The organism is Methylorubrum extorquens, assembly GCF_024169925.1.
GTDB lineage: Bacteria > Pseudomonadota > Alphaproteobacteria > Rhizobiales > Beijerinckiaceae > Methylobacterium > Methylobacterium extorquens_A.
The window spans coordinates 3,155,810-3,270,125 of the sequence record NZ_JALJXF010000001.1 but is presented as its reverse complement, the minus strand read 5'-3'; the positions used below and the strand labels follow the sequence as shown (position 1 = coordinate 3,270,125).

Here is a 114,316-nt window from a genome sequence, read left to right as displayed (position 1 = left end):
TGCGGAGGGCTTCGCCTATCAGGGCGAGCCCTTCCCGACCCTCGACAACCACCCGCGCGGCGAGCCTTCGGCGCATCTGCCGCCTTCGGCCTTCGTCACCTTCCTCCAGAACCACGATCAGGTCGGCAACCGTGCGCTCGGCGAGCGCCTGAGCCACCTCGCCGACCCTAAGAAGCTGGCGCTCGCCCGCGCCGGACTGCTACTCGCGCCGCAGATCCCGATGCTGTGGATGGGCGAGGAATGGTCGGCCTCCACGCCGTTCCTGTTCTTCGTGGATTTCGCCCCCGATGAGGAACTGAACAAGGCGGTGCGCGAAGGGCGGCGCCGGGAGTTCAAGAGCTTCGCGGCCTTTGCCGACGACACGTCGGTGATCCCCGATCCGACAGAGGCTCGGACTTTCGAGGATTCGAAGATCGACTGGGACGAGGCCGAGACCGAGCCGCATCGCGCGGTCTGGGCCGACACCCGAAACATCCTCCAGATCCGTCGGCAGAGCGTGGTGCCCCTCACCAAGAGCCGCTACCTCGGGGCCGATGCCAAGATACCGGCGCCGGGTGTCGTGGATTGCACGTGGCGCTACGCCGACGGCTGGCTGCGCTTCATCGCCAATGTCGGCGACGCGGAATTCTCGGCGGACGCCGACGGCGGCCAGGTGATCTGGTCGAGCGGGGCCGTGCGACAGGCGTTGCAACTGCCGTCCTGGACAGGCGTCTTCCTGATTGGTGGCAGCAAGTGAACCTCTCTGACGTGAGTGCCGCGAACGTGAGTGATCTCGAACGCCTCGCCGACCTCGTCGGCATCGCCGACGGCTTCACCGATGCTTTCGGGAAGCGGGTCGAGACGCCGCTCGATGTGCGCCGCGGCATGCTCGAAGCCCTCGGATTTTCAGCAGCGGACGACGAAGCGATCCGCGGCAGCCTCGCCGCCGTCGAGGCGGTACGCTCCAATGTGATCCCGCCGCTTCTGGCGGCCGAGGCACGGCGTGGCGTGCGCGTGCCGGTACGGATGGGCGTGACCTCCGGCGCCGTCGCGTGGCGGCTGGTGGACGAGCACGACCGGTCCCGCGAGGGCCGTGCCACGTTGACGGCATCGGAGGACGGCGCAGGGTTCGACCTGCCGCCGCTGACGCCGGGTTATCACAGGCTCACCGCCACGGTCGGCGACCGCCGGGCCCAGGCCTGGATCGTCTCGGCGCCGCAGCGGTGCTGGCGCCCGCGCGCCTATGCCGAGGACGGCGCCCGCGATTGGGGGCTCGCCGCCCAGCTCTACGGCCTGCGCTCGCCGAGCAATCTCGGCATCGGCACCTACGCGGATGCCGGCCGTGCCGCCCGCGATGCGGCCTTGCGCGGTGCCTCGTTCCTCGGGCTCAGCCCGGCCCACGCCCTGTTTCCCACGGACCGGGCAAAGATCTCACCCTATTCGCCTTCCTCGCGCCTCTTCCTCGAAACCCTCTACATCGAGCCGGGTGCGCTGCCGGGCTTTGCCGGAAGCCGCGCCGCCGAGATCCTGGAAAGCCATCGCGCCCGCATCGAGACGCTACGCGACACCTCGCTCGTCGATCATGCCGGCGTGTGGGAGGTGCTTTCGCCTATCCTCGAAGCCTACTGGGAGACGTCCGACGCGCGAGCCGGCAAGGATGCCGGTTTCGCGGCGTTTCGCGAGGAAGGCGGCGAGAACCTCACGTCGCACGCCACCTTCGACGCGCTCTCCGAACATTTCCGGGCCAAGGGCGCGCACTGGCTCGGCGATTGGCCGGAGGAATATCGCCGCGCCGGCACCGACGCCGTGCGGGCCTTCTCCGAGACGCACGCGGAGCGGATCCTCTACCACGTCTTCCTGCAGTACCTTGCCGACAGCCAGCTTGAGGCCTCCTCCGAGCTGGCACTGGCGGCGGGCATGCGGCTCGGCCTCTATCGCGATCTCGCAGTCGGCGCCGACCGAGGTGGCTCAGAAATCTGGTCGCATCCGGAGCGCTTCGCCAACGGCGTCTCCATCGGTGCCCCGCCTGACCTGCTCGCGCCCAAGGGCCAGGACTGGGGCCTGCCGGCCTTCGACCCGCTCGAAATGGAGCGCGACGGCCTGAAGGCCTTCCGGGCCCTGGTGAAGGCGAACATGCGCCATGCCGGCGCGATCCGCATCGACCACGCCTTCCAGCTTGCACGGCTGTTCCTGATTCCGCTCGGGCGGTCGGCGCGCGAGGGTGCCTATGTCGCGATGCCTTTCGAGCCGATGCTGGCCGTGCTGCGGCTGGAAAGCCACCGCTCCAAGTGTCTCGTCATCGCCGAGGATCTCGGCACCGCGCCGGAGGGCTTCTCCGATGCGCTGATGCAGTCGGGTATCCTCAGCTACCGCATCCTCGCTTTCGAGCGGGAGCCCGGCGGCGCCTTCAAGGCGCCTGAGGCCTATCCGAAGGATGCGCTGACCGCGATCACCACCCACGACCTCCCGACTTTCGTCGGCTGGTGGCGCGGCGTCGATACCGATACCCGGCAATCGTTGGGCCTCTACGATGCCGAACGGGCCGAGACGGAGCGCACCGAGCGCGTCGCCGAGCGCTGGCGCCTGTCGGAGGCGCTGGCGGCCCAGCAGCTCCTGCCGAGTTCCGAGCCGCCGGAACACGCACCGCTCGAAGCGGCGGCTCGCTATCTCGCCCGCGCGCCGTCCATCCTGACCGCCGTGCAGTACGAAGACGTCGTCGGAGAGCTGTCGCAGGCCAACGTGCCCGGCTCGACCGAGGGTTATCCGAACTGGCGGCGCAAGCTCGACCGAAACCTCGAAGCCATCGCCGCGCCCGGCGGGCCGCTCGCCAAGCTCGCCGCCGCCCTCTCGGCGGAGGAGCGCGGTCCGCGCTCGGGCGCCGCGCGCCTCGCTTCGGCCCCACCGCGGGCGACCTACCGCCTGCAGTTCCACGAGGGCTTCACCTTCGCGGATGCAGAGAAGACCGTCCCGTACCTCGCGAGGCTCGGCATCAGCCACGTCTACGCCTCGCCGCTGCAGCGGGCACGACCGGGCTCGACCCACGGCTACGACATCGTCGATCACTCCCAGATCAATCCGGAGATCGGCGGCGAGGAGGGCTTCCGCAGCTTCACCGATGCGCTCCACGCCCATGGCCTGAAGCTGCTCCTCGACATCGTGCCGAACCACATGGGTGTCGGCGGCGCCGACAATCCGTGGTGGCTCTCGGTGCTCGAATGGGGCGGTCTCTCGCCCGCGGCCAACGCCTTCGACATCGATTGGGAGCGGCTCGGCGCCAACGGTAAGCTCGTCATCCCCTTCCTCGGCGAGCGGTACGGCGAGGCTTTGGAGAAGGGCACGCTGGAGCTGAAATTCGACGAGGCGGCCGGCGCCTTCAGCATCTGGCACTACGAGCACCAGTTTCCGATCTGCCCGCTGCAATACCCGACGATCCTCAACCGGGCGCTCGCCGCGCTCGGCGAGATCGGCGACGATATGTCGGCGGAAGTCCTCTCCATCACCGAGCGCCTGCGGGCCATGGGTGAGGAGACCAATCTCGAGCGCCGCCGTGCCATGCCGGAGGCCGCCGAGGAGCTGAAGCGCCAGCTGGCGGGCACGGTGCGTGCCTCCCCGCAGATCGCAGCCTCGATCTACCGGGCGCTGCACCTTCTCAACGGCAACCGGGACTATCCCGACAGCTTCGGGCCGCTGCACCGGCTGCTCGAACAGCAATCCTACCGGCTCGCGCATTGGCGGATCGCGTCCAGCGACATCAACTACCGTCGCTTCTTCGACGTGAACTCGCTGGCCGGCCTGCGCGTCGAGCTGTCGGACGTGTTCGTCCGCTCGCACGACCTTCTGTTCCGTCTCATCGGCGAGGGCCGGATCGACGGCCTGCGCATCGACCATATCGACGGGCTTGCCGACCCGTTGGGCTATGCCCGTGCGCTCCAGGCCGCCGTCGGTCCAGGCTTCTATATCGTTGTCGAGAAGATCCTCGAGCCCGGCGAGAAGTTGCGCGATTGGCCGGTTGCCGGCACCACCGGCTACGATGTCCTGAATCAGCTCGACGGCATCTTGGTCGATCGGGCGCTGAAGCCGCGCATCGAGAAGTTCTATCGGTGGGCCACCGATATGGATGAGCCTTACGGCTTCCAGTTCCGCGCCGCAAAGGCGGAGATTCTTGAGATCAGCTTCGCCTCGGAACTCGAGGTGATGACCGGCGATCTCAAGCAGATCGCCGATTCGGACCGGCGCACCCGCGACTTCTCCACCAATGCGATCCGTCGGGCGCTGATCGAGATCGTGGCGCGCTTTCCCGTCTATCGCTCCTACCTGCCCGGTGATCTCGAAGAGACGGAGATCGAGGCCGAGGATGTCCGTCTGATCGAGGGCGCGGTGCGCAAGGCCAAGCGCTGGAGCGCCTTGCCGGATCGTTCGGTACACGACTTCGCCGCCGATGCCTTGCTCGGCCGGATCGATCTCGGCAGTGCCGGTCACCCGGATCAGCAGGTGGTTCTGCGCTTCCGCCGCCGCTTCCAGCAGCTCACCGGTCCGGTGATGGCGAAAAGCCTGGAAGACACGTTGTTCTATCGCTTCGTCGAACTGCTCGGCCTCAACGAGGTCGGCGGCGATCCCGGCGAGTACGGCCTCGACGCGGAGCATTTCCACGCGCTTCAGGCGGCGCGGGCTCGCGACTGGCCGAACGCGATGATCACCACGGCCACCCACGACACCAAGCGCGGCGAGGATGCCCGCACGCGCCAGCTCGCCCTGTCCGAACTGCCGGAGGAATGGGCCCGCGCCTGGGATACGTGGCGGCGCGCGTCCGAGCCGCTCATCAAGCAGGTCGAAGGCGAGCCGGCACCGGACCCGAACGACCAGTGGATGTTCCTGCAAGCGATTCTCGGCGCATGGCCGCTCGAGCTTCTGGACGGTGACGACCCGGACGCGATCGAGGATTTCCGCAAACGCCTCGACGCCTATGCCGAGAAGGCCCTGCGCGAGGGCAAGCGCCGGTCGAGCTGGGTCAATGTCGATGAGGGCTACGAAAGCGCCGTCCACGCGCTTTTTGCGGCCCTGGTCGTGCCCGGCTCGGATTGCCTCAATCGGCTGCGGCCGCTCGTGCGTCGTCTCGCCTTCCTCGGCATGATCGCGGGCCTCGGCCGCACGGTCCTCAAATGCACCCTTCCCGGCATTCCGGACACGTATCAGGGTACCGAGTTCTGGGACTTCTCCTTCGTCGATCCCGACAACCGTCGGCCTGTCAATTACGAGGAGCGGGCTCGGGCGCTTGAGGCCGGTGGCACGCCGGACGCGTTGATCGGTTCCTGGCCGGACGGACGCGTGAAGCAGGCGACGCTGGCTCGGTTGCTCGCCGACCGGGCTGCGCGCCCGGCCTTCTACGCCGATGCGGATTATCGTGCGCTGCCGGCTGAAGGCGCGCGTGCGGATCACGTCATCGCGTTTACCCGCTCGGCCGTCACTTCGGGTGAGGACGATCTGCTGGTCGCGGTGCCAAGGCTCGTCGCACGGATGACGTCCGAATCGGGTTGGTCCAGCGAAGCCTTCGCCGGAACCGTCCTGCCCGTGCCGGCCGGCAGCCGGTGGGTGGACGTGGTCGGCGGCGGCGAGATCACGGCGGAGGGCGACGGGCTCGACCTCGGTCGGCACTTCGCGAAACTGCCCTATCTGGTGTTGCGGCGCGCCGCCTGAGGCCGCCGCACGAAACATCGGCTCCCTGCCCACGCAGGCGGTGAGCAAGCTTGGTCGGTCGGCGTTTCGTCAATGCCTGACCACGGCCTCGATTCATCAGAACGCGCTTGGCGAAAAGCGACAAGACGGAGGCGATCCATGAACGCACCGAACACCGCGATGACGCCCGCGACCCGGACCGGCGCGGAGACGGTGGCCCTTCCGGCCGCCTTCGCGCCCCGCGCGGAGGGCCCGCGCATCTACAACCTGTTCCCGCTCCTCGTTGGGACGGTCTCGGCATGGACGGCGGAACTGCCGCGCATCGCCGAGCTCGGCTTCAATTGGGTCTATCTCAACCCGTTCCACCAGACCGGCGGCTCGCGCAGCCTCTATGCGGTGGCCGATCTCGACGCGCTCGACGAGCGGTTTCGCGATCGCGACGGCACGGCGGACGACGAGCAGATCACGCGGTTCTGCCGAGCAGCCGAGTCGCACGGCGTGTCGGTGATGAGCGACCTCGTCATCAATCACACCGCCGACAACGCGCGCCTGTTCCACGACAGGCCCGACCTGTTCGTGCGCGACGCCGAGGGCAAGCCGGTGAGCCCGGCAGCGATCGATCCCGACGATCCGTCAAAGCGCACGGTCTGGGGCGACCTGATCGAGCTCGACTACCATTCCGAGCACGCTCGGGGTGAACTGATCCGTATCTTCGACGGCTACATTGCTCGGCTACAACGGCTCGGCGTGCGCGGCTTCCGTTGCGACGCGGCTTACAAGGTGCCGCCGGATGTGTGGCGGGCGCTGATCCAGGCCGCTAAGCAGCGCGAGGCCGACACGCTGTTCGCCGCCGAGACGTTGGGCTGCACCTTCGAGGAGGCGCAGGCGACGGCGGGGGCCGGCTTCGACTATCTGTTCAATTCCTTTGCGTGGTGGAACCTGAAGGCGCCTTGGGCCCTGGAGCAGTATGAGCGACTGAGGGTGGTCGCGCCCTCCATCGCCTTCCCCGAGAACCACGACATGAGCCGGCTCGCCGCCGACATCCCCGGTGGGGCGGAGGCGGTCGCTCAACGGCTGAAGACACGCTACGCCCTCTCCGCCTTTTTCTCGGCCGGCGTGCTGATGCCGATCGGCTACGAGTGGGGCTATCGCCGTGCGCTCCACGTGGTCGAGACCACGCCCGGTTCGCGTGAGCACGATACGGGAATCGACATCTCCGCATACGTGACGGCGATCAACGGGCTAAAGGCTTCCATTCCGGCTGCCAATGTCGAGGGTGCGCAGATGCGGCTCTCGGCGCCCGATGCGCCGTTCACCGCCCTGTTCCGCACCGATACCGGCCACGCGGCTTCGGCGCATTCGGCGACGCTGCTGCTGTTCAATCCGGGTGACGCTCCGGCGCCGGTCGATGCCGGCCGCCTCATCGAGCGCACCGGCGGCCAGCTTGGCCCGTTCGACGACCGCACGCCCGACGCCGAGCCGATCGCCTTCCATCCGGGCGCGAGCATCGACCTTCAGCCGGGCGAACTGCGCATCCTCGTGGCCGAGCGCGCCAAGGTCGCTGCACCGCCGCCTTCGACCGTGCCGCAGGGCACGGGCCGCGTCGTCATCGAGGCGGTGACGCCGGAGATCGATGGCGGGCGCTCGGCGGTGAAGCGCGTCGTCGGCGAGCAGGTCCGCGTCGAGGCGGACATCTTTTCCGACGGTCACGAGATCATCAACGCAGCGATCCTCTCCCGCGTCGTCGGCGAGGAGACGTGGCGTCGCGACCCGATGGTGTTCGTCGACAACGACCGCTGGGCCGGTCACTTCCCGCTCGAACGCAATGCCCGCTACGAGTTCACGGTCGAGGCGTGGCGTGACGGCTTCTCGTCCTGGGTGCGTGATACCCTGAAGAAGCGCGACGCGGGCGTGGACGTGCGGCTGGAGACGATCGAGGGCGTCGAGCTGATCCAGATCGCCGAGGATCTGGCGACCGGCGCCGACAAGCAGCGGCTCGACGGGCTGATCCGCTCGCTCGCCGCTGAGCCGGAAGGCTCGCCTGTGCTCCTGGAAAAGATCCTGGCGCCGGAGACGATGTCGCTGGTCCGGCGAAACGCCGAGCGGGTGAACCTCTCGCGCTATCCCGTGAACATCCCCGTCATCGCCGACCGGCTCGCGGCTCGATTCTCGGCTTGGTACGAGATCTTCCCGCGCTCGCAATCGGGCGATCCGAACCGCCACGGCACCTTCGCGGACGTGATCCGGCGCCTGCCCGAGATCCGCGAACTCGGCTTCGACGTGCTCTATTTCACGCCGATCCACCCGATCGGAAAGACCAACCGCAAGGGCAAGAACAATACCCTCAAGGCGAAGGAGGGTGACGTCGGCTCGGTCTACGCGGTGGGCTCGGAGGAGGGCGGCCATGAGGCCGTGCATCCGGAACTCGGCACGCTGGAAGATTTCCGCCAGCTCGTCGCCGCTAGCCATGCCCACGGCATGGAGGTCGCGATCGACTTCGCGATCCAGTGCTCGCCCGACCATCCCTGGATCAAGCAGCATCCCGAGTGGTTCGAATGGCGGCCCGACGGCACGCTGAAATTCGCCGAGAATCCACCGAAGAAGTACGAGGACATCTCCAACGTCCACTTCTATGGCGGGGCGCTGCCCTCGCTCTGGATCGAGCTGCGCGACATCGTCCTCGGCTGGTGCGCCCACGGGGCCCGCATCTTCCGAGTCGATAATCCGCACACCAAGCCGATTCCGTTCTGGGAGTGGATGCTGGGTGAGGTGAATGCCCAGTACCCCGACGCGATCTTCCTCGCCGAGGCCTTCACCCGGCCGAAGATGATGAAGAAGCTGGCTAAGGCCGGATACCAGCAGAGCTACACCTACTTCACGTGGCGCAACACGAAGCAGGAGCTGACCGAGTACGCGCTCGAGCTGGCCGGCGAGATGGGCGAATATTACCGCCCGAACTTTTTTGCGAATACGCCGGACATCAATCCCTACTACCTTCAAACAAGCGGGCGGCCGGGCTTTATCGTGCGCGCGACGCTCGCCGCGACGCTCTCCTCCATCTACGGCATCTATAACGGCTTCGAGCTGTGTGAGGCTGCGCCCTATCCGGGCAAGGAAGAATATCTCGATTCCGAAAAATACGAGCTGAAGGCGTGGGACTACCATCGCCCTGGCAACATCCGCGATCACATCATCAAGCTCAACCAAGCGCGCAGGGATAACCCGGCGCTATGGGATTTCCGGAACATCCACTTCACGGGTGCCTGGAACGACAACATCATCGCCTACGCGAAGGTGACGCCGGAACGCGACAACTGCGTGTTCGTGATGGTCAATCTCGACCCGAAGAACCGCCAGGAATGCACCTACGAGGTGCCGCTGCATCTGCTCGGCCTGCCCGACGATGGGGCGGTCGAGGTCGAGGATCTGCTGCTGGGCTACACGTTTGAGCTCTACGGCAAGAACCACCGCATCGCACTCGATCCCGCCGACCGCTCGGCGATCGTCTGGCGGATTCGGCCCCGGCGGACCTGACGACCGGCCCTGTGCCGAACTGGCCTCCACTTTCGGTGCGGGGCGCTCTAGATCGGGCGGAATACGGCGTCACCGTCGTGTTCTCGCCAAGAAGCGGGCCGAGGAGGCTCGCAGCCCGGTGCCACAAGGCCCGGTTCCGCTCTCGAAAGTGACGTGAGGCAGCGACGGGATGATCGATCGCAGCGATCCGCAGTGGTACCGTGACGCCATCATCTACCAGATCCACGTCAAGTCGTTCTTCGACTCGTCGAACGACGGGATCGGCGATTTCGAGGGGCTCACGCAGAAGCTCGATTATGTCCGTGACCTCGGGGTCACGGCGATCTGGCTGATGCCGTTCTATCCCTCGCCGCTGCGCGACGACGGCTACGACATCGCCGACTACCGGGACGTCAATCCATCCTACGGGACGATGGAGGATTTCCGCCGGTTCGTGGACGCCGCCCACGAGCGGGGGCTGCGCGTCATTACGGAGCTGGTCATCAACCACACCAGCGATCAGCACCCATGGTTCCAGCGCGCCCGCGAGGCGCCGGCCGGGAGCCCTGAGCGCGACTTCTACGTGTGGTCGGACACCGACGAGAAGTATTCCGATACGCGCATCATCTTCCTCGACACGGAAGTGTCGAACTGGACCTGGGACCCGGTCGCCAAGCAGTATTTTTGGCACCGCTTCTACAGCCACCAGCCCGACCTGAACTTCGACAACCCGGCCGTGCTGGAGGCCGTGATCGAGGTCATGCGCTACTGGCTCGACATGGGCGTCGACGGGCTGCGGCTCGACGCGATCCCCTACCTGATCGAGCGCGACGGCACGAATTGCGAGAACCTCTCCGAGACCCACGTCGTCATCAAGGCGATCCGTGCGGCCCTCGACGCCGAGTATCCCGACCGGATGCTGCTGGCCGAGGCCAACCAGTGGCCGGAGGAGACGGCGCAGTATTTCGGTGAGGGCGACGAATGCCACATGGCATTCCACTTCCCGCTGATGCCGCGGATGTACATGGCGATCGCCCGGGAGGACCGGCACCCGATCACCGACATCATGCGCCAGACCCCCGAGATCCCCGAGGGCTGCCAGTGGGCCATCTTCCTTCGCAACCATGACGAGCTGACGCTCGAAATGGTGACGGCAGAGGAGCGCGATTACCTCTGGTCGTTCTACGCCGCCGAGCGGCGCGCTCGCATCAATCTCGGCATCCGCCGCCGCCTCGCGCCGCTGCTGGAGAACGACCGCCGCAAGATCGAGCTGATGAAGTCCCTCGTCCTGTCGATGCCCGGCACGCCGGTGCTCTACTACGGCGACGAGATCGGCATGGGCGACAACATCTATCTCGGTGACCGCGACGGCGTGCGCACGCCGATGCAATGGTCGCCCGACCGCAACGGAGGCTTCTCGCGGGCCACGCCGCAGAAGCTGTTCCTGCCCTCGATCCAGGATCCAATCTACGGCTACGACGCGATCAACGTCGAGGCGCAGATCCAGGCGCAGACCTCGCTCCTGAACTGGACGCGGCGCATGATCGCGATCCGCAACAACTCGGTGGCGCTCGGGCGCGGCGCGATCCAGTTCCTGTATCCGGCCAACCGCAAGGTGCTGGCCTGGATTCGCGAGCACGAGAACGAGCGCATCCTCTGCGTCGCCAACCTCTCGCGGGCACCGCAGGCGGTGCAGCTCGACCTGTCGGATCTGCGCGGCGCGATCCCGATCGAGCTGACCGGCGGCACGGCCTTCCCGGCGATCGGCGAGTTGCCCTACCTGCTGACCCTGCCGGCCTACGGCTTCTACTGGTTCTCGCTCTCGGTCGCCAATACCGGCGAGATCGGGCCGCAGCCCCAGAGCCCGGAACTGTTCACGCTCGTGCTTACCGGCGGCATCGAGACCTTGATCAAGGGCCGCGAGCGCACCGCCTTCGAGCGCACCGTGGCCCCGCCCTTCATCGGCTCTCGCCGCTGGTTCGGCGCCAAGGGCACGCGCATCAAGTCGGTGCAGGTCGATGACAGCGCCATCGTCAAGGACGGCTCCGGCGAGGGCAAGTTCCTGCTGCCGCGGGTGGCGGTGACCCTCGCCAACGGGGAGCGCCAGGACTACTTCGTGCCGCTCGCCGTCGAGGAGGGCCGTGAGGACGAGGCGCTTCTGGACCACGCCGTCGCCCGCGTCCGCCGCGGGCCCCGCACCGGCCTGCTCTACGAGGCTGCCGCCGCGGCCCCCTTCGCCGTGGCCCTGATCGAGGCGATGCGCGACGGCGTGACGATCCCGTCCGAGCGCGGGAGCCTCGCGTTCTCGACGACCTCGGCCTACGATCCGGAGGTGCCGTTCGAGGCCGCCGACGTGCGCCGTCTCTCGGCCGAGCAGAGCAACACCTCGATCGCCATCGGCGCGCGGATGATGCTCAAGCTGCTGCGCCGCCTCCAGCCCGGCACGCATCCCGAGATCGAGATCGGCCGCTTCCTCACCGAACAGGCCCATTTCGCCAACACGCCGGCGCTGCTCGGCGTGGTGGAACACGTGGCCGAGGACGGCACCCGCACCGCCCTGGCGCTGCTCCAGAAGTTCGTCCTCAACCAGGGCGACGCCTGGACGCTGATGCTGGAAGGTCTGCGCCGCGACTTCGAGACCGTGGTGCTCGCACCTGAGAGCGAGGCGCCGTCGCCGGAGGATGCCTTCAACGCGCATCTGCGCTGGGCGGAGCTGCTCGGCCAGCGCACGGCCGAACTGCACCGGGCCTTCGCCATCGACACCGAGGATCCGGCCTTCGCGGTCGAGCCGTTCGGTGAGGACGATCTCGCGGTGCTGGCGGACGACGCCCGCTATCAGGCCGCGCGCGCCTTCAAGGGGCTCGGCGCGATCACCGCGTGGTCGCCGGGCTCGGCGAGCGAGGCGCTTGCGTCCCGCCGCGGCGAGGTCGAGGCCCTCATCACCGAGTTAGCCGCTGGCCCGCTGCGGGGCGCCACCAAGACCCGCATCCACGGCGATTACCATCTCGGTCAGGTGCTGGCCTCCGAGGGCGATCTCATCATCGTCGATTTCGAGGGCGAGCCCTCGCGTCCGGTGGAGCAGCGCCGGGCCAAGTCGACGCCGCTGCGCGACGTGGCCGGCATGCTGCGCTCCTTCGCCTACGGCGCCGAAACGGTGGTGCGTGAGATCACGGCCCGGTTCGGCGACAGTGAGGAGCGGGCACGCAACGCGGCGATCGCGTGGCGCGGCATGATCGATGCAGCGTTTCTCGACGGCTACGGGCAAGCCGTGGCCGGCAGCCGGGCGGCGGTGGAGGATGCGGAGACGCAATCCCGTCTGCTGCGCCTGAGCCTGCTGACCAAGGCGCTCTACGAGGTCGATTACGAAGTGAACAACCGCCCCGACTGGATCGAAATCCCGGCCCGGGGTGTTCTCAACATACTGGACGAAGCCAAGCGCGACCGCGCTTCGGTGTGACCTGCGCACGCTCGCGCCGAGCCCGATCCTCGAGCCGGCCCGAGAGCGAATCCCTGGAAGAGGTGACTGGATGACGGCTCTGGACGAGAAGGCCGCGGCTCGCAACGAGGGGCAGGCGGCCGCCAACGTCCCGAACAGGTCAGGCTCGACCGAGGCGCAGCGCGCGCCTCGGTCGGCGGATGCGCTGGGCGGCGAGGGGGCTCCCCGCGTGGGCCGCTCGGCCTCGCAAGCGCGCGATGGCCACCTCCATCCTGATGCCATTGCGGCCGTGATGGCGGCCGATCACGGCGACGCGTTCGGCGTCCTCGGGCCGCATCAGGTCGCGCCCGGTGCCTGGGAGGTCCGTGCGATTCTGCCTGAGGCGAAGGCAGCCCGCCTCGTCACGGGCGGGCAAAGCATCTCGTTCGAGCGCATTCATCCCGACGGATTCTACGTCGCGAGTGTCAAGAGCGAGGGCCGGCCCCTCTACGAGATCGAGGTCGAGGCCTGGGATGGCACCAGCACCCGCCGTCACGATCCCTACGGCTTCGGCCCCTCCCTCGATCAGAGCGAGATAGAAGGACTGCGCCTGATCGGCAGCAACCTCGTCTACCGCGTGCTCGGTGCGCATGCGGGCGAACTCGACGGCATCGCCGGGTTCCGCTTCGCGGTCTGGGCACCGAATGCCCGCCGCGTGAGCGTCGTCGGCGATTTCAACGACTGGGATGGCCGGCGCCACCCGATGCGGCTGTGGCTCAACGGCGGCATCTGGGAACTGTTCGTGCCGGGCTTGCAGGCCGGGCAGAACTACAAGTTCGAGATCCGCGGTCCCGATGGCTCGGTGCTGCCGCTGAAGGCCGATCCGGTCGCCTTCCGTGCCCAGCACCCGCCGCAGACGGCCTCCGTGCTTCAGGGCCTCAACGAGCCGCAATGGCACGATGCGGCTTGGATGGACACGCGCGGCGAGAAGGACCCGCGCCACGCCGCCATGTCCGTCTACGAGGTCCATCTCGGCTCGTGGGCGCGGGTGCCGGATGAGGGCAACCGCTACCTGACCTACAAGGAGCTGTCCGACCGGCTGATCCCGTACGTCAAGGAACTCGGCTTCACCCATATCGAGCTTCTGCCGATCACCGAGTACCCGTTCGACGGCTCGTGGGGCTACCAGCCGGTTTCGTTGTTCGCGCCGACGAGCCGCTTCGGCACGCCCGACGACTTCGTCGCCTTCGTCAACGCGGCGCATGCGGCCGGCATCGGCGTGATGCTCGATTGGGTGCCGGGGCACTTCCCCCTCGACGCCCACGGTCTCGGCCTGTTCGACGGCACGCATCTCTACGAGCATGCCGACCCACGCCAGGGCTTTCACCAGGATTGGGGCACCTACATCTACAATTTCGGCCGGGTCGAGGTTTCGGCCTTCCTCACGGCCAATGCCCGCTTCTGGCTCGAGCACTACCACCTCGACGGCCTGCGCGTGGATGCGGTCGCCTCGATGCTCTACCTCGACTACTCGCGCCGCGCGGGCGAGTGGATTCCGAACCAGTATGGCGGCAACGAGAATCTCGACGCCATCAACTTCCTGCGCAAGACCAACGAAGCCACCTACAGCCACGCGCCGGGCACCATCACGGTGGCCGAGGAATCGACCTCCTGGCCGGGCGTGTCGCACCCGACCTACACGGGCGGTCTCGGCTTCGGCTTCAAGTGGAACATGGGGTGGATGCACGACACCCTGAAATACATGTCGGAGGATCCGATCCACCGGCGCTACCACCACCACAACCTGACCTTCGGCCTGCTCTACGCCTTCTCGGAAAACTTCGTGCTGCCGCTCTCCCACGACGAAGTGGTGCACGGCAAAGGCTCTCTGCTGGGCAAGATGCCGGGGGATCGCTGGCAGAAGTTCGCCAATCTACGCGCCTATTTCGGCTTCATGTGGGGGCACCCCGGCAAGAAGCTGCTCTTCATGGGCGGCGAGTTCGGCCAGGAGCGCGAGTGGAACCACAACCAGTCGCTCGACTGGCACTTGCTCGACGATCCTCTGCATGGTGGCGTGAAGGATCTGATCCGCGACCTCAACCACGTCTACACCTCGACCCCGGCGCTCCATTCCCGCGACGTCGAGGCCAGCGGCTTCCAGTGGCTGGTCGCGGACGATTCCGATAACTCGGTCATCGCCTGGGCGCGAAAGGGCAAGGCGGAGGGCGAGATCGCCATCGTGGTGTCGAACTTCACGCCGGTGCCGCGTGAAGGCTACCGCGTCGGCGTGCCGACGGCCGGCTACTACCGCGAGGCGATCAACTCGGACGCCGAGCGCTATGGTGGCTCGAATGTCGGCAATATGGGTGGCGTGCAGAGCCGAGCCGAGCAGAGCCACGGCCAGCCGCACTCGCTGAGCCTGACACTGCCGCCGCTCTCGACCCTGATCCTGATTCGCGAGGGTTGATCGCCTCGGTCCCCGGAGCGGCTCAGCCGCTCCGGGGACCGAACAGAATCACCGCCATGCCGACGAGGCAGATCGCCCCGCCGATGAGATCCCAGCGATCGGGACGATGTCCCTCGATGCCCCAAAGCCAAAGGATCGAGGCGGCGATGTAAATGCCGCCATAGGCGGCATAAGTCCGCCCCGCCGCCTCGCTTTCGACCAGGGTGAGCAGCCAAGCGAACAGCGCCAGCGAGACGAGCCCCGGCGCGACCCACCAGACCGACCGATCGAGCCGCAGCCACGCCCAGAACGCGAAGCAGCCGGCGATTTCGGCAAGTGCAGCTCCGGAGTAAGCGAGAAGGGTCTTGGTCATTGGCGACGCTTGGCGCGGGCCGACCCCGTTGCCAAGCCGGTTTTCGTAAAGTCGGTGTGGCCTGTCAGCCAACCACTGTTCCCATGCTTGGCAGCGCGGGATCGCGCGTCAGGCGTCATTCTCCGGGGCGAACACCTCGCCCTTCTCGGCAAGCCGCACGTTGTTGCGGTCGGTGGGCAGATCGCGAAGGTCGCGGTACGTCCTGATTAGACGATGCAGGTCGGCCCTGGCTGGATCGGACGGCTCCGGCGCCCCTTGATCGAAGCCGTTCACCACGGTCTCCACCCGCCGGTCGAGATCCGCAACGTTCCGCGGATCGAGGCCTTCGATCCTCGCGAGCAGGTCGGCGATCGCGGCGCGTTTCGTTTCCAGCTCCGACATCGACAGCCTCATAAGGATCCTCGCGCCAAAACAGCGCCCAAGGCCGCCCGGAGTTCCAAAAGGACGCATCCTCGGACCTTCGGCACAGGCCGGGGGTTGGTGCGGCATGACCTTGCTCCTGACCGAGGAACCGCGCAGCCGACCGGCGGAGCACCGACGGCCCCTCCGCCTCTGGCATCCACGCCGCGTGCTGGTGACGCCAGCGGCCCTTGAGCATGCCCATGGCCGGCAGATCGTGGCGCGGGTGGAGGGCATGGGTCTGCCGGTCGAGCGCCTGAAGAGCAATCGTCTCACCGGCCTGCGCGACGACGAGAACCCGCGTCGGGCCTATGCGCAGGCGAAGGCAACCCTCGCCATCGTCACCGCGCCGCCGACGAAGCTAAAGCTCCAGCCGATTCCGCCGAGCGCCGACTGGCGCTTCGATCTTGCCGAGGGCTGCCCGGCGCATTGCCAGTACTGCTATCTCGCCGGCTCCCTCTCGGGGCCGCCGGTGACGCGCGTCTACGCCAACCTCGATGCGATCCTGGGCAATCTCGAGAGTTATTTGGGCCACGGCGGCGTCACCAGTGCCTCGGAAGCGCGGGCGGCGGAGGGCACCACGTTCGAGGCGTCCTGCTACACCGATCCGCTCGGGATCGAGCATCTCACCGGCTCGCTCTCCGCTGCGATCCGCCATTTCGGCGCCTGGGACGCACCGGTGCAACTGCGCTTCACGACGAAGTTCGCTGCGGTCGAACCACTCCTCGACTTGCCGCATCACGGCCGCACCCGCATCCGCTTCTCAGTCAACGCAGCCGCGGCGGCGCATTACGAAGGCGGTACCGCTCCGCTCGGCGAGCGCCTCGCCGCCATGGGTGCCGTGGCCCGAGCCGGCTATCCCGTCGGCCTCACCATCGCACCGATCCTGCCCGTCGAGAGATGGCCGGACGCCTACGACGCCCTGCTGCGCGATGCGGCCGAAGCCTTGTCCGGTGTGGCCGCGCCCGATCTGACGGTCGAACTCATCACCCACCGCTTCACGCCAAATTCGAAGACGGTTCTCGAAGGATGGTATCCGGGCTCCGACCTACCGATGCGCGAGGCGGAGCGCACCCGCAAACTCACCAAGTTCGGCTCGGTGAAGTACGTGTTTCCGACCGATCTCATGAAGGCGATGCGGGCCCACCTCACCGGTCGGATCGCGGTTCATCTGCCGATGGCGCGCATCCTGTACTGGACGTGAGAGTGAAGGCTGACACTCGCAATCGGATGCGATCTCAGCCGACAGACTTCCGCTCCTGTCCCGTCGGACAGATGTCGAGCAGCACACAGCGTCCGCAGGCCGGCGAGCGGTGGAAGCAGACGTGCTGTCCGTGCAGCATCAGCACCTCATGATTGTCGTAGAGCTTCTGCGCCGACCAATCCTCCGGAAGCTGCGCCCGCAGGACCGCGTGGCTCGGCCCGACATCGACCTTCGCACCGATCAGCCCCGTGCGCTGGGCGACGCGGTGATGGTGGCTGTCCACCGGCAGGGCCGGCATCCGCAGCGTCGAGAACGACAGCACGGCGGCGCTCGTCTTCGGCCCGATGCCGGGAATCGCTTCGAGCCAACCGCGCGCCGCATCGACGCTCATATCCCCCAAGAAGTCGAGGGTGAGGCCGCCCACCCGCTCTCGGACCGCGGCAAGCACCGTCTTGATGCGCGGCGCCTTCAGCTCCGGCCAAGTGACGCCGCGGATCGTGGCCTCGATGTCTTCGACCGAGGCCGCCTCGATCTCCATCCAATTGGGCCAGCGCGCCCGCAGCGCCTTGAAGGCGCGTCCGGAATCGGCGTTGCGGGTCCGATGCGACAGCAGCGAGGAGATCAGCTCCGACAGCGGGTCGAGGCTGTGGAAATACGGGATCGGGCATTCGTAGACGCCGCAGAGCCGGCGATGAACCTCCAGCGCCTTGTCCTTCAGGGCTTCGGACGCAGCGGCCGGCACCTCGCGGCGGCGAGGGCGGACGGGCGGCGAAAGGGCTGTATCGGGGAAAAGCCTCATGGAAGCCGAATCCCCGAAAGGATTCGGCGGTTCCCGGCCCGCGACAACCCTACTTCACCGGCTCCTTGGGCAGAGCGTAGATATTGATGTCGAGCTTGTCGTCCGCACCCTCGCCAAGGTCGGTGACGTATTCTTCCAGGAAGCGGTCCTGGACCGCGATCTCTTTGGCGTCGAGATAGGCGATCAGCGTCTCGTAGGTGCCGTCGATCTCCTCGTAACTGCCGCTATGCTTGAACCGCAGGGCCTTGCCGCTCGGGTTCGAGCCGAACTTGACGTCGCCGCCCTCCACGCCCTGCGCGGGTGCGGCCTCGATCGGGATCATCGCTTCGTACTGAAAGCCGTCGTCCTCGGTCTTGGTGAACAGGGCGATCGGCCGGCCCGCCGGCTTGAGATTCAGCCTCGTCAGCGCCTCGCCGATGGTCTTGTAGGCTTTGCGCAGGTTGGCTCGCGCCTCCTCCCACTTTGTCTCGCCCGCCAGGATCGCCACGGGCTTGGCCGGCAGCGTCACCTCATCGACGTCGTTTGGCTCGCCCGGAACCGTCACGAGGGTCGGCAGCGCCGAAGCCGGAGGCGTAACTGCCCGGGCCGCGCCGGCCTGGGCGGGGCGCGGGATCGGCACCTGCTGCGGCGCGGGCGCTGCCGGGTCGGGGCCGGATTTCGCCGTGTCCGGCACGGTCGTGGTCGGCAGGGGGTTCGTCTCGGCAGGGGAGGGCGCGTTGGTGGGGGGCGGCGCGTTCTGGGCGAGCGCCGCGGTCGTCAGCGAAGGGACGAGAGCGAGGAGGCCCGCGGCGAGGGTGGCGAGACGGGTCAAGGTGGGGACGCTCCGATTGGCCGGTTCGGACAGGGTAGGGCCGAAACACGCCGCGCGCGAGACCGTTGCGGCGCGACGTTGCGGCTCGTCGTTCACGACTCGCGGCCTGCCGGCTTTTGCCATATACGCCGCGCCATCCTCGCATTCCCCAAACTCACATTCCTCAAGACAAGGTCGTCAGAGGTCCAATGAGCCCTCTTGGAGCCCTCTCGTGAGCCCTCTTGCAAATCGCCGCTTTCTGAAGATGCACGGTGCCGGCAACGCCATCGTCGTACTCGACCTGCGCGGCACCGCGGTCCGGGTGACCCCGGCCGAGGCTCGCGCCATCGCCGCCGACGTGCATTCGCGCTTCGACCAGCTCATGGTCGTGCACGATCCGGTCACGCCCGGCACCGATGCCTTCATGCGCATCTACAACACCGACGGATCGGAATCCGGCGCTTGCGGCAACGGTACCCGCTGCGTCGGCTACGCGCTGCTCGACGATCCGGCCATGGCGCGCCCCGCCGAGAACGGCGCGCTGACGCTGGAGACCAAGGCCGGATTGGTCGCGGTCAAGCGCATCACCGACCGCTCCTTCACCGTCGATATGGGCCAGCCGCGCCTGCGCTGGGACGAGATCCCGCTCGCCGAGCCGTTTCTCGACACGCGCCGCATCGAGCTTCAGGTCGGGCCGATCGACGATCCGATCCTGCATTCGCCCGCGGCCGTGAGCATGGGCAACCCGCACGCGATCTTCTTCGTCGAACGCGATCCCGACAGCTACGATCTCGGCCGCATCGGCCCGCTTCTCGAAGCCCACCCGATCTTCCCGGAGCGGGCCAACATCTCCATTGCCGAGGTGACGGGCCGCGACACGATCAAGCTGCGGGTGTGGGAGCGCGGCGCGGGGCTGACGCTGGCCTGCGGAACGGCCGCCTGCGCCACGGTGGTGGCCGCCTCGCGCCTGCGCATGATCGGCCGCGCCGCCCGCGTGGCGTTACCCGGCGGGGAGCTCTCGATCGAGTGGCGCGCCGATGACCACGTGCTGATGACCGGCCCGGTCTATCTCGAAGGCGAGGGCACGTTCTCGCCCGGCCTGTTCGCCGGGATCGACGGGTGAGCGTCGAGACGCTCACCTTCGGCTGCCGTCTCAACACCGTTGAATCCGAGGTGCTGCGCGGCCATGCCGAGCCCGGTGCCGAAGGGCGCGACCTCGTCGTCGTCAACACCTGTGCGGTCACGGCGGAGGCGGGGCGGCAGGCACGCAAGGCGATCCGCCGGCTCTCCCGAGAGCGGCCCGGCGCCGAGATCGTCGTGACCGGCTGTGGCGCCGAGGTCGAGCGCGCGAGCTACGCCGCAATGCCGGAGGTGGCGCGCCTCGTCGGTAACGCAGCCAAACTCAGGCCGGAGAGCTGGCAGGGCGGTACCGCGCCGGCGCCTGAAGACATCATGGCGGTCCGCACGGCCGAGCCGACGCGCATCGACGCGATGACTGGGCACACCCGTGCCTTCGTGCCGGTGCAGAACGGCTGCGACCACCGCTGCACCTTTTGCGTCATCCCGTTCGGGCGCGGCAACTCACGTTCCGTGCCGGTCGCCGAGGCGGTGGCGCAGGTGCGCCGCATCGTCGAGCATGGCGGGCGCGAGGTGGTGCTGACCGGCGTCGATCTCACCGCCTACGGTCGCGACCTCGATGCCGACTTGAGCCTCGGCCGCCTCGTTCGCACGATCCTCGCCGAGGTGCCGGATCTGCCGCGTCTGCGCCTGTCATCGATCGATTCGGTCGAGGCCGATGCCGTCTTGATCGCCGCCTTCGCCGAGGAGCCGCGGCTGATGCCGCATGTCCATCTCTCGCTCCAGGCGGGCGACGACCTGATCCTCAGGCGGATGAAGCGGCGCCACTCGCGCGCCGACGCCATCCGCCTGTGCGAGACGCTGCGCGACCTACGGCCCGGCCTCGTGTTCGGCGCCGATCTGATCGCCGGGTTTCCGACCGAGACCGAGGCGCAATTCTCCCGCTCCCTCGATCTCGTGGCGGAATGCGGGCTGACGCATCTGCACGTCTTCCCCTACTCACCGCGCCCCGGCACGCCCGCCGCGCGGATGCCGGCGGTGCCGGGCGACGTGATCCGCGTACGCGCCGCACGCCTACGCGAAGCCGGCGCGGCGGCCCTTGCCCGCCACCTCGCTGGCGAGATCGGCGCCCGCCGCCGCGTTCTGACAGAGCGCGGCGATACCGGCCGGACGGAGGCGTTTTCGCTGGTGCGTTTCTCGGAGCCGGTACCGGCCGGAGAGCTTCGCGACGTCACCATCACAGGGCATGACGGGCAGGCCCTGCTCGCGGCTTGAGCAAAGATCTACGGGGCGGGTGCGATCATTCCACACGCCTCCAGCCCCGCCCCCATATGCACGGGGGGCGGCGCTTCCACCGCGATTGCCTCGCGCTTCGGATAGAGCGGAAGGCTCAAACCCCGCGCATGGAGTTGCAGGCCCGGCCCATCCCGCCCGGCGCTGCCGTAGATCGTATCGCCCCGGATCGGCCAGCCCATCGCCGCGCAATGCACGCGCAATTGGTGCGTCCGCCCGGTCACCGGCTTCAGTTCCAACCACGACAGACCACTCGCCCGCCCAAGCACGCGGTAGAGCGTCAGCGAGGGTGCGCCGGCCGGGTCGGTCTTCATCCACCAACTGCGCGGATCGTCCGAACGTTTGGCCAGCGGAAGATCGATGCGCCCTTCCACGGCCTCGGGGCCGCCTTCGACCAGCGCCCAATAGGTCTTATCGACCTTGCCGTCGGCGAACAGGCGGTTCAAACGCGCAAGCGCCTTGGCATGGCGGCCGAGAACGAGGCAGCCCGACGTGTCGCGGTCCAGCCGGTGCGCAGCCTCCGGACGGCGCGGCAGGCCGAAACGCAGGGCGTCGAGATGGTCGGTCAGCGTCGGGCCGCCCTTCGGCCCCGGATGCACCGGCAAACCCGCCGGCTTGTCGATGACGAGCATCAGGGCATCGCGGTAGAGGAGCGGAGGCCCTATCTCCGGTCCGACGGTGCGATCCGGCACTGAAACACGCGCGTTCATGCCCCACGGGCTAGAATGTCGGATCGTCGCGGGCAAGGTTTGAGCAGGGCAAGATTTTGAACAAGGGACGCGGATGAGCGACGACGAGAAGCCCGGCTGGTTCGGACGCCTGTTCGGGCGAAAGGGCGCGCCCGAATCCAAGTCTCCCGAGCCGGTGCCCGGCGAGGACAGCCCGGTCGAGGAAACCCCGGCCGAGGAATCGGTCACGCCAGATCCGTTGTCGCCGGCCTCCGAATCCGAGGGGCAGCCGGTCTTCACCACCGCGGCGGACGATGTGACCCACGTGCCGCCGCCGGTGAGCGAGCCCGCCTCCGACGATCCCGACAAGAATCGCATCCCCGACGAACTGGAAGGCGCCGACCTCCAGCCCGAGCCGCAGCCGCCGACCGGCGAAGCACCGCAGCCAGACGAGATCCCTGACGAAGACGAGCCATCGGCCGCCTCCACCGAGACGGCGGAGAAGCGGAACTGGTGGTCGCGCCTGACCGGCGGCGAGGGGGAGACGCCCGCGCCCGCGCCCGCGCCCGCGCCCGCGGCTGAAGCCGAACCACCCGCCGAGGTCGACATCCAGCCGGTCGATTCCGCAGCGGCGCTCGCGAGCGATGCGATGTCCGGCGCGGCCGAGGGCAGCGAGAAGCAGGGCTGGTGGTCGCGTTTGACTGCCGGCATGCGCCGCACCTCCTCCGCCCTGTCGGACCGGGTGACGGGCCTGTTCACCAAGCGCAAGCTCGACGCCACCACCCTGGAGGATCTCGAAGACGCGCTGATCCAGGCCGATTTCGGCGTCGAGACGGCGACGCGTATGTCGGAGGCGGTGGGCAAGGGCCGCTACGAGAAGGGCATCTCGCCCGACGAGGTACGCGCCATCCTCGCCACCGAGATCGAGCGGGCGCTGACGCCCGTGGCGCTGCCGATCGAGATCGATTCGGCCAAGAAACCCTACGTGATCCTGACAGTCGGCGTGAACGGCGCCGGCAAGACCACGACGATCGGCAAGCTCTCGCTCAAGTTCAAGGCGGAGGGGCGCAGCGTCATGCTGGCGGCCGGCGACACGTTCCGCGCCGCGGCGATCGAGCAGTTGCGGGTGTGGGGCGACCGCACCGGGACGCCGGTCATCAGCCGCGCTCAGGGGTCGGACGCGGCGGGGCTCGCCTTCGACGCGTTCAAGGAGGCGCGGGAGAACGGCACCGACGTGCTCCTGATCGACACCGCCGGCCGCTTGCAGAACAAGGCCGGGCTGATGGCGGAACTGGAGAAGATCGTCCGGGTCATCCGCAAGCTCGACCCGGAGGCTCCTCACGCCACCTTGCTGGTGCTCGACGCCACCGTCGGGCAGAACGCACTGAGCCAAGTCGAGCTGTTCTCGCAGGCCGCACCCGTGTCGGGCCTCGTGATGACGAAGCTCGACGGAACCGCACGGGGCGGTATTCTGGTGGCGCTCGCCACGAAGTTCGGCCTGCCCGTGCACTTCATCGGGGTCGGCGAGGGCGTGGAAGACTTGGAGCCGTTCGCCGCGCGGGACTTTGCCCGGGCGATCACCGGCCTCCCCAAGGAGTAGCCGATTGGCCGTCGCCTCTTCGGAGCATCGTGAAAGTCCCAGCATGAAGGTCGAGAGCGTTCCGCCGCGACGGCACCTGCCGCCGCTCCTCAAGCTGGCGCTGGAAGTGGGCCCGCTGACGGTCTTCTTCTTCGGCAACGCCTATGCCGAGCGCTTCGGCGTAGCGGCGGAGAGCAAGCTGTTCGTGGCAACCGGCGTATTCATCGTCGCCACGATGATTGCGCTCGCCGTGCACTTCGCCCTGCTGCGGCGGCTGCCGATCATGCCGCTCGTGTCGGGTGTCGTCGTGCTGGTGTTCGGCAGCCTGACGCTGGCGCTTCAGGACAAGACCTTCATCATGATGAAGCCGACCATCGTGAACACGCTGTTCGGCCTCGTCCTTCTCGGCGGGCTCGCCTTCAACAAATCGCTGCTGTCGGTCGTGCTCGACAGCATGTTCGCGCTCACCGACGAGGGCTGGCGCAAGCTCACCTTCCGCTGGGGCCTGTTCTTTCTCGCGCTCGCGGTCGTCAACGAGGTCGTCTGGCGGACGCAGACCGAGGATTTCTGGGTGAGCTTCAAGGTGTTCGGCATCATGCCGCTCACGGTCGCCTTCGCCCTGGCCCAGACGCCGCTGCTGCTGCGCTACGAGCACAAGGACGAGGCGAAGGCTGGCTAGAGCTGTGCCCGACCGCGGTGGGTCGGATCACGCATCTATCCTTTTGTTTTGGCGCGCATTCTTTCGATGAACCGGCATCCAGTTCCTCGGAATGCGCTTGAATCGAAAGCTCAGCCGATCCGCCGCGGCATCCGGAACGGCAGCATCAGCCGCACGAGCGGGTTGCGGAAGCGCGTGAGCGACAGGCTCTCGTGCACGGGCTGCACCGCCTCGCCGTCGAGGGTCGTGGCGAGCATAGAGCGGGCATAGAACGGCGTGTCCTCGAACGTGCGGATCACCTCGGCGCGACTGTCGTCGCTGCGGGTCGTGCGCGGCATCCGCCACAGGCCGGTAGGCGGCAGGCCGGCGGCGAGCGGCAGGCGCATCTCGCGGCGGGTGCCGTCGGCGTCGAAGCGCAGCGTCAGGTTCTGTCCGCTGCCATCCGTCCGGCGCACGTCGTAGAGGATGGCCGAGCCCCGCTTGAGCGGAGCGCGGCACCAGGTCCAATCCGTGAACGCGTCTTCGAGGGCGCCGTCGCCATCGTTGGTGTCGTGGTAGCCGCTGCCGCGCCAGGAGAGGGCGGGTGCGGTGAACTCGGCCTCGACCTCGCAATCCGGCGCCATCGGCCACCAGCGGTGCAGGCCGTGCGTGTCGAGGGTGAAGGGCTGCGCGGTGAGTGCCCGTGGCCGCACCCGCACCGTGCCCCGCACCGCCCGCGGGATCGGCGAGCCCCGCTCGTCGAGGCGGATCGTCAGTACATTGCCGTCCCATTGGAGCGAAGACGGCCCGAGACTGAAGCTCGTCGCATCGCGCGCCAGCGAACGGGCGTTGCGCTCGGTCATGGCGAAGCGATTGCCCCGCTCGCCGTAGAGCACGACGTTGACGGCGCAGTGGGCGAACGGGTCGCGCGCTGCATCCCAGGCGTAATAGGGCGAGAACACGCTGCCGATGAAGGCGATGACGGTGAGCCCCTGGCGCCCGTCCTCGCTCACGGCATCGACGTACCACCAGACGTAGCCGCCGCGCGTCACCGCCCCATCGAAGCGAGGTCCGCGCGCAGTGCCGCCGCCGCGAGCCGGCCCGATTGCGCTGCCATCGGCACCCCCGGCCCCGGATGCACGCTGCCCCCCGCCAGGTAGAGCCCCGCTACCCGCGTCCGCGCTCCCGGCCGCTTGAACGTCGCCGTCCAGCCGTGCGAGGCCCGGCCGTAGAGGGCCCCGCCCGTTCCTGGGAACAGTCCCGCGAAATCCTGCGGGGTCGTGATCGTCGCCGGCCCCGTCGGCTCCAGGGTGAGCCCGCAGGCCGAGAGCTTGCGAAGGATGGTCGTCTCGCATGCGGCGATCTCCGTGGGGCTGAAGCGACGCTCTCCGCCATCGGCGGGCGCGTTGACGAGGATGAGCAGGCGTTCCGGTCCGTTGGGGGCCGCGCCGCCGTCGCCGTCCCGGTCCTGGGCGCAGACGTAGACGGTCGGGTCCGGCGGCAGACGGCGGCCGCGCAGGATCGCGTCGAACTCCGCCCGATAATCGGCGGAGAAGAACACGCTGTGGTGCGCGAGCTCGAAGCCCTTCGCCCGCGCCGTCAGACAGAGGGTGAGTGCCGAGAGCGAGCGCTCGCGGGCGGGCACCCGGTCGCCCGCCGCCGCGGCCTCGCGCCCGAGCAGGCCACCGCCGAGGGCCGCGACGTCGGCGTTGGCGATCACCGCATCGGCGACGATGCGCTCGCCGCCGACGAGTTCGACTCCCGCGACACGGCCGCGCTCAGTCAGGATCCGTGCCACGTCCGCCCCGGTGCGCAGCTTCGCGCCGCGGCGCTCGGCCAGATCCGCGACCGCGCGCGCGAGCCGGCTCAAGCCGCCCTCGACGGTCCAGACACCCGCCTGCTCCACATGGGCGACCAGCATCAGCGTGGCGGGCGCCTCGAACGGCGAGGCGCCGCAATAGGTGGCGTAGCGCCCGAACAGCTGGTGCAGGCGCGGATCGCGGAAGTACTCCCCGAGCGCCGACCACAGGGTCGCGAAGGGCTGGATACGCCAGAGGCTGCCGATGCCCGAGAGGCCGACGCGCTGGGCGAGATCGACGGGGCTCGGCCGGTCGGCGCGGATGAAGGGCCCTTCCAGTGTGCGGTAGACCTCGGCCGCACGGGCGCAGAACCGCCGATAGCCCTCCGCCTCCCGCGGGCCGGCGAAGGCGCCGATGGCCGCCGCAGAAGCCTCGATGTCGGCGAACAGGTCGAGCCGCTCGTGCGCGTTCCAGGCGTGGCGGGCGAGCAGGGTGGCCGGCCGCAGCCGCATCTCCGATTCGAGATCGGCGCCAGCCTCGGCGAACAGCTCCTCGAACACCCAGCGCATGGTGAAGACGGTGGGGCCCGCCTCGACCGGCACGCCGTTCACGGCCAGCGACCGCATCTTGCCGCCGACGCGCGCCGCCCGTTCCAGGACGGTGACGTCATGGCCGGCCACAGCGAGATTCAGCGCCGCCGCGAGACCGCCGATGCCGGCACCGATCACGATGACGCTTTTTTCTGCCACCGAAAACGCACTCCGCCTCGCATCGCCGTTGATCCGAGCCCGCAACAGTGTCAAGTATTGTTGACACAAAGACAAGGCAAGGCAGCCTGACATCGGGAGGACACTATGGACGTCGGCCGGCGGATCGAGACAGTGCTCGACATTGCGGTGTCCCATGCGGAGGCACCGGGTGCACCCCCGCAGCTGGCGGAGGCGATCCGCTACGCGGTCTTTCCCGGCGGCCACCGCATCCGCCCGCGGCTCTGCCTTTCCGTCGCGCTCGCCTGCGGCGACGACGACCCCGCCGCCTCCGAGGCGGCCGCGGCGGCGATCGAGTTGCTGCACTGCGCCTCCCTCGTCCACGATGACCTGCCGTGCTTCGACGATGCGCCGACGCGCCGCCAGAAGCCGTCGGTCCACGCGGCTTTCGGCGTGCCGCTCGCGGTGCTCACGGGCGACGCGCTGATCGTCGCCGCCTTCGAGACGCTGGCGCGGGGTGTAACCCGCTCGCCCGCGCGCCTTGCGAGTCTCGTCGGGCTGATCGCCCGCGCCGTCGGCTCGCCCTCCGGCATCGTCGCGGGGCAGGCCTGGGAATCCGAGCCCACCGTCGATCTGGTCGAGTACCAGCAGGCCAAGACCGGCGCGCTGTTTGCAGCGGCCACGGTGGCCGGTGCCGCCGCCGCGGGAGCGCCCCCGCTGCCCTGGCGCCTGCTCGGCGAATGCCTCGGGGCGGCCTATCAGGTCGCCGACGACCTGCGCGACGTCGCCTGCCGCCAGGAGGAGATCGGCAAGCCCGCCGGCCGCGACGCCACCCTTGGGCGCCCGAACGCGGCGGCCCTGCTCGGCATGGGCGGCGCCCTGGAGCGCTTGAAGCATCTCACGCAGGAAGCGATCGACGTAATTCCCCCCTGCCGCGGGCAGGACGCGATTCGCATCGAGATCGAGGCGCAGACCCGGCTGTTCATGCCTGCTTCCCTGCGCGCGATGGCGTGAGGGCCGGCCTTGCCCGCCGCGATGACCGAGGCCGGACCCGCGCCGGAGAGGCGCGGCGGCTGGCGCCAGCGCTGGCTCGCCTTCCGCAACCGCACGGTCGCTAGCCCCAGCTTCCAGCGCTGGGCGGCGGGGTTTCCGCTCACCCGCGGGATCGCGCAGCGGAACACCCGGGCATTGTTCGACCTCTGCGCCGGCTTCGTCTACGCGCAGGTGCTGTTCGCCTGCGTCCGGCTCGACCTGTTTACGCTGCTGCGGGACGGCCCGCTCGCGCCCGACGCCCTCGCCCGGGGTCTCGATCTGCCTTCCGATCGCGCGCTGACCCTGCTCAAAGCCGCGGCCTCGCTCGACCTAATCGCGCGGCTACCGGACGAGCGCTTCGCCTTGGCCGATCTCGGCGCGGCGCTGATCGGCAATCCCTCGGTCGCGGCGATGATCGAGCACCACGCTATGCTCTACGCCGATCTGGCCGATCCCGTCGCCCTGTTGCGGGGCGGGGCGGGGCCGACGCGGCTCGGGGGCTACTGGCCCTATGCCGAAGCCGGCGGGGACGTGCAGCTCGGCCCGGATTCGGTCGCCGCCTATAGTGGCTTGATGGCGTCCTCGCAGGCGCTGATCGCGGACGATGTGCTCGATGCCCTGCCGCTCGCCGATCGCGCATGCCTGATGGATGTCGGGGGCGGGGAGGGCGTGTTCCTCGCGCAGGCCGCCCGCCGCCATCCGCGGCTCGCCCTGCGCCTGCTCGACCTTCCGCCGGTTGCGGAACGGGCGGTTGCCCGACTCGCCGCCGAGGGCCTCGGCGACCGCGTCACCTGTTTCGGCCGGAGCTTTCTCGGCACCTTCCTTCCGCCGGGCGCCGACGCGATCACCCTGGTGCGGGTTTTCCACGATCACGATGATGCGGTCGCCCTGGCGCTCCTGCGTGCGGCCCACGCGGCGCTGCCGCCCGGCGGCCTCCTGGCGATTGCCGAGCCGATGGCCGGCACGCCCGGCGCGAAGCCGGTGGGTGATGCGTATTTCGGCTTCTACCTCCTCGCTATGGGCAGCGGCCGGCCCCGCACGGCCGACGAATTGACAGCCATGCTGGCCCAGGCCGGCTTCGATGAAATCCGCGAGCGGGCGACCCGGCGTCCGCTGCTGGCGCGATTGATCACCGCAAAGCGACGGTAGAAGTGTAAAGTTTACTTGACGCAATTCCTCGTCCATCTAGGATGACATCAAGCGGTTCGGCCCTTCGCAGAGTCGCAAACAGCAACGGGGGAGGCAGGGAGATGGAGGCATTGGCCGTCGTCCTTGAACGACCGGAGCACTTGGCACTCAACCGCCTCGCGCTGACCCCTGCCACCGAGGGCGACGCGATCGTTGCCGTCTCTTGGAGCGGCATCAGCACGGGGACCGAGCGCCTGCTCTGGTCCGGCCGGATGCCGCCCTTTCCCGGCATGGGGTATCCGCTGGTGCCCGGCTACGAGTCGGTCGGCACGGTGGTCGAGACCGGTGCCGGTAGCGGCCTGCGCATCGGGCAGACCGTATTCGTGCCCGGCGCCCGCTGCTTCGGCGAGGTCAACGGGCTGTTCGGCGGCGCGGCTTCGCACCTGATCGCTCCGGCCTCCCGCCTCGTCTCTATCGATGCCGCGCTCGGCGACCGCGCCTGCCTCATCGCCCTTGCAGCAACTGCCTATCATGCCCTGTCCGGCATCGTGCCCGGCGAGCGAAGCCTGATCGTCGGCCACGGCGTGCTCGGCCGGCTGCTCGCGCGGCTGACGTTGCTCGCGGGCGGCGAACCGGTGGTGTGGGAGCGCGAGACGCTGCGGGCGGAGGGTACGTTCGGCTACTCCGTGCTCGCGCCCGAGGACGATCCGACGCGCGACTACGCCACCATCACCGATGTCAGCGGCGATTCGAGCTTGCTCGATACGCTGATCGGCCGTCTCGCCCCCGGCGGCGAGATCGTGCTCGCCGGCTTCTACGAGGCCCCGCTGGCCTTCGCCTTCCCGCCCGCCTTCATGCGCGAGGCTCGGATCCGGGTCTCGGCGGAATGGCGGCCGGGCGACCTCGCGGTGGTCCGGGCCCTGATCGAGGCCGGAAGCCTGTCGCTCGATGGGCTCATCACTCACCGGGTGCCCGCCTGGCAAGCGGGGGAGGCCTACCGCACGGCCTTCGCCGATCCTGCCTGCCTGAAGATGATCCTCGATTGGAGGACCTGCTCATGAACCTTCAGCTCAACAAGGCGGCGTTGAACGCCGCGACGACGCTGCGGGCCGAGGCCGCCATCGAGCCCGATCCGGTCGCGACCGGCGAGGTCAAGCGCGAGACGCAGATCATCGCGATCTACGGCAAGGGCGGCATCGGCAAGTCGTTCACCCTGGCCAATCTCAGCTACATGATGGCCCAGCAGGGCAAGAAGGTGCTGCTGATCGGCTGCGACCCGAAGAGCGACACGACCTCGCTCCTGTTCGGCGGGCGCGCCTGCCCGACCATCATCGAGACCTCGACCAAGAAGAAGCTTGCGGGCGAGGCGGTCGCCATCGGCGACGTCTGTTTCAAGCGCGACGGCGTCTATGCGATGGAGCTCGGCGGGCCGGAGGTCGGCCGCGGTTGCGGCGGGCGCGGCATCATCCACGGCTTCGAGCTGCTCGAGAAACTCGGCTTCCACGAATGGGGGTTCGACTACGTCCTGCTCGATTTCCTCGGCGACGTGGTCTGCGGCGGCTTCGGCCTCCCGATCGCCCGCGACATGTGCCAGAAGGTCATCGTCGTCGGCTCCAACGACCTGCAATCGCTCTACGTCGCCAACAACGTCTGCTCGGCGGTCGAATACTTCCGCAAGATGGGCGGCAATGTCGGCGTCGGCGGCCTCGTCATCAACAAGGACGACGGCACCGGCGAGGCGCAGGCTTTCGCCGATGCGGCGGGCATTCCGGTGCTGGCCTCGATCCCGGCCGATGACGACATCCGCCGCAAGAGCGCGAATTACGAGATCATCGGCAAGCCCGACGGGCGCTGGGGCTCGCTCTTCGCCGACCTTTCGCAGAACGTGGCGGAGGCCGCGCCGCACCAGCCGACGCCGCTGAGCCAGGACGCGCTGCTCGGCCTGTTCTCCAGCGAGGCCACCGGACGCGACGTGGTGCTGGAGCCTGCCACCATCGAGGACATGTGCGGGCGCACCAGCCTGACCAAGCCGTCCCTCGAAGTCGTCTACGACGAGGTCTGAGCCATGGCGGTCAGCCTCGACATCGGCGCGCTTCGCGCCCGCCGCCCAGAGGGCATCGATCTCGCCGCGACTCAGGGCGACGGGCTCGGCTGCCACGCCGGCAAGGACACGATGCGCGCGGCTGCCGAGGCCGCCGGCCTGTCCGGAACGCTGGAGCAGTACCGGAAGGACTATCCGGCGGGGCCGCACGACCAGCCGCAGAGCATGTGCCCCGCCTTCGGCTCCCTGCGCGTCGGCCTGCGCATGCGGCGCACGATGACGATCCTCTCGGGAAGCGCCTGCTGCGTCTACGGTCTGACCTTCACCTCGCATTTCTACGGCGCGCGTCGGAGCGTCGGCTACGTGCCGTTCAATTCCGAGACGCTGGTCACCGGCAAGCTGTTCGAGGACATCCGCGAGGCGGTCCACGCCTCGGCCAACCCGCAAGACTACGACGCGATCGTCGTCATCAACCTCTGCGTTCCGACCGCCTCGGGCGTTCCGCTAAGGCTGCTGCCGAAGCAGATCGACGGCGTGCGCGTCATCGGTATCGACGTGCCGGGCTTCGGCGTGCCGACCCATGCCGAGGCCAAGGACGTCTTGGCCGGCGCGATGCTCAAGTTCGCTCGCACGGAAGCCGAGAGCGGCCCGGTCCAGGCGCCGCGCGGGGGCCGCTCGGAGCGTCCGTCCGTCGCGCTTCTGGGCGAGATGTTCCCGGCCGATCCGGTGGTGATCGGTGCGCTTCTCGAACCGCTCGGCCTCAGCGCCGGCCCCGTCGTGCCGACGCGGGAATGGCGCGAACTCTACGGCGCCCTCGACGCGGCAGCGGTGGCGGCCATCCACCCGTTTTACACCGCGAGCATTCGTGAGTTCGAGGCCGCCGGTCGGCCGGTGGTCGGCTCGGCCCCCGTCGGCCATGACGGCACCGCCGACTGGCTCGCCGCCATCGGCAATGCCTGCGACGTGCCGCACGAGAAAATCGCGGCGGCGCAGAACCGGCTTCTGCCGGCGATCCGGGGAGCGCTGGGTGCAGCGCCGATCCGCGGGCGCATCACGCTCTCCGGCTACGAGGGCTCGGAACTCCTGGTCGCGCGCCTCCTCGTCGAGAGCGGCGCCGAGGTGCCTTATGTCGGCACAGCCTGCCCGCGCACGCCCTGGTCCGAGCCGGACCGGGCGTGGCTGGAGGAACGCGGCGTCACCATCCGCTACCGCGCCTCGCTGGAGGACGACCTCGCCGCGCTCAACGAATTCCGGCCGGATCTGGCCATCGGCACCACCCCGGTGGTGCAGAAGGCGAAGGAGGCCGGCACGCCGGCACTTTACTTCACCAACCTGATCTCGGCGCGTCCGCTGATGGGCGCGGCCGGCGCCGGCTCGCTGGCGAAGGTGGTCAACGCCGCGCTCGCCAACCGGCCCCGCTTCGACGCCATGCGCGCCTTCTTCGAGGGCGTCGGTACCGGCCACGCCGCAGGCATCTGGCAGGAGGTGCCGGTGCTCAAGACGGCGCCGAAGGCCGCGGCTCCCCTGAAGCCGATCGGGGAGATGGTCTGATGCTGGTCATCGATCACGACCGCGCCGGCGGCTACTGGGGGGCGGTCTACGTCTTCACCGCGATCAAGGGCCTGCAGGTGGTCATCGACGGCCCGGTGGGCTGCGAGAACCTGCCGGTCACCTCGGTGCTGCACTACACCGACGCGCTGCCGCCGCACGAGTTGCCCATCGTCGTCACCGGGCTGGCGGAGGAGGAACTCGGCCGACACGGCACCGAAGGCGCGATGAAGCGGGCGCATGCCACGCTCGATCCCGGCCAGCCCAGTGTCGTGGTGACGGGCTCGATTGCCGAGATGATCGGCGGCGGCGTCACCCCTGAGGGGACCGGGCTCCAGCGCTTCCTACCGCGCACCATCGACGAGGACCAGTGGCAATCCGCCGACCGGGCGATGAGCTGGCTCTGGCAGGAATACGGCGCGAAGCGCTTCGCCAAGAAGGGGATTCCGGCCCGTCCCGAGCGCAAAGCCGGGGAGAAGCCGCGGGTCAACATCATCGGCCCGGCCTACGGCACCTTCAACATGGCCTCGGACCTCGCCGAGATCCGCCGCCTCGTCGAGGGCATCGGCGCCGAGGTGAACCTCACCTTCCCGCTCGGCTCGCATCTCGCCGACGTGCCCAAGCTCGTCAACGCGGATGCCAACATCTGCCTCTACCGCGAGTTCGGTCGCCTGCTCTGCGAGAGCCTGGAGCGGCCCTATCTCCAGGCTCCGATCGGGGTGCTCTCGACCACCAAGTTCCTGCGCACTCTCGGCGAGATCCTGAGGCTCGACCCCGAGCCCTTCATCGAGCGCGAGCGCCACACCACGATTAAACCGGTCTGGGATCTGTGGCGCTCGGTGACGCAGGATTTCTTCGGCACCGCGAGCTTCGGCATCGTCGCGACTGAGACCTATGTCCGCGGCGTGCGCCATTTCCTCGAAGAGGAGATGGGCCTGCCCTGTCACTTCGCCTTTGCGCGCAGCGCCGGCACGAAGCCCGACAACGCGGCGGTGCGTGAGGCGATCAAGACAAACCCGCCGCTTGTCCTGTTCGGCTCGTTCAACGAGCGCATGTACCTCGCCGAGGCGGGTGGGCGGGCAATCTATGTCCCGGCCTCGTTCCCCGGCGCCATCATCCGGCGGCACACCGGCACGCCGTTCATGGGCTATGCCGGCGCGACCTACCTCGTGCAGGAAGTCTGCAACGCTCTGTTCGACATGCTCTTCCACATCCTGCCGCTCGCGCGTGACATGGATGCAGTAGAGGCGACGCCCGCCCGGACGCACCGCGAACTGCCCTGGGACGAAGCGGCCCGCGCCCGGCTCGACGCGCTGGTCGAGGCCCATCCCGTTCTCACGCGGATCTCCGCCGCCAAACGCCTGCGCGATGCCGCCGAGCGGGCCGCGCGCCGGGTCGCCGCCGAGCGCGTCGCTGCCGCCCATGTCGAGCGGGCGCAGAGCGACCTCGTCTTGGGGAGCGCTGCATGAGCGCGGGTCTCCTCCATCCCCTTCACCCTCCGGCCCTTCGCGGAGCCGGAAAACCTGCGGAGCACTGAGTCATGGGAGTGGTCATGCAACGATCGATGCCCGCGTCGTCGCGACAGCACAGTGAGGCGGTCCAGTTCCGGATCATCCTTGCCGCGACCTACCCGTTCTTTCTCGCCGCCGCCCTGGTGCAGCGTTTCCGGCCGAACACGGCCCCGCGGCGCGGCCTGCCGACCCTGCGCCGCTCCGTCTTCGGCGAAGCCAAGGTCATGGCCGTTTCGGCGATCCCGTTCGCCTTCATGGGCTAGGGATTCGGCGCACCGCACTCCGGCAGGCGGCCCCCGCCTTTCGCGACGATGCGCCAGCGCCTCAGAACTTCCGTGCGGTGACACGGGGGATCCTGCGCCGTGATGTCATCGGGTCACGGCGACACCCGCCACGCCTGTCAGCGCGCGGCATAACCAGCGGAGGTTCGATCGATGGCGAACGGCATCACAGAAAGACCGAGCAGCCTGTCCGGGCTGACGGAACCCGAAGCCAAGGAATTTCACGCGATCTTCCTGACGAGCTTCATCATTTTCACGGCGATCGCCGTGGTCGCCCACATTCTCGTGTGGCTGTGGCGGCCCTGGCTTCCCGGGCCGAAGGGCTACGCCCTGCTCGACGGCGTGACCAACGCCGCCCACGGCCTTGTGTCGATGATCGGCTGAGGAGACGCGCGATGCACAAGATCTGGCTTCTGTTCGATCCCCGGCGCACTCTCGTCGCGCTCTTCACCTTCCTGTTCGTCCTGGCGCTGCTGATCCACTTCATCCTGCTCAGCACCGATCGGTTCAACTGGCTGGAAGGCCCGAAGGACGCGAAGGCCGCCGCCGCCCACAGCCTCGTCCTCCCGACGATGCCGACCTGACCGGCCCCACCGCTGGTTCTGCCGCGGGCGGGCCCTGTCGCGCCTGCCCCGGCACCCTTCGTCCTCACCGCGGGGATTTCCGCCATGGCGATGCTGAGCTTCGAGCGCAAATACCGGGTCCGCGGCGGCACTTTGCTGGGCGGAGACCTGTTCGACTTCTGGGTGGGGCCGTTCTACGTCGGCTTCTTCGGCGTCACGACGATCTTCTTCTCGGTGCTTGGCACCGCACTGATCCTCTACGGCGCGGCCATCGGCCCGACCTGGAACATCTGGCAGATCAACATCGCGCCTCCCGACCTAAAATACGGGCTGGCGCTGGCACCTCTGAAGGAAGGGGGCCTGTGGCAGATCATTACCTTCTGCGCGGTCGGGTCATTCTCGTCTTGGGCCCTGCGCGAGGTCGAGATCTGCCGCAAGCTCGGCATCGGCTACCACGTGCCGTTCGCCTTCTCGGTGGCGATCTTCGCCTACGTTTCGCTGGTGGTGATCCGCCCGTTCCTGATGGGCGCCTGGGGCTACGGCTTCCCCTACGGCATCCTCTCCCATCTCGATTGGGTGTCGAACACCGGCTACCAGTATCTGCACTTCCACTACAATCCCGCGCACATGCTCGCCGTGACGTTCTTCTTCACGACCACCTTCGCGCTGGCGCTGCACGGCTCGCTGATCCTGTCCTCGACCAATCCGGCCAAGGGCGAGACGGTGAAGACGCCCGAGCACGAGGACACCTACTTCCGCGACACGATCGGCTACTCGATCGGCACGCTGGGCATCCACCGGCTCGGCCTGTTCCTCGCGCTCTCCGCGGGATTCTGGAGCGCGGTCTGCATCGTCATCTCGGGGCCCTTCTGGACGCAAGGGTGGCCGGAATGGTGGGGCTGGTGGCTCAACCTGCCCGTGTGGCGGTGAACCGGATCGCCGCCCGGCATCCGCGCCGGCCGGCCTGAAGCGCAGGTTCGATCTTCGGGGCTCGAGGGTCTCCGCCGACGGCGTGAGCCTCGAACGACCGCAGGTCCATGGAGGGAGACGCCGTGGCCTATTATCAGAACATCTTCACGCAGGTGCAGGTCCGCCCGATCGAGCCGGAAAACGGCATCCCGATCTCGTCCGGCGCTCGCATCGGCCGGCCGTTCAACAGCTACCTGTTCGGGCTGATCGGCAATTCCCAGGTCGGGCCGATCTACGGCGGCTACCTCGGCGCCTTGTCCTTCGCCTGCGGCCTGATCGCCTTCGAGATCATCGGCCTCAACATGTGGGCCAGCGTGAACTGGGATCCGATCCAGTTCGTTCGCCAGTTGCCCTGGCTGGCACTCGAACCGCCGCTGCCCAAATACGGGCTGAAGGTGCTGCCCCCGCTCAACGAGGGCGGCTGGTGGCTGATCGCGGGCTTCTTCCTCACCGCCTCGATCCTGCTGTGGTGGGTGCGCATGTATCGCCGCGCCCGTGCGCTCGGGCTCGGCTCGCACACGCCCTGGGCCTTCGCCGCCGCGATCTGGCTCTACCTCGTGCTGGGCTTCATCCGCCCCATCCTGATGGGCTCGTGGAGCGAGGCGGTGCCCTTCGGCATCTTCCCGCATCTCGATTGGACCGCCGCATTCTCGCTGCGCTACGGCAACCTGTTCTACAACCCGTTCCACATGCTCTCGATCGTCTTCCTCTATGGGTCGACGCTTCTGTTCGCGATGCATGGGGCCACGATCCTGGCCACGAGCCGCTACGGCGCCGAGCGTGAGATCGACCAGATCGTCGATCGCGGCACCGCCACCGAGCGTGCCGCCCTGTTCTGGCGCTGGACCATGGGCTTCAACGCAACCATGGAATCGATCCACCGCTGGGCGTGGTGGTTCGCGGTGCTGACGACGATCACCGGCGGCATCGGCATCCTGCTCACCGGCACCGTGGTGGACAACTGGTACCTCTGGGCGGTCAAGCACGGTGTCGCGCCGGCCTATCCGCAGATCTACGGACCGATCACCGACCCGCTCGCGACGCCAGGGGGGGCGCCATGAAGACTCTGCTCGTCGTCGCGGGCGCGGTCGTCGCCCTGTTCCTCACCATCGCCCAGTTCGGTACGGCGGGCTGGACGAAGCCGCCGATCCTCGCCCAGCAGCACGGCTTCCGCGGGACGGGCATGGATCAGATCCAGACTAAGTCCGGCGCGGCGGCCCTGAAGGCGGCCAACATCGCGCCGGCCCCGGCCGAGCCGGTCGAGGCCGGCACCGAGAAGGCCGGCGCGGTCTACGAGAACGTGAAGGTTCTCAAAGATCTCAGCGTCGAGGAATTCAACCGCCTGATGGTCTCGATGACGGAATGGGTCAGCCCGGAACAGGGCTGCACCTACTGCCACAATACCGAGAACATGGCCGACGACAGCCTCTATCAGAAGCAGGTCGCCCGGCGGATGATCCAGATGGTGCAGCACATCAACACCACTTGGAAGGAGAAGCATGTCGGCGAGGCGGGGGTGAACTGCTACACCTGCCACCGCGGCAAGCCGGTGCCGGCACAGATCTGGTTCCAGAATCCAGGGCCGAACTACAAGACCGGCTTCATCGCCCGCAACAACGGGCAGAACATGGCTTCGCCCTCCGTCGGCCTCGCCTCGCTGCCCTACGACACGCTGAGCGAATTCTTCGGCAAGAAGGACGCGGACGAGAACCTGATCCGCGTCAACGCGACGACGGCACTGCCGGAGAGCAAGGGCAAACCGATCCAGGCCGCCGAACGGACCTACGGACTGATGATGCACATGTCGTCGTCGCTCGGCGTGAACTGCACCTACTGCCACAACACAAGGGCGGTTTCGAACTGGTCGCAGAGCACGCCGCAGCGCACGCTGGCTTGGCACGCGATCCGGATGGTGCGCGATCTCAACGGCGATTACATCGAGCCGCTGACGACGACCTTCCCGGCCAACCGCCTCGGCCCGACCGGTGACGCGCCCAAGCTGAACTGCGCCACCTGTCACAATGGTCAGAGCAAGCCGTTGGCGGGCGCGCACGTCATCGAGACCTACCCGGAACTGGCACGGACGACCGCCGAGATGGCGGCGGTTCCGCCGGCTCCGGCAACGCCCGAGCCGGCGCCGGAGACACCCGCCACACCGCCGCAATAGCCGGTGGCCCCTCCGTCCAGGGGTCAGCGTATCGAGAAGCAAAAAGCCGTCGGTCCATCGGGCCGGCGGCTTTTTCGTTCCGGGGCTCTGTGCCGGATATCCGGTGCGGTACGGGCTACGATTCTCGATTTCGCGCCCGGCAAATATTGAAACGAGCCCTGTCGTGAGGTCACGTAATATTTATACCAAAGCGCATTCGACCAATGCTTTGGCGAAGATGGTGCGGCTCAAGAATATACCCAATATATCGATAGATCGAAAGGCGTAATCCGTTCTGATTACGGTCATTATGCTGAAATTTGGTCGCATTTTTAAGTATCAAGACGCTCACTTGGCGAGGGTCGCGTGGCGGTCGGAACGGCGGTGAATCCGGACCGCGGGCAATCGAGGGTGACGATGGCGAACGATAGGCGCGACACGAACGAGATCGCCGCCGCCTTGGCGCGGTGCAAGATGGCCTTCATCGGCGTGGCCGTGATGAGCGGGCTGGTGAACATCCTCTATCTCACCGGCTCGTTCTTCATGCTCGAAGTCTATGACCGGGTGATCCCGAGCCGCTCCGTGCCGACCCTGATCGGGCTGGCTGCCCTCGCGCTCGTGCTCTACGCCTTCCAGGGCGTGCTCGAGGCTCTCCGCGGCCGCATCCTCACCCGCGTCGGTGCGGCGCTGGACGAGGCGCTGAGCGGGCGGGTGTTCGACCTCGTGGTGCGCGCCCCGCTGAAGGGCGCGAATCAGGGCGACGGCCTTCTGCCCTTGCGCGACCTCGATCAGATCCGCGCGTTCCTGTCCGGCTCCGGTCCCTCCGCCTTCTTCGACCTGCCCTGGATGCCGGTCTACCTGCTGATCTGCTTCCTGTTTCATCCGCTGATCGGTGTCGCCGCCCTCGCCGGCATGGGTATCCTCGCCGCACTCACCTTCCTCACCGACCGCGCCAGCAAGGGGCCGACGCGGGCCGCGACCGGCCACGGCATGCGCCGCAACAGTCTGGCCGAATCCGGCCGCCGCAATGCCGAGGTGCTGGCCGCGATGGGCATGCAGGAGCGGCTCGCCGCCCGCTGGGCGGGGGCCAACCGCGAATACATGGAGGCGCATCAGGCCGTGGCGGATGCCGGCAGCGGCTTCGGGGCCGGCTCCAAGGTGTTCCGCATGGCCCTGCAATCGGGCGTGCTCGCGCTCGGCGCCTGGCTCGTCATCCACAACGAGGCCAGCGCCGGCATCATCATCGCGAGCTCGATCCTCGTCTCCCGCGCCCTGGCGCCGGCGGAACTCACCATCGCCAACTGGAAGGGTTTTGTCGCCGCGCGCCAGAGCTGGCACCGGCTCTCCGAGCTGCTGGCCCGGCTGCCGCAGGGCGAGCAGCCGCACGCCCTGCCGGCGCCCGCTGAGACCATCACCGTCGAGGCTGCCAGCATCGCCCCGCCCGGCATGCCGCGCCTCGTGGTGCAGGATGTCAGCTTCGGCCTCCGGGCGGGGCAGGGGCTCGGCATCATCGGCCCCTCGGCCTCGGGCAAGTCCTCGCTGGTGCGGGCGCTGGTCGGCGTCTGGCCGCCGATCCGCGGAAAGATCCGCTTCGACGGCGCGGCGCTCGATCAATGGACGAGCGGCGACCTCGGGCCCCATATCGGTTTCCTGCCGCAGGAGGTCGAACTCTTCGCCGGCAGCGTCGCCGAGAACATCGCCCGCTTCGAGCCGGGCGCGCCGGCCGAGGCGGTCATCGCCGCGGCCAAGGCGGCCGGCGTGCACGAGCTGATCCTGCGCCTTTCGGAAGGCTACGACACCCGCATCGGCGAGGGCGGCACGGGCCTCTCCGCCGGGCAACGCCAGCGCGTCGGGCTCGCCCGCGCGCTTTACCGCGAGCCCTTCCTCGTGGTGCTCGACGAGCCCAACGCCAACCTCGACAGCGAGGGCGAGAACGCCCTGACGCAGGCGATCCTCGGCGTGCGGCGGCGCGGCGGCATCTGCGTCGTTGTCGCTCACCGTCCGAGCGCGCTCGCCGCCCTCGACCTGATCCTGATGATGGCCGACGGCCGCGCCCAGGCCTTCGGGCCCAAGGACGAAATCCTCAAGCGCGTCCTGCGCCCGGCGCCGGCCCCCGTTCCGGTCGCCGCCGAAGCCACCGCTCCGCAAGTCGCCGCGCCTTCGATCCGTGAGAGTGCCTGATGTCCGCGACCCTCGCCCCCCTCAGCGGTCTTCCCCCGGCCCTGCCGCGCCCCGTTGCCCACGGCTCGATCCGCAGCCACCTTACCGTCGCGCTCGGCCTCTCCGTCGCCCTAGTCCTCGGTGTCGGCGGCTGGGCCACCTTCACCGAGATCTCGGCCGCGGTGATCGCGCCGGGCCAGCTCGTGGTCGAGACCGATGTGAAGAAGGTGCAGCATCCCACCGGCGGGGTCGTCGGCCAGCTCCTCGCCCGCGAGGGCCAGCGGGTCGCGGCCGGCGACGTGCTGATCCGCCTCGACGAAACCCAGACCCGGGCGAACCTCGATATCGTGCTCAAGGCCATGGACGAGTTGGCGGCCCGCCGCGCCAGGGACGAGGCCGAGCGCGATGGGCTGAAAGTCGTCACATTCCCGCCCGACCTCGTCGCGCGCATCGACGACGACCCGAGCGTCGCCCGGCTGCTCGACGGCGAGTCGCGCCTGTTCGCCTCCCGTGTCGCCGGGCGCGAGGGGCAGAAGGCGCAGTTGCGCGAGCGCATCGCCCAGCTCGGCCAGGAGATCGACGGGCTCACCAAGCAGGCCGCGGCCAAGGACCGGGAGATCGGCCTCATCGGCCACGAACTGACTGGCGTTCGCGACCTCTACGCCAAGAACCTCGTGCCGCTCTCGCGCGTCACCGCCCTGGAGCGCGACGCCGCCCGGCTCGAAGGCGAGCGCGGCCAGCTCGTCGCCTCGACGGCCTCGGCGCGCGGCAAGATCGCCGAGACCGAGCTGCAGGTCATTCAGATCGACGGCGAGATGCGCACCGAGACCGGCAAGGATCTGGCCGAGATCCGCGGCAAGTGGTCGGAGTTGCGCGAGAAGCGCGTGGCGGCGGAAGACCAGCTCAAGCGGGTCGAGCTGCGCGCACCGCAGGACGGCTTCGTACACCAGATGAGCGTGCACACGGTCGGCGGGCTCGTGGTCCCGAGCGAGCCGGCGATGCTGATCGTTCCGGCTTCCGACCAGCTTCTGGTCGAGGTACGGGTGCAGCCGCAGGACATTGACAATGTGCGGGTCGGACAGAAGGCGGTGCTGCGCTTCCCGGCCTTCAACACGCGCACGACGCCGGAGATCGACGGCGAGGTGACCCGGGTCTCGGCGGACGTGACCCAGGATCCCAAGACCGGGCAGAGCTACTACACGGCGCGCATCCGCATCCGCGAGGATCAGAAGGAGCGCCTGAAGGGCCTGCGCCTCGTGCCGGGCATGCCGGCGGAGTCCTTCACTCAGATCGGCGAGCGCTCCGTTTTGTCCTATCTCACGCGCCCTCTGACCGATCAGATCGCAAAAGCGTGGCGGGAGCGCTGACACTCTTGGGCGATCACTCTGGTCCCTCGCCGACCTCAGACGCCGGCGCCCGCCTCCGCCGGCTTGGCTTCCGCTCTGCTCGATGCTCATCAGGACCGAAGTCCCGAAGAGTCCGCTCCGCACGGGACTCTTTGCGCCGGCAAGCCGCCCGCGGCTTCGAGCGATTGCCTGACCTTGCCTGACGGGCAGGTTGTCTGATAAGGCGACCGCCTCCCCGCGATGTCGCTGATGTCATCGCCGGAGCGTCCCCGTGGCGCTCCGTTCCTTCGAGACACATGAACAACAGGCGGCCGGTCTCGAATCCGTGCCGATGTGAGACCGATGAAGATTCGCAACTCGCTCAAGTCCCTGCGCGGCCGTCACCGCGATAACCAGCTCGTGCGCCGCAAGGGCCGCGTCTACGTCATCAACAAGACCCAGAAGCGCTTCAAGGCCCGCCAGGGCTGATCCCTCGGTGCTGCGACTCGGACGCGGCACCGAAGCGCGTTGACGGGAGCCGGGTTCGGGGTGGAAGCTCCGGACCTATGGACGCTCGCCGCACCCCTCTCCTGACCGCCCTTTGCCTCGGCCTCGCGCTCGCAGGTACTGCGGCCACCGCCAGCCTTGCGGCAGCCGACAAGGCGCGACCGGAGAAGGAGCGCAAGGCGCATCCGCCGGTCAGTCTCGAAGATCTCTACACCCGCCTGAAGCAGGCCGAGGACGAGACCGAGGCCAAGGCCGTCGCCACCTTGATCGAGCGTCGTCTCGGCCGCTCCGGCAGTGCCACGGCCGACCTGCTCTCCGATCGTGCCCGGCAGGCGATGAGCGGCAACGACCTGCCGCTGGCCGTCGAATTGATGGACCGCTCCGTCGCCCTCGAGCCGAACTGGTCCGAAGGCTGGAGCCGGCGAGCCACCCTGTTCTGGCGTCTGTCCGACACCGCGACCGCCATTGCCGACCTTCAGCGCGCGCTTGTGCTGGAGCCGCGCCATTTCGAGGCCTGGGCCGCGCTCGGCAAGCTCTATCTCGCCCAGGACGACAAGGGCCGGGCCCTCGATGCCTTCCGCCGGGCGGAAGCGCTTTATCCGCAATGGGACGTGCTCAAGAAGGCGATCGAGCGGCTGACACCCGACGTGCAGGGACGCGATCTTTGATTCGCGCCCCGTGAGCCTCGCTGAACCCCTCCGACTCGTTGCCGTCCTCTCGGCAGCGCTCATCGCTCTCGTCGCGCTGCTGCTCCTCTGCGCGGCCGTGGCGACGCGGCTGATCGCATGGCGCACCGAGGCACGCTATCCGGCCGCTGACCGAAGCATCGATGTCGAGGGCGGCCGGATCGCCTATCTCGCGGACGGGCCCGAGACGGGCGCGCGGGGCACGGTCGTCCTGCTCCACGGCGCTTCGGCGAACGCCTACGATCCGATGGAGGGCGTTGGCCGGCACCTTGCCCGATCCGGCTTTCGCGTCATCGCCTTCGATCGGCCGGGTTACGGCAACAGCGACCGAATCGGCGGCGCGGACGCCGCTTCACCAGCCTTCCAGGGAAGGATGTTGGGACAGGCCCTGGAACGGCTCGGCACCGGGCCGGCGATCCTGCTCGGCCATTCCTGGTCCGGCGCGCTCGCCCTGCGGATGGCCCTCGACCGGCCGGAGCAGGTGGCAGGCCTCGTTCTCGTGGCGCCCGTGGCGATGCCGTTTCCATCGCGCCCGCTGCCCTGGTGGGCGCGGATCGCCCTGATGCCGCCGGTGACGTGGCTACTCACCCAGACCGTCGCCGTCCCGATCGGCCTCTCCTATCTGCCCTCGGTGGCGAGAAGCGTGTTCAAACCGGAAGCTCCGGTGGAGAACTACATCGAGGCGAGCCGGGCGCCGCTGATTCTGCGACCGGGTCCGGCGCTCGCCAACATCCAGGATCTCGCCGGACTTCCCGCCACGCTCGCCGAACAGGCGCCGCGCTACCAAACCATCGCCGTGCCCACCGTGATCGTGGCGGGCGAGGCCGATCCGGTCGTTCAAACCCGCTTGCAGACCGATCCGCTGAGCCGGGCGATACCGCACGCCCGGCGGGTCGTGGTGCCGGGCGCCGGACATATGCTAACCTACACCGCCCCCGACACCCTCGTGCGCGAGGTTGAGGCGTTGACGGAGGTGATCGCGCGGTAGAACCTCCGCGCGATCGAGCGTCCATCTGGATCCGATATCCAGGCCGATGCCTCAGGCCCGCTCGGCGTGCTCGCGGGTGACGAAGGCGATGCGCACCATGTTGGTCGCTCCCGGAATGCCGAACGGCACGCCGGCCACGATGATCACCCGGTCGCCGATTTCAGCAAAGCGCTCGCGCACCGCGAACTTCGCCGCGCGAAAGGCCATGTCGTCCACGTCGCTGGCATCCTTGGTGACGATCGGGTGCACGCCCCAGGCCATGGTAAGGCGCCGCGCCGTCTCGCGTTTCGGCGTCAGCGCGATGACGCTGGCATTGGGCCGGGCGCGCGCAAGCCGCAGCACCGTCGAACCCGAATGGGTCCAGGCCATGATCGCGCGCAGGCTCAGCGCCTCGACGATCTGGTGGGCCGCGGCCGCGATGGCGTCGGAAGCCGTCGGCTCCGGCTCGGAACGCTGCGCCATGAGGATCGACCAGTAGAGCGCGTCGCGCTCCACCTGCTCGGCGATGCGGTTCATGGTGCCGATCGCCTCGACCGGAAACTCGCCGGCGGCGCTCTCGGCCGAGAGCATCACCGCATCCGCGCCCTCGTAGACGGCGGTGGCCACGTCCGACACCTCGGCGCGGGTCGGCACCGGCGAGGTGATCATCGATTCGAGCATCTGCGTCGCGACGACGACCGGCTTGCCGAGCCGGCGCGCGCCGCGGGTGATGCGCTTCTGCACGCCCGGCACCTGTTCGAGCGGCATCTCGACGCCGAGATCGCCGCGGGCGACCATGATGCCGTCGGAAATCTCGATGATCTCGTCGAGTCGGGTGAGCGCCTGAGGCTTCTCGATCTTGGCCATCACCAGGGCACGCCCGGCGGCCACCTTCTTCACTTCCGCCACGTCTTCCGGGCGCTGCACGAAGGAAACGGCGATCCAGTCGGCGCCGGCCGCGAGGCCCGCTTCCAGATCACCGCGATCCTTCTCGGTCATCGCCGGCACCGGCAGCACGGTGTGAGGCAGCGACACGCCCTTGCGATTCGAGATGCGGCCGCCGACCTCGACGCGGGTGACCGCACGCCCCTCGCTCACTTCGGTGACGACGAGGCGAAGCTTGCCGTCGTCGATCAGGATGCCGTGACTGGGCTCCAGCGCCGACAGGATCTCGGGATGGGGAAGGAAGACGCGGTCGGCATCGCCCGGCGTCGGATCCGAATCGAGCACGAAGGTCTGTCCGTTCTCGAGTACCGCCGCGTCACCCACGAAGGTGCCGAGCCGCAGCTTCGGGCCCTGAAGGTCCACGAGGATGCCGATGGGGCGCTTGGCCTCGCGCTCGATGGTGCGGATCACCTCGATGCGCTCGGGCAGCTTCTCGCGGGCGAGATGGCTCATGTTGATGCGGAACACGTCCGCACCGGCATGAAACAGCTTCTCGATCATCTCCGGCGTGTCGGATGCCGGGCCGAGGGTGGCGACGATTTTGGTGCGGCGCGAGCGCTTCAATGGGGCCTCCATCATACCCGCTGGACCCACGGAGCGCGGTGAACGCGTGCGGGAACGGCCCGGCGGATGGGCGGCGCGCGGGCAGGCGCCGATGGCCGGACGGGGGCTTGGCGGCCACAAGCATTCCCCGGCCCGCGAGGTCAAGGCCGGAGCATCGACGCATTTCAACGCCAAGACCGGTGCGGGAACTTTTTCTATGGCTCTTCGTTCAGTGCTGTTCAACTTTCCGAGATCTAAGCGTTTACGCGCCGTACAACGCAACTCTGGCGTTATCGACGCTGCGTGTTGCTGGAAAGTCATAGGCAGCTTGGCCGTCCCGCTGGTAGCTTAGCCCTCGAAATCAGCATTCTTCGAAGGCGACCCCATCGTGATCAGAGCTCTCTTCCTGGGCGGCACCGCGGCACTCGTGAGCACCGCCGCGCTCGCCGCCGATCTGCCGCGCCGTGAGGCTCCGCCGATCGCTTTCGCGCCCGTCCCGGTCTTCACCTGGACCGGCTTCTACGCCGGCCTGCACACGGGTTACGCGTTCACCGACAACCCGAACATCCAGACCCGCGGCAACGATCCCTTCACCGCCAGCAACGTGACGCTCGCCCGTCGCCCCGCCTCCCTCAAGAGCGAAGTCGATGGCTTCTCCCGCATCGGCGGCGGCTTCGGCTACAACCATCAGTTCACGCCGGGCGGCGGCTTCGTGGCCGGTCTGGCCTTCGACGCTACCTGGCTCGACCTCGACAAGCGCACGGGCTTCTACGGCGCGCCGAACCCGACCGTCGGCAACGCCAGCGTCTACACGCAGAACCTCGACTTCCTCGGCACCGTCAACGGCAAGCTCGGCTACGCCTTCGACCGGTTCTTCGTCTACGGCACCGGCGGTCTCGCCTTCGGCCACGTCAGCTACGGCGCGGACTTCTTCAACCCGGGCGCCACCGTCCTCCAGTACACCGGTGGCGGTCGGAAGATCTTCGAGACCGGCTACAACTACGGCGGTGGTATCGAGTACGCGATCCCGGTCGACAGCTTCCTGAACTACTTCTCGGTTGGCCGCTGGCTCGGTATCAAGTCCGACGTGACGATCAAGGCGGAGTACATCCGCTACGATCTCGGCAGCCGCAACGTGCTGATCAACCAGACCGCGCCGACCCCGCCCGGCTCCTACACCTCGCGTTTCGCCACCGAGGGCAGCCTGATCCGCGCCGGCTTCAACTACAAGTTCAGCGGCCTCTAAGGCTCGAACTTCACAGACCGACGATGTTTAGCGGGCGCCTCCATGAGGCGCCCGTTTTCGTTTGGGCTAGTCTACTCGGATGTGGCCACGGACGACGGCTCACTTCATCCGTCCTGCATCGCGATGGCTCGGTTGCTTCGCCAAAGCTGGCGATCGAGCATCATCCCGAAAGGTGGTTGCCGGCTTTCGGAAAAAGATGATGCAAAAACAAGAAGCTAGAGCATCGTCCTGGCTCCGATATCCAAAACGATGCTCTAGCTGTGCGGCGTGTGGCGTTCAGTGCTGCCATGGCTGCCGCTGTCGGCGCGGGATATCGCCCCCGCACGGCGCGACGCCGCGATGGTCACATTCTGCCTCATTGATTCGGATCGGCGTGACCCTGGCCCGTCGCACCACGAATCGCAGCGAGCGGGCGTTCTTACGGACCGCCGGCCAGAGGTTGGCCCGGATCGGAGAGCTGGATCGTCCAGTTCCGCTGCTGGCCGGTATCGACCTCGATGAAGCCGTTGCGGTCGAAGCCGCGAGCGAGGCAGTCCTCGACACCGCGAATGGTGAAGGAAGTGTCACGGGTGCACATCATGGCACGTCCGCTCCACTCGCCGCCGCGGCTGTAATCGACAGCGTAGAGATAATAGAACTGCGCCGCGAGCGAGCCCTTGAGCAGGGTCTCGCAGTTGCGCGGCTTGAGATCCCACCAGCCTTCGGTCACCCAACCCTGCGCGTCCCGGTAGCCCAGGGTCACGCCGACCTTGCTGGCGGTCTGGTTGCACAGGCGCAGATCGGCCGAAGCGGGGAGGGGGAGGAGCGCGGAGGCGGCGGCGCAGAGCCCGAGGACGGCCCTGCGCAGCGAGCGCGCGCTCGCTTGTTTCTGCATCGTCTTCTTCCAAAAGCCGGTGGCTGCCTTTTGGGACGATGCTCCGGAGAACTCAATCGACGAGGATGACGCGACAATCGTTGACATTGGTCCGAGTGGGGCCGGGCTGAACGAGATCGCCGATTGTCGCGAAGAATCGCGTCGAATCATTGTCGAGCAGCATCGCTCTCGGATCGAGTCCCGCGGCCTGGGCGCGGCTCAGCGTCGTGGCGTCGACCAAGCCGCCTGCCGGGTCCGTCGCCGCGCCGCGGCCGCCATCGGTGCCGTCGGTGTCGGCGGCGATGCCGGCAATGCCCTCGGCCCCGTCGAGGGCGATGGCGAGCGCCAGCGCATATTCCTGATTGGGGCCGCCATCGCCCTCGCCGCGGATGGTGACCGTGAGTTCGCCGCCGGAGATCAGGGCGACGCGGCGTCCCGCCTGACGCGCCTCAAGTGCCAGCCGGGCATGTTCGGCCGCGACCTCGCGGGCCTCGCCCTCGAGATCGGCACCCAGCATCACCGGCTCGTAGCCGGCCCGCCGGGCGGCCACGGCCGCCGCTTCAAGGGCGTCGATCGGCCGGGCGATGATGCGGTACTCGGCCCGGGCGAAGGCCGGATCGCCCGCCTTCGGCGTCTCGTTGACCGGATCGTTCAGCAGGGCGAGAGCGGATTCGGGCAGGCTGATGCCGCGGCGCACGCAGATCGCGCGGGCATCGGCCAGGGTGGAGGGATCGGGCACGGTCGGGCCGGAGGCGATCACCGACGGGTCGTCATGTGGCACGTCGGAGATGGCGAGCGTCAGGATCGACTTCGCGTTGCGTGCCGCCACCGCGAGACGCCCGCCCTTGATGCGCGAGAGGTGCTTGCGCACGGCGTTGATCTCGTTGATCGGCGCGCCCGAGCGCAGCAGCGCCTTGGTGATCGCCTGCTTCTCGCTGAGCGTCAGGTTGCCGGCGGGCGCGATCCAGTTCGCCGAGCCGCCGCCGGAGAGCAGCACCAGAACCTCGTCCTCCGGGCCGGCGCTCGCGGCGATGGCGAGCGCTTCCTTGGTCGCCTCGATGCCCGCCGCATCGGGAACCGGATGGCCCGCCTCGACCATACGGATGCCGGGAGCCTCCTCGCCGTAACCGTGCCGGGCCACCGCGAGACCGACGATCCGGTCCTCCGGCACCCCGTGCTCCTGGCGGTAGAACCGGCTCGCCACCGCGGCCATGCTGCCGCCGGCCTTGCCCGCTCCGAGAATGATGAGCCGCCCCGGCGTCGGTGCCGGCAGGTGCCCGACGAGGCACTTGCGCGGATGGGCGGCGGCGATCGCCTCGTCGAGGATCGAGGAGAGGAGGGCGCGACGCTCCGCGTGGGCCGGATCGGTCGGGGCAGGGGCGGTCATGGGCGTCCTCGCGCGGTTCTTGACGGTTCTTGTTTGTGCGTTTGCTTGCCCGAGCGCCGCCGTATCGGCAAGCCTCCCCGGTTTCACAAAACTTTCGGGCGCCGGAGCATTCTTTTTGACCCCGGCACCATCCTTGCTGGTCGACTTACGGAGCGCCCTGCGCATGGCGGGTCGGCGGTCAAAGCCGCGCCCCTTTCGATCTCGCAGCAGTGGCCCAGATAAGCGCCATGCTGTCCCTTGAACCCGAGACCGAAACCCGCCCCGAACATCCCATCGAGCGCATCGAGGGCGATGCGTCCCTGGGTCTCCTGCTCGTCTGCGAACACGCTTCGAACGCGGTGCCGGACGATCTCGGCCGGCTCGGCGTGCCGGAAGCCGAATTCTCCCGCCACATCGCCTACGATATCGGCGCCGCCGAGGTGACGCGCCGGCTCGCCGCCCGGCTCGGGGTGCCGGCGGTGCTGACGCAGTTCTCGCGGCTCATCATCGATCCGAACCGGGGCCGGCGCGATCCGACCCTGGTGATGCGGCTCTCCGACGGCGCGATCGTGCCCGGCAACGCCCGGATCGACGCGGCCGGCATCGCCGAGCGGATCCGGCGCTTCTACGTGCCGTTCGACCGCGCCGTGGACGAGGCGGTCAGCCGGTCGGAGGCGGCAGGCGTACGTCCGATGCTGATGACGATCCACAGCTTCACGCCGTTCTGGCGCACCATTGCCCGGCCCTGGCAGGTCGGCGTCCTCTACGACCGGGATGCGGGGCTGAGCCGGCTGCTGATCGAGGCGCTCAAGGCCGATCCGGCCGGCCTCTGCGTCGGCGACAACCAGCCCTACGGCGGCGGCCTGCCCGGCGACACGATCGACCGGCACGCCACCGTCCGCGGCCTGCCAAACGCCTTGATCGAGATCCGCCAGGATCTGATCGGCGGGCCCGAGGGCCAGGAGGAGTGGGCGCAGCGCTTTGCCCGCATCCTGAGGCCGATGCTGCGTCCGCCCGCTTGACGGGAGGGGATCGCGGGACGACCACTGCGCGATCCCCCTCGACAGCGAGAGCCGCCGCCATGACCGAACCCGCACCCGGCATCGATCCCGCGACGCAGACCGAGCTGGAGGCGGCCGTGTTCCGCCGCCTCGTCTCGCATCTGCGCAACCGCACCGATGTGCAGAATATCGACCTGATGAATCTCGCTGGCTTCTGCCGCAACTGCCTGTCGAACTGGCTAAAGGACGCGGCCGACGAGCGCGGCCTCGCCCTCTCGAAGGATCAGAGCCGCGAGCTCGTCTACGGCATGCCCTACGAAGAGTGGAAGCAGAAGCACCAGACCGAGGCGGCCCCCGATCAGCAGGCACGCTTCTCCGCTGCCCAGACCGGCGGCCACTGAGGGAGCATCGGCATCAACGAGCAGGTAAGGTTGATGCCGTAATCCCCAGGCATCCGGCGTGGGTCTTCGGGCACACGCCATCCCTCGCGTGAAGGAGCGCTGCCATGGCCGCCTCGCCTGCCCCCGCCGTCGACCCGTCCTCGGTCGCCGCCGACCAGCTCAAGAGCATCATCGAGCGCATCGAGCGTCTCGAAGAGGAGAAGGCCGGCATCGCGGGCGACATCAAGGATGTCTACGCCGAAGCCAAGGCCAACGGCTTCGATGTGAAGGTGCTGCGCAAGATCATCTCCCTGCGCAAGCGCGACCACGACGAGCGCCAGGAAGAGGAGGCGATCCTCGAACTCTACCTTCAGGCCCTCGGCATGGCGTAGCGCCACCCAAGCAGCGTCAGCCCCACCGAGACCCCATCCTGAGGTGTCGCGCAGCGGCCTCGAAGGACCCTCCAGCTTTCGCGCGATCCCTGGAAGATCCTTCGGGGGCCGCTGACGCGGGCACCTCAGGATGAGGGATGTGGATGGGAATGCAGGCGACTCAACCCTCCGGCCACGGAAAGCGGATGTTGCCGTCGCGTAGGCCGGCCAGCACCACCTCGATCCCGCCGGTTTTCACCATCCATTCGATCCGGTGGTCGCGATATGCCCGGCGGCGCCCGCCCGTCGTGTAATGGTTCGAGGCGGCGGCCATTGTCTCCGCGGCGGCGTCGAACTCCGCGAAGGTCGCGGCGACGGAGGGCCGTTCCCGCAGCCGCGCGTGCCAGCGGGCGAGCGGCGTGCCTGCCTCCGGCCCCAGGCCGTAATGCACCGAACGGTTGACCATCGGCGCCGCCGCCGCGTCGGCCCAGCCGAACGTGTCGCCGCCGAACCAGTCGGCCTCGCCGAGGCGCGACGTCAGCCAAGCCTGGAGCGTGCGGGTCTGCGCCGCGGCCCGCTCCCGAAGGTGGTCGGCCAGGGCGCCGGTGGCGCGGGCAAACCACAGCACTTCGCCAAATCCCCAGTTCACCGCCTCGTACTGCGTATCGCAGACCTCCTCGGTGAGCCGTGCAAACGCGCGGGCGGCCGGGTCGCGGGGCAGAAGCGGCGGATCGGGCCAACGCTCCTCGATGTATTCGAGAATCACGGTCGATTCGAAGATCGAGACGTCGCCATCGACCAGCACCGGCACCTCGGTACGCGGGTTGGCGGCGGCGAAGGGGCCGTCGCTTCGGCCGCTGCCGAAGCTCTCGGGGATCTCGCCCGTGAACGGTACACCCTTCTCGCGTAGCGCGATCTTGATCTTCTGGGCGTAGGACGAAAGCGGGTGCTCGTAGAGCAGCATGGGAGGGCCTCGGCCGATACGGTTTCCGCTTGCTTCAAGCGGAAACCGTATCGGCAAGCCCGCGCGGCGCTTGAGCGAGACCCAAATCCACCATCCCGAAGGAATCAACCGGACTTGGTATGAGTTCCCCCGAATGGAACGCGGGCGCCCCCGGCGTCAACGGGCGGCAGCCGGCCTCTGCGTGGCAGAGCCGGAGAAGCGGGCGGCGGACAAAGTCGCCGGTTCGGCCGAGAACCGTCCGCCCAGCGCCTCGACCGAGGGGATGTGAAGCGCTTCGGCGGGCAGCGCCTCGTCGGGGCGCGAGCGCGCCAGCGCCACGCGGACGAAGGCGGTCGGTGCGGCCGGCTCCGAGATGCCCTGAACCGCGGCGAAGAACAGGCTGCGGACCTGCTCGCGCGGGTCGGCATCCGCCGGCACCAGACGCGCCTCGATGGCGCCCGGCTCCGGCGCCTCGTCGCGCGTCTCGCTTCCGGCCTGCGCGACGTGAACCATGCCGCCTAAGCCCTCACCGTTGAGAGAGGCGAGCTGCACCGGGCGCTGCGGCGGCAGCGGAATGGTGAGGGCGGTGGCGACGACGGCGAATTCCGAGGGACGCCGCGGCGGCAGCGGCGCGACCACCGCCTGATCCGCCTCGCCGGTCAGCAATTCCTTGGCCGAGGCGCCGTCCCGGCGCAGGCTCGTCGCGCGCAGAGCCTCGGAGGCGGCCGGTGCGGCATAGGCCATCGCGGCAGTCGCATCGGCGGGATCGGCGCTCGCGACGGCGATGCTCGGCTTGGCCCGGGCTTTCGACGGCACGGCGGCGCTGGCGAGCGCGGCCGGCGGCGCATCCGTCCCACCGCTTCCGCCGAAGAGGGAGGCGAAGAAGCCCTTGAGCCCCGGCCCTTCGCCGACCTCGTCGGCGCTGGCCAGCGCCGTGTAGCCCAGCACGGTGCCGCCGCGGGAGAGGATCTCAGCGCGGGCTTCCTCGTAGCGGGCAAGCGGCTTGCCGTCGGCGGGAAGGTGGACGGTCTTGCCGTCCGGGAACAAGCGGGCGAGCTGGTCGTGGCTCATGCGCGGCCAGGAGCGCACCGAGCCGACATCGAGATGCACGAAGGGCGAGCCCGAGCGGGGATACCAGCCGACACCGCCGCGCTGCATCCGCATGCCGACAGCGCGGATCTGGTCGATCGAGGCATCGGTCATGAAGAAGTCCATGGCCTTGCCGAGCATGTGCTGGCTGGTCTCGGCAACGCCCGAGGAGCGGCGACGCAGCATGCCGTTGGTCTTCGGGCTGCGGTAGCCGCAGACGATGCGCAGCGGCGCGGTCGAGCCGACGGAACGCTGCGCCTCCCACACCACGTCGAACAGGCGCGGGTCCATCTTGACCGATTCGTTCTCGCGCCAGTCGCGCATGAGCCAGTTGATCTGGTCGAGGGCGGCGCGATCGTAGCGCCCGTCGCGCTTGAAGGTGACGTTCAGCGTCTCGCCGGTGTGCTCATGCACCATGGAGAGGCTGCGGGTGTCGCCGTTGGCGACCGCGTCCTGCGTCTCGACCGTGCCGGCGATGAGCAGGGCGGCCATCGCGCCGGTGGCGGAGGCGAGGCGCTTCAGGCGCGGGGAGGGCGAAGTGCGTTTCGAGGACAGGCGGTCCCGGATCGTGCGCAGCATGGTCCTCACCTCGCGAAACGGCGCGGCATCGGCGATGCCGCGGGGCGCAAGGATGGCCGAGGACCGGAAAGGCGGGTCGTCGGGGCCCGTGCTGCTCACCGTCTTTCGAAGACGGCTACGGGCCAACCGTGGCAAAAAAGAGCCTCGCAAGATGCAAGACGGCACGCGGACCGACGCTGTCCCGCGCGGAATGACGGCGCCGATGATCTATGTTGGCAAAGGCGCGCGATCGCCGCTCTACCAGTAGCTGCGCGGCGGATACGCGTAGGTCGGGGCGTTTTCGGGTTCGCCGAACATGTCCGACGAGCGGCGGGGGGCAGCGCGGCGCTCGCTGCGTACTGCCTCACGCGCGATCGCCTGGCGCGGAGCCGCGCGGGAGGCCTCGGCACTCGGGCGCTTCTCCTTCGTGGGCCCCTTCGCCACGGCGTCCGAGCGGGGGCTCAGCCCCAGCGCGACCTTCATCGGGCCATCGTAGCCGTAGAGGTCCGTCAGGGTGCGGTAGGTCCCGAGATCGTCCACTTCCGCCGTGAAGTAGGCGAGGTGCACCGGCAGCTTCTCGGGCAGGCGCAGCGTCCGCTCGCCCTTGCCGATCAGCTTCTTGAGGCGTTCCTGCGTCCAGTTCGGCAGCACCGCGTCGGCGAAGCGGAACGGGTCGTCCACGCGCACGCAGCCATGGCTGAAGGCGCGGGTCGAGGCGGAGAACAGCGAGCGGTTCGGCGTGTCGTGCAGGTAGACCGCGTGCTGGTTGGGGAACATGAACTTGATGAAGCCGAGCGCGTTCCGCTCCCCCGGCGGCTGGCGCAGCGAGATGTTGCCGCCCCGACGCACCACCTCGAACCCGGCGGTGCGGCCCGAGGCCAGCATCTGCTTCAGGATCGAGGGCGGCACGTACCAGGACGGATTGACGACGGCGTATTCCATCATCCCCGAGAAGGTCGGCGTCGGGCTCGTCGGCTTGCCGACGATCACCCGCGTCTCGTCACGCACCTGCCCATCGCGAATGACCTTCAGCTTGAATTCGGGCACGTTGACGAAAACGTAGTTCGGCCCGAGTTCGGGCGGCAGCCAGCGCCAGCGCTCCATGTTGACGAGAAGGTCGGCCTCGCTCGCGCTCGTCTTCGGCACGCTCGGGCTGGCAAGCGCGGCGACGGTCGCGCGGGTGAGCGTCCCGCTCGCCGGGAGGCCGCGGCTGCGCTGGAAGCTCTTGACGGCATCGGCGACGGAGCGGTCGTAGGCATCCGCCTCGCCGGGTGCCATATCGAGGGTGCCGGCGGGGCGCGCGTCCAGGCCGAAGCGGCTGCGCAGCAGCGGTACGCGCGGATCGCTCATCCCGAGCTTGAGATCCGGCCCGTCGGGCAACCTGACGCTCGGCACGCCCTGCGTCCGGCCGGCACGCAGTCCGGCGAGGCGCTTCTTCAGGGCGAGGTATCCGGGCTGGCGCGGATTGTAGCTTTGCAGCACCTCTCCGGCCCCCGCACCCGCCGCGGCAAGGCGGGTCAGCACCGTGTCAGCCGGCGGCAGGTCGAGGGTGGGCGTGATGAGCTTTGAGATCGTGGCCGGGTTCACCCGTCCGCCGCGGGCGTCGCGGGCGTAGAGGGCGAGCGCGGCCGAGAGCTTGAGGTCGGCCTCGGCGATCTCGGCCTCCGTGTCCGGGCGGCTGAGCTTGCCCACGACTGGAACGGGATAGGCGTTCGGATCGAGCCCGTCCTCGCCCGCTTCCCGCAGGCGGGCGATGGCCGCGTTGGCGGCGGCGGTAAAGGTCCGGTTCTCGATCCAGACCGGCTTGAAGTTGCCGAGCGCGTAGAAAGCCTGAATCGCCTCGCGATCCTTGCCGGTCAGTCGCTGGAGCAGCGGCGCGGAATCGGTGAGACGCGCATAGACGGCCGCCGGAAGCGGCTCGCTCGGCGCGACGGGCGCCGGCGGCCCCTCGGCAGCGGGCGCGGGGGCGGGCTCGCCGGAGGGCGGCGCATCGACGGTCGCTGCCGCGCCGTCGGTGGCGTCGGTCGTGACCGCCGGTTCGTTGGCGAGATCGACGGCGGCCTTACGGATGACGACGCCCGATTCCGTCGCGGCCGGCGCTTCCTCGGCACAGGCCGGGGCTTGGCTGAAAGCGAGGAGGGCCGCCAGCGCGACGGACAAGGTCCGCACGATGCCCGTTCCGGCTTCCGATGCAGCGCGCATGTCGGCAACTCCCTGGATACGGCCGAGACTGCCGCAGCTCTGCTTAAAGATCATCGACCGAAGCACGGCCGTGCGCAACCACACGACCACATGCCACGGCCGAGCCGGAACCTGAAGGCGAGGGGCGGAAGGCCAATGCGTCGTGCCGAGAGGTGTGACCCTCTTTCGGGACGACCGCTCTGAACGACTGTTCCGGCCTCAGGCGGCGTCCTCGGAGCGCTCCTCTTCGTCGAGGCCGAGCTCCTTGAGTTTGCGGTAGAGGGTCGATCGGCCGATTCCGAGGCGGCGGGAGACTTCGGACATTCGGCCGCGGTAGAATTGCAGGGCGAACCGGATCACCTCCGCCTCGACCGCCTCCATCGTCTTCATGTCGCCGGTGTCCTCGACGACGAGCGACATGGCGTGCGGATCGCGCACCTCGACGCGGACGATCTCCCGCACCGGCTCGAGCCCGCCCGCGGGCAGGGCAGCCTGCGCCGGTAACGGCGGGATGCGGACATCGAAACCCTCGACCTGCGCCGCGATTTGCGGAAATTCCGCCACCGTCAGTTCGTCGCCGTCGGCGAGCACGACCGCTCGGAACAGCGCGTTCTCCAACTGGCGCACGTTGCCGGGCCAGGGATAGCGCGAGAGCAGCGCCATCGCCTCGGCCGTGATGCCGCGCAGGCGTTTGCCTTCCTCCGCCGCGAACCGCGCGCAGAACGAGCGCACGAGATCCGGGATGTCCTCGCGCCGCGCCCGCAGCGGCGGCAGCGTCATGGGGAAGACGTTGAGGCGGTAATAGAGATCCTCGCGGAACTTGCCCTGCTTTACGAGGTCGAGCAGCGAGCGGTTGGTCGCCGAGATCAGACGGATATCGACGCGCACGGCGCGCTTGCCGCCCACGGGATCGACCTCGCCCTCCTGCAGCGCCCGCAGGAGCTTCACCTGAGCATCGAGGGGCAGTTCTCCGATCTCGTCGAGGAACAGCGTGCCCCCCGACGCTTCCACGAACTTGCCGACATGCTTCTCGGTGGCGCCGGTGAAGGCGCCCTTCTCGTGACCGAACAGGGTCGATTCGACGAGGTTCTCGGGGATCGCCCCGCAGTTCACGGTGACGAACGGCTTGCCGCGCCGGTCGCCCGAGCCCTGGATCGCGCGGGCCAGAACCTCCTTGCCGACACCCGATTCGCCCTCGATCAGGACGGGGATGTTCGATTTGGCCGACCGTTCGGCCAGCCGGATCACCCGCTCCATGTCCGGGCTCTTCGAGGCGAGATCCTTGAAGCCCAGCGCGCCCGAGGCGCGGCGGCGCATCCGGCGCACCTCCTCCTCAAGCTGATCGACCCGCAGGGCGTTCTTGATCGAGACCTGAAGACGCTCGGCGCCGGCCGGCTTGACCACGAAATCGACGGCGCCCGCCCGCATGGCGTTGACCACCGCGTCGATGGAGCCGTTCGAGGTCTGAACGATGACGGGGGTATCGATGCCGCTCTTGCGCATCTCGGCCAGGACGCTCAGTCCATCCATGCCGCCGGGCATGACGAGATCGAGCAGCACGACATCGACGCTTTCGCCGCCGCGCAGCAGATTGAGCCCGTCATGGCCGTTCTCCGCGATCTGTGCCTGGAAACCGAGGCGACGCACCATCGCCTCGGCGAGGCGACGCTGCACGGGATCGTCGTCGATGATGAGAACGGTGGTCGACATGCGGGGCGCCTCGCTTTCCGCTCAAGCCGGCCGCGGGCCGAACCGGCCTCCCAAGGGGAACCGGCGGCGCATGGCGGCGGCTGTTTCGTTTCGAGGCACAGGGTCGCCGAAGAGCGTAAAGCGCCGCTTAACGACGCTCGAATTTAACCCGCACGGCCCTCCAAACGGCGTGATGGCCCGCCCGGCGGAACCATCCGTCGGCCCTCACGCGCCTGGGATTGCGGAGCGCAGTTGATCGTGACGGCCCTGCGCTCGATATCTGACTCTGGCTGCGCGGGCGCGCCCGATGCCGAACCCGCGATCCACTACGTCGAGGAAACAGCACATCATGTCGAGCCGAGCCGTTTTCGCCGCCCTGTCGCCGGACTTGCCGAGAGGGGCTGAGGAACTCGCGGCGGTGCGCGGGGCGCTGCAGGCGGCCGATCTCGGCGTGCTGCCGGAATGGGACCTTACCGACCTCTATCCGAGCATGGACGCGCCGGCCTTCCGCGACGATCTCGACCGGGCTGAGGCGGAGAGTCGAGTTTTCGCCGAACGCTATGCGGGCCGGATTGCCGAGATCGCGGCCGGGCCGGATGCCTCTTCCGTGCTCGGCGAGTCGGTGCAGACCTTCGAGCGGATCGAGGATCTGATGGGGCGGCTGATGTCCTATGCCGGCCTTGTCTATTCCGGCGACACGACGGACGAGACCCGCGCCAAGTTCTATGGCGACACCCGCGAGCGGCTGACTACGGCCTCGGGCGACCTGCTGTTCTTCGGTCTGGAGTTGAACCGCGTCGAGGATGCCGTGCTCGATGCCGCGATGGTGGCCGGGCCGCTGGCCCACTACCGGCCCTGGATCGAGGATCTGCGGCGCGAGAAGCCGCACCAGCTCGACGACCGCACGGAAAAGCTGTTCCTCGACAAGTCGGTGACATCGAACGCCGCCTGGGACCGGCTGTTCAATGAGACGATCGCCTCACTCCGCTTCTCGGTTCAGGGCGAGCGCCTGACGCTGGAGCCGACGCTCAACAAGCTTCAGGACGCGGACGGGGCGGTGCGCCAGGAGGCGGCGCAGGCGCTCGGCGAGACCCTGCGGGCGAATCTGCGTATCTTCACGCTGATCACCAACACCCTGGCCAAGGACAAGGAGATCTCTGACCGCTGGCGCGGCTTCAAGGACGTGGCCGATGCCCGCCACCTCTCGAACCGCGTCGAGCCGGAGGTCGTCGCCGCCATGGTCGAGGCCGTGCGCGCGGCCTATCCGCGGCTGTCGCACCGCTATTACCGGCTCAAGGCCAAGTGGTTCGGCGTCGAGGCGCTGCCCTACTGGGACCGCAACGCGCCGCTGCCGAAGGTCGAGCAGCGCACGATTCCTTGGGCTCAGGCCCGCGACACGGTGCTGGAGGCCTACGACGCCTTCTCACCGGACATGGCCGGCATCGCCAAGAAATTCTTCGACGGCGGCTGGATCGATGCGCCGACCCGGCCCGGCAAGGCGCCCGGCGCCTTCGCGCACCCGACCGTGCCCTCGGCCCACCCCTACGTGCTGGTGAATTACCAGGGCAAGCCGCGCGACGTGATGACCCTCGCGCACGAACTCGGCCACGGCGTGCATCAGGTGCTCGCCGCCCCCAACGGCGCGTTGATGGCGCCGACCCCCCTGACGCTGGCCGAAACGGCGAGCGTGTTCGGCGAGATGCTGACCTTCCAGCGCCTCTTGGGCCAGACCACGGACCCGACCCAGCGCCGGGCGATGCTGGCGGCCAAGGTCGAGGACATGATCAACACGGTGGTACGCCAGATCGCGTTCTACTCGTTCGAGCGGAAGGTCCACCTCGCCCGCGCCAAGGGCGAGCTGACGGCCGAGCAGATCAACGAACTCTGGATGTCGGTGCAGTCCGAGAGCCTCGGTCCGGCAATTACCCTCGACAAGGGCTACGAGCCGTTCTGGGCCTACATCCCGCACTTCATCCACTCGCCGTTCTACGTCTACGCCTACGCGTTCGGCGATTGCCTCGTGAACTCGCTCTACGGCGTCTACGCCCGCGCCGAGCCCGGCTTCGTCGAGCGCTACTTCGCCCTGCTGTCGGCCGGCGGTTCGAAGCCTTACGGCGAGTTGCTGAAGCCGTTCGGGCTCGACGCCAGCGATCCGGGCTTCTGGCAGATTGGTCTCGGGATGATCGAGGGGATGATCGCGGAGCTGGAGGCGATGGAGGGAGCGTAGCCCACATTCTATGGGCTGTGGCCCGAGCGTGTTGAACGCTGATAGGCGCGAGGGCCAATTCCATGAAACTCGCAATCAAGCGCATCGGAAATTCGACCGGGCTGATCCTGCCGAAGGAACTCGTCGGCAGGCTCAAGCTGGATCAGGGTGACTGGTTGCACGTCACCGAGAACGCCGACGGCACGCTGCATCTCTCGCCCTACGACCCGACCTTCAAGAAGGGCATGAAGATCGCCGGTAAGGCGATGAAGTCCTATCGGAACGCGCTCGCCGAGCTTGCGAAGTAAGCGAAATCATCTGGCTCACGAGCAAGCTCGTCCAGGCCATCCACGCACAGCAACTCAAGCTCTTCGGCGGGCCTTCGGGTCTGCGCGACGAGGGGGCGCTCGAATCGGCCGTCGGTCGGCCCACCAACCGCGCGGGCTACGGCGAGCCAGACCTGTCCGAACTCGCCGCGGCCTACGCTTTCAGAATCGCCAATAACCGTCCGTTCATCGATGGCAACAAGCGCGCGGCACTGCTGGCGTTCGTGACCTTTCTCGGTCTGAACGACATCGACTTCTTCGTTGCCGAGGCGGAGGCGGTGCTGATGATCCGTGGCCTCGCCGCGGGCGAGATCGATGAATCCGGCCTGACCCGCTGGATCCGAGACAACTGGCCGAAAGCGTAGCGCCACCCGCGGCGCGCCGCCCCAGCGCCCTGGGCGCGAGGCCCGGCGGTGCCTATCTCCGGTCGAGTCCCGATAGGAATCGATCCGAATCCATGGCCGAGACCGACCGCGAAGCCAACCGCTTCACCGCCCGCGCGAGCCGCTATGCCAGCGTCGGCGCCAATGTCGGAGGGGTGGCCGCGCGGATGGCGGCGGCGCGCCTGTTCGGCGGCAAGGACGGTGCGAGCCTGAACAACGCGGCGGCTTTGGCCCAGGCGCTCGGCGGCCTCAAAGGGCCGATCATGAAGGTGGCGCAGCTGCTCGCCACCGTGCCGGACCTGCTGCCGCCGGAATATGCCGCCGAATTGCAGAAACTTCAGGCCGATGCGCCGCCGATGGGCGCGGCCTTCGTCAAGCGCCGGATGATGGCCGAACTCGGGGCCGACTGGCAGAGCCGCTTCGGCAGCTTCGATCTCAAGCCGGCCGCCGCCGCCTCGCTGGGGCAGGTCCATCGCGCCGAATCGCTCGACGGGGCAGCTCTCGCCTGCAAGCTCCAATATCCCGACATGCAGTCGGCCGTCGAAGCCGACCTGAAGCAGCTTCAGGTCGCCTTTGCGCTGCATCGCCGGATGAACTCTTGGCTCGATACCTCCGAGATTGCCAAGGAGATCGGCGCCCGGGTGCGGGAAGAACTCGATTACGGCCGCGAGGCCAAGCATGCCGAGCTCTACGGTAGCGTGCTCAGGGACGTTGATTCGGTGCGGGTGCCGACGGTCCATCCCACCCTGTCGACGAAACGCCTTCTTACCCTCGGCTGGCTCGACGGCGAAAGGATCCTGAATTTCGCCGACGCCCCGATCGAGATCCGCAACCGCATCGCCCAAGCCATGTTCAGGGCGTGGTGGCATCCGTTCAGCCGCGCCGCGGTCATCCACGGCGATCCGCATCTGGGCAACTACACCGTCTTTTCCGAGGGCGGCGAGGCGCAGGGCATCAACCTGCTCGACTACGGATGCGTACGCATCTTCCACCCGCGATTCGTCGGCGGCGTCGTCGATCTCTATCGCGGTCTGCTGGAAAACGACCGGGATCGCGTGGTCCACGCCTACGAAGTCTGGGGATTCAAGCAGCTCGACAAGGAGACCGTCGACATCCTCAATATCTGGGCCCGTTTCATCTACGGGCCGCTGCTGGAAGACCGCACGCGCACGGTCGCGGATGGGATCGAACCCGGAGCCTACGGCAGGCGGGAGGCCTTCTCTGTACATCAAGCCCTGAAGGAGCGCGGGCCGGTCACGATTCCACAGGAATTCGTGTTCATGGACCGTGCGGCGGTCGGGCTCGGTGCTGTCTTCCTGCACTTGCGGTCCGAGTTGAACTATCACCGCCTGTTCGAAGCCGAGATCGAGCGTTTCTCACTGGAAATGCTCTCGGAGCGTCAGGAAACGGCGCTCGCGGAAGCCGGTCTGCCGGCTCCGGTCTGACAAAAGCCGGCTCACGACTCCCCAGCGCGACCGTCAAGCTGATTGCGAGCGGAGTTGCCTTGCGCTAAATCCGCGCGTGACAAGCAAAACGATACCAGGGAACGGGCGCGCAATGGCGGATACGAAGACCCTCACCGGCATGCACTACAGCCCGGCGATGGACGAGAAGACCCACGAGCAGACCTATCGGGGCTTCGTCCGCTTCGTCGAGATCGGTACCGTCACGGTGTTGTGCTGGGTGACCGCTCTCGCGATCGGCGGCGTGCACGAAGCGTGGCTGACCGCGATCATCGGCGTGCTGGTCTCCTGGGTGGCCGCAGCCATCGGCGCCTTCGTCCCCGCCATCGGCTGGAAGGCCCAGGCCTTCGTCTTCGCCGCACTCCTCGCGATCCTTTTCCTGAGCTGAGGATCGAGACTTCCAGGCCGACTTACTGCGTCGGCCTTTTCCAAATCTGAACTTCCCAGCAAGCTCGGATACCGGCACGCCGAAAGGCGGCTGTAAGAACGGGAGCAACTGATGCGTATTGCCGTCTTGACGGAGACGGACCCGACAGAACCACGGGTCGCGGCCGTCCCAGAAACGGTCAAGAAGTTCATAGGTCTGGGGTCCGATGTCGTCGTGCAATCGGGAGCCGGCGCCAAGGCCGGCGTGCCCGATGGCGAGTACGAGGCCGCCGGCGCCAAGATCGCCGGAAGCGCCGAGGAAGCTCTCTCCGGCGCCGACCTCGTCCTGAAGGTCCGCCGTCTCAATGCCGAGGAACTGGGCAAGACCCAGAAGGGCGCCACGGTCGTCGCGATCATGGACCCCTACGGGCACGAGGACGCGCTGAAGGCTGCCGCCGAGGCCGGTGTCAACACCTTCGCCATGGAGCTGATGCCCCGCATCACCCGCGCGCAGGTGATGGACGTCCTCTCCTCGCAGGCGAACCTCGCCGGCTACCGCGCCGTGGTCGATGGCGCCGCCGAGTACGGCCGCTCCCTGCCGATGATGATGACCGCCGCCGGCACCGTTCCGGCCGCGCGCATCTTCATCATGGGCGTCGGCGTCGCCGGCCTGCAGGCCATTGCCACCGCCCGCCGCATGGGTGCCGTGGTGACCGCCACCGACGTGCGGCCCGCCACCAAGGAACAGGTCGAATCGCTCGGCGCGAAGTTCGTCGCCGTCGAGGACGACGAGTTCAAGCAGGCCGAGACCTCCGGCGGCTACGCCAAGGAGATGTCGGCCGAGTACCAGAAGAAGCAGGCGGAGCTGGTCAAGGGCCACATCGCCAAGCAGGACATCGTCATCACCACGGCGCTGATCCCTGGCCGGCCCGCGCCGAAGCTCGTCTCCGAGGAGATGGTCGCTTCGATGAAGCCGGGCTCGGTGCTCGTCGACCTCGCGGTCGAGCGCGGCGGCAACGTCGCGGGCGCAAAGCCCGGTGAGATCGTCACCGTCGGCAACGGCGTGAAGATCGTCGGCCACGTCAACGTGCCGGGCCGCCTCGCGGCTACCGCGTCGAGCCTCTACGCCCGCAACCTCTACGCTTTCGTCGAGACCCTGATCGACAAGGAGTCGAAGGCGCTGGCGGTGCAGTGGGACGACGAACTCGTCAAGGCCACCAATCTGACCCGCGACGGTCAGGTGGTCCACCCCAACTTTCAGCCCAAAGCCTGATCGGTCGCGGAGGATCTCACCATGGCAACCCCCCTTCCGCCCGTCTCACCTGCAGAGCAGGCCCAGGCCGCTGCCTCGGCCGCGCGCGCCGCGGCTGACATCGCCCATCAGAACGCCGCCCAAGCGCAGTCGATCGCCGACTCGCTCGGGCACGGCATCGCCGCCGCCACCCACGGCGCCGTCGATCCCACGGTGTTCCAGCTCGCGATCTTCGTGCTCGCGATCTTCGTCGGCTACTACGTTGTCTGGTCGGTGACCCCGGCCCTGCACACGCCGCTGATGTCGGTGACCAACGCGATCTCGTCGGTCATCATCGTCGGTGCGCTCCTGGCGGCCGGCGTGCCGCTCATCGAGAAGGGCACCGGCTGGGCCCGCTTCTTCGGCTTCATCGGCATCGTCCTCGCCTCCGTGAACATCTTCGGCGGCTTCCTCGTCACCCAGCGCATGCTCGGCATGTACAAGAAGAAGGCCTGAGGCGATGTCGGAAAACGTCTCATCCCTTCTCTACATCGTCGCCGGCGTCCTGTTCATCATGGCGCTGCGGGGGCTCTCGCACCCCACCACGTCGCGACAGGGTAACCTGTACGGCATGATCGGCATGGCACTCGCCGTGCTCACGACCCTGGTCGGCCATCCGCCGGCCGGGTTCGGCGCCTGGATCCTGGTGCTGCTCGGCCTCGGCATTGGCGGTGGCGCCGGTGCCGTGATCGCCAAGCGGGTGCCGATGACGGCGATGCCGCAGCTCGTCGCGGCCTTCCACTCGCTCGTCGGCCTCGCCGCCGTGGCGGGTGCGGCGGCCACGCTCTACGCTCCCCAGGCGGTCGGCATCCTCGAGAACGGCCACATCCACAAGGAGTCGCTGTTCGAGATGGCGCTGGGCGCGGCGATCGGCGCGATCACCTTCACCGGGTCGGTCATCGCCTTCGCCAAGCTCGACGGGCGCATGTCCGGCAAGCCGATCATGTTGCCGCAGCGGCACGCCATCAACATCGCGCTGGGCATCGCCCTGGTGGTGCTGATCGCCGTGTTCATCGGCAACGAGAGCAAGCTCGTCTTCTGGCTGATCGTGCTCCTGTCCTTCACCCTGGGCGGACTGCTCATCATCCCGATCGGCGGCGCGGACATGCCCGTCGTCGTCTCGATGCTGAACTCCTACTCGGGCTGGGCGGCGGCCGGCATCGGCTTCACCCTGGGCAACCTCGCGCTGATCATCACAGGTTCGCTGGTCGGCTCGTCGGGCGCGATCCTGTCCTACATCATGTGCAAGGCGATGAACCGGTCGTTCATCTCGGTCATCCTCGGCGGCTTCGGCGGTGATTCCGCCGCGGCGGCCGGTGGCGGCCAAGTCGAGACGCGCCCCGTCAAGCAGGGCTCGGCCGACGACGCGGCTTACATCATGAAGAACGCCGAGCGCGTCATCATCGTGCCGGGCTACGGCATGGCGGTCGCCCAGGCTCAGCATAGCCTCCGCGAGATGGTGGACATGCTGAAGAAGGAAGGCGTCGAGGTGAAGTACGCCATCCACCCGGTGGCAGGCCGCATGCCGGGGCACATGAACGTGCTCCTGGCCGAAGCCAACGTGCCCTACGACGAGGTGTTCGAGCTGGAAGACATCAACGGCGAGTTCCCGCAGGCCGACGTGGCCTTCGTGATCGGCGCCAACGACGTCACCAACCCGGCTGCCAAGACCGACAAGGCCTCGCCGATCTACGGCATGCCGATCCTCGACGTGGAGAAGGCCAAGACCGTTCTCTTCATCAAGCGCGGCATGGGCTCCGGCTATGCCGGCGTCGAGAACGAGGTGTTCTTCCGCGACAACACGATGATGTTGTTCGGTGACGCCAAGAAGGTCGTCGACTCGATCGTCAAGAACCTCTGACCGGTCCATACGACCGGCAGCGCGGCGGGGCGGGCGAGCAATCGCCTGCCCCGTTGTCGTTTGCGGGGCGCAGCCTCGGCGCGCGAAAGCGACTATGGTCGGCCGCGTGACCGCCGCCATGCTCATCGATCCGCCCTCGGGCCTCCCGCGTCCATTCCTCGACGTCACCGCCTCGGCGCTCGGGCGGCCCTGGCGCGAGCGCTGCGGCGATCCGAGCCTCCAAGCGCTCGCCGTGACGATGACCCAGGCCTATGGCCTGCCCGATCTGCTCGCGCGCGTTCTCGTCGGGCGCGGCGTACGGCCGGCGGAGGCGGAAGCCTACCTCGCCCCGCGTCTGCGCGACCTAATGCCGGACCCCTCCGTCCTCGTGGATATGGAGGCGGCGGTCGAGCGGCTTGCCCATGCCGTGCGCGCCCGCGAAGCGGTGGCGATCTTCGGCGATTACGACGTCGACGGCGCGTCGAGCGCGGCCCTGCTTGCCGATTATCTTCGAGCCCTCGGCGTACCGGTTCGCATCCACATTCCCGACCGCATTACGGAAGGGTACGGCCCCAATGTCGGCGCCGTCACGACCCTCCGGGAGGAGGGCGCGGGCCTACTGGTCTGCGTCGATTGCGGCACCGCCGGCCATGAGCCGCTGGCCGCCGCCGCGGCCCTGGGCCTCGACGTGATCGTGCTCGACCACCATGGCGCGCCGGAAGAGCTTCCTCAGACGCGCGCCCTGGTCAACCCGAACCGTCTCGACGACCTGTCCGGCCTCGGCCATCTCTGCGCGGCGGGCGTGGTCTTCATGACCCTCGTCGCACTGGCCCGTCGACTGCGGCGGGATGGCGTCTTCGCAACATCCGCCGAGCCGCGCCTCACCGACTTCCTCGACCTGGTCGCCCTCGCCACCGTCGCCGACGTGGTGCCGCTGACCGGTCTCAACCGCGCCTTCGTCGTCCAGGGGCTTGCGGTGATGCGCGGGCGCGGGCGTCCGGGACTGGCAGCACTGCTCGATGCGGCCGGACTGAGCGAGCCGCCCGAGGCGTGGCATCTCGGCTTTCTCCTCGGGCCGCGCATCAATGCCGGCGGGCGGATCGGCGATGCCGGTCTCGGCGCGCGGCTTCTCACCACGGCCGATCCGATGGAGGCCCGTCGCATCGCCGACGAACTCGATCGGCTCAACCGCGAGCGGCAGGCCATCGAGGCGCAGGCCGTCGCCGAGGCCGAGGCGGAGATGGATGCGTACCTGACCCGCGATCCCGACCGTCCGATCCTGATCGCCGCCTCTCCGGAATGGCATCCCGGCATTGTCGGCCTCATCGCAGCCCGGCTCAAGGAGCGATTCGGCCGGCCGGCATTCGCCTTCGCGGTGAAGCCAGATGGCAGCGCCGTCGGCTCCGGCCGTTCCGTCGTCGGGGCGGATCTCGGCGGTGCCGTGCGCGCCGCGGTCGAGGCGGGGCTTGCGGTCAAAGGCGGTGGGCACGCCATGGCCGCGGGCGTGACCCTCCCGCCCGGAGGCCTCACCGCCTTCGGGGAAAGCCTCACCGGTGATCTCGTCGAGGCGGTCGGCCGGGCCCGTGCCGCCGAGGCGCTGCTGATCGACGGCACCGTGAGCGCCGGAGGAGCGACCGCCGAACTCGTGCGCCTGATCCAGCGGGCCGGCCCGTTCGGGCAGGGGGCGCCCGAGCCGGTGATGGCGTTGCCCCGCCACCGCATTGTCGATGCCGGGATCGTCGGCAACGGGCATGTCCGCGCCCGCCTCGTCAGCGGGGACGGGCAGGCGGTCGGCGCGATCGCCTTCAGGGCCGCGCAGGGACCGCTGGGCGTCGCCCTGCTCGGCGGGATCGGCCGGAGCTTCCACATCGCCGGAACCCTGTCATGCGACCGCTGGCGGGGGGCGGAGCGGGCTCAGGTCCGAATCTGCGATGTGGCGCCCTGTGGATAGAAATTGGGCCGAGCAGATCGGTTGACACCCGTTCGCGCCCTAATCATAAGGACCTCGCCCGCCGCGAAAGACACGCGGTGACCCGGTTTGGGGGAATGTCCCGAGCGGCAAAGGGGGCGGACTGTAAATCCGCTGCGTAAGCTTCGTAGGTTCGAGTCCTACTTCCCCCACCAAACTTCACGTTCAAAAATTTCGGCCGACCATTCCGCCTCTTGCAGCGTTTGTCGATCGGGTTGATTGGCGGGGCGGCAGGCGACTCGAGCCCCTCGGCGACGCAACCTGAAGCGAATGCCTGCGGCCGTACGCCCTCGGCCCGGTGGCATGATTCTGTTCACAGCTCAATGCTTTCGGATGCCAAAATAACGTACGTTAGTTCAGCTCGATTTCGAGAGCGCTAGGTTGCCTCGACTAGGCCAAGGAAACCCAGTGGCAAACCTGCTCGTCCGCAAGCTGGAAAACTTCATTCGCCTCACTTCCGAAGAGAAGCAGGCGTTGGAGAAGATCGCTCAGCCGACACGAAGGCTGGGACCGCGTGAAGACGTGGTCCGCGACGGTGACCGGCCGCGTCATGTCAACGTCGTGCTCGAAGGCTGGGCTTGCCGTTACAAGCAACTCGAGGATGGACGCCGTCAGGTTATCTCGATCTTTCTGCCCGGTGATCTGTGCGATCCGCATGTCTTCGTGCTGCGGAAGATGGACCACTCTCTCGGTACGTTGACCTCGGTGGTTCTCGCCGAAATTTCGGAAGCCGCAATACGGGAGATCTCCGTCCAATTTCCGCGTGTGGCGGAGGCGCTGTGGTGGGAAATGCTCGTGACGTCGGCGATCCAGCGCGAATGGACCGTCAGCCTCGGTCAGCGATTGGCGACCGAGCGGCTCGGGCATCTGTTCTGCGAGTTGTTCCTGCGTCTGCGCGCCGTCGGCATGACGAGCGATACCAGTTGCGAGTTCCCGATCACCCAGGCCGATCTCGGCGATGCGATGGGACTCTCCACGGTCCACATCAATCGCACCCTCAAGGAATTGCGGGCGGAAGGTTTGATCCGGCTGCGCGGCCGACAGCTGACGATTCCGGACTTTCCGGCACTCCAGGCCGCCTCGCTGTTCGACCCGTCCTATCTCCATCATGAGCGCGATTCGTCAGTCATGGACGAGGATTAAGGATCGGCGACTGGCCGATTCATCCTACCAAAGTCAGCGAACGGCTAGGTCATGAACCAGGATCCGCGCGACGCACGCATCGAGGAGTTGGAGGCCGAGAATCGGCGCCTGCGCCGCTTCCTCGACGAGACGGGCTTACCTGCGGAACTACGTCACAAGGTGCGCAACACGCTTTCCATGCTGCGGGCGATCATCCGACGCTCCGCCGAGACGAGCGATTCCGTCGAGTCCTATGTCGCTCATCTCGACGGACGGCTCGACGCGCTCGCCCGCGTGCTCAATGCCCTGATGCGCAGCGTACCCGAGGGGATCGGCCTGCACTCCCTCGTCGCGGATGAACTTCTTGTCCATCTCGCGCGCGAGGGGGAACAGGTGGCGATTTCCGGCCCGAGCCTCTTTCTGCGCCCCGGCGCGGCGGAGGTGCTGGCCATGGCCATCCACGAACTCGCCGTGAACGCCGTCGAGCACGGCGCCCTGACGGTGCCGCAGGGATGCATCCACGTCACCTGGACGCTGTCGCAGCCGGTAGAGTCGGCTGGCTCCCGCCCGCGATTGACCTTCGTCTGGGAAGAAAGCGGTCTCGCCGACCTCAAGCCAGCGCCGTCGCACTGCGGCTTCGGCATGGAAGTGCTCAAACGCAGCCTCCGCTACGAGTTGAAGGCGGAGACGACCCTCGCCTTCGAACCGCAGGGTCTGCGCTGTACGATCAGTCTGCCGCTGCCGGCTCAGATCACGGTCATCGGAGACGAAGAGTAGGGCCGCGTCCCCGAACGCGCCGCGTGTCACGGCGGCCAGCCCCGAACTGCGGCGCATCGGGTACACCCGGCCGTTGTCCGCTCACCATTTCTCGATCTCGCACTGTGCCAAGCGGGGCCGGGGTAGCCGCGCATGGGATCGACGGGTACTTAATACGTGGATGCTTTCCTGGAGGCATCGCCCGTCACGAGCAGCGGACCCCACCCAGCGAATGCATGTCCGGATGAACTGCCTGCTGCGTTCGCCGGTCTTTGGTGGCGTTCTTCTGAGTGTCGCGGCTTTGGTCCTGCTGCCGCAGCCGGCCGCAGCCTTCGACCTGTTCGGCTTGTTCGGCTCGGACGAGGAGCCGCCGGCGCCGAGCGCGACGGCACTGCCTTACAGCCTTCGGATCACCGGCACCGACGACTCGGACATTCTCCGGGCCCTGCAAGACACCTCGACGCTCCACCGCCTGCGCCAGGAGGCGCCGCCGGACGGGGAGGGGCTGGTGCGGCGCGCCGAGGCAGACCTACGCCGCCTGACCGATGTGTTGTCCGGTTACGGCTATTATCAGGGCACCGTCTCGATCCGGATCGACGGCATCCCGGTGGGCGGCGAGGCATCTTTGTCCGCCGCCGCCCGTGCCGCGGAGGCGTCGCGCGCACGGGCGCTGGTTCCGGTCAAGATCGCGGTTGATCTCGGTCCCGCCTACACCCTGCGCACCGTGCGCGCCCTGGACCCCCGCGGCCGTCCGTTCTCGGACGAGGTGCTGCCGGAGCGCTTCACCCGCACCGGCGACGACGTTCCAGCCCGCTCGGCGACCGTGCTCGCCCGCGAGGCGAAGATCGTCGATCGCTTCCGCGCCCTCGGCCACCCCTTCGCCAAGGCCGTGACGCGCGATCCCGTCGTGGACGACGCGGCCCACGTCATGGACGTGACCTTCACCATCGATCCCGGGCCGATGGCCGGGCTCGGCGAAGTGTCGGTCAAGGCGACCAACGGGATCGATCCGGCGGTGATCCGCTCGTTCATCTATTCCGAGCCCGGCGATCCCTACTCGCCGAAGGCGGTCTCCGACATCCGTCGCTCGGTCGCCCGCATCGAGGGCCTCGGCGCGGTCCGCGTACGCGAGGGCGAAAGCCTCGATGCGCAGGGCAACCTGCCGATCTTCGTCGAGGTGAGCGAGCGCGAACGCAACCTCATCGGCGTCTCGGCGCGCTACTCCACGGTCGATGGGCCGGGCGTGCGCGCCTACTATGCCAACCGCAACCTCTGGGGCGGCGGCGAGACGCTGCGGCTCGACGCCGACATCTATTATCTCGGCCTCGGCTTCGATCCGTTCGCAACCCAGCGCAAGCTTGCCGGCATCGACACGACCGGCCTCGGCGGGCGCCTCTCGGCCACCTTCGTGAAGCCGGCACTCGGCGGCACCCGCAACGATCTGCTGGCGAACCTCTTCGTTACCCGCGAGGTGCAGCAGAGCTACTTCGTGGACGCGGCCGGGGCTTCGGTCGCGGTCCGCCACCGTTTCTCCGACACCTTCTCGGCCCAGATCGGCCTCGACGGGCAGGTCGGCCGATCGAAGGATGCCATCGGCACCGTCGATTACCGGCTGATCGGCGTGCCCCTCTCAGTCACCTACGACTCGACCGACAGTCTGCTCGACCCGACCGAGGGTTTCCGGGTGATCGCGTCGGCAGCGCCCTATCCCGGCTTCCTCGGCTCGGATCCGGGCATCTTCGTCGCGAAGGCGCAGGGCTCGACCTACTACGCGCTCGACGACGAGCGGAAATATGTGCTCGCCGGCCGCGTCGGCTTCGGCTCGGTCTCGGGCGCCCGGCTCGACGAGATCCCCGACAATTTCCGCTTCTTTGCAGGCGGCGGCGGCTCGGTGCGCGGCTTCGCCTTCCGCACGCTGGGGCCCCGCGGGCCGTTCAACCTGCCGATCGGCGGGCGCAGCCTTCTGGAGGCCTCGATCGAGGCCCGGATCAAGGTCACCGACACGATCGGCGTCGTGCCGTTCTTCGATGCGGGCACCGCCTTCGCCTCGACACTGCCGGATTTCGATGAGCGTATCCGCAAGGCGGCGGGCATCGGCGTCCGCTACTACACCGGCATCGGTCCGATCCGCGCCGATCTCGCCTTCCCACTCGACCGGATCAAGGGAAATCGCGAGCTGCCGGTAGCCCTGTACATCAGCCTCGGACAGGCGTTCTGAATGGCGTTTTCTGCTCGCGGACGACACCGTCGCAGCCCGGCCGCCACGGCGGGCGAGGGGAGGGGCCGAGACCGCGGCAGTGCTTTGTTCGCGGCCGCGTTCCTGTCAATCGCCCTGCTTCTCTCCGCCCTCATCGCCACCGACGACACCCGCGCCGCCGATGGCGAGAAGACGGTGCTCGGCGGCCTCCTGTCGAAGGCGCTCTCGACCCCCTCGTCGCAGGTCACGATCGGCGCCGTCGATGGCGCCCTGTCCTCGGACGCCACGATCCGCGACGTGGTCATCAGCGATTCCGACGGTCCGTGGCTGAAGCTCGACCGCGCTCGCTTGGTCTGGCGGCGCCTCGCGCTGCTGTCCGGTCGGCTCGAAGTCGACACTCTGGAGATCGGCCGCCTCGAAGTCCTGCGCAAGCCGGTACCCGGCCCGACGCCGGTCGAGGCCGATCCCGATGGCAGCCTGCTGCCGGACCTGCCGGTGAAGGTCGAGATCAAGAGCTTCGCGCTGGCCGAACTGGTGCTGGGCGAGAGCGTCGCGGGCCAACCGGCGCGGCTCGCCGGTGATGGCAAGGCCAAGCTCGGAAACCCCTCCGAGGGGCTGGACGTCAGCGCCGATTTCCGCCGCCTCGACGCGGCCGGTCGCTTCATCGCCCGGCTCCTGTTCGTGCCCAAGGGCGAGCGCCTGGAACTGAAGGCGAGCCTCGTCGAGCCACAGGGCGGGCTTCTCTCGAAGGCCGCGAACCTCCCCGGCACACCGCCGATCAACTTCGACCTCGACGGTCGCGGCACCCTCGATTCCTTCAATGCGAAGCTCGATTTCGACGCCGGCCCGGACATCGGTGCCAAAGGCGGCGCGCGCCTCTCGCGCATCGGCACGGACCGTCGCCTGAGCCTCGACCTGACCTCGCGCATCGAGGGCCTCGTGCCGGGCCCGGCCGCGGCGATCTTCTCCGGTGAGACCAAGCTCGACGGCGGCATGGCCTTCTCCGATACGGGGTCGTTCCGCATCGACCGGCTCGACCTTGCCTCGCGCACCGCGCGGCTCGCGGTCGGCGGAACCCTCACCGCCGACCGGGTCGCGGATTTCACGATCTCGGCGCGGGCGGTCCCGACCGAGGGCGGCGTCACCAAGGCGGCGGATGCCGAGTTGGACACCCTCGTCTTCGACGGCAGCCTGAAGGGGCTGCTCTCGGCGCCGCGGGTGAAGGGCAACCTCAAGGCCGCCGGTCTGCGCACCAGCGAATCGAGCCTGGAGCGCATCGATGCCGTGCTGAACGTCGAGCCGACGGGCACCGATAAGGCGCAACGATTCGCTATCACCGCCGATGCGGCCATGGACGGCCTGCGTCTCGCCGATCCCGCGCTACGCCGTGCCGTCGGCAGCCGCGCCAAGCTCACCTTACGCGCCGCCGCCGGCTCGGACGGCGTATTGGATGTCACCACCCTGACCGTCGAGTCGGAGACGGCCCGCGCCGCCTATGCCGGACGGATCGGGCAGAACACGCTGGCCGGCACACTCGAGGCAGCTTTGTCCGATGTCGGCGCTTTCTCGGGCATCGTCGGCCGGACCCTCGCCGGTCGTCTCGATGCCAAGGCGGTCTTGAGCGGTGATCCCGCCCGCAAGGCTCTTTCCGCCGACCTCGACCTGCGGGGCGGCGGTCTCGTGCTGGGCGAGGCGACCGCCGATCGGCTCGTCGGCCGCACTCCGGCACTGACGGGACGCGTCTCGCAGACCTATGACGGCTACGGTTTCGAGCGCCTGCGCTTCGAGGGCGCGGGGCTCGTCGCCACCCTCCAGGGGCAGGCGAACGCCAAGACCGCCGATGTCGCCGCCCGCGTCGATCTCAAGAACCTCTCCGCCTTCGACGAGCGCCTGTCCGGGCCGGCGAGCGCCGATGCGCGGCTGACCGGCTCCCTGCTCAAGCCGGCCGTCACCGCCGCGCTCCGCGCACCGGAGGTGAGCGCCAACGGGCGTCCGATTCGGGATCTGCGCCTCGATGCGGCGCTGAACGACCTCCGCGACGCCCTGGACGGCACGCTGCGCATGACCGGCGATATCGCCGGCAAGCCGTTGCGGGCCGAGGCCCACATCGCCCGGCCGAGCCGGAGCGACTACGCCCTCGACCGGCTTGCCTTCGCTCTCGGCTCCGTCGCCGCGGACGGACAAGCGGTCCTCAATGCCGACAGCCTCCTCGCCGAAGGAGCTCTGACGGTCCGCGCCGGGGATCTCGGCGACCTGTCACCGCTCGCGCTTGCACCCATGGGCGGCAGCCTCGATGCGGCGGTGACCCTCACCCGCGCGGGCGGGCGTCAGGACGCGACGATCCGTGCCACGGGTTCCAGCCTGCGCTACGACACGTTCGGCCTCGCCAAGCTCGACGCGGATCTCACCGGCCGCGATCTTCGAGCGCATCCGGTCATCGACGGCCATGCCGATATCGGGCGGCTCGTGGCGGCGGGCCAGAGCGTCGATACGGTGCGGCTCACCGCCAACGGCACCGCGGCGGCGAGTGACATCACCCTCACCGCCCAGGCCCGCGGCTTCGCGCTTGATGGCGCCGCGCGGCTGATCCCGGCCGAGCGCACGCGGATCGAGATTGCCCGGTTCTCGGCGCAGCGCGGCGGCGACCGTCTGGCGCTGGCTGGCCCCGCCGCGATCACGCTCGACGGTGGCTCCGCGCTGATCGAGAATCTGGTCGTGGCCGCGGGCTCCGGCCGGATCAGCGTTCAGGGGCGGGCCGGGTCCGATCTCGACCTCAAGCTCGGCATCCGTGCCCTGCCGCTGTCGCTCGCGCGGATTGCGAGCCCGAGCCTCGCGCTCTCCGGCACGCTGGAGGGCGAGGCGGACCTGCACGGGACCGCCGCGCGGCCGGAAGGGCGCTATGCCCTCACCGTCGCCGGCCTCGTGACGCCGGAGACCCGCAAGGCCGGCCTGCCGCCGATCACCGCGCGGGCGAACGGTCGGCTCAATGACGGCGAGGCCAGCATCGACGGGCGGGTCTCGGCCGGGCGCGGCGCCGACGTGACCGTAACGGGCACAGTACCCGTCGAAGCCGGCGGCTGGTTGAATCTCCGCGCCCGCGGCAACCTCGACGCGGCGCTCGCCAACTCGATGCTGAGCGGGAGCGGGCAGCGGGTCGCCGGCCGTATCGGGCTCGATGCGGGCGTGGCCGGCACGGTCGCGGCGCCGAAGGTGGAAGGTTCGGCGACGCTTTCGGGGGGCAGCCTCACCGATCCGATCAACGGCATCCGCATCACCGACATCCAGGGTCGGGTGACGGGCCGGGGCGACACGATCGTCATCGAGCGGCTGACCGCGGCGACCCGCAATGGCGGGCGCCTCTCCGTGGACGGGCGCGTCGCCGTCGAACCGGCCTCCGGCTTTCCCGGCACGCTTCGCATCACCGCCGACCGGGCCGAACTGGTGTCGAGCCCGCTGATGACGGCCGTCTCAAGCCTCAACCTTGCCCTCTCGGGGCCGCTCGCCCGCAAACCGGTCATCAAGGGCCGGATCGATGTCGTGTCCATCGATGTCTCGGTGCCCGACCGCCTGCCCGCAACGGTGCAGCCGCTTCCGGGCATCCGACGGGTGAACGTGACCCCGGAGGTGCGCGAGCGCCTCACCAAGCGGGCCGAGCGCAAGGCGCAGATCGACGCAGCCGGCCGCCGGAAGAAGGCAACCCCGCCCTTCGATGCCGGTCTGGACGTGATCGTGAGTGCGCCGAGCCGCATCTTCGTGCGCGGACGCGGCATCGACGCGGAGCTCGGCGGCGAACTGCACGTCACCGGCTCCTCGCGCGACCCGCAGGCCAACGGCGACTTCTCGCTGCGCCGCGGCGTGTTCAGCCTCGGCGGACAGCGCCTCGATTTCACCCGGGGCCGGGTGTTCTTCGCCGGCGACATCGCCCAGCCCGACCTCGACTTCGCTGCCGAGACCAAGGCCGCCGACGTCACCGCCCGCGTCGCGGTCACCGGCCCCGCCGCGCAGCCCGTCTTCGCGCTTTCCTCAGATCCGAGCCTGCCACAGGACGAGATCCTCTCGCGCATCCTGTTCAAGAAGGCGGCGGCCGGGCTCTCGGCGTTCCAGGCGCTGCAATTGGCTCAGGCCGTGGCGCAGCTTTCCGGCGGGGCAGGGGGCCCCGACGTGTTCGAGGCGGCCCGCAAGGGGCTCGGCCTCGACAGCCTCGATGTCTCGACGGGCGCGAGCGGCGGCCCGGCGGTCGGCGCCTCGCGCTACATCAACGACCGCATCAGCGTCGGCGTGAAGGCCGGCGCCAAGCCCGCCGACACCGCCGCGACGATCAACTACGACGTGACGCGGCGGATCAAGCTGAACGGCGAGGCCGGCAGTGATGGCCGCACCTCGGTCGGCGTCGGCGCGGAGTGGGAGTGGTGACGCGCTAACAGTCACCGAGCCCGTCGCCGCCCTCGCGCTCGGCGCGGTCATAGTGCAGCAGGACGACCTGTCCGAAGAAGACGGCCGCTGGCCTTGCCATCCGTTTCGCCCGGCGATGACCCGCTTGGATCGACGTACGATCCGCTCAACCCCGTGAGCAGCGGTGCATAGCCGTTCGCGGCCGACCGTAAATCGCCGGATGTGATCCGAAGCGTTTTCTCGGAGCGGGTCAGGGACCAAGTCATATCGGGATGCTAGCGAGCGTATTGCCCCGTAAATTTCGGGTTGCTACCAGCCTAACACGTTTAAACAGTAGATTTATTCCTGATTATAATTTCGACTTTGTGCAAAGCTGTTGCATTATCTCGGATGTGTTCTTACGCACTTGGCTTCCATTATGAGATTTATATTTAATCAATTTGCCTCTTGTTTGGGCCGCGCTCTGCAAGACAGGAGAAATTTGTTGTTTCGTGGATTAAGCCGCGCACTGGGTCTGCTTGCTGCCGTCGCGCCTATCCTGCTGCCGACGTTGGCGCTGGCTCGGCGCACGATGGACCTACAAGGCCCCGGCGATCCCAATCGGATGTACTGCGATATCGTGGTGAAACGTCCCGGCGGAAACCCGACGCAGGACATGACCGGCTCGATCGGCCACGCAAAGAGCTATCAAAGCGGCGGCCGTCGAGCGAACCCGCTGATCTGTCATCTCCCCGGAACACGCTGAACGCATCGCGATGCGCCGTGGAGGGAGGGATCGCGACAGTTCGTTTAAAATAGATCCAATCGTGACGGATCGATTGCAGTCAAAGACCGGTCAGATTTGGTGAGAGGCGGCGCATATTTGGAATAGACGCCCAGACATAAGAAGAATCCGCAAGATATGAGAAGGATCCGCAATCGAACAGGGAGACGAAGCGTGAATGGAACGACATCTTTGAGAATCGCGGTCGTCGGCGCGATCTGCCTGGTCGCGCCCACGGTCGCAAACGCGATGAATCATCCGGCGCAGACCGGGACGGGCGGTGGCCCGGAGACCACGATCACGGCCCCGCATGTCGCGCCGACAGGAAGAGTCATCCCTCGCCCGCAGGTCTTGGGCGCGCCGACAAGCGGCGAGGCCGCGCAGAAGCCTGAACCTCAGTTCAAGGACAGTTTCCTCATGAAGGATATCTGTGTCGGCTGCTGAACCGGATCAGGCGAAGCCGATATCGATCCGGACGAAAACCCTTTGACACGAAGAGAAGACCGGCGCCGTCGCACCGGGCTTCTCTCAACCGGCGGGCTCCTACGGCTCCTTGAAGCCGTATTCCGGCACGCCTTCGTCGTTGCCGTAGTATTTGTAGGGCAGGAACTTGCCGGAAAGATTCATCTTCACCCGGTCGCCCTTGTTGTTGGGCTCGCGCTCCATCGTCATGTTGAAGTCGATCGCCGACATGATGCCGTCGCCGAACTCCTCCTGGATCAGTTCCTTCCAGGTCGTGCCATAGACCATCACCAACTCGTAGAAGCGGTAGACCAGCGGGTCGGTCGGCGGCATCTGCGGGATCGAGCCGCGATAGGGGGCCTCGTTCAGCATCCGCTCCTCGGCCTGGCTCAGCCCAAACAGCTTGGCGGCCTTGGCGGCCTGCGCCTTGGGCAGCTTCATCTGGCCCATGCAGGCGGCGGTGATGAGGATCGGTGAGATGCCGCCGATCTCCTCCTGAATGTACTTCCAGGTCCAGCCCTTCTCGCGCTTGATGTCGAGAAGCTTCTCGGTGAGGTCTTCGCGCTTCATGCTTGTCTCCCTGCGGGCGGGCCGTTCCGGCGTGTCCCGAGGTGCCGGAACGAGCCTGGGACGACGCACCGACGTGTTCGCTGCGTCTTCACCCAGTCGTTTGGCAAGCGACGTGCCATATCGGCAACGCGGCGCAACTCTCGTATCTGCAGAGACTTAGCACCTCGTGGCTCGGCTACGACATTTCGCATATGACGAAATCCCGTAGTGATGATGCGAGATTTCGCAGTGATGACAGCGACGTCGAGGCAGGCAGCCATGTCGGATTACGGCCGCGCCTTCGATGAGAATGGCGAAGCGATGCTGGTTTTCGAGCCGCTGGCCGACCGCATCGCCGACGCGAATCCGGCCGCGATCCGCCTCCTCGGCCATTCGCGTGCAGCGCTGCGCGCCATGCCGGTGAGCGTCCTCCACCCCGATCAACGGCCCGCGCTCGTGGTATTCACCCAGGCTGTCCTCGCGGAGGGGCGATGGTGGACGCACACCCTCACGCCGCGCCACGGCGGCGGAAAGCCGTTGCAGCTCGAATATGCCGGCTGCGTCCTCTCGGGCGAGCCGACACGGCTGCTCGTCACCCTCTTTGATCTCGATGAGCGCGAGCGCCGCCGCATCGACCGGGAGGCCGAGGCGCATATGCGTGCCGGCCTGCCGGAATGGCAGCGCATGGAGCGCATCTTTCGCGACATCGAGCGCGGCAACCGGCTGATCCTGGGCGCGGCGGGGGAGGGAATCTACGGCGTCAATGCGGAGGGGATCACCACCTTCGTCAACCCGGCCGCGGAGCGGATGCTGGGATGGGCCTCGGCCGACCTCGTCGGCAAGGATATGCACGCCACCGTCCACCACACCCATCCGGGCGGCGCGCATTACCCGCATCGCGACTGCCCGATCTACGCGGCCTTCCGCGACGGAGCCGTGCATCAGGTCGATGGCGAGGTGTTCTGGCGCAAGGACGGCACCTGTTTTCCCGTCGAGTACACCTCGACGCCGATCCGCGAGAGCGGGCAATTGCTCGGCGCGGTGATCGTGTTTCGCGACGTCAGCCAGCGCCGGGAGGACGAGGACCGGCTGCGCGCGGCGCTCGCCGAGGTCGATTCCCTGCGCGAGCGCCTGGAGCAGGAGAACGCCTACCTGAAGGAGGAGATTCGCGCCGAGAGCCACCATCAGGGCATCATCGGGCGTAGCCCGGTCATGGAGGCGTTGCTGCGCCAGATCGACGTGGTCGCAGGCACCGATGCCACCGTCCTCGTCACCGGCGAATCCGGGACCGGGAAGGAGCTGATCGCCCGGGCGATCCACGAGGCGAGCCGCCGCCGCGAGCGGCCGCTGATCCGCGTGAACTGCGCAGCGATCCCGCGCGACCTGTTCGAGAGCGAGTTCTTCGGCCACGCCAAGGGCGCCTTCACCGGAGCCCTGCGCGACCGGATCGGACGGTTCGAACTCGCCGACGGCGGTACGCTGTTCCTCGACGAGGTCGGGGAAATTCCGCTCGACCTCCAGGGCAAGCTCCTGCGCGTCCTGCAAGAGCGCCAGTTCGAGCGGGTCGGCGAGGAACGCACCCGCGCGGTCGATATCCGGCTGATCGCCGCAACCAACCGCGACCTCAAGGAGGAGGTGCGCCGCGGGCGATTCCGTGAGGATCTCTACTTCCGCCTCAACGTCTTCCCCCTAACCTCCGCGCCCTTGCGAGAGCGCCGCGAGGACGTGCCGCTCATCGCGCAGCATGTCCTGAAGGCTGCCGCGCGGCGCCTGAACCGGACGGATCTGCGCCTGACCGAGGCCGACGCGCGGCGCCTGTCCCGTTACGACTGGCCGGGCAATGTGCGGGAGTTGGAGAATGTGATCGAGCGCGCCGCGATCCTCGCCGAGCGCGGGCGGCTGCGCTTCGATCTGCCGGAAGCCCGCAGCACCGGCCCTGTCACGCCCGCGCCGGAGCGCCCGGCGGATCTTGGCCGGCCGCTGTCGGAGGAGGAGCGCCGTGCCCGCGCGCGCAGCGAAATCGAGGCGGCGCTTCACATCAGCGGCGGAAAGGTCTTCGGTGCCGGCGGCGCGGCCGAACTCCTTGGTCTCAAGCCGACGACGTTGCGCTCGCGGATGAAGGTGCTCGGGATCGAACCGCTTTGACGGGCGGTGATCCCCATCCGAAACCGTGCCGAGGACCGGCGTTTCGCAGGGCTGTCATTTGCGCCTGCTTGGATATCGTCCGATATGTCCCGGCCGGACCGCTCCCCTCGACGGAGGGGCGCCGACCGCGCAGACACCCCTGTGTGCCGAGCCGAGCGATGCCTTGAGAGCGGAAACGACACGCGGTCGCGCGGCCCGAACACGCCGTCTCCTCGAGGGCGGCGCGTCGGTCCTCGCCCTGTCCGGTCTGCTCTGCGCCGCCTCCGTCCCGGCATGTGCCCAATCGCTGCCATCCCTGGCCCTACCGCTGACGGGTGCGGGCGGCGACCCGCAGACCGCGATCGCGCAATCGCGGACGTCGGATCAGGTGTCGGTGACGAACGAGGGCTCGATCCAGGATGCGCTCGGCCCCTACGGCGATCCGTTCGGCCTGCGCGCGGCGCTGGCCGCACGGGGCGTCACCTACGTCCTCACCTATATCGGCGAGGGGTTTTCCAGTGCCTCCGGCGGGCTACGGCGCGGGACGACCTTCGGCGGTCGCCTCGACACCTCGCTCGACATCGATCTCGACCGGCTCGCCGGCTGGAGCGGCGCCCGGTTTCACACCGACTTCTTCCAGATCCACGGGCACGGCCTGTCGCGGCGCTTCGTCAACAACCTGACGACGGTCAGCGGCATCGAGGCTTTGCCCTCGACCCGGCTGTTCGAGCTGTGGATCGAGCAGCGCTTCTTCGACGACCGGCTCTCGGTGAAGATCGGGCAGGTCTCGGCCGACACGGAGTTCGCCATCGCGCAGTCGGGGGTGGTGTTCATCAATGCCGGATTCGGCTGGCCGAATGTTGGCGCGGTCGTGATGCCGAGCGGCGGGCCGATCTATCCGCTGGCCACGCCGGCCATCCGCCTGAAATACGAGCCAACCGACGAACTCTCGCTGCAGGGTGGGCTGTTCAACGGCGACCCGGCGGGCAGTCCGGCCGGCGACGAGACCGATCCGGAGCGGCGCAACCGCACCGGCACAAGTTTCCGCGTCAATGACCCGGCACTGCTGATCGGCGAGGTGGCCTATGCCTATACCAGCCTGCCCGGTGCCGAGCGGCTGCCCGGCACCGCGACCCTGGGCGGCTGGTACCATTTCGGACGATTCGACAGCCCCCGCCTCGACGAAGTCCGGGGTCGGCTTCTGGCCGATCCCGAGGCGAGCGGGATCGCCCGGCGCTTTCGCGGCAATGCGGGCCTCTACGCGATGCTCGATCAGACGATCTATCGCGAGCCCGGCACGGTGAACGAGGGTGCCTCGGCCTTCCTGCGGGTCTCCGCCGTGCCGGCCGACCGCAACTTGATCGATCTCTACGTCGATGCGGGTGTGGCCTATCGCGGCCTGTTCGAGGGCCGCCCCAACGATACGCTGGGCCTCGGGGTGATCCATTCCCGCATCAGCCCGGCCGCCCGCGCCTTCGACCGGGATGTCCGCATCTTCGGGGCCGGATCGGGGCCGCTGCGCAGCAGCGAGACAGTGTTCGAGGCGACGTATCAAGCCGAAATGGTGCCCGGCCTCACCCTTCAGCCGGATCTCCAATACGTCATGCGGCCCGGCGGCGGTCTGGCCGACGAGCGCGGGCGCCGATTGCGCAACGCCACGGTTCTGGGTCTGCGCGCGACGGTCAACTACTGACAAGTGCGCCGGACTCGATGTCGATCACGGGCGCGGTGGCTCGGCTCCGATCGGCTGGTAGGCGGGCCCGTCGCTGCCGTCGTCGTTCAGGGATTCCATGAAGGCGATGAGGTCGGCCTTCTCCTGCGCCGTCAGGTGGAGCGGACGGATGTCGCGGGACCGGCTCGGCCGGTCGATGCCGCCGCGGTCGTAGAGGTCGATCACCTGCGGCAACGTCGTCAGTGAGCCGTCATGCATGTAGGGCGGGCGCCGGGCGACGTTGCGCAGGGTCGGCGTCTTGAAGGCGTGGCGCAGGGCCGTCGAGGTCGGGAAGAACCGCCCCCGGCCGATCGCACCGTCGGTGGTGACGCCGATGTCGTGGAACGATCCGTCGGTGAAGTTCCAGCCCGAATGGCAGGCGGCGCAATTGGCCTTTTCGTTGAACAGATCGAAGCCGCGCTTGGCGGCCGGTTTCAGTGCGCGCGCATCGCCCTCGACCCAGCGGTCGAAGGGTGCGCGGCCGGAGACGATCAGGCGCTGGAAGGTGGCGAGTGCCTGCTCAATGCGCTCCTGTGTGACCGGTCCGCCCTCCGGAACGGGTCCAGGGAAAGCATTTGCGAAAGCCGTGACATATTTCGGATCGGCCGAGAGGCGCCGGACCATCTCTTCGGGCGGCATGTTCATGTTGCCCGGCGCAGTCAGCGGCGTGCGGGCCACCGTCTCAAGGCCGCGGAACTTGCCGTCCCAGCCATAGATCGTGTCGGTCCAGGCGACGTTGAGCAGCGTCGGCGTGCGGAAATCCATGAAGCCGCCGTCGCTGCGCGGAGCGCGCGGATTCGAGTCGGTCCAATCCTGCCCCGGTATGTGACAGGTGGCGCAGGTGCGATCGCCGTCACGCGAGAGGACGGGCTCGAAGAACAGCGCGCGGCCGAGTTCGGCCTTGGCCGCCCCATACGGGTTGTCGTCGGGGAAGGGGATGGTGGCCGGGCGGCGGTATTCGGCGAACATGGCCGAGCGGTCGGGCTCGCCGTTCGTCGCGATCGCCAAACCTCCCAATAAAATCGTCAGGAGGGCCGCCACACCCCCCACGAATTTCCAAGCCATTCGAACCTCGATCGATTCGATCTTTGAGGCTCTAGCTTTAATTTCGGTTAAGCCTCGCATGACGTCGGCGTGAAACGCGCGCGCAGGCCTGGTTTCCGAGATGCCGACGGATCGATAGCCCCAGAAGCATCTCGAAATTCTCTAACAAGAAATATCGCACGCTTCATCACTTCACTGAGACGGCGAGCTTCATTTTCGGATGAATGCCGCACAGGATCGTGAACTGCCCTGGCTTCGGGAAAAAGACGACCGTTTTACTGCCTGGACTCTGCTCACCGGTGTCGAAGCTGAAGTCCGGATTTTCCAGATAGGCGTGATGGACGAGTTCTCCATCGTCGTTGACGATGGCGATGGCTTCGCCGGCCCGCAGGGAGATTGCGCCCGGCGCGAAGGATCGACCCTTCTGCGTGACGCGGTGGGACGCCGTATCACCCGCCAGCGCAAGCGCCGTTCCGGATGCGATGAGGGATGTGAGCAACAGGACTGAACCCGTGCGCCGCGGTGCGGGCGCAATCCTCATCCGGCATGCATCCGTCATGCCCGTCTCCTCTATTTCGAGGACGCCCCCGCGCACTCGTTCGTCTCAGATGAACATCCATGAAGTTGCGTTCGCCTTAACGTCATCGCCGAATCGGAGGGATACGCTACCGACATCGCTGACGCCGTAGATTACCTTAACGATTATCGGACATGCTTGCCGCCAGAAGCGAGCGTTTGCCCGATGAGTCTTACACGCCAACCAATTGGCTTTTCGCGGGGGCGCACGGCCGTCGAGGCCGTGCTGCGCGGTGGTCGCACGATTCGCGGCCGCATCTTCCTCGCCTTCCTGATGCTGAGCGCGATCACGGCGTCGCTCGGCGGTTACGCCGCCTTCGGCATCATGACTACCGGTGCGCTGGTCGACAAAACCTACGACCGCTCTCTGATGGCGATCAATTACGCCCGGGCTGCCGCGACCGACCTCGCGATGCTCCAAGCTGCGGTGGCCCGAGCCCGCCTCGCGGGCGATAGCTCCGAGCGGCGCACGCTGGAGGCGCGGATCGAGGCGCTGACGCAATCGTTCGAGGAAGACCTGGAGATCGCGGCGGACCGAGCCCAATCAGAGCGCGCGACGCGGGAAGCCGCCGCCGCCAAGGATGCCGTCACGCATTGGCTCGCCGCCCGGAGGGAGTTCGGCCCCGATCAACAGACGGTGGATGTGTGGCAGGCGCTCGACGCCCACGCGGCGGTGGCCGAGCAGCATATCGACCTGCTCATCAACTTCACCGCCGGCGATGGATTCTCCTATCGGCAGACGGCCCGCGCGGACGTGGCCCGCGACGTGGGGTTCAGCATCTTCGCGACCTCTCTGGCAATCGTTCTCTCGGGCATCGTCGCCTTGCTCCTGCTACGGCAGATCGTACGGCCGGTGGCCGACGCCTCGACGGTCGCGAGCCGCATCGCAGCCGGCGAGTTGACCGTGCGCGTGCCCGAGGGCGGCGACGACGAGTTCGGCGCCTTGCTGCGCGCCATGGCGGTCATGCGCGACAACATCGCGGCGATGATGCAGGAGGAGGTCGCTCAGCGCCACTCCGCCCAAAGCCTGCTGGCCGACGCGGTGCAGGGTTCGATCGAAGGCATCGTCGTCGTCGATGCCGGAGGCCGCATCGTGCTCGCGAACGCGCGGGCGGCAGCTCTGCTCGGGATCGATCAGGCCGAGCCCGGACATCGCCCTCTCTCGGAGGCCAGGGGTTCGGCCGTCGCCGATGCCCTGCTCGCCATGCCCGGCAATGCCACCCTGACCGCAGAGACGCATGCCGCCGACGGGCGCTGGCTGCGCATCAGCCGCAGTCCGACACGAGAGGGCGGCTTCGTCGCCGTCTGCAGCGACGTGTCCTTGCTGAAAGAACAGGAGGATCAGCTCAAGCGCAGCAACGCGCAGCTCGACGCGGCTCTCAGCAACATGCTCCAAGGGCTCTGCCTCTACGACTCGGAGGGTGGCCTGCTCGTCTACAATCGCCGCTTCTGCGATATGTTCGGCGTCGATGCTGGCGCGCTGCGGCCGGGCATGACCATCCGAGACGTAGCCCGTCTCGTCGAGGCGTCGTCCGATAACAGCCGCGCGATCGATCTCCTCATCGAGCAGGAGGCCCTGCTCCAACGCGGGTCGAGCGCGTCGCTCTGTTGCCCGATCCGGACGGACTGCATCGTCGCGCTCAAGCAGCAGCCGACCGCGGAGGGGGGTTGGATCGCCACCTACGAGGATGTCACCCAGCGCTACGAGGCGGAAGCGCGGATCATCACCATGGCGCGAAAGGACGCGTTGACGGGGCTCGCCAACCGCATGGTGTTCGGCGAACGCCTGGAGGAGGCCGCCGCGCGCCTTGCCGAAGGGGACGGTGCCGGGTTCGCCACGCTCTGCCTCGATCTCGACCGGTTCAAGGAAGTCAACGACACGCTCGGCCATCCCATCGGTGACGGCCTGCTGCGCAGCGTTGCGGAACGGCTGCAAAGCTGCCTGCGCGAGACCGACCTCGTGGCGCGGCTGGGGGGCGACGAGTTCGCCATCGTCCAGGCCGGCACGCATGCGCGGCGGGATGCGAGCGCCCTCGCCAAGCGCCTGATCGCGGCCTTCCAGCAGCCCTTCCTCCTCGACGGGCACACCGTGACGGTGGGGCTCAGCATCGGAATCTCGCTCGCCCCCGAACACGGAACGAGCCCGGAGAAGTTGCTCAAGAGTGCCGATCTCGCGCTCTACCGCGCCAAGGCGACCGGACGGGGCTGCTGGTCGTTCTTCGATGAGGGAATGGACGTCGAGCTGCGCAAGCGCCGGGCCCTGGAAAGCGATCTCAAGAAGGCCGTCGGCAACGGCGAGTTCGAACTCGTGTTCCAGCCGATCGTCAAGCTCGACCGGGAGCGAATCGCCAGTTGCGAGGCGCTGCTGCGGTGGAGGCATCCCGAGCGCGGCTATGTCTCTCCCGCGGATTTCATTCCCCTGGCGGAGGAAACGGGCACCATCGGCGAAATTGGCGAATGGGTGCTGCACAAGGCTTGCAGTGAGGCCGCGACCTGGCCCGCCGGCATCGGCGTGGCCGTCAACGTCTCCGCCGCGCAGTTCAGGAATGCCGCGGTCGTCCGGGCAGTGATGGATGCGCTCGCCGCGAGCGGATTGCCGGCGCACCGGCTGGAGCTGGAAATCACCGAATCGGTGCTGCTCAACGACAGCGTGACGACACTGGCGACGCTTCACACCCTGAAGCGCCTCGGCGTGCGGGTGGCGATGGACGATTTCGGGACCGGGTTCTCGTCGTTGAGCTACCTGCAGAGCTTCCCCTTCGACAAGATCAAGATCGATCAGTCCTTCGTGCGCAACCTCGCCGCGACCGGCAATGCGCGGCTGATCGTGCGTTCCGTAGTCGGCCTCGGCCGCAGCCTCGGCATGACGACCACGGCCGAAGGCATCGAGACGGAGGCCCAACTCGACCAGCTGCGCCTCGAAGGGTGCGACGAGGGTCAAGGCTACCTGTTCAGCCGCCCCGTCCCCTCGGCCTCGATCCGCGAACTGGTCACGGCACTCGGTCGGAACGCCGCCTGAACCGCCACGCGATCGGGGCGTGGAGCCCGTCATGCCGCCATTTCGGAACGTGACGTGCCATCGCTCTTTCTGGCGACGGCCGTCGCGATCAACCTCGAGAATGCGCCGACCAAGGTTCAGGAAGCCGGGGCGGTCGATGCCATCGTCGGTGCCGTGGCGGGCGAGAAGGCAGATCGCTGACCCACAGACGAGCTCGACAGCCGCATCGGCTCCGAGCGACAAGACATCGCGTACCCGGCCGAAGGATTTTGGCCCGGTGTGCGGACAGCTCACCAAGCCGTCAGGGCGGCGTTGCGAGCCAGATGACATGGCGGGGCCCGCTCGAACCGCTGGCCGGGCGACGAACCTCCTCGACGGCGAAGCCAAGACGCTGGAGCCGTGCCTTGAACTTGCGGTCAGGCGTCCCCGACCAGACGCCGAGCGTGCCGCCGGGCTTCAAGGCCCATTGTGCCCGCCTCAGTCCCCACTCGTCGTAGAGCCGGTTGTTCGCGCGTCGCAGCAGCCCCTCCGGTCCGTTATCCACATCCAAGAGGATGGCATCCCACCCGGAAGCCTCGGACTGGATCAGGCGGGTCACGTCCGTCTCGCGCAGCTCGACGCGCGGATCGTCCAGGCAGCCGGCGAAGACGGGCGCAAGCGGTCCCCGCGCCCAGGCGGCAACCGCCGGCACGAGTTCGGCGACGACGATGCGCGCGTCCGGTCCAAATTCCCGCAAAGCGGCGCGAAGCGTGAAGCCCATCCCGAGGCCGCCGATCAGGATACGCGGCGCCGGCCGGCCCGTCAGCCGGGCACAGGTCAGCGACGCCAGAGCTTCCTCCGAGGTGCCGCGCGTGCTGTTCATCAGTTCGATGTTGCCGACAACGATGGAGAATTCACCGCCGCGCTGCATCAAGGCGAGGCTCTTGCCGCCGCCGGGCACGTCGCTGGTTTCGAGGTGCACCCACTCGTTCATCGCTGCCTTTCCCGGCCGGGCGCCGGGTGCGACCCCGCATGCGTCCGCCGCCATTGCTCTTTCCGCTGAAGGCCGCCTATCAGCGGGCATGTCCAAACGCACCAAATCTCTACCGCAGCAGCGCGGCTTCGTTCTCTTCGACGTTGTCTTCGAAGACGGCACACGCGCCTCGAACCGGCGTGTCCCGATGGAAATCCTCGGTGGGCTCGACGGTGACGAGCCGGCGCGTCAGCTCATCGCCGAGCAGGAGGCGGAAATCGCGCAGAAGGCCGGCCGGGCACCGCGCGAAATCCAGCAGCTCACGCGCTCGCCGATCGCGAAGCCGGTGATCGCCACCTGATGCCATGGCGCTGCCCCCTGCTCGCTGGCTCGTAGCAGCAGGGGAAGCCCGGCTTGACCGGCAAGCGGGTCCGACCGGCTCACAGGCGCCAGCCCTGGGTCGAGCCAAACGAAGAAGGGGCTGGCTCGGCGCCGCCCCCTTCCAGACCATGCGAAGTTCGATGGTACCACCGCCCCGGCGCGAACGGGGGGGATCCCTGCAGCGCTCCATGAGCAGGATTGGATATGAGCGCGACCTAGACCACCGAACGATCCGCCGCCGAGTTGCGAAGCCCGCTCCGGTTCGCATAGGGCCTCGGCTTGGACGAGACGACAGTGCGGGCGATTTACGAGGCGCTCGGGCGGGAATGCGCCGCGACCGGCGTCAGCGAAGCAGCCAGGTACCCACAAAGCAAAGAGCGGCAGAGTAGACGGGATGCCCGTCCTCGTCGGTCACCAGCACCGTAATGGTTTGGCGCTCACCATCCTTCGGCACCTCGTGTCTTGCGATCGCGGGCAGCAGGATCTTGGCCTCCAGCGCCGCGGCCTGCACGTTGTCACAAAGGGTACCCTCGTCGTCGCGCTCGTGGTGACCGTCATGGACGTCGAAGAAAAAGCGCGGCATGTGACTCTCCGCTCGCTGGGCGGGAGCACATCTGTCTCTCAACCGCGGAAAGCCATAATCCGGACCGCGACCGGATCACCTTAAACGTATGCCGGGCGTTAGCTACAACAAAAACGAGTCATGACATCCGAAGCTACCATCGCACACGAAGACATCGCTCGCCGAGTTTGAGAGGGTGATCCAAATGATCGGTGACGATGCGGCGGGGCGAGCCTCGGAGGAGCCGAGCCAGCAGCGCCAGAAACGAAAAGCCCCGCTGCGGCTGGACCGGGCGGGGCAAGGTAGGCGTGTTCAGAAATGAAGTAAAATAAACCAACGAGGTCAACGCCGGTTGCCTAGGTGCGGGATCTCTGCACCCCATGAGCAGCAACGATTATTTTCGATGCCTCCCGCACCTCAAAGTCCTGCGAAGGACAAGGTGGCCCATTCCTGGCACAGCGTGCAGCCGCCCCCTTCCCGCGACAGGCGGGCGGCAGTAGCGTCAAGATGCGCCGGAGCCGAAATGGCCGCTGGCGAGCGGAGGGGCGAACGGTGCTGCGATTGGTCACGGCAATCATGCTGGCTTCATGCGTATCTGCGAAGGCGCAAAGCGACTGCTACGACACCGTCCGCTCCGTCTCGACGCTCACCTTCGCCGAAATCGAGTGCCGGGAGGAGTTCGGGGCGAGCGCGGCAGCGGGAGCCGTCCAGTCCTGCGCCACGGCTCTGTCGGAGCCGGATTTCGACCAGACCACCAGGGAAGCCGACACAGCGTTCCGCTCTCGCGTCGTGAAGGAAGGGCTGGCCGCCGTGTGCGCGGACACGCGGCGCTCTGTGGGCCGATAGCGGAGTGGAGGGAGCGGGACCACGGGCCAACTGTACGATCCCGGGATGTGGTGTGACGGATCAACCCTGAAGCGTTGGGTTTCTTTGGTCCAGGCTTGGCAGACGTGTTCGTGGCAGCGTCTTGAGGCGGCGGGCGTGGTTGTAGGCATCCACGAAGAGTTGGAGGTGATCTCTAAGCTGATCGTGGCTGTCATAGCCGATGTCGGCCGGGTCGCGACGACGGCGCAGGGGACGCGATTAAATCTCAGCGCGCCCTAGATACAACGGATGAACAAACAACTTCTCAGACGACGCGTCGTCTTCGCACTGCTGAGCGGCGCATGCTGTGGGCTCGTCGCCCTTGGCACTCTCTGGCTGTTGTGGCCGCAGCAGCTTGCGCCACTCCCTCCCATTGCCGTCGCGCTGGCAGGCGTTCTTGGATCAGCCGGCGGCGCGTTCGCTGCCCTCATCGCGCTGAGCCAGACCAAGTCGGAACAAAGCCAGCAGGAGTGATGTGCGCTGGTGAGGCACGTTTCAGCGCGGTCCGCTCCATGCGCGGCGCCTGCATCACCTCCATAGTCTTTGGCACACCCAAAAACCCTGCCGCAGCTAAGCCGGGCGGAGCTATGACAGCGCCGGATCAAAAACCCGTCAGAGGTCCACTCTCTGATGGATTGCAGGCTCGTCCAGCTGCAATGAACGGCCATGAAACAACCTACGTCACTCGGCGACATTCTTGTACTGATCGGTGTTGGCGCCATTCTCGCTGGCTTGGCCCTACACGTGCTGCGTAGCGCCCCAGCTTGGGTAGGCGCATAAAAAGCCCCGCCGCAGCGAGCCGGGCGGGGCAAGGTGGGTATCGAGATGGAAGGGTCCGCTGATGGGCGGACGTAGGGTAGACGGGCGTCAGCGGCGTTCAGTCCGGCGGGCCTGACCTGCGCTGGACGCGCAACGCCTGCCAACAAAAACCCCGCACGGCGGGCGCCGGCGGGGTAAGTTGGGTCTTACGAAGCCCGCTGGAGGGCGGGCATGAGGCAGACGAGCTGCGGCGGGTGGATAGTCCGGATCAGCGCCCCCACGCCGATCACTCCTTCATGATCGCCTCTACGTCCGCCAGGGTGCCCCGAGCGGTCTCCGCGCGCTCGTGCGAGGCCGAGTCGAAACCCCATGCATCGTGCGCCTCAATCCCTCCGTGGGTCGGATAGGCCGGATCGGCCGTGGGCCCTTCATCGCGGATGGCTTCGAGAGCGCCGATCGCCTCAGTGAGGGCGCGCTCACACCGATCAGTCGGGGGATCGCTTTCCACATTCGCTGTCGGATTGGTGCTGACCATGCTGCGCCTCCAGCGGCGAGGGGCCGCCTATGGAACGAGACTGCACAGACAATTGCATGTTGCATAGCGGTCGATCGCACATCCTGTTTCGATGTGCCACTCACGGCTTTAGTTCAATCTGAACTTTGACCACGTTCTGCGCCCGTGTGATCGGCCGGTAGTATCGCTGCAGCGGGTTACAGGCGTATTTCGGCGCCGCGTAGTGCTCGCCGCCGCCCGGCTCGAATTCCTCCGGCACGGCGAAGCATGTCGTGATGACGCGTCGCCCGAGCCCCTGCGATCGCAAGGCCCGGTGTCAGGGCGTCAAATCGCGAATGACGTATCGCTTGGTGCTTCGGCATCGAAAGCAGCGACCTTTTCGACGCTGGTAGGTGTCCCCTTCCATGAGACGGCTCGTCTCTCGAACCACGTCTTCGTAAAGAATCGTGAGCATGTCCGACAAACAATGGTTGCAGAAGGCTCGCGGGCGCTCCGAGCGCAGCACAACGCGGATACTCATCCATTGGCCCGTTGCCGGCCATTCGGGGTTCGCAGCCATTTGGTCAATCCCACATTCCAGAGTGGGACTGAGCAACCTCCCGGTGGGGTAACGCCTGATCAGGTAAGTTCGGACCGACAAAGCATTAAATATATAATTGCCGAATCCAAAACCTCACTTTTGATCGCCTACCGGATCGCTCGTGCTTTATGTTTCTCTTTTCTCGATATTTATATTGAACGACATTCGTACACTTGCCATCACTGTATTATCGGGCCGACGAATGACGATAACCATTGCCCCACCATTGCTTCCGATCATTTTCGGATTTACCGAATGGATCGCGGCTACGTGCATTGCATGCAACTTCGCCGCCTCAAAGTCTTCAAGTTCCACGCCGACTTTATCTGTTATGTGAGTGCCATCGTGCACATCGAAGTAATAGAGAGGCACTGTTTACATCCTACGATGAAGGCAAGAGCACAAACCTCTCTCAGTCGTCGACGCCCGTAGACGTCAGTCGGCGATAACGAATTGTGCGCTAGTTATTCGCGTGCATTGGGGCGGGCGGAGTTGAAACCTTCGTCCATATTGACGCAGCTCCCCCACACCTCACCCTGGAGGCGGCCCGCCGATCCCAAGCACCTCCGTCCGCCACCATTTCCCGACACCGGGCCGGGCCCGTTCGGTTGCGAGGTTGATGTCCGGACGAGTGGCGAAAATGGCTATGGCAGCGGCGTCGATCCCGAGCAGTCGACCGTTAAGCGTAGCCCCGCCGCTGCCGCTAGAACAACCGCTGGAGCGAGCTGCGGGCAGCCGAGGAGCTATCGACGATCCGCGCAGGGCCGCATCGGAAGTCGTCGGGGATGTGCCCTTGGCTGTACCAGGGCTTCCGGTCCAACTCCCACGGCGGCCTACGGAAATAGACGTCTTCGAGGCTCACCCTGCGGAAGGCGCCCCTCGGTCCTGGCACGTCCGACAGAAGCAGGCGCTCGTAGTTCAACTCGCACTCGTCCTCATAATCGATCGTGCGGGCCATGGAGAAGCTCGAGCCGGGCGGCGCGCGGGGTGCCGATGGTGGTAGCACCTCGCAGGACCAGCGCCGGGCCCCGGCGACCGCGCCGAAGTAGAGGGCGAAAAGCACGAGGCAGGCGCCGCCGGACGCGATCCAGCAACGATTCGGCATGTTGGGCGGTGCTTGGCCTTCGGGCGACAGGCTTCAGTCAACGGCTCCAACTCAATCCACTGCGCGTCTGACAGCATCACGTCTCCTCACTTGAAAACGAGAAACCGCCAGACTTCGCAATTCGTTCAGACGACGACAGGCCCTAATTTCGGCCGAGAACGAGTTTTCAACGAAATCGATCATCTCCGGACTCTATCCCCAGACCTCATACCACTTAAGAGTAAATGCAGGGCAAGCCCATCCATGCAAGCTATCTGACCCGGCGTGAGATGATCTTATAGCTTCTGCAGGCTCCGGCCGATGATCCTACAGCAGCAACTGCTCTGCACACTCTTGGAGTAGGACGATGACCGGTGATCGGAAAGAAAATCCGACACGGCACCGTTTAAGTGCCCGGCGTGTGGACGTCGATCAACAAGATACGAACTCCGAGGCCACAGATGGCGCAACCAGGGTGGGAAATTTCCGGCCGCACTACTCTAGATCAGGTTTTACGAATCACGAAAATGGAACATCGGGTGATAGTCTCTGGGTCACACAGCTTCTCAACCAACTGGACAAGGAGCGCGACGCTCGCCGCACAGAGTCGACGCAAGCGAAGCCGGCAGAGAATCGACACGCCGATGGGGCAGAGCTTTCGACTGAAGCCAATCGTGAAATCTGCCGCGGAAGTGCGGATACGGGAGAAGTAAGTCAGTCACCGACGCTCAGTCAGGAAAGTTTTGCATCTAACGATCGGCGCACGGCATGGCCATACGCGAAGTGCGGCGTAGCCGCTTTAACTCTGGTGTGCGGGATCACTGCTCTCATCGAGTTTAGACGGCAACAAGATACCCTCGACACGACAGATCGTCAGGCGACTCATTCCCCGATGAGCCCAGCACCCGCCACGCCTTCAGCGGGGTTGCGCAAATTGCTGGACATCCCGCTTACCGAGACCGTCACCGTCCTTGCCCCAGAGAAATTTGCTGAAACGGATGCCTCGCCTAGTTCGGCATCAACATTGAACGGCGATGCTATTGAAGTCGCGGCGATCGTGAGCAGCCCAGGCATTTCGCCCGCCGTGTCAGTCCCGCGCCATGCTCGCATATCCCTACCGCAGGGGCCGACCGTGCGGATCCTGGCTCCCCCGAAGCCGCTCATCACGGACGCAAACCTTTCGGTCGAGGTTACGGCGCACAACGCTGCGAGCGAAGAGGGCCCACCAATCGATCGAAGTCCCGGAGGTGTCCGAACGGGAGCCTCGTCTGATGCCGGCTCCTATCGCGAGGCGGGCCGTCCGACGCAGGGCGAACCAACTAGCGAGGCGGCGAGAACCAGCGAAAGATCGAAACCGCTACGGCCTCGCACTCGATCGCACACAGGAATTGGTTTCAGCAAATTACGGCGCGAAGCCAGACCAGCACTTCCGCATCTCGCCAGAGCGGATCGACTAAGAAACTTCACGTTGCCATCCCTCCTACGACCAACGCCGCACTAGACGGACAGATCATCCTGCAAAATGTATAGGATCCGACAAATGCACGCGAAAATTTTGGCCACCGTCATCAACAGCACCTGGGCTGCCTGCTTCATGCTTGCGGTCGGAGCCGGCGAAGCGAATGCTCGGCCGGGTCACTCAACGCCGAGACTGAAAACATACGCGACATGGACGATGCCGTGGCAGTTGAGCCTTTCTTCCGCCGCCTCGCGGGCGAAGGGTGAGCGGACAATAGTGGTCCGGTTGCCGAAATATGGAAAAGTGCGAGGCACAAAAGTTGCGTTGCGCTACGTATTCGCACCGCTGCCAAAAACGCCGGGCCGAAACTCGCTGGTAGATTCTTGTCGTTCGACGGTCGCTAAATCAGCAAGGAAGCTGGGGGCCATACGGATTGATGCTGCATCGGCTGGTCCTGAAAGGCGAACGAACGGCGGTTCCGCCGCACGAGTCGGTTTTCGCCTAATTTATGCAAGTCTCAAGAAGGGCGAGAACCACGAGGTGCGACAAGGCGTACTGACGTGCAAGGCAGATAGAGCCGGCAAAATCGTCGATGCTTACGCCTAGAGCATCATCCCGAAAGTTGGTTTCCAGATTTCGGAAAAAATGATGCAAAAACAAGAGGCTAGAGCATTGTCCTGGATCCGATATCCGGGACGATGCTCTAGCTTCCATCGGTCGCATCCGGTCGGCAGATCAATCTCGGCGCTGCATGGATCACCCGGACTCTGCGTAGCAGATCACAAAATTCAAGGCGGTCTGGATCTGGGGGGAGAGGGATTCGGCCCGCGCTTCCATTCTGAAACTGGTTGCGGCTGTCGGATTTGAATTGGCGACTCTCAGGTTGTGAGCCCAGCGAGCTACCGGGGTGCTCTACGCCACGTCGAACCTGTGCTCCCCGCCGACCCATCGCTCTCTCAGCAGAGGCTGAGCGCAACAAGGGAATCTGTGCCGAGGTCGATGAGGAGGACTTTGCCGCCCTGTCGCGCTTCCGCTGGTACGCGCACCGGGCGCCCCGCTCGCTCACGTCTACGTCAAGCGCCGACGGTCGCGCCGAGAGGGTAGGGGCTTCATCTTCATGCACCAGCAGGTGCTGGGGGTCGTAGACGGCGCAGAGATCGACGACCGCGATGGGGACGGGCTGAACAACCGCCGCGGAAACCTCCGCCACCTCATCCATGCCGGGAACATACAGCCTTCGCGAACCGTCGCAACGAAGCGAAGATGGACGCCTGACTCATCGAGCCGAACTCGGAAGCGGAACGATACTTTCCAAATGAACAGCAAACCGGGGCCTGAGCGGTGGCTCAGACCCCGGCTAAGTCACTGAATTGTATGGTACCACCGCCCCGGCTCGAACGGGGGACCCCTAGATCCACAATCTAGTGCTCTAACCAACTGAGCTACGGCGGCACGTGAGGGGGACTTATCCCGAGGCTCGCGGCATTTCAAGCGCCTTCAATGCGCCTCTTCGCGGTTCGCACCACCGATCCACCGATGTTAGACCGCGGGCGCATGGCCGCCATGGTATGCGATCCGGCCCCAGCCTCCGCGAGTGCGATGAGCCCGTCTCCGCCCACCACCGCCCCGCTCGTCCAGGCTCCGGTCCGGCTTCGAGCCTGGGTGCGGGGGAACGAGATCGCCCTCGTGGGGCTCGCCGCCGTGACGGGATGCGTCGGGGGGCTCGTCGTCGTCGCCATGAGCGGCGCCACCCAGTTCCTGCGCGAAATCCTCTATCGGCTCCCCGCGGGCCAGCGCCTCAGCAGCCTGACGGACCTTCCGGCAGAGGGGCTGATGGGGGTTCCGTTCCTGGCTCCGGCGCTCGGCGGCGCGATCCTCGGCCTGCTGCTCCTGATCGCAACGAGGGGGCGCGGCAAGGCCAAGCGTGCAGTGGTCGATCCGATCGAGGCCAACGCACTGCACGGGGGGCGGATGTCGCTGCGCGGCTCCCTCGACGTGGCGGCGCAGAACGTGGTCTCGAACGGCTGCGGCGCCTCGGTCGGGCTGGAGGCAGGGTACACCCAGGTCGCGGCGGCGATCGCCTCGCGGCTCGGCATCGCCTTCGAGATGCGGCGTTCGGACCTGCGTACCTTAGTCGGCTGCGGCTCGGCCGCTGCGATCGCCGCCGCGTTCGGCTCGCCCCTGACCGGCGCGTTCTACGCGTTCGAACTCATCATCGGCACCTACACCATTGCGACGCTCGCCCCCGTCGTCGTCGCGGCCCTGTGCGGAAGCCTCGTGGCGCGGGCGCTTACCCCTCAGGTCGCCCTGGTCGATGTCGGATCCCTGGCTCTGGCCAAGGATACGGCTTTGGTGGCGGGCGACACGCTGCCGTGCCTCGTCCTCGGCCTCGTCTGCGCCGGCCTGGCGGTGCTGCTGATGCGCGGCGTGACGCTGGTGGAGCAGGGCTTTCGCGCCTCGCGCCTGCCCGCGCCGCTGCGGCCCGTCCTCGGCGGGCTGTGCGTCGGCGGGCTGGCTCTCGCGACGACCCCTCAGGTGCTCGCGGCCGGGCATGGCGCGCTCCACATCACCCTTGCGCCCGAGGCGGCGGCGGGGCTCGGAGCGCTCGCCGGCCTCATCGTCGCTAAGGCCGCGGCCTCCGCGATGTCGATCGGGTCAGGCTTCCGCGGCGGCCTGTTCTTCGCATCATTGTTTCTCGGCGCGCTGGTGGGCCGCCTGTTCGCCGGGCTCGCGCCGATGGTCTGGCCCGGCTTCGAGGGGTTCGGCCTCGCGCCGGTCGGCTATGCCGTGATCGGCATGAGCGCCTTCGCCGTCGCCATCGTCGGCGGCCCGCTCACCATGACCTTCCTCGCCCTGGAGATGACGGGCAGCTTCCCCGTGACGGGGCTCGTGCTCGCTTCGGTGATCGCCTCGTCGCTCACGGTGCGGAAGACCTTCGGCTACTCCTTCGCCACTTGGCGCTTCCACCTGCGCGGGGAAAGCATCCGCAGTGCCCACGATGTCGGCTGGATGCGCTCCCTGACGGTCGGGCGGATGATGCGCAAGGACATCCGGCCGGTGCCCCTCGACACCCCGATGGCGACATTCCTGCGCGCGCATCCCCTCGGCTCGCCGTCGCGAGTGGTCATCGTGGACGAGCACGATCGCTATGCCGGTATCGTGCTCGTGCCGGAGGCGCACGCGCGGGCGGCTGAGAATGACGGCGAGACGCCGCGCCTCGCCGACGTCGTGCGCTACCCCGGTTCGTTTCTACTTGCCGACATGACCGTCAAGCAGGCCGCGACCGCCTTCGATGGGGCTGAGAGCGAAGAACTCGCCGTGCTTGACGGTTCGCAGAGCCGCCGGGTCATCGGATTGTTGACCGAGAGCCACACGCTCAAACGCTACAGCGAAGAGCTGGACCGGCAGCGTCGCGCCATGCTCGGCGAAGCGGCTTGAGGCGCGCCCGTGCTATGGGTCGCGGCATGACCCTGCGCACTCACCTTGCCAGCCTCGCCCTTGTTTTCGCCCTCGGCACAGCCGCGCAAGCGGATTCCTGCGATGGGCTGACCGTGCGGTTGATCCGGGAAACGGGCGTCGCCCTAGCCGGACGCAGCGGCGCCACCGTCGTATTCCGCGCCGCCGACGCCAACCGGATGAGCCTCGATTGCGCGATGCCGCGGCGGCTCGCGTTCCGCTCGGATCTCCGCGAGCCGCCGCGCGGGTTCTTCGTCCTGATCGGGCTCGCCGCCCGGACGCTTGCCGGCGCACCGGCCGATTCCGTCGAGACGCTTGCCCAGCGCCTGCACCAGGACAGCCTGCTCACCGGCGCGCCGCAGCTCGGCCGCGTCGGCGGCGCGGTGGTGCGCTGTGATCCCGGCGACCGGCCGGACGGCTTCGGCGTCGGCAGCCTGTGCCGTCTGGCGGCGGAGAGGCCGGGCCGCGGTCTTTCCCGCGCGGCGGCGCCGGGCTAGACGGGCCCTATGCCCGAGACCGCACAAACTTCCGGCTCCGTCGTACAGACCGGCGGCGTCGCCTTCGCCAACCATCTGCCGCTGGCGCTGATCGCCGGCCCGTGCCAGCTCGAAGGGCGAACCCACGCCCTCGAAGTCGCTGCCGCCCTCAAGGAGATGGCGGGCCGGCTCGGCATCGGCCTCGTGTTCAAATCGTCCTTCGACAAGGCCAACCGCACCTCCGGCCGCACCGCCCGCGGCGTCGGCCTCGACGAGGCGCTGCCGGTCTTCGCCGAGATCCGCGAGAGCCTCGGGCTGCCCGTGCTCACCGACGTGCACGAGGCCGGGCAATGCGCGCGGGCGGCGCAAGCCGTCGACATCCTGCAGATCCCGGCCTTCCTCTGCCGCCAGACGGACCTTCTGCTCGCCGCTGCCGCCACGGGCCGGGCAGTCAACGTCAAGAAGGGTCAGTTCCTCGCGCCCTGGGACATGGCCCATGTCGCGTCCAAGGTGACCGAGGCCGGCAACCCCAACGTCATCGTCACCGAGCGCGGCGCCTCGTTCGGCTACAACACCCTCGTCTCCGACATGCGCTCGCTGCCGATCATGGCCCGCGTCACCGGCGGCGCACCGGTGGTGTTCGACGCCACGCACTCGGTGCAGCAGCCCGGCGGGCAGGGCGCCACCTCCGGGGGGCAGCGGGAGTTCGTCGCGGTGCTCGCCCGCGCCGCGGTGGCGGTCGGCGTGGCAGGCGTGTTCATCGAGACTCATCCCGATCCCGACCGAGCCCCCTCCGACGGGCCGAACATGGTTGCGCTGTCCGACCTGCCGGCGCTGGTCGAAACGCTGATGGCATTCGACCGTCTCGCCAAGGCGTAGGGCTGGCGCGAACGGACCGGTTTCAGGTTTCGTTCAGGCGAAAGGCGCGATCTTCGCATCCAATCGAGAACAACGCGGCTCCGCGTTCAGACTTCGACCCCGATCGGAGTGCGCGGGAACTTCCGGCAAAGCTCGGGTGTTTGACCGCCAAGACGTTTCTCGCAAGATGCTTCTGGATGGGAAAGGACGCTATGCGTAAGCTCGCCCTCGTCACCGCCGCCCTGATCTCGGTCGGCACGCTCACCGCCACCTCCGCCGATGCGCGCCCCTACGGCCGCGGCTACGGCCATCACCACGGCCATTATCATGGCGGCGGCTACGGCCGGGGTGCCTATTACGGCGGCGGTCGCCGCCGCGGCATCGGCACCGGCGCGGCCGTGGGTCTCGGTATTGCCGGTCTCGCGGCTGGCGCGATTGCCGCCGGCGCGGCGCGCGACGCCTATGCCCGCGACAGCTACTATGGTCGTCCGGCCTACGGCGGCGGCTACGATTACGGCTACTGAGGCCTGAGCCTCATCTGATGCCGAGAGGCGGCCGGGTAACCGGCCGCCTTTTTCGTGCGTCCCGTGTTTCAGATCCGTCGAGAGTTCACCGTCGGCACGGAGCGAAATGCACCCCCGGATTGCACCCCCGCCGCCGATGCGACACCTTATCCCGCATCGCAACAGCTATGGGGGAATCATGCCTGTCATCGCGGCCGTCGTCGGGGCGTTCATGACCGGCCTGATGTACTATTTCATCTACGGCAACGGGATGGCGCAGCTCGACCACTTCCTCGGTGATCGGCGCAATGCGAAGCTCAGGGCGAAGAGCGAGGCTGCCTTCCGGGCTGCGCCGCTACGCGCGATCCGCGATCCGGCCGACGCGGCCGGCGTGCTGATGATGCTGGTGGCCCTTGCCCGCGGCACCCCGACCCCGGAGCAGGAGGCCGCGATCGAAGCCGAGATGCGCACGATCACCGGGCCCGACGACGACCACGGGACGCGTATGGCCTATATCCGTCACGCCGCCGCCCAGGCCTCCGACGCCAACACCGCCGTCGATCACCTCGCGCCGCTTCTGCGGGACAAGCTCGACGGATCCGAGTGCGACGATCTGGAGCGAATGCTGGAGGCCGTCGCCGTCATCCATGGCGGGCCGATCGAGGCCCAGGAACGCTTCATCGCGCGCACCGTCCGCGTGTTGGCCGAGCAGCACTGACGGCAGCGTCGCGGTCGCTCAACCCCGGCCGCGATAGGGCGCGACCCCCTGATCCGGCAGCCAGACGGATTTGAGCGGCTCGCCCGTCTGCCAGAACACGTCGATCGGGATCCCGCCGCGCGGATACCAGTAGCCGCCGATGCGCAGCCAGCGCGGTTCGAGCACCGCGACGAGCCGGCGCCCGATGCCGACGGTGCAATCCTCGTGGAACGCGCCGTGGTTGCGGAAGGCGCCGAGGTAGAGCTTCAGCGATTTGGATTCCACGAGCCAGCGGTCCGGCACGTAGTCGATGACGAGCGTCGCGAAATCCGGCTGGCCCGTCACCGGGCAGAGCGAGGTGAATTCCGGCGCGGTGAAACGGGCAAGATAATCGGTGTCGGCGTGGGGGTTGGGCACGCGGTCGAGCTGCGCGGCCTCGGGTGAAGCCGGCAGCGGCGTCTGCCGTCCGAGTTGCTGGGCGTGGGTCTCGATCGAATCCATGCCTGCCTATACCCGGCGGCGCCACCCGCGCCTATGGCACCGGGTGAATGCCAGGGATCCTCCGAGCTCAGAACCGTTCCAGGGACCGGCTCCGGGGAACGTGCTAACCAAAAAAATTGTGGCATCGAGCGGATTTTGTGAAACTTGCTTGACCCCAGGGGCCGGTCGAGCGCTTGCCCGTATCCCGAGGTTGGCGGATAAGCCCGCAACGCAGAGCGTCGCAGGACGCGCGGGCCTCGACGGCATCCGCGAGACGACCCCGCCGCGACGCGCCGCCAAGGAGCGCCCATGACCGCGATCACCAATATCGCCGCCCGCGAGATTCTCGACAGCCGTGGCAACCCCACCGTCGAGGTCGATGTCCTGCTGGAGGACGGCTCCTTCGGCCGCGCCGCGGTCCCCTCCGGCGCCTCCACCGGCGCCCATGAGGCGGTCGAGCTGCGGGACGGCGACAAGGGCCGCTACAACGGCAAGGGCGTGCTCAAGGCCGTCGATGCGGTGCAGAGCGAGATCCTCGACGCGATCGGCGGCATGGATGCCGAGGACCAGGTCGCCGTCGACGAGGCGATGATCGCCCTCGATGGCACCCCCAACAAGGCGCGGCTCGGCGCCAACGCCATCCTCGGCGTCTCGCTCGCGGTGGCCAAGGCGGCGGCCGAGACTGCCGGCCTGCCGCTCTACCGCTATGTCGGCGGCGTGCAGGGCCGGGTGCTTCCGGTGCCGATGATGAACATCGTCAACGGCGGGGCGCATGCCGACAACCCGATCGACTTCCAAGAATTCATGGTGATGCCGGTCGGCGCCACCTCGCTCTCCGACGCGGTGCGGATGGGCGCCGAGATCTTCCACACCCTCAAGAGCGCCCTGAAGAAGGCCGGCCACAACACCAATGTCGGCGACGAGGGCGGCTTCGCCCCGAACCTGCCGTCGGCGGAAGCCGCGCTCGACTTCGTTATGGAGTCGATCAACGCCGCCGGGTTCAAGCCCGGCAGCGACGTGGTTCTGGCGCTCGACTGCGCCGCCACCGAGTTCTTCAAGGACGGCGCCTACCGCTACGAGGGCGAGGGCCAGACCCGCTCGATCGAGGCCCAGGTCGACTACCTTGCCAAGCTGACCGAGGCCTACCCGATCCTCTCGATCGAGGACGGCATGTCGGAGGATGACTGGGAGGGCTGGAAGCTGCTGACCGACCGGATCGGCAGCCGGGTGCAGCTCGTCGGGGACGACCTGTTCGTCACCAATGTCGAGCGCCTCGCCCGCGGCATCGAAACGTGCACGGCCAACTCGATTCTGGTGAAGGTCAACCAGATCGGCTCGCTCACCGAGACCCTGGCCGCCGTCGATATGGCTCAGCGCGCCGGCTACACCGCGGTGATGTCGCACCGCTCCGGCGAGACCGAGGATTCGACCATCGCCGACCTCGCGGTCGCGACGAATTGCGGGCAGATCAAGACCGGCTCGCTCGCCCGCTCGGACAGACTGGCCAAGTACAACCAGCTCATCCGCATCGAGGAGGGCCTCGGCGCCCAGGCGCTCTATGCCGGCCGCAGCGCGATCCGGCAGCTTGCCGGCCGCTGATCGGTCACCGAATTAGCAGTCGGGGCGCGGCAGGCCGAACAGGTCCGCCGCGCTTTTTTCGTTCACGGACCGGAGGGGAGGGTGATCTCACCGCGCGGAAACCATTTCTTCACCTTGTTCGGGTGAAGCTCCCGCTGCCATGGTCATTCGTCGCCGCGTCCGCGCCATCGTCGTTCCCGCCGTCCTCTGGACGGTCTCGGCTCTCGTCGTGGGCTACTTCGTGCATCAGGCCGAGAGCGGAAGCCGCGGCCTCGAAGCCAAGCGGGTGCTCAAGGTCGAAGCCTACGGGCTCACCCAGGAGTTGAACGCCGCCAAGGCCGAGCGGTCGACCTGGGAGCATCGTGTCTCCCTGCTGCGCAGCGAGCAGATCGACCGCGATCTTCTGGAGGAGCGCGCCCGTGTCGTGCTCGGCCGTGTCCACGCCAATGACCTCGTCATCATCGGCCCATAAATTTTATTTCTGCAAGACTAGCTACGATAAATATTCATTTGCACTGTCCTTGCGATTTATCCACCGGTGCAACCGTGACGGTAACAGCATTTGATGGCTGTCAGCCCGCCCCTCGATTTCCGTAAGTCGCTGCCCTAGAACCCTCTCCAACAACGCGATTGCGGGAGGACACCGATGGGTGCGGGCAGCGAGGCGGGGAAACCTGCGGCGGAAACAGACGCGCCGCAACATCGACCGGCGCCTAATATTCCGCAGTTCACGAAGGACGAAGACCTTCACGCCTACCGCGAGATGCTGAGTATTCGCCGCTTCGAGGAGAAGGCGGGCCAGCTCTACGGCATGGGCCTGATCGGCGGCTTCTGCCACCTCTATATCGGCCAGGAAGCCGTGGTCGTCGGCATGCAGATGGCCGGCGAGGACGGTGACCAGAATATCACCGGGTACCGCGACCACGGCCACATGCTCGCTTGCGGCATGGACCCCAAGGGCGTGATGGCCGAGTTGACCGGGCGCCGCGGCGGTTATTCCCGCGGCAAGGGCGGCTCGATGCATATGTTCAGCCGCGAGAAGCAGTTCTTCGGCGGCCACGGCATTGTCGGCGCGCAGGTGTCGCTCGGCACCGGCCTTGCCTTCGCCGACGCCTACCTCAAGAACGGCAAGGTCAGCTTCACCTATATGGGTGACGGCGCGGCCAACCAGGGTCAGGTCTACGAAAGCTTCAACATGGCGGCTCTGTGGAAGCTGCCGGTGGTCTACGTGATCGAGAACAACCGCTACGCCATGGGCACTTCGGTGGCCCGCGCCTCGGCGCAGACGGACTTCTCCAAGCGCGGCCTTTCCTTCGGCATCCCCGGCGAGCAAGTGGATGGCATGGACGTCCGCACCGTCCGCGAGGCGGCGGCGCGCGCCATCAACCACGCACGTTCGGGTGAGGGCCCTTACATCCTCGAGATGCAGACCTACCGCTATCGCGGCCACTCGATGTCCGACCCGGCCAAGTACCGGACCAAGGACGAGGTCTCGAAGATGCGTGACGAGCACGATCCGATCGAGATGGTACGCAAGCGCCTGCTCGAGGCGCACGGCGTGCCCGAGGCGGAGCTGAAGAGCATCGACGCCAAGGTCCGCGAGATCGTCAACGAGTCGGCGGATTTCGCGACCCACGATCCCGAGCCCGATCCGTCGGAACTCTGGACCGACATCCTTCTCGAAGCCCGCGCCTGACTGTGTCCCTGACACGCCCCCGAGCCGTCTCGGTTCGGAGGTCCTGAGCGACGCATTCGAAAAAAACACGCCCGACCGTCGACGCACCCGGATCGATAGAGCAGCGCATATGGCGACCGACATCCTGATGCCCGCCCTTTCTCCGACCATGGAGGAGGGAAAGCTCGCCAAATGGCTGAAAAAGGAGGGCGATCCGGTCAAGGCCGGCGACATCCTGGCCGAGATCGAGACCGATAAGGCGACGATGGAGGTCGAGGCGATCGACGAGGGCGTCCTCGCCAAGATCCTCGTTGCGGACGGCACCGAGAACGTCGCCGTCAACACGCCGATCGCCATCATCGCCGAAGAGGGCGAGGACGTGGCGGCGGCCGCTGCCAGCGGCGGCAAGGGCAAGCCCGCCGGCGACTCCGGCGGAACGCCCGCTCCCACCCCCGACATGCAGGCCGAGGGCATGGCCGACACCTCGGCCGCGACGTCCAAGACCAGCGACGACGCGCAGAAGGCCCCGGCCTCGCCCGCCGTCATCACCAACAAGGCGCCGGACCCGGTGATGGAGGAGTTCCCGGCCGACTCGCCGATGAAGACCACGACCGTGCGCGAGGCCCTGCGCGACGCCATGGCCGAGGAGATGCGCAAGGACGACAAAGTCCTCGTGATGGGTGAGGAAGTCGCCGAGTACCAGGGCGCCTACAAGATTACGCAAGGCTTGCTTCAGGAGTTCGGCGCGCGCCGCGTGGTCGATACCCCGATCACCGAGCATGGCTTTGCCGGCATCGGCGTCGGTGCGGCCTTCATGGGCCTCAAGCCCATCGTCGAGTTCATGACCTTTAACTTCGCCATGCAGGCGATCGACCACATCATCAACTCGGCGGCCAAGACCCTCTACATGTCCGGCGGCCAGCTCGGTTGTCCGATCGTGTTCCGCGGCCCCAACGGCGCGGCCGCCCGCGTCGGTGCCCAGCACAGCCACGACTACGCCGCGTGGTACTCGAACGTGCCGGGCCTCAAGGTCATCGCGCCCTACACCGCCTCCGACGCCAAGGGCCTGCTCAAGGCCGCGATCCGCGATCCCAACCCGGTCATCTTCCTCGAGAACGAGATTCTCTACGGCCAGTCCTTCCCGGTGCCGGAGATCGAGGATCTCGTCCTGCCGATCGGCAAGGCGCGTATCCACCGCCCCGGTAAGGACGTCACCATCGTCTCCTTCTCCATCGGCATGACCTACGCGCTCAAGGCGGCCCAGGCGCTGGCCGAGGAAGGCATCGAAGCGGAGGTGATCGACCTGCGCACGATCCGCCCGATGGACAGCGCTACTGTGGTGGAATCGGTCAAGAAGACCGGCCGCTGCGTCTGCGTCGAAGAGGGCTTCCCACAATCGGGCGTCGGCGCCGAAATCGTCGCGCGCCTGATGGTCGATGCCTTCGACTATCTCGATGCACCGGTCCTGCGGGTCACCGGCAAGGACGTGCCGATGCCTTACGCGGCCAACCTCGAGAAGCTTGCTCTGCCCAACGTGGCGGAAGTCATCGAGGCGGTCAAAAGCGTCTGCTACAAGTAAATTCAGGTACATGTCGGAAGCGTTTGAAGAACTCGAGATCCCGCCCGACGCTCTGGAACAGGGCGGGATCGAGATCGTGCGTGCCTCCATCGTCGATGGTGCCGTGAGCGTGGCGCTCCGGCGGGCCTTCGACGACCCGGCGATCTGGGGCCGCCTGCTCATCGACCTCGCCCGGCAGGCTGCCCGCGCCTACGCGATGGAAACGGACACCTCGGAGGAGGAAGCCTTCGAGCGCATCCGTGCCGGGTGGGAGGCGGAAAGCCTCGATCCTAACAACGCCCTTAACTGATCCTCCCTCTCAAGGCCGCTCGGGAACGATACGATGCCGATCAACGTCCTGATGCCCGCGCTCTCCCCGACCATGGAGAAGGGCAACCTCGCCAAGTGGCTCAAGAAGGAGGGCGACGCCATCAAGTCCGGCGACGTCATCGCCGAGATCGAGACCGACAAGGCGACCATGGAGGTCGAGGCGGTCGATGAGGGCGTGCTCGCCAAGATCCTCGTGGCCGAAGGCACCGCCGACGTCCCGGTCAACGAATTGATCGCGCTGATCGCCGAGGAGGGCGAGGATCCGGGCAGCGTCCGGGCTCCCAAGGGCGGCGCCGAGGCGAAGACCGCCCCCGTCGAGCCGAAGGGCACGCCCGACCAGAACGCAGCGCCCGACGGCGCCCATGCCTCCTACGCGCGGGTCGATCAGGCGCCGGAAGGGGCCAAGCCGAATGGTGCTGCGCAGCCGGCGGGCTCCGGCGACCGCGTCTTCGCCTCGCCGCTCGCGCGCCGCATCGCCAAGCAGGAGGGCGTCGATCTCTCGGCGGTGAAGGGCTCGGGTCCGCATGGCCGCGTGATCCAGCGTGACGTGCAGGCGGCGATCGAAGGCGGCACGGCGAAAGCCGGTGCGGCGGCCAAGCCCGAAGCCAAGAGCGCCCCCGCGCCCGAGAAGCCCGCGCCGAAGGCGGCTTCCGGCGGCACACCGGCTGGTCTCAGCCTCGATCAGGTCCGGGGCTTCTACGAGAAGGGCAGCTTCGAGGAAGTGCCGCTCGACGGCATGCGCAAGACCATCGCCAAGCGCCTCACCGAGGCGATGCAGGTCGCGCCGCACTTCTACCTGACGGTCGATTGCGAACTCGACGCGCTGATGAAGCTGCGCGAAACGCTCAACGGCTCGGCCGGCAAGGACAAGGACGGCAAGCCGCTGTTCAAGCTCTCGGTCAACGACTTCGTCATCAAGGCGATGGGCCTCGCGCTCACCCGCGTCCCCGCCGCCAACGCCGTCTGGGCCGAAGACCGCATCCTGCGCTTCAAGCACGCCGAGGTCGGCGTCGCCGTGGCCATCGATGGCGGCCTGTTCACGCCGGTGATCCGCAAGGCCGATCAGAAGACGCTCTCCACCATCTCCAACGAGATGAAGGATTTCGCGGGCCGGGCGCGTGCCAAGAAGCTGAAGCCGGAAGAGTATCAGGGCGGCGTGACCTCGGTGTCGAACCTCGGCATGTTCGGCATCAAGCACTTCACGGCCGTGATCAATCCGCCGCAATCGAGCATCCTCGCGGTCGGCGCCGGCGAGAAGCGCGTCGTCGTGAAGGATGGACAGCCGACCGTCGCCCAGGTGATGACGGCGACCCTCTCCTGCGATCACCGCGTCCTCGATGGTGCGCTCGGCGCCGAGCTGATCGCGGCCTTCAAGGGGCTGATCGAGAACCCGATGGGGATGCTCGTCTAAGGACAGCCGACTCGCACCGTCGCTCCCCGCGTGGGGCGAGCGGGATGGTGAGGTGGCCCGAGCCGAGCGCTACGGTGCGATCCGCAGCGAGGCGACTGCCCTCGTCATCCAGTCCGTCACCGCCAGCCGAGCGGCCCGATCCTCACTCTCACCCCCTCCCCGCAAGCGGGAGGGGAGCAGGAGGTCTTGATGTCCGAAACCTACGACGTCCTCATCATCGGCGCGGGGCCTGGCGGCTACGTCACCGCGATCCGCTCGGCACAGCTCGGTTTCAAGACCGCCGTGATCGACCGCGAGCATCTCGGCGGCATCTGCCTGAACTGGGGCTGCATCCCGACCAAGGCCCTGCTGCGCTCGGCCGAGATCTACCACTACATGCAGCACGCCTCCGATTATGGGCTCTCCGCCAAGGAGGTTAGCTTCGACGCGGCAGCCATCGTCAAGCGCTCGCGCGGGGTGTCGGGCCGGCTCAACGGCGGCGTCGGCATGCTGCTCAAGAAGAACAAGGTCGATGTGATCTGGGGCGAGGCCTCGATCGACTCCGCCGCCAAGGGCAACGAACCCGGCAAGGTCACGGTCAAGGAAACCAAGCGCGCCGAGCCGCCGAAGGGCGCCAAGGGTGCGGGCACCTACTCGGCCAAGCACATCGTCGTCGCGACCGGCGCCCGCCCGCGCGTGCTGCCCGGCATCGAGCCCGACAAGAAGCAGATCTGGACCTATTACGAGGCTATGGTCCCCGAGAAGATGCCCAAGAGCCTGTTGGTGATGGGTTCGGGCGCGATCGGCATTGAGTTCGCCTCGTTCTACCGCACGATGGGCGCCGACGTGACGGTCATCGAGTTGCTGCCGCAGATTCTGCCGGTCGAGGATGCGGAGATCGCCGGTCTCGCCCGCAAGCGATTCGAGAAGCAGGGCATCAAGATCCTGACCGGCGCCAAGGTGACGAAGGTCGAGAAGGGCGCCGACTCCGTCACCGCCACGGTCGAGGACGACAAGGGCAAGACGCAGCAGCTTACCGCTGAGAAGCTGATCTCGGCCGTCGGCGTCGTCGGCAACATCGAGAATCTGGGTCTCGAGAAGCTCGGGGTGAAGATCGAGCGCGGCGTCGTCGTCAATGATGGGCTCGGCCGGACCAATGTTCCCGGCATCTACGCCATCGGCGACGTGGCCGGCCCGCCGATGCTCGCCCACAAAGCCGAGCACGAGGGTGTCATCTGCGTCGAGACCATCAAGGGTCTGCACACCCACCCGATGGACAAGGCCAAGATCCCCGGCTGCACCTACTGCCACCCGCAGATCGCCAGCGTCGGCGTTACCGAGGGGAAGGCCAAGGAGCTCGGCCTCTCGATCAAGGTCGGCCGCTTCCCCTTTGCGGGCAACGGCAAGGCGATCGCGCTGGGCGAGCCGGACGGTCTCATCAAGACGATCTTCGATGCCAAGACCGGCCAGTTGCTCGGCGCGCACATGATCGGCGCCGAAGTCACCGAGCTGATCCAGGGCTACGTCGTTGCGATGACCCTGGAATCGACGGAGGAAGAGCTGATGCACACGGTCTTCCCGCACCCGACGCTCTCCGAGATGATGCACGAGAGCGTGCTCGATGCGTATGGCCGCGTGATCCACACCTGACCCGGAGCGATCGCTCCCCACGAGGGTAACGACATCGATGGGCGTGCAGGATCGGGCTCGATGCCCTGGCCCTGCGCGCCCGCTTCGTTCTGCACGTGTCTCCAAGCGGGTTCGGCCCCGCAGCGTATCGAGCGAGCGCAAAGAATTTCCCGGTGGAATTCGGTCGGGATGTCGAGTGAAACGTCTCGGTTGAACTTTTGAAGCCGAGGCGTGCCGTATACCAGGAATCTTGCGTCCTGGATGCGGAAGCTCACCCTCTCATGATCCTACACGTTCTACTGCTCGGCCTCGGACTCGGTGCGATCTACGCCGCGTTGGCGACGTTGCGCGTCCATCTCTACGTCACTTTTCTGATCCTGTTTTTGAGTGCCGGGCCGTTGAGCTACCTCGTCTTTCGAGAAGAGCACGAATAGGCGTCGGAGGACACGCCCGAGCCCCTCCGATAGGCAAAGGGCGTGACCGCTGAAGCGGTCACGCCCTCTTCACGCAGGTCGAAAAGGGAGTGGTTCGGTCAGCGCGGGCCGCCACCGCGGCGCATAGCGATTTCCTGACCTTCCTGGTTTACCGCACCCGAGGGAGCGTTCCGCTCATTGGGGACTGGATACATGCCCTCGTTTGCGGTGCGCGAGGACGGCCGGCCGTCGGCCGGGTTCCCGGCCGCGCGTTTCAGAGCAAGGGCCCGGCGGGCCCCGGAGACCGTCCGGCCGCGAGCGTCGGCGTTGCGGCGGCGCTCATGCTCCTTGCTGACGCGCTTCACCGCCGCGGCGAGCAAAGCGGCCTTCTCGCGGGTGCCGGAGTTGTCGGAGGCCGGGTTCGCTCCGGACGGGGCAGCCTTGCCACGCAGCTCGCGCCTCTGGCGGCGCGACACGTCGCGCGCGCGGTCGCGGCGTTCGCGGAGCAGGCGGATCAAGTCGGGCAGGGCCTTGTCGTCTTCCGCATCCAGCTCCGGGTGATGCGAGCGCTTCACCAACTCGGTCTCGCCGGCATCCAGCAGCCGTTCCTCACGGCGTCGCGATACGGACATGGTCTCTCCCGGTTCCTTCAAATCGTCTGCGATGGGAGCGGCGGAGCCCGTAGCGCCGGCGCTCGAAGGCCAACCCGTCGGTTCCGCGAAGGTTGCCTCGGCCTGCACTCGAGGATCGCGTCGACGTCATCTCGGCACCGCTGACACGCTCTCCGCTCCAACCGGGGCCATGAACGGCCAACTTCCGGTCGCATCCGGAAACCGTCCCATCGGCGCGGCGTTGGTCCCTCACTCGGACGCCAGCCGGCCCGGCACGGAAGCGGGAAACCACCATGACCATCACGCGCACGGTTTGGGTTGGCCTTGTGGTCACGGGCGTCGGCCTTGGCGGTGTACCCGCTCTGGCCCAGACATCCGGCGGCACCGGATTGCCTTCTGGCTTCACCGCGCCCGGCCTTCCCTTCGGCCCGACTTCGTCGGTTGCGACGGTGGCGTCGCCAAGTCCGACCATGGCCCTTGCCAATCCCGGCGGCCTGAGTTTCGGCGGCGCCTCCCGCGTATCCGGCCTCGGCGCGTCCACACCGTCCAGTGGCAATGCCGGGGGTTTGAGCTTCGGTGGCGCGGCCGCGACGGCCGTCGGCGGCTCCGGACTGCGTTCGGCGGGCGGCGGGGCCCTGGGGCGCCGCCCCCTCGACGACGTGGTCGCCAATTCCGGATCGGGCGGGGGAGGGGGTGCGCCGGCAAGTGCCGGCATCGCCGGTGGTGCAGGCTTTTCCCGCAGACCGACCGATGCTTATTTCGACCCGCTCTCCGGCTCCGGCCTGCGCTGACGGCATGGAGTGGTGTCTCCGGCCGGGATGTCCACACTCTGAACCGGCCTCGGTAAGGTCTCGTTAACCCTATCGATGTGTTCTATCTTCGTTCTCATGCCGAGTCGGAGAAAGATGATGCTCAAGCCCCAGAGTGCCGAGCGGAGCCAAGGCACATTCACACCCGCGGCAGATCTCGACCCCGAGCGGACCGCCTCCTGCCCCGTGGAGGACATCGCTCAGGCCTATCTCCGTTGCACGAATGGCGACGCAGGCATCGCGTTGCGTTGCGCGATCACCGATGCCCTGTCCGATCTGATGGAGGCCGAGCGGCGCGACCGTGAGAACAGCCGTCTCATCTCGCGCGGCTTTGTCCGCAACACACGGCCGCATTGGTAGCGATTTGGGGCGTGGCGGTGGGACGCACCGCTTGAAGCGGGGCCGGAAGGGGGCATTTCGAGGGAACGATGTTTGGGACAAACGCTATGCGCCTGCCTCTCCTCACGATTCTCGCGAGCTTCTCCCTCGCCGCTGCGTCCTCGGCGGCACGGGCGGATCTCCTCATCGCGGTCGATAAGGATGCGCAGCGGATGAGCGTGGTCGTCGATGGAACACCGCTCTACGATTGGCCGGTCTCGAGCGGAGTCGCGGGGCACGATACGCCGAACGGCAGCCACCGCCCGTTCCGTATGGAGAAGACGCATTTCTCCCGCGAGTGGGACAACGCGCCGATGCCGCACGCGATCTTCTTCACGCAAGTCGGCCACGCGATCCACGGCACCACGCAGACCCGCCGCCTCGGTCACGCCGCCTCGCACGGCTGCGTCCGCCTCTCCCAGCGCAACGCCGCGACGCTCTTCACCCTGGTGAAACAGCAGAAGATGGCCAACACCCGCGTCGTCATTGAGGGCAGCGTCGGCGATGCCCCCCCGGTTGCCGAGACCCAGCGCCCAGATCGGACGCGTTCGGCCGGCCCGGGCTATGACGAAGGCGTGGTCGCTGTGCGCTCCCGGGGACAAACCTGGGAGGATGAGGCCTATAGGGCGCCTGTGCGCCGCCGCTACCCGAATGCGTTCGACGATGGATATGGCTCGGGCGTCGGGTATGGCGATCTGTATTGAGGGCCGAGCGATCTAAGGCCCTGAAGGTCGAATGATCCCAGCGCAATCGCTGGGTGAAGTCAGCGGTCCGTGGTGCATGAACGACGTCTCGCGCTGACGGACGGACGAATCGCGTCGTCGTCGCGGATCGGTCGGGCTGAAAAGTCCCGGCTGTCGCTCAATTCGAGGCCGTCGCGCCCGTCACCCGCCACACCGCATTGCCGACGTCGTCCGTCACGAGAAGCGCACCGGCCTTGTCGATCGCAACGCCGACGGGCCGCCCCTGGGCCTTCTCGTCGGCGTTGAGGAAGCCGGTCAGCACATCGACCGGGGCGCCGGCTGGCTGGCCATCCTTGAAAGGCACGTAGATCACCTTGTAGCCGCTCTTCGGCCGGCGGTTCCAGGATCCGTGCTGAGCGACGAAGAGACCGCTCTTCCAGGCATCCGGAAGGCTCGCTCCCTTCGCGAAAGCAATCCCCAGCGAGGCGGTGTGGGTGCCGACGGCGTAATCGGGGGCAATCGCCTGCTTCACCTTCTCAGGCTGCGGCGGCTGCACCCGTTCGTCCACGTGCTGACCCCAGTAGCTCCACGGCCAGCCATAAAAGGCACCCTCCTTCACGCGGGTGACGTAGTCCGGCACGAGGTCGCTGCCGATCTCGTCGCGCTCGTTCACCGCGGTCCACAGGTCGCGCGTCACCGGTTCGAAGGCGAGGCCGTTGGGGTTGCGCAGGCCGGTGGCGAATTCGCGCATCGCCTTGGTGGCGATGGTGTATTCCCAGATCGCGGCGCGGCCCTTCTCGATATCGAGGCCGTTCTCGCCGACATTGCTGTTCGAGCCGACGGTCATGAAGAGCTTTTGTCCGTCGGGGCTCGCGACGACGTTCTTGGTCCAGTGGTGGTTGATGCCGGCGGGCAGATCGACAACCTTTTCGGGCCTCGCCGTGATCTCGTTCTGGCCCTCAGCGTAGGGCACACGAACCAGCGCGTCGGCATTGGCGACGTAAAGGTCGGACCCGACAAGCGCCATGCCGAAGGGCGATGTGAGCCCCTTGAGGAAGACGTGGCGCTCTTCGGCCACACCGTCCCCGTCCCGGTCGCGCAGCAGCACGATGCGGTCCGGGCTCGCGCCGCCGGCGCCGGCGAGACTCTTCACCTTGTCGGCCACCCAATCGGTGACGCCGGTCGAGTGGTCGCCGGATTTCGGTGCCTGGCTCTCGGCGACGAGCACGTCGCCATTGGGCAGCACCAGGGGCCAGCGCGGATGGTCGAGACCCGTCGCGAAGGCAGCGACGCTCAGGCCCTCCGCCGCTTTCGGCTTAGCGCCCTCCGCCCAGCGTGCAACGCGGGCGATGTTGACGGTCGGCATCAGCGTCGGGTTCGGGGCCGGCAGGGCCGGGCTCGATCCGCTGCTCGCCGCCACGTCGAGCGAGGCGGATTCCGGGTAGACGACGAAACGCAGGAACGCCGCCCCTCCAAGCAGGAAGACGGCGAGTGCGGCAAGGCCGACCTTGGCGGAGGTACGCATCGAAAACCCTGCGAAAACGGATCAGGCGGCGGTGGCGGCCGGTTGCACGGCCGCCTCGTCGGCGCCCGGATGGCGGCGGCTCGAATAGTAGAGCCCGATTGCGTTCCAGAACGCGTCGCGCTGCTCGAGGGTGAAGCGTTGGAGCGAGGCTTCCAGCGCCGTGCGCCCGGCCGCGGTCGCTTCCTCGCGCATCCGCTCGTCGAAGGCGGCGGGGGATTCCGAACGCGTTTCCTTCATGGTCCGGCCCTTCGCTGACGTTGCTCCAATGCTGTCAACGCCCAAGGTCGAGACTCCGTTCAATGCCGGTCGCGCGAGGACAGCGGAGGGCGAGCGTGTGCCAAACGACACACCACCCCGGATTCGATGCCCAGGCTTAACAGTTTCTTTGCTCCTGTGGGCGGAATGGTCCAGCTTGGTTACCCAGCGTCGTTAGCCTTCAGGAGCCTGCATGCGAGCCGACCGGACCCTCCGTCTCCTCTGCCTTTCTGGGCTAGCGCTGACCGGTTCGGGTCTGGGGGGATGCGGTCTGTTCCCGCATCAGGCTGAGCTGACCACGGGCTCGATTGCGGCGAACGCCAAGGTCGTGCAGGCGCCGACCGCCGCCGACAAGGAGTGCCTTGCCCGGGCGATGTACTTCGAATCGAACCGCAGCGACGAGGACGGGCTGCTCGCCGTCGGCACGGTGGTGATGAACCGCCTCGACGCGCCGGCCTATCCCGGCCGGATCTGCGAGGTCGTCGGACAGAAGCGGCAATTCGCCAACGGCGTGCTGACGAAGCCCGTCCGCGATCAGGACCGGCCGCGGCTGGAGCGGGTCGCCGACGCGCTGCTCTCGGGCAAGCGCCACGACGGGGTGGGGCCGGCGCTGCACTTCCACACGGCGGGCTACAAGTTCCCGTACAACAACATGCACTACGTCGTCGCGGCCGGCGGCAACGTCTTCTACGAGAAGAGCGACCGGGAGGGTTATCTCCCGGCAGTCCAGCCCCGCGCCGTGGTGCAGACCGCCACCGGCCGCCTGATGCCGCTTCAGGTCGCCGCCGCGACTTCGGGCATGATCGGCCTTCCGCTCACCGGCCGCGTCCAGCCGACGCTGACCGCTGAGTACACCGCCCCGACGGCACCCGAACTGCGCATCCCCGGCCCGGCCCGCTACGCCTCGGCTCCCGGCCGCGACAAGCATTAAGAACGATCAATCGACGGGGTTACGGCCGGCAGGGCAATCGCTCGAAGCCGCTGTGGCGGCTTCGCGGTGCGAAGAGCGCCTCACGGAGCGGGCTTTTCAGGACTTGGTCCTGGAAAGCATCGAGCGGAGCGGAAGCCTGAGCCCGCGGAAGCGGGCGCCGGCGATTGAGGCAAGCCAACAAACGAGGGCAATCGCTTCAAGCGATTGCCCTGTTACGGCCGGGGCGGGTTGTCGCCCCCGCCCTATGCGTAACCTCCGCAAGGCCTTAAGTCAGGGGTGCGGCCGGGTTGCCCGGTCCGGCTTCCGTGAGGCTCACCCCGCATCGCCATGGCCGTCGTCCTCGATCTCCTGAACAAAGACACCCGGCCCAAGCTGGATGCGCCCGCGCGTCCGCGCCATCCCGAGAAGGCGCACCGGCCGGACACCGCCATCCAGCGCAAGCCGGACTGGATCCGGGTGAAGGCTCCGGGCTCGAAGCTTTGGGCCGAGACCAAGGACATCGTCCGCGCCAACAACCTCGTCACGGTCTGCGAGGAAGCGGGCTGCCCGAATATCGGCGAGTGCTGGGAGAAGCGGCACGCCACCTTCATGATCATGGGGGACACCTGCACCCGTGCCTGCTCGTTCTGCAACGTGCGCACGGGCCTTCCGGCGGCGCTCGACGAGGCCGAGCCGGAGAAGGTCGCCGAGGCGGTGGCCAAACTCGGGCTGCACCACGTCGTGGTCACCTCGGTTGATCGCGACGACCTGAAGGATGGCGGCGCCGAGCATTTCGCGCGCACCATCGCTGCGATCCGCCGGGCGAGCCCCGGCACCACCGTCGAGATCCTGACGCCCGACTTCCTGCGTAAGCCCGGCGCCCTCGAAGTGGTGGTCGCGGCCAAGCCCGACGTGTTCAACCACAATATGGAGACCGTGCCCGGCAAGTACGTGACCGTGCGGCCCGGCGCCCGCTACTTCCACTCGGTGCGCCTGCTGCAGCGGGTGAAGGAACTCGATCCGACGATCTTCACCAAGTCCGGCATCATGGTCGGACTCGGCGAGGAGCGGAACGAGGTCGTGCAGCTCATGGACGATCTGCGCTCGGCAGAGGTCGACTTCCTCACCATCGGCCAATATCTGCAACCGACCCGCAAGCACCATGAGGTCGTGCGCTTCGTGCCGCCGGACGAGTTCAAAGCCTACGAGACCACGGCCTATGCCAAAGGCTTCCTGCTGGTCTCGGCGACGCCGCTCACGCGCTCGTCGCATCACGCCGGCGAGGATTTCGCCCGGCTGAAGGCGGCTCGTCTGGCCAAGCTCGGGCCCGCACCGCTGGCTGCCAGCATCCGCGCCGTCAACGCCTGAGACCGAATGCCATCCTTCCGCATCACGAGGAACGTGCGTCACTCGGCGACGCAGATGTATGACCTCGTCGCCGACGTCGAGCGCTACCCTGAGTTCCTCCCCCTCTGTGAATCGCTGCGGGTTCTGCGCGACGCGGAGGGACCGAACGGCACGGTTGTGCGGGTCGCGGAGATGGGCGTCGGCTACAAGGCGATCCGTGAGCGCTTCACCACCCGCGTCAGCCTCGACCGCGAGAACCGCAAGATCGTCGCCGAATACATCGACGGTCCGTTCAAGCATTTGGAGAACCGCTGGTCCTTCCGCGATGCCGAGGGCGGGGGCTGCGAGGTCGATTTCTTCATCACCTACGAGTTCAAGAGCCGGACGCTCGGCATCCTGATGGGCACGATGTTCGACCGTGCCTTCCGCAAGTTCACCGATGCCTTCGAGGGCCGCGCCGCCAAGATCTACGGCGCGCCGGCCTGACACCCTCTCCGATCCGGTCAGTTCGACCTATCTCAGCGTGCGAGAAACCGCCCCGCCCGCGCTTCGAGCAGGCGCACCAACGACGGCTCTATGAAGACATAGTCGTCGCGGACATCGAGGCAGACGATCCGGGCATGCCGGAGCGCCGGTCCGAAGCGACGCATCAGCTTGCGCCGATGCGCGCGCTCCATCACCA

General features: G+C 67.6%; 100 protein-coding genes, 2 tRNA genes and 2 pseudogenes (2 of these 104 cut by a window edge). 73 read left to right on the top strand and 31 right to left on the bottom strand.

Annotated elements, in window-relative coordinates; translation table 11 throughout:
- The 5 genes from treZ to glgB form a co-directional block, all read left to right on the top strand.
- Window positions 1-736, top strand: partial view of a malto-oligosyltrehalose trehalohydrolase gene (treZ, locus tag J2W78_RS15435; protein WP_253371885.1) — the final stretch only. Its footprint begins 1,070 nt before the window's first position; only the last 736 of its 1,806 coding nucleotides appear in the window; its start codon lies off the left edge, out of view; it ends in the stop codon at window positions 734-736.
- Complete coding sequence (locus J2W78_RS15430) at window positions 733-5,673, top strand: malto-oligosyltrehalose synthase (RefSeq protein ID WP_253371883.1); 4,941 nt, start codon at window positions 733-735, stop codon at window positions 5,671-5,673. The genes treZ and J2W78_RS15430 overlap by 4 nt, the downstream gene beginning before the upstream one ends.
- Before the next feature lie 138 nt (window positions 5,674-5,811).
- Entirely contained in the window at window positions 5,812-9,186 is a 3,375-nt protein-coding gene (locus tag J2W78_RS15425; RefSeq protein WP_253371881.1) for a maltotransferase domain-containing protein, read from the top strand.
- A 169-nt stretch (window positions 9,187-9,355) separates the two neighbouring features.
- The gene (gene treS, locus J2W78_RS15420) at window positions 9,356-12,622 is read left to right on the top strand and encodes a maltose alpha-D-glucosyltransferase (RefSeq protein ID WP_253371879.1); all 3,267 of its coding nucleotides are present in this window, start codon (window positions 9,356-9,358) and stop codon (window positions 12,620-12,622) included.
- A 70-nt stretch (window positions 12,623-12,692) separates the two neighbouring features.
- Complete coding sequence (glgB, locus tag J2W78_RS15415) at window positions 12,693-15,047, top strand: 1,4-alpha-glucan branching protein GlgB (protein ID WP_253371877.1); 2,355 nt, start codon at window positions 12,693-12,695, stop codon at window positions 15,045-15,047.
- Window positions 15,048-15,069: 22 nt separating this feature from the next.
- Here glgB and J2W78_RS15410 read toward each other — a convergent pair whose 3' ends face one another.
- A complete protein-coding gene (locus J2W78_RS15410) occupies window positions 15,070-15,399 on the bottom strand; it encodes a YnfA family protein (RefSeq protein ID WP_253371875.1) in 330 nt (109 codons plus the stop codon).
- A gap of 108 nt (window positions 15,400-15,507) precedes the next feature.
- Window positions 15,508-15,888, bottom strand: coding sequence for a hypothetical protein (locus tag J2W78_RS15405; RefSeq protein ID WP_253371873.1), 381 nt, complete (start codon window positions 15,886-15,888; stop codon window positions 15,508-15,510).
- On the opposite strand from J2W78_RS15405, the gene J2W78_RS15400 reads away from it, so the two are divergent.
- The gene (locus J2W78_RS15400) at window positions 15,887-17,002 is read left to right on the top strand and encodes an SPL family radical SAM protein (protein WP_253371871.1); all 1,116 of its coding nucleotides are present in this window, start codon (window positions 15,887-15,889) and stop codon (window positions 17,000-17,002) included. The genes J2W78_RS15405 and J2W78_RS15400 overlap by 2 nt on opposite strands.
- A 34-nt stretch (window positions 17,003-17,036) precedes the next feature.
- Here the strand turns inward: J2W78_RS15400 and J2W78_RS15395 are convergent, their stop codons facing one another.
- Complete coding sequence (locus J2W78_RS15395; protein ID WP_253371869.1) at window positions 17,037-17,801, bottom strand: endonuclease III domain-containing protein; 765 nt, start codon at window positions 17,799-17,801, stop codon at window positions 17,037-17,039.
- 49 nt (window positions 17,802-17,850) lie between these two features.
- Window positions 17,851-18,612, bottom strand: a complete 762-nt coding sequence (locus J2W78_RS15390; RefSeq protein ID WP_253371867.1) for a GyrI-like domain-containing protein — start codon at window positions 18,610-18,612, stop codon at window positions 17,851-17,853.
- A 211-nt stretch (window positions 18,613-18,823) separates the two neighbouring features.
- On the opposite strand from J2W78_RS15390, the gene dapF reads away from it, so the two are divergent.
- Window positions 18,824-19,714 carry a diaminopimelate epimerase gene (gene dapF, locus J2W78_RS15385; RefSeq protein WP_253371865.1) on the top strand — a complete coding sequence of 297 codons (891 nt, stop codon included), beginning with the start codon at window positions 18,824-18,826 and terminating at the stop codon, window positions 19,712-19,714.
- The gene (gene mtaB / locus J2W78_RS15380) at window positions 19,711-20,943 is read left to right on the top strand and encodes a tRNA (N(6)-L-threonylcarbamoyladenosine(37)-C(2))-methylthiotransferase MtaB (protein WP_253371863.1); all 1,233 of its coding nucleotides are present in this window, start codon (window positions 19,711-19,713) and stop codon (window positions 20,941-20,943) included. Before dapF ends, mtaB begins: the two co-directional genes overlap by 4 nt.
- Before the next feature lie 8 nt (window positions 20,944-20,951).
- Here mtaB and J2W78_RS15375 read toward each other — a convergent pair whose 3' ends face one another.
- A complete protein-coding gene (locus J2W78_RS15375; RefSeq protein WP_253371861.1) occupies window positions 20,952-21,671 on the bottom strand; it encodes an RluA family pseudouridine synthase in 720 nt (239 codons plus the stop codon).
- 73 nt (window positions 21,672-21,744) lie between these two features.
- On the opposite strand from J2W78_RS15375, the gene ftsY reads away from it, so the two are divergent.
- Entirely contained in the window at window positions 21,745-23,229 is a 1,485-nt protein-coding gene (gene ftsY / locus J2W78_RS15370; RefSeq protein ID WP_253371859.1) for a signal recognition particle-docking protein FtsY, read from the top strand.
- 43 nt (window positions 23,230-23,272) lie between these two features.
- A complete protein-coding gene (locus J2W78_RS15365) occupies window positions 23,273-23,887 on the top strand; it encodes a septation protein A (protein WP_253371857.1) in 615 nt (204 codons plus the stop codon).
- A gap of 110 nt (window positions 23,888-23,997) precedes the next feature.
- Here J2W78_RS15365 and J2W78_RS15360 read toward each other — a convergent pair whose 3' ends face one another.
- Both J2W78_RS15360 and crtD read right to left on the bottom strand, forming a co-directional pair.
- On the bottom strand, window positions 23,998-24,897 hold the full coding sequence (locus J2W78_RS15360) for a carotenoid 1,2-hydratase (RefSeq protein WP_253371855.1): 900 nt from the start codon (window positions 24,895-24,897) through the stop codon (window positions 23,998-24,000).
- On the bottom strand, window positions 24,894-26,393 hold the full coding sequence (crtD, locus tag J2W78_RS15355) for a 1-hydroxycarotenoid 3,4-desaturase CrtD (RefSeq protein ID WP_253371853.1): 1,500 nt from the start codon (window positions 26,391-26,393) through the stop codon (window positions 24,894-24,896). Before crtD ends, J2W78_RS15360 begins: the two co-directional genes overlap by 4 nt.
- A gap of 105 nt (window positions 26,394-26,498) precedes the next feature.
- Between crtD and J2W78_RS15350 the strand changes: the two genes are divergently transcribed.
- The 17 genes from J2W78_RS15350 to J2W78_RS15270 all read left to right on the top strand — a co-directional run bounded on the left by J2W78_RS15350 (window position 26,499) and on the right by J2W78_RS15270 (window position 43,236).
- Window positions 26,499-27,365, top strand: coding sequence for a polyprenyl synthetase family protein (locus J2W78_RS15350; protein ID WP_253371851.1), 867 nt, complete (start codon window positions 26,499-26,501; stop codon window positions 27,363-27,365).
- A 21-nt stretch (window positions 27,366-27,386) separates the two neighbouring features.
- Complete coding sequence (locus J2W78_RS15345; protein WP_253374054.1) at window positions 27,387-28,532, top strand: acetylserotonin O-methyltransferase; 1,146 nt, start codon at window positions 27,387-27,389, stop codon at window positions 28,530-28,532.
- A gap of 101 nt (window positions 28,533-28,633) precedes the next feature.
- On the top strand, window positions 28,634-29,572 hold the full coding sequence (bchC, locus tag J2W78_RS15340; protein WP_253371849.1) for a chlorophyll synthesis pathway protein BchC: 939 nt from the start codon (window positions 28,634-28,636) through the stop codon (window positions 29,570-29,572).
- On the top strand, window positions 29,569-30,573 hold the full coding sequence (locus tag J2W78_RS15335) for a chlorophyllide a reductase iron protein subunit X (protein WP_253371847.1): 1,005 nt from the start codon (window positions 29,569-29,571) through the stop codon (window positions 30,571-30,573). The genes bchC and J2W78_RS15335 overlap by 4 nt, the downstream gene beginning before the upstream one ends.
- 3 nt (window positions 30,574-30,576) lie before the next feature.
- A complete protein-coding gene (bchY, locus tag J2W78_RS15330; protein ID WP_253371845.1) occupies window positions 30,577-32,103 on the top strand; it encodes a chlorophyllide a reductase subunit Y in 1,527 nt (508 codons plus the stop codon).
- Complete coding sequence (gene bchZ, locus J2W78_RS15325; protein WP_253371843.1) at window positions 32,103-33,569, top strand: chlorophyllide a reductase subunit Z; 1,467 nt, start codon at window positions 32,103-32,105, stop codon at window positions 33,567-33,569. Before bchY ends, bchZ begins: the two co-directional genes overlap by 1 nt.
- A 71-nt stretch (window positions 33,570-33,640) precedes the next feature.
- Entirely contained in the window at window positions 33,641-33,874 is a 234-nt protein-coding gene (locus tag J2W78_RS15320) for a hypothetical protein (protein WP_253371842.1), read from the top strand.
- Between the two features lie 171 nt (window positions 33,875-34,045).
- Window positions 34,046-34,276: a light-harvesting antenna LH1, beta subunit gene (pufB, locus tag J2W78_RS15315; protein ID WP_183434156.1), complete on the top strand. Its 231-nt coding sequence runs from the start codon at window positions 34,046-34,048 to the stop codon at window positions 34,274-34,276.
- An 11-nt stretch (window positions 34,277-34,287) separates the two neighbouring features.
- Complete coding sequence (pufA, locus tag J2W78_RS15310) at window positions 34,288-34,476, top strand: light-harvesting antenna LH1, alpha subunit (RefSeq protein WP_056193358.1); 189 nt, start codon at window positions 34,288-34,290, stop codon at window positions 34,474-34,476.
- 84 nt (window positions 34,477-34,560) lie between these two features.
- Window positions 34,561-35,385, top strand: coding sequence for a photosynthetic reaction center subunit L (gene pufL / locus J2W78_RS15305; protein WP_253371839.1), 825 nt, complete (start codon window positions 34,561-34,563; stop codon window positions 35,383-35,385).
- 122 nt (window positions 35,386-35,507) lie between these two features.
- Window positions 35,508-36,485 (top strand): photosynthetic reaction center subunit M, encoded by a 978-nt coding sequence (gene pufM / locus J2W78_RS15300; RefSeq protein WP_253374053.1) that lies wholly within the window; start codon window positions 35,508-35,510, stop codon window positions 36,483-36,485.
- Window positions 36,482-37,591 carry a photosynthetic reaction center cytochrome PufC gene (pufC, locus tag J2W78_RS15295; RefSeq protein WP_253371837.1) on the top strand — a complete coding sequence of 370 codons (1,110 nt, stop codon included), beginning with the start codon at window positions 36,482-36,484 and terminating at the stop codon, window positions 37,589-37,591. The genes pufM and pufC overlap by 4 nt, the downstream gene beginning before the upstream one ends.
- 396 nt (window positions 37,592-37,987) lie before the next feature.
- Entirely contained in the window at window positions 37,988-39,751 is a 1,764-nt protein-coding gene (locus J2W78_RS15290; protein WP_253371836.1) for a type I secretion system permease/ATPase, read from the top strand.
- The gene (locus J2W78_RS15285; protein ID WP_253371833.1) at window positions 39,751-41,097 is read left to right on the top strand and encodes an HlyD family type I secretion periplasmic adaptor subunit; all 1,347 of its coding nucleotides are present in this window, start codon (window positions 39,751-39,753) and stop codon (window positions 41,095-41,097) included. Before J2W78_RS15290 ends, J2W78_RS15285 begins: the two co-directional genes overlap by 1 nt.
- A gap of 321 nt (window positions 41,098-41,418) precedes the next feature.
- Window positions 41,419-41,544 (top strand): type B 50S ribosomal protein L36, encoded by a 126-nt coding sequence (gene ykgO, locus J2W78_RS15280; protein WP_003601867.1) that lies wholly within the window; start codon window positions 41,419-41,421, stop codon window positions 41,542-41,544.
- 77 nt (window positions 41,545-41,621) lie between these two features.
- Window positions 41,622-42,230 carry a tetratricopeptide repeat protein gene (locus J2W78_RS15275; RefSeq protein ID WP_253371832.1) on the top strand — a complete coding sequence of 203 codons (609 nt, stop codon included), beginning with the start codon at window positions 41,622-41,624 and terminating at the stop codon, window positions 42,228-42,230.
- Window positions 42,231-42,240: 10 nt separating this feature from the next.
- A complete protein-coding gene (locus J2W78_RS15270) occupies window positions 42,241-43,236 on the top strand; it encodes an alpha/beta fold hydrolase (RefSeq protein WP_253371830.1) in 996 nt (331 codons plus the stop codon).
- A 51-nt stretch (window positions 43,237-43,287) separates the two neighbouring features.
- Here J2W78_RS15270 and pyk read toward each other — a convergent pair whose 3' ends face one another.
- Window positions 43,288-44,724: a pyruvate kinase gene (pyk, locus tag J2W78_RS15265; RefSeq protein ID WP_253371828.1), complete on the bottom strand. Its 1,437-nt coding sequence runs from the start codon at window positions 44,722-44,724 to the stop codon at window positions 43,288-43,290.
- A 367-nt stretch (window positions 44,725-45,091) separates the two neighbouring features.
- On the opposite strand from pyk, the gene J2W78_RS15260 reads away from it, so the two are divergent.
- Window positions 45,092-45,949, top strand: coding sequence for an outer membrane protein (locus J2W78_RS15260; RefSeq protein ID WP_253371826.1), 858 nt, complete (start codon window positions 45,092-45,094; stop codon window positions 45,947-45,949).
- Between the two features lie 418 nt (window positions 45,950-46,367).
- On the opposite strand, the gene J2W78_RS15255 is transcribed toward J2W78_RS15260, so the two are convergent.
- Both J2W78_RS15255 and J2W78_RS15250 read right to left on the bottom strand, forming a co-directional pair.
- Window positions 46,368-46,823 (bottom strand): DUF1036 domain-containing protein, encoded by a 456-nt coding sequence (locus J2W78_RS15255; RefSeq protein ID WP_253371824.1) that lies wholly within the window; start codon window positions 46,821-46,823, stop codon window positions 46,368-46,370.
- A 52-nt stretch (window positions 46,824-46,875) separates the two neighbouring features.
- Window positions 46,876-48,189 carry a glycerate kinase type-2 family protein gene (locus tag J2W78_RS15250; protein ID WP_253371822.1) on the bottom strand — a complete coding sequence of 438 codons (1,314 nt, stop codon included), beginning with the start codon at window positions 48,187-48,189 and terminating at the stop codon, window positions 46,876-46,878.
- A gap of 227 nt (window positions 48,190-48,416) precedes the next feature.
- On the opposite strand from J2W78_RS15250, the gene J2W78_RS15245 reads away from it, so the two are divergent.
- The 3 genes from J2W78_RS15245 to J2W78_RS15235 all read left to right on the top strand — a co-directional run bounded on the left by J2W78_RS15245 (window position 48,417) and on the right by J2W78_RS15235 (window position 49,941).
- Window positions 48,417-49,190, top strand: a complete 774-nt coding sequence (locus J2W78_RS15245; protein ID WP_253371820.1) for an N-formylglutamate amidohydrolase — start codon at window positions 48,417-48,419, stop codon at window positions 49,188-49,190.
- Window positions 49,191-49,249: 59 nt separating this feature from the next.
- Entirely contained in the window at window positions 49,250-49,570 is a 321-nt protein-coding gene (locus J2W78_RS15240; protein WP_253371819.1) for a DUF1244 domain-containing protein, read from the top strand.
- Window positions 49,571-49,674: 104 nt separating this feature from the next.
- Window positions 49,675-49,941 carry a DUF2312 domain-containing protein gene (locus J2W78_RS15235; RefSeq protein ID WP_003601858.1) on the top strand — a complete coding sequence of 89 codons (267 nt, stop codon included), beginning with the start codon at window positions 49,675-49,677 and terminating at the stop codon, window positions 49,939-49,941.
- A gap of 160 nt (window positions 49,942-50,101) precedes the next feature.
- Here J2W78_RS15235 and J2W78_RS15230 read toward each other — a convergent pair whose 3' ends face one another.
- From J2W78_RS15230 to J2W78_RS15215, 4 genes are all read right to left on the bottom strand, one after another.
- Complete coding sequence (locus J2W78_RS15230; RefSeq protein ID WP_253371817.1) at window positions 50,102-50,884, bottom strand: glutathione S-transferase family protein; 783 nt, start codon at window positions 50,882-50,884, stop codon at window positions 50,102-50,104.
- A gap of 156 nt (window positions 50,885-51,040) precedes the next feature.
- Window positions 51,041-52,531, bottom strand: coding sequence for a DUF882 domain-containing protein (locus J2W78_RS15225; RefSeq protein ID WP_253374052.1), 1,491 nt, complete (start codon window positions 52,529-52,531; stop codon window positions 51,041-51,043).
- A gap of 237 nt (window positions 52,532-52,768) precedes the next feature.
- Window positions 52,769-54,712 carry a L,D-transpeptidase family protein gene (locus J2W78_RS15220; protein WP_253371814.1) on the bottom strand — a complete coding sequence of 648 codons (1,944 nt, stop codon included), beginning with the start codon at window positions 54,710-54,712 and terminating at the stop codon, window positions 52,769-52,771.
- Window positions 54,713-54,910: 198 nt separating this feature from the next.
- Window positions 54,911-56,401: a sigma-54-dependent transcriptional regulator gene (locus J2W78_RS15215; protein WP_253371813.1), complete on the bottom strand. Its 1,491-nt coding sequence runs from the start codon at window positions 56,399-56,401 to the stop codon at window positions 54,911-54,913.
- A gap of 328 nt (window positions 56,402-56,729) precedes the next feature.
- Here J2W78_RS15215 and J2W78_RS15210 point away from each other — a divergent pair, with 328 nt between their 5' ends.
- From J2W78_RS15210 to J2W78_RS15135, 16 genes are all read left to right on the top strand, one after another.
- Complete coding sequence (locus tag J2W78_RS15210; RefSeq protein ID WP_253371811.1) at window positions 56,730-58,607, top strand: M3 family oligoendopeptidase; 1,878 nt, start codon at window positions 56,730-56,732, stop codon at window positions 58,605-58,607.
- A gap of 62 nt (window positions 58,608-58,669) precedes the next feature.
- The gene (locus tag J2W78_RS15205; RefSeq protein WP_253371809.1) at window positions 58,670-58,894 is read left to right on the top strand and encodes an AbrB/MazE/SpoVT family DNA-binding domain-containing protein; all 225 of its coding nucleotides are present in this window, start codon (window positions 58,670-58,672) and stop codon (window positions 58,892-58,894) included.
- A gap of 5 nt (window positions 58,895-58,899) precedes the next feature.
- Window positions 58,900-59,277 carry a type II toxin-antitoxin system death-on-curing family toxin gene (locus J2W78_RS15200; RefSeq protein ID WP_253374051.1) on the top strand — a complete coding sequence of 126 codons (378 nt, stop codon included), beginning with the start codon at window positions 58,900-58,902 and terminating at the stop codon, window positions 59,275-59,277.
- 92 nt (window positions 59,278-59,369) lie between these two features.
- Complete coding sequence (locus J2W78_RS15195; protein WP_253371807.1) at window positions 59,370-60,740, top strand: ABC1 kinase family protein; 1,371 nt, start codon at window positions 59,370-59,372, stop codon at window positions 60,738-60,740.
- Window positions 60,741-60,852: 112 nt separating this feature from the next.
- Entirely contained in the window at window positions 60,853-61,146 is a 294-nt protein-coding gene (locus tag J2W78_RS15190; RefSeq protein ID WP_253371804.1) for an aa3-type cytochrome c oxidase subunit IV, read from the top strand.
- Window positions 61,147-61,257: 111 nt separating this feature from the next.
- On the top strand, window positions 61,258-62,397 hold the full coding sequence (locus J2W78_RS15185) for a Re/Si-specific NAD(P)(+) transhydrogenase subunit alpha (RefSeq protein WP_253371802.1): 1,140 nt from the start codon (window positions 61,258-61,260) through the stop codon (window positions 62,395-62,397).
- A gap of 21 nt (window positions 62,398-62,418) precedes the next feature.
- A complete protein-coding gene (locus J2W78_RS15180; RefSeq protein ID WP_004446455.1) occupies window positions 62,419-62,871 on the top strand; it encodes a proton-translocating transhydrogenase family protein in 453 nt (150 codons plus the stop codon).
- A 4-nt stretch (window positions 62,872-62,875) separates the two neighbouring features.
- Window positions 62,876-64,276, top strand: a complete 1,401-nt coding sequence (locus J2W78_RS15175) for an NAD(P)(+) transhydrogenase (Re/Si-specific) subunit beta (protein WP_253371801.1) — start codon at window positions 62,876-62,878, stop codon at window positions 64,274-64,276.
- Window positions 64,277-64,370: 94 nt separating this feature from the next.
- Window positions 64,371-66,206 (top strand): single-stranded-DNA-specific exonuclease RecJ, encoded by a 1,836-nt coding sequence (gene recJ, locus J2W78_RS15170; protein WP_253371799.1) that lies wholly within the window; start codon window positions 64,371-64,373, stop codon window positions 66,204-66,206.
- A gap of 89 nt (window positions 66,207-66,295) precedes the next feature.
- Window positions 66,296-66,379 (top strand) — tRNA-Tyr (locus J2W78_RS15165).
- Window positions 66,380-66,632: 253 nt separating this feature from the next.
- Complete coding sequence (locus J2W78_RS15160; RefSeq protein ID WP_253371797.1) at window positions 66,633-67,367, top strand: Crp/Fnr family transcriptional regulator; 735 nt, start codon at window positions 66,633-66,635, stop codon at window positions 67,365-67,367.
- A gap of 51 nt (window positions 67,368-67,418) precedes the next feature.
- A complete protein-coding gene (locus J2W78_RS15155; RefSeq protein WP_253371795.1) occupies window positions 67,419-68,123 on the top strand; it encodes a sensor histidine kinase in 705 nt (234 codons plus the stop codon).
- A gap of 211 nt (window positions 68,124-68,334) precedes the next feature.
- A complete protein-coding gene (locus J2W78_RS15150) occupies window positions 68,335-70,320 on the top strand; it encodes an autotransporter assembly complex protein TamA (protein ID WP_253371793.1) in 1,986 nt (661 codons plus the stop codon).
- Entirely contained in the window at window positions 70,321-74,712 is a 4,392-nt protein-coding gene (locus J2W78_RS15145) for a translocation/assembly module TamB domain-containing protein (protein ID WP_253371791.1), read from the top strand.
- A gap of 463 nt (window positions 74,713-75,175) precedes the next feature.
- Window positions 75,176-75,436, top strand: coding sequence for a hypothetical protein (locus tag J2W78_RS15140; RefSeq protein ID WP_253371790.1), 261 nt, complete (start codon window positions 75,176-75,178; stop codon window positions 75,434-75,436).
- Between the two features lie 192 nt (window positions 75,437-75,628).
- Window positions 75,629-75,898 carry a hypothetical protein gene (locus J2W78_RS15135; RefSeq protein ID WP_253371788.1) on the top strand — a complete coding sequence of 90 codons (270 nt, stop codon included), beginning with the start codon at window positions 75,629-75,631 and terminating at the stop codon, window positions 75,896-75,898.
- Between the two features lie 99 nt (window positions 75,899-75,997).
- Here J2W78_RS15135 and cynS read toward each other — a convergent pair whose 3' ends face one another.
- Window positions 75,998-76,486, bottom strand: coding sequence for a cyanase (gene cynS, locus J2W78_RS15130; protein WP_253371786.1), 489 nt, complete (start codon window positions 76,484-76,486; stop codon window positions 75,998-76,000).
- Window positions 76,487-76,744: 258 nt separating this feature from the next.
- Here cynS and J2W78_RS15125 point away from each other — a divergent pair, with 258 nt between their 5' ends.
- The gene (locus J2W78_RS15125) at window positions 76,745-78,610 is read left to right on the top strand and encodes a sigma 54-interacting transcriptional regulator (protein ID WP_437178540.1); all 1,866 of its coding nucleotides are present in this window, start codon (window positions 76,745-76,747) and stop codon (window positions 78,608-78,610) included.
- Between the two features lie 163 nt (window positions 78,611-78,773).
- The gene (locus tag J2W78_RS15120) at window positions 78,774-80,282 is read left to right on the top strand and encodes a carbohydrate porin (protein WP_253371783.1); all 1,509 of its coding nucleotides are present in this window, start codon (window positions 78,774-78,776) and stop codon (window positions 80,280-80,282) included.
- Window positions 80,283-80,306: 24 nt separating this feature from the next.
- Here J2W78_RS15120 and J2W78_RS15115 read toward each other — a convergent pair whose 3' ends face one another.
- Window positions 80,307-81,365, bottom strand: a complete 1,059-nt coding sequence (locus tag J2W78_RS15115) for a cytochrome-c peroxidase (protein ID WP_253371781.1) — start codon at window positions 81,363-81,365, stop codon at window positions 80,307-80,309.
- Window positions 81,366-81,531: 166 nt separating this feature from the next.
- Window positions 81,532-81,903, bottom strand: a complete 372-nt coding sequence (locus tag J2W78_RS15110) for a hypothetical protein (protein WP_253371779.1) — start codon at window positions 81,901-81,903, stop codon at window positions 81,532-81,534.
- Window positions 81,904-82,086: 183 nt separating this feature from the next.
- Between J2W78_RS15110 and J2W78_RS15105 the strand changes: the two genes are divergently transcribed.
- Together J2W78_RS15105 and J2W78_RS24750 are read left to right on the top strand one after the other, a co-directional pair.
- Window positions 82,087-84,939: an EAL domain-containing protein gene (locus J2W78_RS15105; protein ID WP_253371777.1), complete on the top strand. Its 2,853-nt coding sequence runs from the start codon at window positions 82,087-82,089 to the stop codon at window positions 84,937-84,939.
- A 69-nt stretch (window positions 84,940-85,008) separates the two neighbouring features.
- Window positions 85,009-85,116 (top strand): annotated as a pseudogene (locus J2W78_RS24750) (manganese catalase family protein); the annotation flags it as partial.
- A gap of 103 nt (window positions 85,117-85,219) precedes the next feature.
- Here J2W78_RS24750 and J2W78_RS15100 read toward each other — a convergent pair.
- Entirely contained in the window at window positions 85,220-85,891 is a 672-nt protein-coding gene (locus tag J2W78_RS15100; RefSeq protein ID WP_253371775.1) for a spermidine synthase, read from the bottom strand.
- A gap of 88 nt (window positions 85,892-85,979) precedes the next feature.
- Between J2W78_RS15100 and J2W78_RS15095 the strand changes: the two genes are divergently transcribed.
- The gene (locus J2W78_RS15095) at window positions 85,980-86,231 is read left to right on the top strand and encodes a hypothetical protein (protein WP_004446489.1); all 252 of its coding nucleotides are present in this window, start codon (window positions 85,980-85,982) and stop codon (window positions 86,229-86,231) included.
- 363 nt (window positions 86,232-86,594) lie between these two features.
- Here the strand turns inward: J2W78_RS15095 and J2W78_RS15090 are convergent, their stop codons facing one another.
- The 3 genes and pseudogenes from J2W78_RS15090 to J2W78_RS15080 form a co-directional block, all read right to left on the bottom strand.
- Window positions 86,595-86,834: a DUF6894 family protein gene (locus tag J2W78_RS15090; protein WP_253371773.1), complete on the bottom strand. Its 240-nt coding sequence runs from the start codon at window positions 86,832-86,834 to the stop codon at window positions 86,595-86,597.
- Window positions 86,835-87,430: 596 nt separating this feature from the next.
- On the bottom strand, window positions 87,431-87,583 hold the full coding sequence (locus J2W78_RS15085; protein WP_253371771.1) for a hypothetical protein: 153 nt from the start codon (window positions 87,581-87,583) through the stop codon (window positions 87,431-87,433).
- 105 nt (window positions 87,584-87,688) lie between these two features.
- A pseudogene (locus J2W78_RS15080) lies at window positions 87,689-87,854 on the bottom strand (IS481 family transposase); the annotation flags it as partial.
- A gap of 72 nt (window positions 87,855-87,926) precedes the next feature.
- On the opposite strand from J2W78_RS15080, the gene J2W78_RS15075 reads away from it, so the two are divergent.
- Complete coding sequence (locus J2W78_RS15075) at window positions 87,927-88,151, top strand: hypothetical protein (RefSeq protein ID WP_253371769.1); 225 nt, start codon at window positions 87,927-87,929, stop codon at window positions 88,149-88,151.
- Window positions 88,152-88,722: 571 nt separating this feature from the next.
- On the opposite strand, the gene J2W78_RS15070 is transcribed toward J2W78_RS15075, so the two are convergent.
- The 4 genes from J2W78_RS15070 to J2W78_RS15055 form a co-directional block, all read right to left on the bottom strand.
- Window positions 88,723-88,971 (bottom strand): hypothetical protein, encoded by a 249-nt coding sequence (locus tag J2W78_RS15070; protein ID WP_253371767.1) that lies wholly within the window; start codon window positions 88,969-88,971, stop codon window positions 88,723-88,725.
- Between the two features lie 100 nt (window positions 88,972-89,071).
- Window positions 89,072-89,209 carry a hypothetical protein gene (locus J2W78_RS15065; protein ID WP_253371766.1) on the bottom strand — a complete coding sequence of 46 codons (138 nt, stop codon included), beginning with the start codon at window positions 89,207-89,209 and terminating at the stop codon, window positions 89,072-89,074.
- Window positions 89,210-89,656: 447 nt separating this feature from the next.
- The gene (locus J2W78_RS15060) at window positions 89,657-89,902 is read right to left on the bottom strand and encodes a DUF6894 family protein (RefSeq protein WP_253371764.1); all 246 of its coding nucleotides are present in this window, start codon (window positions 89,900-89,902) and stop codon (window positions 89,657-89,659) included.
- 331 nt (window positions 89,903-90,233) lie between these two features.
- The gene (locus J2W78_RS15055) at window positions 90,234-90,635 is read right to left on the bottom strand and encodes a hypothetical protein (RefSeq protein WP_253371762.1); all 402 of its coding nucleotides are present in this window, start codon (window positions 90,633-90,635) and stop codon (window positions 90,234-90,236) included.
- Between the two features lie 1,519 nt (window positions 90,636-92,154).
- Here J2W78_RS15055 and J2W78_RS15050 point away from each other — a divergent pair.
- Window positions 92,155-92,679 (top strand): hypothetical protein, encoded by a 525-nt coding sequence (locus tag J2W78_RS15050; protein WP_253371759.1) that lies wholly within the window; start codon window positions 92,155-92,157, stop codon window positions 92,677-92,679.
- A 769-nt stretch (window positions 92,680-93,448) separates the two neighbouring features.
- Here J2W78_RS15050 and J2W78_RS15045 read toward each other — a convergent pair.
- A tRNA-His gene (locus J2W78_RS15045) sits at window positions 93,449-93,525 on the bottom strand.
- A gap of 48 nt (window positions 93,526-93,573) precedes the next feature.
- Here J2W78_RS15045 and J2W78_RS15040 point away from each other — a divergent pair.
- From J2W78_RS15040 to J2W78_RS15020, 5 genes are all read left to right on the top strand, one after another.
- Window positions 93,574-95,511 carry a chloride channel protein gene (locus J2W78_RS15040; protein ID WP_437178541.1) on the top strand — a complete coding sequence of 646 codons (1,938 nt, stop codon included), beginning with the start codon at window positions 93,574-93,576 and terminating at the stop codon, window positions 95,509-95,511.
- Window positions 95,512-95,537: 26 nt separating this feature from the next.
- Window positions 95,538-96,026, top strand: a complete 489-nt coding sequence (locus tag J2W78_RS15035) for a hypothetical protein (RefSeq protein ID WP_253371756.1) — start codon at window positions 95,538-95,540, stop codon at window positions 96,024-96,026.
- A 9-nt stretch (window positions 96,027-96,035) separates the two neighbouring features.
- Entirely contained in the window at window positions 96,036-96,884 is an 849-nt protein-coding gene (gene kdsA / locus J2W78_RS15030) for a 3-deoxy-8-phosphooctulonate synthase (protein WP_253371754.1), read from the top strand.
- 191 nt (window positions 96,885-97,075) lie between these two features.
- A complete protein-coding gene (locus J2W78_RS15025) occupies window positions 97,076-97,387 on the top strand; it encodes a hypothetical protein (RefSeq protein ID WP_253371752.1) in 312 nt (103 codons plus the stop codon).
- A 178-nt stretch (window positions 97,388-97,565) separates the two neighbouring features.
- Complete coding sequence (locus tag J2W78_RS15020) at window positions 97,566-98,084, top strand: hypothetical protein (protein ID WP_253371751.1); 519 nt, start codon at window positions 97,566-97,568, stop codon at window positions 98,082-98,084.
- 18 nt (window positions 98,085-98,102) lie between these two features.
- On the opposite strand, the gene queF is transcribed toward J2W78_RS15020, so the two are convergent.
- A complete protein-coding gene (queF, locus tag J2W78_RS15015; RefSeq protein WP_253371749.1) occupies window positions 98,103-98,564 on the bottom strand; it encodes a preQ(1) synthase in 462 nt (153 codons plus the stop codon).
- A 288-nt stretch (window positions 98,565-98,852) separates the two neighbouring features.
- Between queF and eno the strand changes: the two genes are divergently transcribed.
- From eno to J2W78_RS14975, 8 genes are all read left to right on the top strand, one after another.
- Window positions 98,853-100,142, top strand: a complete 1,290-nt coding sequence (gene eno / locus J2W78_RS15010) for a phosphopyruvate hydratase (protein WP_253371747.1) — start codon at window positions 98,853-98,855, stop codon at window positions 100,140-100,142.
- A 139-nt stretch (window positions 100,143-100,281) separates the two neighbouring features.
- The gene (locus J2W78_RS15005) at window positions 100,282-100,593 is read left to right on the top strand and encodes an FtsB family cell division protein (protein WP_133088416.1); all 312 of its coding nucleotides are present in this window, start codon (window positions 100,282-100,284) and stop codon (window positions 100,591-100,593) included.
- Window positions 100,594-100,767: 174 nt separating this feature from the next.
- Entirely contained in the window at window positions 100,768-101,817 is a 1,050-nt protein-coding gene (gene pdhA / locus J2W78_RS15000; protein WP_253371745.1) for a pyruvate dehydrogenase (acetyl-transferring) E1 component subunit alpha, read from the top strand.
- A 109-nt stretch (window positions 101,818-101,926) separates the two neighbouring features.
- A complete protein-coding gene (locus J2W78_RS14995) occupies window positions 101,927-103,375 on the top strand; it encodes a pyruvate dehydrogenase complex E1 component subunit beta (RefSeq protein ID WP_253371743.1) in 1,449 nt (482 codons plus the stop codon).
- A 10-nt stretch (window positions 103,376-103,385) separates the two neighbouring features.
- Window positions 103,386-103,664 carry a DUF5076 domain-containing protein gene (locus tag J2W78_RS14990; RefSeq protein ID WP_253371742.1) on the top strand — a complete coding sequence of 93 codons (279 nt, stop codon included), beginning with the start codon at window positions 103,386-103,388 and terminating at the stop codon, window positions 103,662-103,664.
- Between the two features lie 33 nt (window positions 103,665-103,697).
- A complete protein-coding gene (locus J2W78_RS14985; RefSeq protein WP_253371739.1) occupies window positions 103,698-105,095 on the top strand; it encodes a pyruvate dehydrogenase complex dihydrolipoamide acetyltransferase in 1,398 nt (465 codons plus the stop codon).
- 189 nt (window positions 105,096-105,284) lie between these two features.
- Window positions 105,285-106,724: a dihydrolipoyl dehydrogenase gene (gene lpdA / locus J2W78_RS14980; protein ID WP_253371737.1), complete on the top strand. Its 1,440-nt coding sequence runs from the start codon at window positions 105,285-105,287 to the stop codon at window positions 106,722-106,724.
- Between the two features lie 260 nt (window positions 106,725-106,984).
- Window positions 106,985-107,137: a hypothetical protein gene (locus tag J2W78_RS14975; RefSeq protein WP_253371736.1), complete on the top strand. Its 153-nt coding sequence runs from the start codon at window positions 106,985-106,987 to the stop codon at window positions 107,135-107,137.
- 98 nt (window positions 107,138-107,235) lie between these two features.
- Here J2W78_RS14975 and J2W78_RS14970 read toward each other — a convergent pair whose 3' ends face one another.
- Complete coding sequence (locus tag J2W78_RS14970; protein ID WP_301288848.1) at window positions 107,236-107,748, bottom strand: hypothetical protein; 513 nt, start codon at window positions 107,746-107,748, stop codon at window positions 107,236-107,238.
- Window positions 107,749-108,020: 272 nt separating this feature from the next.
- On the opposite strand from J2W78_RS14970, the gene J2W78_RS14965 reads away from it, so the two are divergent.
- The 3 genes from J2W78_RS14965 to J2W78_RS14955 all read left to right on the top strand — a co-directional run bounded on the left by J2W78_RS14965 (window position 108,021) and on the right by J2W78_RS14955 (window position 109,618).
- Complete coding sequence (locus J2W78_RS14965) at window positions 108,021-108,518, top strand: 1,3-beta-glucanase (protein ID WP_253371732.1); 498 nt, start codon at window positions 108,021-108,023, stop codon at window positions 108,516-108,518.
- 117 nt (window positions 108,519-108,635) lie between these two features.
- Window positions 108,636-108,896, top strand: coding sequence for a hypothetical protein (locus tag J2W78_RS14960; protein WP_253374050.1), 261 nt, complete (start codon window positions 108,636-108,638; stop codon window positions 108,894-108,896).
- A gap of 86 nt (window positions 108,897-108,982) precedes the next feature.
- The gene (locus J2W78_RS14955; protein WP_253371730.1) at window positions 108,983-109,618 is read left to right on the top strand and encodes a L,D-transpeptidase; all 636 of its coding nucleotides are present in this window, start codon (window positions 108,983-108,985) and stop codon (window positions 109,616-109,618) included.
- Between the two features lie 157 nt (window positions 109,619-109,775).
- On the opposite strand, the gene J2W78_RS14950 is transcribed toward J2W78_RS14955, so the two are convergent.
- Complete coding sequence (locus J2W78_RS14950; RefSeq protein WP_253371728.1) at window positions 109,776-111,122, bottom strand: PQQ-dependent sugar dehydrogenase; 1,347 nt, start codon at window positions 111,120-111,122, stop codon at window positions 109,776-109,778.
- Between the two features lie 21 nt (window positions 111,123-111,143).
- A complete protein-coding gene (locus tag J2W78_RS14945) occupies window positions 111,144-111,359 on the bottom strand; it encodes a hypothetical protein (RefSeq protein WP_253371727.1) in 216 nt (71 codons plus the stop codon).
- A gap of 211 nt (window positions 111,360-111,570) precedes the next feature.
- Here J2W78_RS14945 and J2W78_RS14940 point away from each other — a divergent pair, with 211 nt between their 5' ends.
- From J2W78_RS14940 to J2W78_RS14930, 3 genes are all read left to right on the top strand, one after another.
- Window positions 111,571-112,308 (top strand): cell wall hydrolase, encoded by a 738-nt coding sequence (locus J2W78_RS14940; RefSeq protein ID WP_253371725.1) that lies wholly within the window; start codon window positions 111,571-111,573, stop codon window positions 112,306-112,308.
- Window positions 112,309-112,635: 327 nt separating this feature from the next.
- Entirely contained in the window at window positions 112,636-113,655 is a 1,020-nt protein-coding gene (gene lipA, locus J2W78_RS14935) for a lipoyl synthase (RefSeq protein WP_253371723.1), read from the top strand.
- Window positions 113,656-113,661: 6 nt separating this feature from the next.
- Window positions 113,662-114,120 (top strand): type II toxin-antitoxin system RatA family toxin, encoded by a 459-nt coding sequence (locus tag J2W78_RS14930; protein ID WP_253371721.1) that lies wholly within the window; start codon window positions 113,662-113,664, stop codon window positions 114,118-114,120.
- Window positions 114,121-114,152: 32 nt separating this feature from the next.
- Here the strand turns inward: J2W78_RS14930 and J2W78_RS14925 are convergent, their stop codons facing one another.
- Window positions 114,153-114,316: the 3' portion of a low molecular weight protein tyrosine phosphatase family protein gene (locus J2W78_RS14925; RefSeq protein WP_253371719.1), read on the bottom strand. 160 nt of this gene lie beyond the right edge of the window; 164 of the gene's 324 nt are visible here — the last part of the coding sequence; its start codon lies off the right edge, out of view — the gene reads right to left on this strand; the stop codon is at window positions 114,153-114,155.

What these genes read in the sequence shown, in the direction of transcription:
- J2W78_RS15375 (WP_253371861.1), bottom strand. Translation starts at nt 21,671, where the DNA reads ATGAACGCGCGTGTTTCAGTGCCGGATCGCACCGTCGGACCGGAGATA.
- ykgO (WP_003601867.1), top strand. Translation starts at nt 41,419, where the DNA reads ATGAAGATTCGCAACTCGCTCAAGTCCCTGCGCGGCCGTCACCGCGAT.
- J2W78_RS15150 (WP_253371793.1), top strand. Translation starts at nt 68,335, where the DNA reads ATGCATGTCCGGATGAACTGCCTGCTGCGTTCGCCGGTCTTTGGTGGC.
- J2W78_RS15230 (WP_253371817.1), bottom strand. Translation starts at nt 50,884, where the DNA reads ATGCTGCTCTACGAGCACCCGCTTTCGTCCTACGCCCAGAAGATCAAG.
- J2W78_RS15215 (WP_253371813.1), bottom strand. Translation starts at nt 56,401, where the DNA reads ATGTCGACCACCGTTCTCATCATCGACGACGATCCCGTGCAGCGTCGC.
- J2W78_RS15395 (WP_253371869.1), bottom strand. Translation starts at nt 17,801, where the DNA reads ATGAGGCTTTTCCCCGATACAGCCCTTTCGCCGCCCGTCCGCCCTCGC.
- J2W78_RS15240 (WP_253371819.1), top strand. Translation starts at nt 49,250, where the DNA reads ATGACCGAACCCGCACCCGGCATCGATCCCGCGACGCAGACCGAGCTG.
- J2W78_RS15155 (WP_253371795.1), top strand. Translation starts at nt 67,419, where the DNA reads ATGAACCAGGATCCGCGCGACGCACGCATCGAGGAGTTGGAGGCCGAG.
- J2W78_RS14975 (WP_253371736.1), top strand. Translation starts at nt 106,985, where the DNA reads ATGATCCTACACGTTCTACTGCTCGGCCTCGGACTCGGTGCGATCTAC.
- J2W78_RS15290 (WP_253371836.1), top strand. Translation starts at nt 37,988, where the DNA reads ATGGCGAACGATAGGCGCGACACGAACGAGATCGCCGCCGCCTTGGCG.
- eno (WP_253371747.1), top strand. Translation starts at nt 98,853, where the DNA reads ATGACCGCGATCACCAATATCGCCGCCCGCGAGATTCTCGACAGCCGT.
- J2W78_RS15090 (WP_253371773.1), bottom strand. Translation starts at nt 86,834, where the DNA reads ATGCCGCGCTTTTTCTTCGACGTCCATGACGGTCACCACGAGCGCGAC.
- J2W78_RS15035 (WP_253371756.1), top strand. Translation starts at nt 95,538, where the DNA reads ATGACCCTGCGCACTCACCTTGCCAGCCTCGCCCTTGTTTTCGCCCTC.
- J2W78_RS15125 (WP_437178540.1), top strand. Translation starts at nt 76,745, where the DNA reads ATGTCGGATTACGGCCGCGCCTTCGATGAGAATGGCGAAGCGATGCTG.
- pufL (WP_253371839.1), top strand. Translation starts at nt 34,561, where the DNA reads ATGGCGATGCTGAGCTTCGAGCGCAAATACCGGGTCCGCGGCGGCACT.
- J2W78_RS14990 (WP_253371742.1), top strand. Translation starts at nt 103,386, where the DNA reads ATGTCGGAAGCGTTTGAAGAACTCGAGATCCCGCCCGACGCTCTGGAA.
- J2W78_RS14960 (WP_253374050.1), top strand. Translation starts at nt 108,636, where the DNA reads ATGCTCAAGCCCCAGAGTGCCGAGCGGAGCCAAGGCACATTCACACCC.
- J2W78_RS14955 (WP_253371730.1), top strand. Translation starts at nt 108,983, where the DNA reads ATGCGCCTGCCTCTCCTCACGATTCTCGCGAGCTTCTCCCTCGCCGCT.
- J2W78_RS15250 (WP_253371822.1), bottom strand. Translation starts at nt 48,189, where the DNA reads ATGACCGCCCCTGCCCCGACCGATCCGGCCCACGCGGAGCGTCGCGCC.
- J2W78_RS14945 (WP_253371727.1), bottom strand. Translation starts at nt 111,359, where the DNA reads ATGAAGGAAACGCGTTCGGAATCCCCCGCCGCCTTCGACGAGCGGATG.
- J2W78_RS15020 (WP_253371751.1), top strand. Translation starts at nt 97,566, where the DNA reads ATGCCTGTCATCGCGGCCGTCGTCGGGGCGTTCATGACCGGCCTGATG.
- J2W78_RS15190 (WP_253371804.1), top strand. Translation starts at nt 60,853, where the DNA reads ATGGCGGATACGAAGACCCTCACCGGCATGCACTACAGCCCGGCGATG.
- J2W78_RS15070 (WP_253371767.1), bottom strand. Translation starts at nt 88,971, where the DNA reads ATGGTCAGCACCAATCCGACAGCGAATGTGGAAAGCGATCCCCCGACT.
- J2W78_RS15220 (WP_253371814.1), bottom strand. Translation starts at nt 54,712, where the DNA reads ATGCGCGCTGCATCGGAAGCCGGAACGGGCATCGTGCGGACCTTGTCC.
- J2W78_RS14970 (WP_301288848.1), bottom strand. Translation starts at nt 107,748, where the DNA reads ATGTCCGTATCGCGACGCCGTGAGGAACGGCTGCTGGATGCCGGCGAG.
- J2W78_RS15350 (WP_253371851.1), top strand. Translation starts at nt 26,499, where the DNA reads ATGGACGTCGGCCGGCGGATCGAGACAGTGCTCGACATTGCGGTGTCC.
- J2W78_RS15040 (WP_437178541.1), top strand. Translation starts at nt 93,574, where the DNA reads ATGCGCCTCTTCGCGGTTCGCACCACCGATCCACCGATGTTAGACCGC.
- J2W78_RS15185 (WP_253371802.1), top strand. Translation starts at nt 61,258, where the DNA reads ATGCGTATTGCCGTCTTGACGGAGACGGACCCGACAGAACCACGGGTC.
- pufA (WP_056193358.1), top strand. Translation starts at nt 34,288, where the DNA reads ATGCACAAGATCTGGCTTCTGTTCGATCCCCGGCGCACTCTCGTCGCG.
- J2W78_RS15255 (WP_253371824.1), bottom strand. Translation starts at nt 46,823, where the DNA reads ATGCAGAAACAAGCGAGCGCGCGCTCGCTGCGCAGGGCCGTCCTCGGG.
- J2W78_RS15175 (WP_253371801.1), top strand. Translation starts at nt 62,876, where the DNA reads ATGTCGGAAAACGTCTCATCCCTTCTCTACATCGTCGCCGGCGTCCTG.
- bchC (WP_253371849.1), top strand. Translation starts at nt 28,634, where the DNA reads ATGGAGGCATTGGCCGTCGTCCTTGAACGACCGGAGCACTTGGCACTC.
- J2W78_RS15055 (WP_253371762.1), bottom strand. Translation starts at nt 90,635, where the DNA reads ATGCCGAATCGTTGCTGGATCGCGTCCGGCGGCGCCTGCCTCGTGCTT.
- J2W78_RS14985 (WP_253371739.1), top strand. Translation starts at nt 103,698, where the DNA reads ATGCCGATCAACGTCCTGATGCCCGCGCTCTCCCCGACCATGGAGAAG.
- J2W78_RS15180 (WP_004446455.1), top strand. Translation starts at nt 62,419, where the DNA reads ATGGCAACCCCCCTTCCGCCCGTCTCACCTGCAGAGCAGGCCCAGGCC.
- J2W78_RS15275 (WP_253371832.1), top strand. Translation starts at nt 41,622, where the DNA reads ATGGACGCTCGCCGCACCCCTCTCCTGACCGCCCTTTGCCTCGGCCTC.
- J2W78_RS15405 (WP_253371873.1), bottom strand. Translation starts at nt 15,888, where the DNA reads ATGCCGCACCAACCCCCGGCCTGTGCCGAAGGTCCGAGGATGCGTCCT.
- J2W78_RS15345 (WP_253374054.1), top strand. Translation starts at nt 27,387, where the DNA reads ATGACCGAGGCCGGACCCGCGCCGGAGAGGCGCGGCGGCTGGCGCCAG.
- treS (WP_253371879.1), top strand. Translation starts at nt 9,356, where the DNA reads ATGATCGATCGCAGCGATCCGCAGTGGTACCGTGACGCCATCATCTAC.
- pdhA (WP_253371745.1), top strand. Translation starts at nt 100,768, where the DNA reads ATGGGTGCGGGCAGCGAGGCGGGGAAACCTGCGGCGGAAACAGACGCG.
- J2W78_RS15425 (WP_253371881.1), top strand. Translation starts at nt 5,812, where the DNA reads ATGAACGCACCGAACACCGCGATGACGCCCGCGACCCGGACCGGCGCG.
- J2W78_RS15210 (WP_253371811.1), top strand. Translation starts at nt 56,730, where the DNA reads ATGTCGAGCCGAGCCGTTTTCGCCGCCCTGTCGCCGGACTTGCCGAGA.
- pufC (WP_253371837.1), top strand. Translation starts at nt 36,482, where the DNA reads ATGAAGACTCTGCTCGTCGTCGCGGGCGCGGTCGTCGCCCTGTTCCTC.
- J2W78_RS15025 (WP_253371752.1), top strand. Translation starts at nt 97,076, where the DNA reads ATGCGTAAGCTCGCCCTCGTCACCGCCGCCCTGATCTCGGTCGGCACG.
- lpdA (WP_253371737.1), top strand. Translation starts at nt 105,285, where the DNA reads ATGTCCGAAACCTACGACGTCCTCATCATCGGCGCGGGGCCTGGCGGC.
- J2W78_RS15005 (WP_133088416.1), top strand. Translation starts at nt 100,282, where the DNA reads ATGGTCATTCGTCGCCGCGTCCGCGCCATCGTCGTTCCCGCCGTCCTC.
- J2W78_RS14950 (WP_253371728.1), bottom strand. Translation starts at nt 111,122, where the DNA reads ATGCGTACCTCCGCCAAGGTCGGCCTTGCCGCACTCGCCGTCTTCCTG.
- J2W78_RS15115 (WP_253371781.1), bottom strand. Translation starts at nt 81,365, where the DNA reads ATGGCTTGGAAATTCGTGGGGGGTGTGGCGGCCCTCCTGACGATTTTA.
- J2W78_RS14995 (WP_253371743.1), top strand. Translation starts at nt 101,927, where the DNA reads ATGGCGACCGACATCCTGATGCCCGCCCTTTCTCCGACCATGGAGGAG.
- recJ (WP_253371799.1), top strand. Translation starts at nt 64,371, where the DNA reads ATGGTCGGCCGCGTGACCGCCGCCATGCTCATCGATCCGCCCTCGGGC.
- J2W78_RS15100 (WP_253371775.1), bottom strand. Translation starts at nt 85,891, where the DNA reads ATGAACGAGTGGGTGCACCTCGAAACCAGCGACGTGCCCGGCGGCGGC.
- J2W78_RS15285 (WP_253371833.1), top strand. Translation starts at nt 39,751, where the DNA reads ATGTCCGCGACCCTCGCCCCCCTCAGCGGTCTTCCCCCGGCCCTGCCG.
- J2W78_RS15110 (WP_253371779.1), bottom strand. Translation starts at nt 81,903, where the DNA reads ATGACGGATGCATGCCGGATGAGGATTGCGCCCGCACCGCGGCGCACG.
- J2W78_RS15095 (WP_004446489.1), top strand. Translation starts at nt 85,980, where the DNA reads ATGTCCAAACGCACCAAATCTCTACCGCAGCAGCGCGGCTTCGTTCTC.
- J2W78_RS15235 (WP_003601858.1), top strand. Translation starts at nt 49,675, where the DNA reads ATGGCCGCCTCGCCTGCCCCCGCCGTCGACCCGTCCTCGGTCGCCGCC.
- bchZ (WP_253371843.1), top strand. Translation starts at nt 32,103, where the DNA reads ATGCTGGTCATCGATCACGACCGCGCCGGCGGCTACTGGGGGGCGGTC.
- J2W78_RS15320 (WP_253371842.1), top strand. Translation starts at nt 33,641, where the DNA reads ATGGGAGTGGTCATGCAACGATCGATGCCCGCGTCGTCGCGACAGCAC.
- J2W78_RS15145 (WP_253371791.1), top strand. Translation starts at nt 70,321, where the DNA reads ATGGCGTTTTCTGCTCGCGGACGACACCGTCGCAGCCCGGCCGCCACG.
- glgB (WP_253371877.1), top strand. Translation starts at nt 12,693, where the DNA reads ATGACGGCTCTGGACGAGAAGGCCGCGGCTCGCAACGAGGGGCAGGCG.
- J2W78_RS15410 (WP_253371875.1), bottom strand. Translation starts at nt 15,399, where the DNA reads ATGACCAAGACCCTTCTCGCTTACTCCGGAGCTGCACTTGCCGAAATC.
- J2W78_RS15365 (WP_253371857.1), top strand. Translation starts at nt 23,273, where the DNA reads ATGAAGGTCGAGAGCGTTCCGCCGCGACGGCACCTGCCGCCGCTCCTC.
- J2W78_RS15050 (WP_253371759.1), top strand. Translation starts at nt 92,155, where the DNA reads ATGCACGCGAAAATTTTGGCCACCGTCATCAACAGCACCTGGGCTGCC.
- J2W78_RS15205 (WP_253371809.1), top strand. Translation starts at nt 58,670, where the DNA reads ATGAAACTCGCAATCAAGCGCATCGGAAATTCGACCGGGCTGATCCTG.
- J2W78_RS15195 (WP_253371807.1), top strand. Translation starts at nt 59,370, where the DNA reads ATGGCCGAGACCGACCGCGAAGCCAACCGCTTCACCGCCCGCGCGAGC.
- queF (WP_253371749.1), bottom strand. Translation starts at nt 98,564, where the DNA reads ATGGATTCGATCGAGACCCACGCCCAGCAACTCGGACGGCAGACGCCG.
- J2W78_RS15335 (WP_253371847.1), top strand. Translation starts at nt 29,569, where the DNA reads ATGAACCTTCAGCTCAACAAGGCGGCGTTGAACGCCGCGACGACGCTG.
- J2W78_RS15105 (WP_253371777.1), top strand. Translation starts at nt 82,087, where the DNA reads ATGAGTCTTACACGCCAACCAATTGGCTTTTCGCGGGGGCGCACGGCC.
- J2W78_RS15400 (WP_253371871.1), top strand. Translation starts at nt 15,887, where the DNA reads ATGACCTTGCTCCTGACCGAGGAACCGCGCAGCCGACCGGCGGAGCAC.
- ftsY (WP_253371859.1), top strand. Translation starts at nt 21,745, where the DNA reads ATGAGCGACGACGAGAAGCCCGGCTGGTTCGGACGCCTGTTCGGGCGA.
- pufB (WP_183434156.1), top strand. Translation starts at nt 34,046, where the DNA reads ATGGCGAACGGCATCACAGAAAGACCGAGCAGCCTGTCCGGGCTGACG.
- J2W78_RS15245 (WP_253371820.1), top strand. Translation starts at nt 48,417, where the DNA reads ATGCTGTCCCTTGAACCCGAGACCGAAACCCGCCCCGAACATCCCATC.
- J2W78_RS15225 (WP_253374052.1), bottom strand. Translation starts at nt 52,531, where the DNA reads ATGCTGCGCACGATCCGGGACCGCCTGTCCTCGAAACGCACTTCGCCC.
- lipA (WP_253371723.1), top strand. Translation starts at nt 112,636, where the DNA reads ATGGCCGTCGTCCTCGATCTCCTGAACAAAGACACCCGGCCCAAGCTG.
- kdsA (WP_253371754.1), top strand. Translation starts at nt 96,036, where the DNA reads ATGCCCGAGACCGCACAAACTTCCGGCTCCGTCGTACAGACCGGCGGC.
- cynS (WP_253371786.1), bottom strand. Translation starts at nt 76,486, where the DNA reads ATGAAGCGCGAAGACCTCACCGAGAAGCTTCTCGACATCAAGCGCGAG.
- J2W78_RS14940 (WP_253371725.1), top strand. Translation starts at nt 111,571, where the DNA reads ATGCGAGCCGACCGGACCCTCCGTCTCCTCTGCCTTTCTGGGCTAGCG.
- bchY (WP_253371845.1), top strand. Translation starts at nt 30,577, where the DNA reads ATGGCGGTCAGCCTCGACATCGGCGCGCTTCGCGCCCGCCGCCCAGAG.
- J2W78_RS14965 (WP_253371732.1), top strand. Translation starts at nt 108,021, where the DNA reads ATGACCATCACGCGCACGGTTTGGGTTGGCCTTGTGGTCACGGGCGTC.
- J2W78_RS15075 (WP_253371769.1), top strand. Translation starts at nt 87,927, where the DNA reads ATGAACAAACAACTTCTCAGACGACGCGTCGTCTTCGCACTGCTGAGC.
- J2W78_RS14930 (WP_253371721.1), top strand. Translation starts at nt 113,662, where the DNA reads ATGCCATCCTTCCGCATCACGAGGAACGTGCGTCACTCGGCGACGCAG.